General features: G+C 63.6%; 86 protein-coding genes, 1 other RNA gene and 2 pseudogenes (1 of these 89 only partly in view). 47 read left to right on the top strand and 42 right to left on the bottom strand.

Annotated features, from left to right (window positions below; translation table 11 throughout):
* Window positions 1-266 precede the first annotated feature (266 nt).
* Window positions 267-1,940, top strand: coding sequence for a putative bifunctional diguanylate cyclase/phosphodiesterase (locus AC3RCP_RS30980; protein WP_492570579.1), 1,674 nt, complete (start codon window positions 267-269; stop codon window positions 1,938-1,940).
* A 34-nt stretch (window positions 1,941-1,974) separates the two neighbouring features.
* Here the strand turns inward: AC3RCP_RS30980 and AC3RCP_RS30975 are convergent, their stop codons facing one another.
* Window positions 1,975-3,384, bottom strand: coding sequence for a NorM family multidrug efflux MATE transporter (locus AC3RCP_RS30975; protein ID WP_492570580.1), 1,410 nt, complete (start codon window positions 3,382-3,384; stop codon window positions 1,975-1,977).
* 156 nt (window positions 3,385-3,540) lie between these two features.
* On the opposite strand from AC3RCP_RS30975, the gene AC3RCP_RS30970 reads away from it, so the two are divergent.
* The 3 genes from AC3RCP_RS30970 to AC3RCP_RS30960 all read left to right on the top strand — a co-directional run bounded on the left by AC3RCP_RS30970 (window position 3,541) and on the right by AC3RCP_RS30960 (window position 7,712).
* Window positions 3,541-4,461 carry a LysR substrate-binding domain-containing protein gene (locus tag AC3RCP_RS30970; RefSeq protein ID WP_007926627.1) on the top strand — a complete coding sequence of 307 codons (921 nt, stop codon included), beginning with the start codon at window positions 3,541-3,543 and terminating at the stop codon, window positions 4,459-4,461.
* 189 nt (window positions 4,462-4,650) lie between these two features.
* Complete coding sequence (locus tag AC3RCP_RS30965; protein WP_097134657.1) at window positions 4,651-6,627, top strand: methyl-accepting chemotaxis protein; 1,977 nt, start codon at window positions 4,651-4,653, stop codon at window positions 6,625-6,627.
* A gap of 113 nt (window positions 6,628-6,740) precedes the next feature.
* Window positions 6,741-7,712 carry a Ca2+-dependent phosphoinositide-specific phospholipase C gene (locus tag AC3RCP_RS30960; protein ID WP_085532854.1) on the top strand — a complete coding sequence of 324 codons (972 nt, stop codon included), beginning with the start codon at window positions 6,741-6,743 and terminating at the stop codon, window positions 7,710-7,712.
* 4 nt (window positions 7,713-7,716) lie between these two features.
* Here AC3RCP_RS30960 and AC3RCP_RS30955 read toward each other — a convergent pair whose 3' ends face one another.
* Window positions 7,717-8,643 (bottom strand): ABC transporter six-transmembrane domain-containing protein, encoded by a 927-nt coding sequence (locus tag AC3RCP_RS30955; RefSeq protein WP_492570581.1) that lies wholly within the window; start codon window positions 8,641-8,643, stop codon window positions 7,717-7,719.
* Window positions 8,644-8,757: 114 nt separating this feature from the next.
* Between AC3RCP_RS30955 and AC3RCP_RS30950 the strand changes: the two genes are divergently transcribed.
* Window positions 8,758-9,333: a TetR/AcrR family transcriptional regulator gene (locus AC3RCP_RS30950; protein WP_492570582.1), complete on the top strand. Its 576-nt coding sequence runs from the start codon at window positions 8,758-8,760 to the stop codon at window positions 9,331-9,333.
* Window positions 9,334-9,435: 102 nt separating this feature from the next.
* A complete protein-coding gene (locus AC3RCP_RS30945) occupies window positions 9,436-10,650 on the top strand; it encodes an aldose 1-epimerase family protein (protein WP_492570583.1) in 1,215 nt (404 codons plus the stop codon).
* A 6-nt stretch (window positions 10,651-10,656) separates the two neighbouring features.
* Here the strand turns inward: AC3RCP_RS30945 and AC3RCP_RS30940 are convergent, their stop codons facing one another.
* From AC3RCP_RS30940 to AC3RCP_RS30900, 9 genes are all read right to left on the bottom strand, one after another.
* Entirely contained in the window at window positions 10,657-12,150 is a 1,494-nt protein-coding gene (locus tag AC3RCP_RS30940; protein WP_492570584.1) for a YifB family Mg chelatase-like AAA ATPase, read from the bottom strand.
* Window positions 12,151-12,258: 108 nt separating this feature from the next.
* Window positions 12,259-13,008 (bottom strand): phosphocholine cytidylyltransferase family protein, encoded by a 750-nt coding sequence (locus tag AC3RCP_RS30935; RefSeq protein ID WP_492570585.1) that lies wholly within the window; start codon window positions 13,006-13,008, stop codon window positions 12,259-12,261.
* 6 nt (window positions 13,009-13,014) lie between these two features.
* Window positions 13,015-13,647 carry a gamma-glutamyl-gamma-aminobutyrate hydrolase family protein gene (locus AC3RCP_RS30930; protein WP_492570586.1) on the bottom strand — a complete coding sequence of 211 codons (633 nt, stop codon included), beginning with the start codon at window positions 13,645-13,647 and terminating at the stop codon, window positions 13,015-13,017.
* A complete protein-coding gene (locus tag AC3RCP_RS30925; RefSeq protein ID WP_492570587.1) occupies window positions 13,644-16,046 on the bottom strand; it encodes a PEP/pyruvate-binding domain-containing protein in 2,403 nt (800 codons plus the stop codon). The genes AC3RCP_RS30930 and AC3RCP_RS30925 overlap by 4 nt, the downstream gene beginning before the upstream one ends.
* The gene (locus AC3RCP_RS30920) at window positions 16,043-16,771 is read right to left on the bottom strand and encodes a formyltransferase family protein (protein WP_492570588.1); all 729 of its coding nucleotides are present in this window, start codon (window positions 16,769-16,771) and stop codon (window positions 16,043-16,045) included. The genes AC3RCP_RS30925 and AC3RCP_RS30920 overlap by 4 nt, the downstream gene beginning before the upstream one ends.
* The gene (locus AC3RCP_RS30915; protein WP_492570589.1) at window positions 16,768-17,340 is read right to left on the bottom strand and encodes a hypothetical protein; all 573 of its coding nucleotides are present in this window, start codon (window positions 17,338-17,340) and stop codon (window positions 16,768-16,770) included. Before AC3RCP_RS30915 ends, AC3RCP_RS30920 begins: the two co-directional genes overlap by 4 nt.
* On the bottom strand, window positions 17,334-17,861 hold the full coding sequence (locus AC3RCP_RS30910) for an adenylyl-sulfate kinase (protein WP_492570590.1): 528 nt from the start codon (window positions 17,859-17,861) through the stop codon (window positions 17,334-17,336). Before AC3RCP_RS30910 ends, AC3RCP_RS30915 begins: the two co-directional genes overlap by 7 nt.
* 4 nt (window positions 17,862-17,865) lie before the next feature.
* Window positions 17,866-18,927, bottom strand: a complete 1,062-nt coding sequence (locus AC3RCP_RS30905; protein WP_007926647.1) for a CDP-glycerol glycerophosphotransferase family protein — start codon at window positions 18,925-18,927, stop codon at window positions 17,866-17,868.
* Between the two features lie 236 nt (window positions 18,928-19,163).
* Window positions 19,164-19,424 (bottom strand): accessory factor UbiK family protein, encoded by a 261-nt coding sequence (locus tag AC3RCP_RS30900; protein WP_007926648.1) that lies wholly within the window; start codon window positions 19,422-19,424, stop codon window positions 19,164-19,166.
* Window positions 19,425-19,840: 416 nt separating this feature from the next.
* Here AC3RCP_RS30900 and glnK point away from each other — a divergent pair, with 416 nt between their 5' ends.
* The 4 genes from glnK to sutA all read left to right on the top strand — a co-directional run bounded on the left by glnK (window position 19,841) and on the right by sutA (window position 22,614).
* Window positions 19,841-20,179: a P-II family nitrogen regulator gene (glnK, locus tag AC3RCP_RS30895; RefSeq protein WP_002555808.1), complete on the top strand. Its 339-nt coding sequence runs from the start codon at window positions 19,841-19,843 to the stop codon at window positions 20,177-20,179.
* Window positions 20,180-20,214: 35 nt separating this feature from the next.
* Window positions 20,215-21,552 (top strand): ammonium transporter, encoded by a 1,338-nt coding sequence (locus AC3RCP_RS30890; RefSeq protein ID WP_492570591.1) that lies wholly within the window; start codon window positions 20,215-20,217, stop codon window positions 21,550-21,552.
* Between the two features lie 210 nt (window positions 21,553-21,762).
* The gene (locus AC3RCP_RS30885) at window positions 21,763-22,188 is read left to right on the top strand and encodes a secondary thiamine-phosphate synthase enzyme YjbQ (RefSeq protein ID WP_007926650.1); all 426 of its coding nucleotides are present in this window, start codon (window positions 21,763-21,765) and stop codon (window positions 22,186-22,188) included.
* 102 nt (window positions 22,189-22,290) lie between these two features.
* Window positions 22,291-22,614 carry a dormancy-specific transcriptional regulator SutA gene (gene sutA / locus AC3RCP_RS30880; RefSeq protein WP_007926654.1) on the top strand — a complete coding sequence of 108 codons (324 nt, stop codon included), beginning with the start codon at window positions 22,291-22,293 and terminating at the stop codon, window positions 22,612-22,614.
* Window positions 22,615-22,718: 104 nt separating this feature from the next.
* Here the strand turns inward: sutA and AC3RCP_RS30875 are convergent, their stop codons facing one another.
* The 6 genes from AC3RCP_RS30875 to lptM are packed head-to-tail and all read right to left on the bottom strand — an operon-like array spanning window position 22,719 to window position 27,305.
* On the bottom strand, window positions 22,719-23,423 hold the full coding sequence (locus AC3RCP_RS30875) for an HAD family hydrolase (protein ID WP_007926656.1): 705 nt from the start codon (window positions 23,421-23,423) through the stop codon (window positions 22,719-22,721).
* The gene (gene xerC / locus AC3RCP_RS30870; protein WP_007926657.1) at window positions 23,423-24,319 is read right to left on the bottom strand and encodes a tyrosine recombinase XerC; all 897 of its coding nucleotides are present in this window, start codon (window positions 24,317-24,319) and stop codon (window positions 23,423-23,425) included. Before xerC ends, AC3RCP_RS30875 begins: the two co-directional genes overlap by 1 nt.
* Before the next feature lie 2 nt (window positions 24,320-24,321).
* Entirely contained in the window at window positions 24,322-25,047 is a 726-nt protein-coding gene (locus AC3RCP_RS30865; protein ID WP_007926658.1) for a DUF484 family protein, read from the bottom strand.
* A gap of 13 nt (window positions 25,048-25,060) precedes the next feature.
* Complete coding sequence (dapF, locus tag AC3RCP_RS30860; protein WP_007926659.1) at window positions 25,061-25,891, bottom strand: diaminopimelate epimerase; 831 nt, start codon at window positions 25,889-25,891, stop codon at window positions 25,061-25,063.
* A gap of 4 nt (window positions 25,892-25,895) precedes the next feature.
* Window positions 25,896-27,143 (bottom strand): diaminopimelate decarboxylase, encoded by a 1,248-nt coding sequence (gene lysA / locus AC3RCP_RS30855; protein ID WP_007926666.1) that lies wholly within the window; start codon window positions 27,141-27,143, stop codon window positions 25,896-25,898.
* 9 nt (window positions 27,144-27,152) lie between these two features.
* Window positions 27,153-27,305 carry an LPS translocon maturation chaperone LptM gene (lptM, locus tag AC3RCP_RS30850; protein WP_007926668.1) on the bottom strand — a complete coding sequence of 51 codons (153 nt, stop codon included), beginning with the start codon at window positions 27,303-27,305 and terminating at the stop codon, window positions 27,153-27,155.
* A 239-nt stretch (window positions 27,306-27,544) separates the two neighbouring features.
* On the opposite strand from lptM, the gene cyaY reads away from it, so the two are divergent.
* From cyaY to rnk, 3 genes are all read left to right on the top strand, one after another.
* Window positions 27,545-27,877 (top strand): iron donor protein CyaY, encoded by a 333-nt coding sequence (gene cyaY / locus AC3RCP_RS30845; RefSeq protein WP_007926670.1) that lies wholly within the window; start codon window positions 27,545-27,547, stop codon window positions 27,875-27,877.
* Window positions 27,878-27,881: 4 nt separating this feature from the next.
* Complete coding sequence (locus AC3RCP_RS30840) at window positions 27,882-28,115, top strand: DUF1289 domain-containing protein (RefSeq protein ID WP_101336255.1); 234 nt, start codon at window positions 27,882-27,884, stop codon at window positions 28,113-28,115.
* A 147-nt stretch (window positions 28,116-28,262) separates the two neighbouring features.
* Entirely contained in the window at window positions 28,263-28,676 is a 414-nt protein-coding gene (rnk, locus tag AC3RCP_RS30835; protein ID WP_007926672.1) for a nucleoside diphosphate kinase regulator, read from the top strand.
* 17 nt (window positions 28,677-28,693) lie between these two features.
* On the opposite strand, the gene AC3RCP_RS30830 is transcribed toward rnk, so the two are convergent.
* The 3 genes from AC3RCP_RS30830 to AC3RCP_RS30820 all read right to left on the bottom strand — a co-directional run bounded on the left by AC3RCP_RS30830 (window position 28,694) and on the right by AC3RCP_RS30820 (window position 32,449).
* Window positions 28,694-31,543, bottom strand: coding sequence for a class I adenylate cyclase (locus AC3RCP_RS30830; protein ID WP_492570592.1), 2,850 nt, complete (start codon window positions 31,541-31,543; stop codon window positions 28,694-28,696).
* Between the two features lie 177 nt (window positions 31,544-31,720).
* Window positions 31,721-31,966: a TIGR02647 family protein gene (locus AC3RCP_RS30825; protein WP_007926676.1), complete on the bottom strand. Its 246-nt coding sequence runs from the start codon at window positions 31,964-31,966 to the stop codon at window positions 31,721-31,723.
* A gap of 186 nt (window positions 31,967-32,152) precedes the next feature.
* Window positions 32,153-32,449, bottom strand: a complete 297-nt coding sequence (locus AC3RCP_RS30820) for a hypothetical protein (protein WP_007926685.1) — start codon at window positions 32,447-32,449, stop codon at window positions 32,153-32,155.
* 125 nt (window positions 32,450-32,574) lie between these two features.
* Between AC3RCP_RS30820 and AC3RCP_RS30815 the strand changes: the two genes are divergently transcribed.
* The gene (locus AC3RCP_RS30815; RefSeq protein WP_492570593.1) at window positions 32,575-33,231 is read left to right on the top strand and encodes a glutathione S-transferase family protein; all 657 of its coding nucleotides are present in this window, start codon (window positions 32,575-32,577) and stop codon (window positions 33,229-33,231) included.
* 70 nt (window positions 33,232-33,301) lie between these two features.
* On the opposite strand, the gene argH is transcribed toward AC3RCP_RS30815, so the two are convergent.
* On the bottom strand, window positions 33,302-34,696 hold the full coding sequence (gene argH, locus AC3RCP_RS30810; protein WP_009046147.1) for an argininosuccinate lyase: 1,395 nt from the start codon (window positions 34,694-34,696) through the stop codon (window positions 33,302-33,304).
* 191 nt (window positions 34,697-34,887) lie between these two features.
* On the opposite strand from argH, the pseudogene AC3RCP_RS30805 reads away from it, so the two are divergent.
* From AC3RCP_RS30805 to AC3RCP_RS30770, 8 genes and pseudogenes are all read left to right on the top strand, one after another.
* Window positions 34,888-35,292: pseudogene (locus AC3RCP_RS30805) on the top strand (sensor histidine kinase); the annotation flags it as partial.
* Window positions 35,289-36,035, top strand: coding sequence for a LytR/AlgR family response regulator transcription factor (locus AC3RCP_RS30800; RefSeq protein ID WP_101336251.1), 747 nt, complete (start codon window positions 35,289-35,291; stop codon window positions 36,033-36,035). The pseudogene AC3RCP_RS30805 and the gene AC3RCP_RS30800, both read left to right, overlap by 4 nt.
* A 140-nt stretch (window positions 36,036-36,175) precedes the next feature.
* On the top strand, window positions 36,176-37,117 hold the full coding sequence (hemC, locus tag AC3RCP_RS30795) for a hydroxymethylbilane synthase (RefSeq protein ID WP_007926692.1): 942 nt from the start codon (window positions 36,176-36,178) through the stop codon (window positions 37,115-37,117).
* Complete coding sequence (locus tag AC3RCP_RS30790) at window positions 37,114-37,881, top strand: uroporphyrinogen-III synthase (RefSeq protein WP_101336250.1); 768 nt, start codon at window positions 37,114-37,116, stop codon at window positions 37,879-37,881. Before hemC ends, AC3RCP_RS30790 begins: the two co-directional genes overlap by 4 nt.
* Before the next feature lie 17 nt (window positions 37,882-37,898).
* A complete protein-coding gene (locus AC3RCP_RS30785) occupies window positions 37,899-39,038 on the top strand; it encodes a uroporphyrinogen-III C-methyltransferase (RefSeq protein ID WP_007926694.1) in 1,140 nt (379 codons plus the stop codon).
* The gene (locus AC3RCP_RS30780; protein WP_101336248.1) at window positions 39,035-40,273 is read left to right on the top strand and encodes a heme biosynthesis protein HemY; all 1,239 of its coding nucleotides are present in this window, start codon (window positions 39,035-39,037) and stop codon (window positions 40,271-40,273) included. Before AC3RCP_RS30785 ends, AC3RCP_RS30780 begins: the two co-directional genes overlap by 4 nt.
* Window positions 40,274-40,438: 165 nt before the next feature.
* The gene (locus AC3RCP_RS30775; RefSeq protein ID WP_101336247.1) at window positions 40,439-40,960 is read left to right on the top strand and encodes a disulfide bond formation protein B; all 522 of its coding nucleotides are present in this window, start codon (window positions 40,439-40,441) and stop codon (window positions 40,958-40,960) included.
* A 208-nt stretch (window positions 40,961-41,168) separates the two neighbouring features.
* Window positions 41,169-41,627, top strand: coding sequence for an Rsd/AlgQ family anti-sigma factor (locus AC3RCP_RS30770; RefSeq protein WP_007926697.1), 459 nt, complete (start codon window positions 41,169-41,171; stop codon window positions 41,625-41,627).
* A 62-nt stretch (window positions 41,628-41,689) separates the two neighbouring features.
* On the opposite strand, the gene AC3RCP_RS30765 is transcribed toward AC3RCP_RS30770, so the two are convergent.
* On the bottom strand, window positions 41,690-42,355 hold the full coding sequence (locus AC3RCP_RS30765) for an FKBP-type peptidyl-prolyl cis-trans isomerase (protein ID WP_101336245.1): 666 nt from the start codon (window positions 42,353-42,355) through the stop codon (window positions 41,690-41,692).
* Between the two features lie 193 nt (window positions 42,356-42,548).
* On the opposite strand from AC3RCP_RS30765, the gene AC3RCP_RS30760 reads away from it, so the two are divergent.
* The gene (locus AC3RCP_RS30760) at window positions 42,549-43,718 is read left to right on the top strand and encodes an AlgP family protein (RefSeq protein WP_492570594.1); all 1,170 of its coding nucleotides are present in this window, start codon (window positions 42,549-42,551) and stop codon (window positions 43,716-43,718) included.
* Here the strand turns inward: AC3RCP_RS30760 and AC3RCP_RS30755 are convergent.
* Window positions 43,715-44,179, bottom strand: a complete 465-nt coding sequence (locus tag AC3RCP_RS30755; RefSeq protein WP_101336243.1) for a TIGR02444 family protein — start codon at window positions 44,177-44,179, stop codon at window positions 43,715-43,717. The two genes, AC3RCP_RS30760 and AC3RCP_RS30755, sit on opposite strands and share 4 nt — an antisense overlap.
* Window positions 44,180-44,229: 50 nt before the next feature.
* Here AC3RCP_RS30755 and AC3RCP_RS30750 point away from each other — a divergent pair, with 50 nt between their 5' ends.
* From AC3RCP_RS30750 to AC3RCP_RS30730, 5 genes are all read left to right on the top strand, one after another.
* Window positions 44,230-46,140, top strand: coding sequence for an ATP-binding cassette domain-containing protein (locus AC3RCP_RS30750; RefSeq protein WP_007926703.1), 1,911 nt, complete (start codon window positions 44,230-44,232; stop codon window positions 46,138-46,140).
* Window positions 46,140-46,721 (top strand): mechanosensitive ion channel family protein, encoded by a 582-nt coding sequence (locus AC3RCP_RS30745; protein ID WP_007926705.1) that lies wholly within the window; start codon window positions 46,140-46,142, stop codon window positions 46,719-46,721. The genes AC3RCP_RS30750 and AC3RCP_RS30745 overlap by 1 nt, the downstream gene beginning before the upstream one ends.
* A 238-nt stretch (window positions 46,722-46,959) precedes the next feature.
* A complete protein-coding gene (locus tag AC3RCP_RS30740; protein ID WP_007926706.1) occupies window positions 46,960-47,592 on the top strand; it encodes a LysE family transporter in 633 nt (210 codons plus the stop codon).
* Window positions 47,593-47,852: 260 nt separating this feature from the next.
* Complete coding sequence (locus AC3RCP_RS30735) at window positions 47,853-49,751, top strand: FTR1 family protein (RefSeq protein ID WP_007926707.1); 1,899 nt, start codon at window positions 47,853-47,855, stop codon at window positions 49,749-49,751.
* A 102-nt stretch (window positions 49,752-49,853) separates the two neighbouring features.
* On the top strand, window positions 49,854-50,309 hold the full coding sequence (locus AC3RCP_RS30730; RefSeq protein ID WP_007926708.1) for a YaiI/YqxD family protein: 456 nt from the start codon (window positions 49,854-49,856) through the stop codon (window positions 50,307-50,309).
* Between the two features lie 47 nt (window positions 50,310-50,356).
* Here AC3RCP_RS30730 and elbB read toward each other — a convergent pair whose 3' ends face one another.
* Window positions 50,357-51,025 carry an isoprenoid biosynthesis glyoxalase ElbB gene (elbB, locus tag AC3RCP_RS30725; protein ID WP_007926709.1) on the bottom strand — a complete coding sequence of 223 codons (669 nt, stop codon included), beginning with the start codon at window positions 51,023-51,025 and terminating at the stop codon, window positions 50,357-50,359.
* A 198-nt stretch (window positions 51,026-51,223) separates the two neighbouring features.
* Here elbB and AC3RCP_RS30720 point away from each other — a divergent pair.
* Window positions 51,224-51,726: pseudogene (locus tag AC3RCP_RS30720) on the top strand (sterol desaturase family protein); the annotation flags it as partial.
* Here AC3RCP_RS30720 and AC3RCP_RS30715 read toward each other — a convergent pair.
* Window positions 51,707-52,339, bottom strand: a complete 633-nt coding sequence (locus tag AC3RCP_RS30715) for a DedA family protein (RefSeq protein ID WP_007926712.1) — start codon at window positions 52,337-52,339, stop codon at window positions 51,707-51,709. The pseudogene AC3RCP_RS30720 and the gene AC3RCP_RS30715 overlap by 20 nt on opposite strands.
* 207 nt (window positions 52,340-52,546) lie before the next feature.
* Here AC3RCP_RS30715 and hemB point away from each other — a divergent pair, with 207 nt between their 5' ends.
* Both hemB and ppk1 read left to right on the top strand, forming a co-directional pair.
* Window positions 52,547-53,560, top strand: coding sequence for a porphobilinogen synthase (gene hemB, locus AC3RCP_RS30710; protein WP_101336240.1), 1,014 nt, complete (start codon window positions 52,547-52,549; stop codon window positions 53,558-53,560).
* A gap of 18 nt (window positions 53,561-53,578) precedes the next feature.
* Window positions 53,579-55,798, top strand: coding sequence for a polyphosphate kinase 1 (gene ppk1 / locus AC3RCP_RS30705; RefSeq protein ID WP_007926716.1), 2,220 nt, complete (start codon window positions 53,579-53,581; stop codon window positions 55,796-55,798).
* A gap of 101 nt (window positions 55,799-55,899) precedes the next feature.
* Here ppk1 and ppx read toward each other — a convergent pair whose 3' ends face one another.
* From ppx to AC3RCP_RS30680, 5 genes are all read right to left on the bottom strand, one after another.
* Window positions 55,900-57,402: an exopolyphosphatase gene (gene ppx / locus AC3RCP_RS30700; protein WP_007926717.1), complete on the bottom strand. Its 1,503-nt coding sequence runs from the start codon at window positions 57,400-57,402 to the stop codon at window positions 55,900-55,902.
* 234 nt (window positions 57,403-57,636) lie between these two features.
* Complete coding sequence (locus tag AC3RCP_RS30695) at window positions 57,637-58,371, bottom strand: amino acid ABC transporter ATP-binding protein (RefSeq protein WP_007926719.1); 735 nt, start codon at window positions 58,369-58,371, stop codon at window positions 57,637-57,639.
* Window positions 58,358-59,008, bottom strand: coding sequence for an amino acid ABC transporter permease (locus AC3RCP_RS30690; RefSeq protein WP_007926721.1), 651 nt, complete (start codon window positions 59,006-59,008; stop codon window positions 58,358-58,360). Before AC3RCP_RS30690 ends, AC3RCP_RS30695 begins: the two co-directional genes overlap by 14 nt.
* Window positions 59,005-59,673: an amino acid ABC transporter permease gene (locus AC3RCP_RS30685; RefSeq protein ID WP_053263061.1), complete on the bottom strand. Its 669-nt coding sequence runs from the start codon at window positions 59,671-59,673 to the stop codon at window positions 59,005-59,007. Before AC3RCP_RS30685 ends, AC3RCP_RS30690 begins: the two co-directional genes overlap by 4 nt.
* 21 nt (window positions 59,674-59,694) lie before the next feature.
* On the bottom strand, window positions 59,695-60,480 hold the full coding sequence (locus tag AC3RCP_RS30680) for a transporter substrate-binding domain-containing protein (protein WP_101336239.1): 786 nt from the start codon (window positions 60,478-60,480) through the stop codon (window positions 59,695-59,697).
* A gap of 254 nt (window positions 60,481-60,734) precedes the next feature.
* Here AC3RCP_RS30680 and AC3RCP_RS30675 point away from each other — a divergent pair, with 254 nt between their 5' ends.
* The 6 genes from AC3RCP_RS30675 to AC3RCP_RS30650 all read left to right on the top strand — a co-directional run bounded on the left by AC3RCP_RS30675 (window position 60,735) and on the right by AC3RCP_RS30650 (window position 66,832).
* Window positions 60,735-61,433, top strand: coding sequence for a FadR/GntR family transcriptional regulator (locus tag AC3RCP_RS30675; protein WP_101336238.1), 699 nt, complete (start codon window positions 60,735-60,737; stop codon window positions 61,431-61,433).
* Between the two features lie 126 nt (window positions 61,434-61,559).
* Window positions 61,560-61,889 carry a thioredoxin TrxA gene (trxA, locus tag AC3RCP_RS30670; protein WP_003206727.1) on the top strand — a complete coding sequence of 110 codons (330 nt, stop codon included), beginning with the start codon at window positions 61,560-61,562 and terminating at the stop codon, window positions 61,887-61,889.
* Window positions 61,890-62,137: 248 nt separating this feature from the next.
* The gene (rho, locus tag AC3RCP_RS30665; protein ID WP_007926725.1) at window positions 62,138-63,397 is read left to right on the top strand and encodes a transcription termination factor Rho; all 1,260 of its coding nucleotides are present in this window, start codon (window positions 62,138-62,140) and stop codon (window positions 63,395-63,397) included.
* Between the two features lie 140 nt (window positions 63,398-63,537).
* Window positions 63,538-65,004 carry a 4-hydroxy-3-polyprenylbenzoate decarboxylase gene (gene ubiD / locus AC3RCP_RS30660; RefSeq protein ID WP_009046125.1) on the top strand — a complete coding sequence of 489 codons (1,467 nt, stop codon included), beginning with the start codon at window positions 63,538-63,540 and terminating at the stop codon, window positions 65,002-65,004.
* On the top strand, window positions 65,004-65,972 hold the full coding sequence (locus tag AC3RCP_RS30655; RefSeq protein ID WP_007926728.1) for a CDP-6-deoxy-delta-3,4-glucoseen reductase: 969 nt from the start codon (window positions 65,004-65,006) through the stop codon (window positions 65,970-65,972). The genes ubiD and AC3RCP_RS30655 overlap by 1 nt, the downstream gene beginning before the upstream one ends.
* Before the next feature lie 212 nt (window positions 65,973-66,184).
* Window positions 66,185-66,832 (top strand): gamma-glutamylcyclotransferase, encoded by a 648-nt coding sequence (locus AC3RCP_RS30650; RefSeq protein ID WP_007926730.1) that lies wholly within the window; start codon window positions 66,185-66,187, stop codon window positions 66,830-66,832.
* Here AC3RCP_RS30650 and glpT read toward each other — a convergent pair.
* Entirely contained in the window at window positions 66,829-68,178 is a 1,350-nt protein-coding gene (gene glpT / locus AC3RCP_RS30645) for a glycerol-3-phosphate transporter (protein WP_007926732.1), read from the bottom strand. The two genes, AC3RCP_RS30650 and glpT, sit on opposite strands and share 4 nt — an antisense overlap.
* Before the next feature lie 263 nt (window positions 68,179-68,441).
* Window positions 68,442-69,419, bottom strand: a complete 978-nt coding sequence (locus tag AC3RCP_RS30640) for an NADPH:quinone oxidoreductase family protein (RefSeq protein WP_492570595.1) — start codon at window positions 69,417-69,419, stop codon at window positions 68,442-68,444.
* A 158-nt stretch (window positions 69,420-69,577) separates the two neighbouring features.
* On the opposite strand from AC3RCP_RS30640, the gene AC3RCP_RS30635 reads away from it, so the two are divergent.
* On the top strand, window positions 69,578-69,985 hold the full coding sequence (locus AC3RCP_RS30635; protein WP_492570596.1) for a flagellar basal body-associated protein FliL: 408 nt from the start codon (window positions 69,578-69,580) through the stop codon (window positions 69,983-69,985).
* Window positions 69,986-70,104: 119 nt separating this feature from the next.
* Here the strand turns inward: AC3RCP_RS30635 and AC3RCP_RS30630 are convergent, their stop codons facing one another.
* The 4 genes from AC3RCP_RS30630 to AC3RCP_RS30615 form a co-directional block, all read right to left on the bottom strand.
* Entirely contained in the window at window positions 70,105-71,220 is a 1,116-nt protein-coding gene (locus tag AC3RCP_RS30630) for an ABC transporter permease (protein ID WP_492570597.1), read from the bottom strand.
* Window positions 71,220-73,940, bottom strand: coding sequence for a ribosome-associated ATPase/putative transporter RbbA (gene rbbA, locus AC3RCP_RS30625; protein WP_492570598.1), 2,721 nt, complete (start codon window positions 73,938-73,940; stop codon window positions 71,220-71,222). The genes AC3RCP_RS30630 and rbbA overlap by 1 nt, the downstream gene beginning before the upstream one ends.
* Window positions 73,937-74,902, bottom strand: a complete 966-nt coding sequence (locus tag AC3RCP_RS30620) for an HlyD family secretion protein (RefSeq protein WP_007926738.1) — start codon at window positions 74,900-74,902, stop codon at window positions 73,937-73,939. The genes rbbA and AC3RCP_RS30620 overlap by 4 nt, the downstream gene beginning before the upstream one ends.
* Window positions 74,903-75,036: 134 nt before the next feature.
* On the bottom strand, window positions 75,037-75,486 hold the full coding sequence (locus AC3RCP_RS30615; protein WP_492570599.1) for an EVE domain-containing protein: 450 nt from the start codon (window positions 75,484-75,486) through the stop codon (window positions 75,037-75,039).
* Between the two features lie 195 nt (window positions 75,487-75,681).
* On the opposite strand from AC3RCP_RS30615, the gene AC3RCP_RS30610 reads away from it, so the two are divergent.
* A complete protein-coding gene (locus AC3RCP_RS30610) occupies window positions 75,682-75,828 on the top strand; it encodes a hypothetical protein (RefSeq protein WP_007926740.1) in 147 nt (48 codons plus the stop codon).
* Window positions 75,829-75,862: 34 nt separating this feature from the next.
* Here AC3RCP_RS30610 and AC3RCP_RS30605 read toward each other — a convergent pair whose 3' ends face one another.
* From AC3RCP_RS30605 to AC3RCP_RS30590, 4 genes are all read right to left on the bottom strand, one after another.
* Window positions 75,863-76,468: a 5-formyltetrahydrofolate cyclo-ligase gene (locus tag AC3RCP_RS30605; protein WP_087092505.1), complete on the bottom strand. Its 606-nt coding sequence runs from the start codon at window positions 76,466-76,468 to the stop codon at window positions 75,863-75,865.
* Between the two features lie 165 nt (window positions 76,469-76,633).
* A non-coding RNA gene (ssrS, locus tag AC3RCP_RS30600) (6S RNA) lies at window positions 76,634-76,812 on the bottom strand.
* 24 nt (window positions 76,813-76,836) lie between these two features.
* Window positions 76,837-77,160 carry a cell division protein ZapA gene (locus AC3RCP_RS30595; RefSeq protein ID WP_007926742.1) on the bottom strand — a complete coding sequence of 108 codons (324 nt, stop codon included), beginning with the start codon at window positions 77,158-77,160 and terminating at the stop codon, window positions 76,837-76,839.
* Window positions 77,157-77,366 (bottom strand): TIGR02449 family protein, encoded by a 210-nt coding sequence (locus tag AC3RCP_RS30590; protein ID WP_007911197.1) that lies wholly within the window; start codon window positions 77,364-77,366, stop codon window positions 77,157-77,159. Before AC3RCP_RS30590 ends, AC3RCP_RS30595 begins: the two co-directional genes overlap by 4 nt.
* Window positions 77,367-77,506: 140 nt before the next feature.
* Here AC3RCP_RS30590 and AC3RCP_RS30585 point away from each other — a divergent pair, with 140 nt between their 5' ends.
* The 8 genes from AC3RCP_RS30585 (at window position 77,507) to gcvH (ending at window position 86,536) form a co-directional block, all read left to right on the top strand.
* A complete protein-coding gene (locus AC3RCP_RS30585; RefSeq protein ID WP_007926743.1) occupies window positions 77,507-78,064 on the top strand; it encodes a YecA/YgfB family protein in 558 nt (185 codons plus the stop codon).
* A gap of 27 nt (window positions 78,065-78,091) precedes the next feature.
* A complete protein-coding gene (gene pepP, locus AC3RCP_RS30580) occupies window positions 78,092-79,426 on the top strand; it encodes a Xaa-Pro aminopeptidase (RefSeq protein ID WP_007926745.1) in 1,335 nt (444 codons plus the stop codon).
* Window positions 79,423-80,610: a 2-octaprenyl-6-methoxyphenyl hydroxylase gene (gene ubiH, locus AC3RCP_RS30575; protein WP_007926748.1), complete on the top strand. Its 1,188-nt coding sequence runs from the start codon at window positions 79,423-79,425 to the stop codon at window positions 80,608-80,610. Before pepP ends, ubiH begins: the two co-directional genes overlap by 4 nt.
* A gap of 121 nt (window positions 80,611-80,731) precedes the next feature.
* Window positions 80,732-81,949, top strand: coding sequence for a 2-octaprenyl-3-methyl-6-methoxy-1,4-benzoquinol hydroxylase (locus tag AC3RCP_RS30570; protein WP_492570688.1), 1,218 nt, complete (start codon window positions 80,732-80,734; stop codon window positions 81,947-81,949).
* Window positions 81,950-82,149: 200 nt separating this feature from the next.
* Window positions 82,150-83,151 (top strand): extracellular solute-binding protein, encoded by a 1,002-nt coding sequence (locus AC3RCP_RS30565; RefSeq protein ID WP_053263050.1) that lies wholly within the window; start codon window positions 82,150-82,152, stop codon window positions 83,149-83,151.
* Window positions 83,152-83,245: 94 nt separating this feature from the next.
* On the top strand, window positions 83,246-84,862 hold the full coding sequence (locus AC3RCP_RS30560; protein ID WP_007926754.1) for an ABC transporter permease: 1,617 nt from the start codon (window positions 83,246-83,248) through the stop codon (window positions 84,860-84,862).
* A 156-nt stretch (window positions 84,863-85,018) separates the two neighbouring features.
* Window positions 85,019-86,101, top strand: coding sequence for a glycine cleavage system aminomethyltransferase GcvT (gcvT, locus tag AC3RCP_RS30555; protein ID WP_085532918.1), 1,083 nt, complete (start codon window positions 85,019-85,021; stop codon window positions 86,099-86,101).
* 51 nt (window positions 86,102-86,152) lie between these two features.
* Window positions 86,153-86,536, top strand: a complete 384-nt coding sequence (gene gcvH / locus AC3RCP_RS30550) for a glycine cleavage system protein GcvH (protein WP_009046109.1) — start codon at window positions 86,153-86,155, stop codon at window positions 86,534-86,536.
* A gap of 98 nt (window positions 86,537-86,634) precedes the next feature.
* Here the strand turns inward: gcvH and AC3RCP_RS30545 are convergent, their stop codons facing one another.
* A complete protein-coding gene (locus AC3RCP_RS30545; protein ID WP_007928247.1) occupies window positions 86,635-87,342 on the bottom strand; it encodes a hypothetical protein in 708 nt (235 codons plus the stop codon).
* Between the two features lie 209 nt (window positions 87,343-87,551).
* Window positions 87,552-87,833, bottom strand: the end of a protein-coding gene (locus AC3RCP_RS30540; RefSeq protein ID WP_007928255.1) for a hypothetical protein. It continues 402 nt past the right edge of the window; only the last 282 of its 684 coding nucleotides appear in the window; its start codon lies off the right edge, out of view; the stop codon is at window positions 87,552-87,554.

The raw sequence follows: 87,833 nt of genomic DNA, 5'->3' as shown, positions 1-87,833 counted from the left end.
GACGAAAAAAGGGGTCTGTAGCGAAATGGGCGGGCATTTTAACAGGATGGACGGATTCTGCTGCTCTCTCCGACTTGTGACGCAGCACGCTATCTAAATTTGCCGGTTTTGATACTTTCCCTCAGGATGCGCGCTGAATATGCGTCTAATGTTCGAGTTAGAGCGGTACAAGAAATTGCGTTTGATAATCAATATCATTTGTCATTGTTTATCTACGCGTCATAATGCCCGCCGCCAACTTCTATTACAGAGTCTAGGGAGCTAGCTTGTCCAAGCCTGTCGAACCCTTGCGCTTGCTGCTGCTGGCCGAAGAGCCGGCGTGGGCAGCGTTGTTGCGCGAGTGTCTCGCTCCGTTGGGAGACTCGGTGGTGCTGATCAGTGCGCCGACCTGGGAATCTGTCAGCCGTCTGTTCGATGAAGACCGCTCTGCGATTCTGTTAACCGTTCCCCAACTGCAACCGGCTCCCGGTCGTTGCAGCCTGCCCACGGTATTGCTGCTGGAGCAGGAGCCGTTGAACACGCCCGCCGGCGCCAGCGACTGGCTGGTGAATAAAAACCTCACTGCCGATACGGTGCGCCGTTGCCTGCGCCACGTGCGCGAGCGCGGGGTGCTGGAAAACACCCTGTTGCGCCTGGCCGAGCAGGACCCGCTGACCGGCATCGCCAACCGCCAGGGCTTCCAGACCCTGCTGGCGGCGCGCCTGGCGGAAAACGAAGGACGCGGGCTGGCCCTGGGGCACCTGGACCTGGACAACTTCCGCCATGCCAACGATGCGCTGGGCCACCAGGCTGGCGACCGGTTGATCCTGCAAGTGGTCTCGCGGCTCAAGAGCCAGCTTGAGGCCGGCGACCAGCTGGCGCGCCTGGGCAGCGACGAATTCGCCCTGCTGATCGATACCCGCCGGGCGCCGCAACGCGCCGAGTGGATGGCCGAACGCATCGCCGAAGTCATGGCCGAGCCGTACTGGATCGATGGCGAAAGCCTGCTGATCGGCTGCAGCCTGGGCATCGCCCACGCGAGGGCGAATGCCGGCGCCGACCCGCTGATGTGGCACGCGCACATCGCCATGCAACAGGCCAAAAGTACCCAGGGCTGTACCTTTCACATCTTCAACGAACGCATCAATCGCAATGCCCGCAGCCTCGCCGACCTGGAAAGCGAACTGCGCCGGGCCTTGCGCCGCGACGAGCTGGAGTTGCACTACCAGCCGCGCCTGAACCTGCATGACGGGCAGATCGTCGGCCTCGAGGCCCTGGTGCGCTGGCGCCACGGCGAGCGCGGGCTGTTGCCGCCGAGCGAGTTCGTGCCCCTGGCCGAGCAGAGCGGCCTGATCGTACCGCTGGGCTACTGGGTGATTTCCCGGGCGCTGCGCGACATGCAGGCCCTGCGCGAACGCGGCCTGGCGCCGCTGCACATGGCGGTCAACCTGTCGTTCCGCCAGTTCCAGGACAGCCAGCTGCTGTCGACCCTCAGCCGGCTGATTGCCGAGCGGGGTGTTGAGGCGCAATGGCTGGAATTCGAACTGACCGAAACCGCGGTGATGCGCCGCAGCGACCTGGTCAAGCAGACCATGGATGCGCTGGGTCGGCTGGGGGTGCGGTTTTCCCTGGACGATTTCGGCACCGGGTTCTCGTCCTTCGTGCACCTCAACAGCCTGCCGATTGCCTTGTTGAAGATCGACAAAAGCTTCGTCGGCGGCATGGAGCTGCGCGAAGAGAACCGCAAGCTGGTGCACGCCATGATCAACCTGGCCCACAACCTCCATCTCGAGGTGGTGGCCGAAGGCGTGGAGACCCCCGAGCAACTGGCCTTGCTGCGCAGCTTCGGTTGCGACCAGGCGCAAGGCTACCTGATCAGCAAGCCGCTGCCGCTGACGGAACTGGTGGAGTACCTGACGTTCGGCGCAAGCCAGCAGGTCCTGGTCGACGAGGTCATCTGACGGCACCCCGCCGTAGTGGCAGGAGAACCTGCCGCTACAGGGAATCCCGGGCGGTCTGGAAGTTATCCCGCGCGGCAGGCTCCGCGCCTTCCCGGCGAATCATCCGGCGCATCTTCCATTCGAAAGCCAGGGTCAGGCTGATGGCGGCACACGCCAGCCCCGATGCCAGGCCCCACCACACGCCGGTCGCGCCCCAGCCCAGGGTGAATGCCATCAGCCAGGCCGCCGGCGCACCGATCAGCCAATAGCAGCCCAGGCCCACGAGGAAGGTGGTCTTGGCGTCCTTGAGCCCGCGAATCGCGCCCATGGCGATGGTCTGCGTACCATCGAACAGCTCGAACCAGGCCGCGACCGCCAGCAGGCTGACCGCGAGGTTGATCACGTCGCGAAAGGCCGGGTCGTTATGGTCGAGGAACAGTCCGATCAACTGGTTCGGCAACAGCCAGAAGACCATGGCGAAACCCAGCATGGCCGCGCCGCCAAAGGCGATCCCGACCCGGCCGGCCATGCGCGCGTGCAACAGCTGCCCGGCGCCGTAGTGCTGGCCGATGCGCATGGTGATCGCGTAGGAGATCCCGGCCGGCACCATGAAGGCCACGGAAACGATCTGCAGGGCGATCTGGTGCGCCGCCAGTTGGGTGCTGCCCATGGTGCCCATGCACAGCGCGGCGAAGGCGAACAGCCCGACTTCCACCGCGTAGGTGCCGCCGATGGGCAGGCCCAGGCGCCAGAGTTCCCGCAGGTAGTGGCGATTGGGCCGCGCCAGGCCCTGGCGCAGCGGGTAGGCGGCATAGGCCGGGTGGTGCTTGATGTGCCAGGCCAGCGCCAGGGCCATGCAGTTGGCGACGATCGCGGTGACCAGGCCGATCCCCACCAGGCCCAGCTTCGGCAGGCCGAACATGCCGGTGATCAAGGCGTAGTTGAGCAGGAAGTTGGCCACGGTGCCGGCCAGGCTGATGACCATCACCGGCGTGGCGCGGCCGATGGCGCTGGTGAAGCCGCGCAGGGCCATGAAGCTCAGGTAGCCGGGCAGGGCGAACGGCAGGATCAGCAGGAACTGGCCGGCGGACTGCACGTTGGTTTCGGTCTGGCCGAACAGCAGCAACACCGGCTTGAGGTTCCACAGCAGCAGGCCGGCGACCAGCGCCATCAGCCACGCCAGCCAGAGCCCGGCCTGGGTCAGGCGCGCGGCGCCTTCGATGTCGCCGGCGCCCTGGCGAATCGCGACCAGGGTGCCGACCGCTGCGATCACGCCGATGCAGAAGATCGACACGAACGAATAGGTGGCCGCGCCCAGGCCACCGCCGGCCAGGGCTTCCGGGCTGAGGCGGGCCATCATCAGGGTGTCGGTCAGCACCATCAGCATATGCGCCAACTGTGAGGCGATCAGCGGCCCGGCCAGCCGCAGGATGGCCCAGAGTTCGGTGCGTGCTGGATGCTGCATGGTCATCGGTCTCGATAGGGGGGAGGGAGTCAAGAGGGTTGATTCTCGGCGCTCTGGGTGACTTTCACAAAGGGATAAAAACGATTGGTGGCATGATTAAAACTCATGCTTGCGGATTCTGGTAAGTTGGCGCCATTGCGCCTGTGGAGTGCTGCCATGCCCCGTCGTCTTCCGCCCCTGTATGCCTTGCGCGCCTTTGAAGCCGCGGCGCGATACAGCTCGTTCACCCGCGCGGCCGAAGAGCTGTCGATCACCCAGAGTGCGGTCAGCCGGCATATCCGCACCCTGGAAGACCACTTCGCCTGCCGGCTGTTCCAGCGCAGCGGGCGCAACCTGCAACTGACCGAAGCCGCGCGCCTGCTGCTGCCAGGCATCCGCGAAGGCTTCACCGCCCTCGAGCGCGCCTGCGATACCTTGCGCGCCGAAGACGGCATTCTGCGCATGAAGGCGCCCTCGACCCTGACCATGCGCTGGCTGCTGGCGCGCCTGAGCCGGTTCCGCCATCTGCAACCGGGCAACGAAGTGCAACTGACCAGCGCCTGGATGGACGTCGATTCGGTGGACTTCAACCAGGAGCCCTTCGACTGCGCGGTGCTGCTGAGCAACGGCCACTTTCCGCCGGACTGGGAGGCCAGCTACCTGTTTCCGGAACTGCTGATCCCGGTGGGCGCGCCGAACCTGCTCAACGACCAGCCGTGGGATGTAGCGCGGCTGGCGGCCACCGAGCTGCTGCACCCGACCCCGGATCGCCGCGACTGGCGCAACTGGCTGGAGCGCATGGGCCTGTCCGAGCAGGTTTCGCTCAAGGGCGGACAGGTGTTCGACACCCTGGAACTGGGCATGATCGCCGCGGCCCGCGGCTACGGGGTTTCCATGGGCGACCTGCTGATGGTGGCCGAGGATGTGGCCCAGGGACGCCTGAGCCTGCCCTGGCCGACGGCGGTGGCCAGTGGCGAGAATTACTACCTGGTCTGGCCCAAGACCCGGCCTGGAGGTGAACGTTTGCGCCGCCTCAGCGACTTTCTCCAGAACGAGGTCCGCGCCATGCAATTGCCCGACGTAGAGCGTCTCGGCTGAAACGATGAAGGCCCCGTGACAAGGGGCCTGCGCGATACCCGTCCAGCGCGCTCAAGTATTGATCGGCGCCGCCGAATCCTTGGAAGTGGAGCCTTCGCTCTGAAAGGTTCCGACACCTCATTCTTATTAGAACCATTGCCGAGCGTGTGACGCGATCAGGACGATCCGGTCTCTCGGCCAGGAGCTGTCATGCCTCAACCTCGTGCCCGGATCGCCTCGCAGCTTGGTCTCGCACTCGCCGTGGTACTGGCGATCGTGATCAGCGGCAGTACTGTCTTCGCCCTGCGCTCGCTGGACGCCGCCAACCTCGCCACCCGGGAAGAACACCTGGCCAGTGAGGCACGGCTGCTGGCCGACCAGCTCAATACTTTCCACGGCACCCTGCGCGAAAGTACCCAGCGCCTGAGCGGGCTGTTCGAAAAGCGTTTCAGCGGCGGCCTGAGCCTGCACCCGGACCAGCCGGTGACCGTGGCCGGTACCCAGACCCCGGGCCTGCACCTGGGTGATGTTGTGCTGAACAACAATTTCGAGGAGGTCGACGAGTTCAAGCAGATGACCGCCGGCGTGGCGACGGTGTTCGTGCGCAGCGGCGACGACTTCATCCGCGTCAGCACCTCGCTGAGCAAGCAGGACGGCAGCCGCGCCATCGGCACCCTGCTGGACCATGGGCACCCGGCTTACCAGAAACTCATGGCGGGGCAGAGCTATGTCGGCCGTGCGCTGCTCTTCGAGCGCCTGTACATGACCCAATACACGCCGGTGCGGGACAGCGCCGGCCAGGTGATTGCGGTGCTGTTCGTCGGCTTCGACTACACCGACGCGCAGAACGCCCAGTTCGACAACCTCAAGCGCTTCCGCATCGGCCAGACCGGTTCCCTGGCGTTGCTCGACGAACAGCAAAAGTGGCTGGTGCCGCCGGCCGGCGTGCAGGCCCTGGAGCCGGCGGGGGCGACCATCGCTGAACTGGCCAGGCAGCCGGGCAAGGGCCACTTCTGGAGCGACAAGAACGAGGACTTCTACAGTGTCGCCGTGCCCTTCGAAGGCGGGCCCTGGTCGGTGGTGGCGAGCATGCCGAAGGCCGAGATTCGTGCGGTGACCTGGAGCGTCGGTCTGCGGCTGGTCATTGGCAGCCTGTTGGCAATGCTGCTGGCGGTGGGCGCCACGGTCTGGCTGCTGCGCAGCAAGCTTGCGCCCCTGGGCGACCTGGTGCGCCAGGCCGATGCCTTGGGTAAAGGCGACCTGAGTGCGCGCCTGAATGTCTCCAGCCAGGATGAGATCGGCCAGTTGGCAGGCAGCTTCAACCAGATGGGCCAGGCCCTGTCGACCATGGTCGAGCACATCCGCAAGGCCGCCGCGGAGGTCAATGGCCGGGCCCAGGCGTTGTCCGGGTTGTCGGGCGGGGCGTACGAGGGCATGGAACAGCAGTCGGGCGAGATCAGCAGCATGGCCGGGGCAGTGGAGGAGTTCAGCGCCACCTCGCTGAACATCGCCGACAACATGGGCAACACCGAGCGCCTGGCCCAGGAAAATGCCCAGCAGACCCGGATCGGCCGCACCTCGATGGAGGAGGCCTCGGCGTCGCTGGAGCAGATCGCCGGCGCCTTGAACAGCACAGCCAATGTGATCAATACCCTGGGCCAGCGCTCCGAGGAAATCGGCGGCATTGTCGGGGTGATCACCGCGATTGCCGACCAGACCAACCTGCTGGCGCTGAACGCCGCCATCGAGGCCGCGCGCGCCGGCGAGCAAGGCCGCGGCTTTGCCGTGGTCGCCGACGAGGTACGCAACCTGGCCTCGCGCACCCGCGAAGCCACCGATGAAATCTCGGGGATGATCAACAGCATCCAGCAGGAAACCGGCAACGCCATCGCCACCATGGAGCAGGGCAATGTGCTGATGCAGGAAGGCCTGTCGCGCAACGCCAATGTCGCCTCGGCCCTGGCGCGCATCGACGAGCAGAGCCGCTCGGCCGGCCAGCAGTTCGCCGCGATTACCACCGCGACCCAGGAGCAGAGCAGCACGGCGACCCTGCTCAGCAGCAACCTGCAAAGCATTGCCCTGGCCAACAGCGAACAGCGCGAAGTGGTGTCGAACCTGGCGATCACCGCCAAGGAGCTGGAGAAGCTGGCGGCGGACTTGCGCCAGGAGGTCGATCGCTTCCGTTGATAGCGGTTGCGTGGCCGTTGACCGCGACTGGGGAGGCAGATTGCAAATGCACGGGGCTGGGCTAAACCATAGGGGCGATTTCCCTACAGGATGCCTTCCCGGCAGGAGCTGACATGTCCCGTCTCACTCGCTTTGCCCTCCGTACCGCCGTGCTGCCCCTGGTGCTGGCCAGCCAGATGGCGTCCAGCCAGGAGGCTGTGGGATTCATTTCCCCGGCTTCCTGGTACACCGCCTTCAACGCTATCGCCCAGGTGGCGTGCCATAACTGCTACGAAAAACAGTACGCCGGCACCTTCACCAGCGTGCTCGACAGCGTGCGCACCCTGGAGCTGGACTTCTGGGACCAACGCGATGCGGTCACCGGAGGTTCGCCCCGCCACTGGTTCGTGCGGCACAACCCCGGCAGCCTGTTCCAGTCCGGCAATGACAACAATTGCACCGGCGACGGCAACGGCACCAACGATCTTGAGGCTTGCCTCAACGACATCAAGCTCTGGAGCGACAGCCATCCCGGGCACTTCCCGATTACCCTGATCCTCGACAAGAAGCAGGGCTGGTCGAAGGAAAGCTCCGGGCGTACGCCGAAAGACTTCGATGACCTGGTCAGCCGGATTTTCCAGGGCAAGCTCTACACCCCGGGCGACCTGGCCCAGCACCTGGGTGTCAGCAGCAGTGCCTTGCAGGGCTCGCTCAAGGGCAAGTCCTGGCCGACCGCCAGCCAGCTGCAGGGCAAGGTGCTGTTGGTGCTCAACCACTCGGAGAACCAGAAGCTCTCGCAATACGCCGAGGCCCGCACCACCAGCGCCAAGGTGTTCATTTCCCCGGTCACCAACGGCCAGAACGATGTCAGTGGCGAGGTCAGCGGCATGTCGAGGACATCGTCCGGCTACGTGGCCATGAACAACATGGGCAAGGGCGACAAGCAGTGGGCCGCGCAAGCCTTTGCCTACAGCCACATCGGTCGGGTGTGGGGCGATGACGGCGTGTCGTTCACCCAGCACATCGCCGAGAAGGTCAATCTGTCGGCGTATTACAAGTTCGCCGAGGCCAAGGACGGCAACGGCTATCGTATCCGGCCGTTCTGAGGTTTCAGCGGGGCTCGGCCGGTTCGGTGAGCCCTGGGTCCACTCGCTTGCCGATATCCCGCAGGCGTGCCAGTTGATCGACCATGGTCGGCGCTTCATCCAGGCTGCTGACAAAGGTCCACAGGTAGGTCATCACCGCGTACACATGGCCGGCCTTGACCCCCTCGGTCAGCGCTAGCTGGCTGATGGCGATCACGAACAGCAGCGCGGCCGCCGAGCCAAGCAGCAGATAGGCCGCGGCCTCGCGGTCCGACAACCAGATCCGCAGCCGCGACAGTAGCCGGTAGTGCCGTTGCAGGGAGGTGGCGCCGACCTTGGCCACCAGGCCGATTTCCTTTTCCAGCCGGTCGTTGAGGCGCTCATGCAGCTCCTGATTGCGTCGGGCGAAGCGCGGCAGCAGGGTGACGCACAGCAGCAAGGCCACCAGGCAGGCCAGGCCGACCCAGGGTTCGATCACCAGCAGCATCACCGCCGCACCGACAATCGAGACCAGCGCGGTGGCGATGGTCGGTACGTGCTTCTCGAAGAAATCGACGAACTCCCGGGCCAGCACCACCCGCGCCGCGGCGGTGGAGGTGCTCTGGTTCTGCAGGCGCTGGTTGAGGATCACCGGCACCGCGAGGTCGGCGTAGATCCGCGTGAAGGTGCGGGTATCCACCGCCCGCCGCGCGGCCCCGACCACCCAGAACGCCAGCACCACCAGGGCATAGACCAACGCGCTGCCGGCGTCGCCGCGAATGATCGAGTCCACGGCGAACCCGGCAAACAATGGGTAGGCCAGCAGCAACGCGTTCTCCAGCGCCACCAGCGACAAGGTGCAGAACAGCTTGCCGGGGTAGGCGCGGGCGATGGCTTTCAGGGTCTGGCTGGCGGATTGCTGGCCGATTTTCTTGCTTTCATCGATCAGGATTTGTGGGGTAACGGCTGGCATGAGTGCACCGGAGGGAAGATAAGCGCTATTATTGAGCGACTGCTCAATAGTATTTGAGCGATCGCTCAAAACGCAAGCGCCGTCCATCTACCGGCGCCCAGAGGTAATGCCCGCATGTCCCGTACCGACCGCAAAGACCAGATCATCGCCGCTGCCCTGGAGCTGTTCCACAGCAAGGGTTTCGCCGATGTTTCCACCCGCGACCTGGCGGACCACGCCGGCTTGTCCCGCAGCCACATCTATCACTACTTCAGCGACTGGAAGGAGCTGCGCCGCGAAGCCTTCCTGAGCTTTGCCAACGAGCAGCTTGACGAAGTGCGCGGCTCCCTGGGCGATGCGCCGCCGCTACAGGCCCTGCAGGAGTTCCTGCGTTATTGCCTGCCGGACTCTGCCGACGACGGCTGGGCGCTATGGCTGGATGCCTGGGATGAAGCCATGCATGACAGTGCCATGGCCGAGACCTACCTGGCGGTGAACATGCAGTGGCAGGCCTTGCTCGGCGGCATCATCGAGGCCGGGGTGCAGGCGCAGGTGTTCCATTGCGCGTCGTCCGCTCGCGCGGCCCGGCAGATCTTCGCCCAGACCATGGGGTATGGCGACGACCTGCTGCTGCAACCTTCGGCCGAGGCCGCCGCAGTGGCACTGGATGAGGTGCTGGAAGTGGCGGGGCTATTGCTGAAGATTCGCTGAGTCCCTGAGTGGCGTTGTCCCGGCGTTGGTACGGAAATTAAGTTGCTGAAACGATTCATCAGCGCTATAAAAATCCCACAACTCCAATAAAGGCACACGCCCATGACTCCGCTCCGACTGCTGGTCGCTCTTTGCGCGTTCACCGCTGCTTCCCACGCCATGGCCTGGGACTATGTCCTGCTCGATACCGACAAGGCCGCCCAGGATTTCCATATCACCAGCCAACAGCTGGGAGTAAAAACCGCCAAGCCTTTTTCCGTGACCCTGCGCACCCTGCATGGCGGGCGGCAGGAGGGGGTGAGCATCGTCGATATCGACAACGGTGCGATGAAGCTCTCGGTGGTGCCGACCCGTGGCATGAACGTTCTGCAGGCTTCCGTCGGCAAGGTGCGCATGGGCTGGGACTCGCCGGTCAAGGAAGTGGTCAACCCGGCGTTCATCGAGCTTAACGGTCGCGGCGGCCTGGGCTGGCTGGAAGGTTTCAACGAACTGGTGACCCGCTGCGGCTATGAGTGGGTCGGGCATCCGGGGATGGATAACGGCGAGCTGCTGACCCTGCACGGTCGCGCGGCGAACATCCCGGCGAACAAGGTCACCCTGCATATCGACGAGAAGCCGCCGTACGCCATCAGTCTGCGCGGCGAGCTCAAGGAACAGGCGTTCAAGAAGGTCGATTTCTCGGTGGCCACCGAGCTGGTGACCGAGCCGGGCAGCGTCAGTTTCGCCCTCAACGACACCCTGACCAACAACGGCGACTATCCGAAGGAATACCAGGCGCTGTATCACAGCAACTTCAGCACGCCGTTCCTCGAAGAGGGGGCGAAGTTCGCCGCTGCGGTGAAGCAGGTGTCGCCGTTCAATGACAAGGCCAAAGGCGACCTTGCCGATTGGCAGACCTACCGCGGCCCGACCCGGGATTACGACGAGACCGTCTACAACGTGGTGCCGTACGCCGATGCCCAGGGCGACACCCTGACGGTGCTGCACAACAAGGCCGGCAGCCTCGGTGTGGCGGTGGGCTTCAATACCCGGCAGTTGCCGGTGTTCTCCCTGTGGAAAAACACCGATACCCAGGGCCAGGGCTACGTGACCGGCCTGGAGCCGGGCACCAGTTTCTCCTACAACCGTCGCTACCAGCGCCCGCTGGGCCTGGTGCCGACCATCGAGGCCGGGCAGAGCAAGCAATTCCAGATCCGCTACAGCCTGCTGGCCGACAAGGCGGCTGTGGATAAGTCCCTGGCCGAGATCAGCCAGATCCAGAACGGTCGGCAGACCGAAGTACGGCCGACGCCACTGGTGGACCTGAGCAAGGAGTGATTCTTCTCAACTCGCGGCCGGCCGGTATTGCAGCGCTTCGGCCAGGTGCTCGCGGCAGATCTGCTCGGCCTGCTCGAGGTCCGCCAGGGTACGGGCGACCTTGAGCAGGCGGTGGGCGGCGCGCAGGGACAGGGTCAGGCGTTCGCAGGCGGTTTCCAGCCAGCGCTCGTCGGTTGTGGATAACTGGCAATGCCGGCGCAGGCCCGGCAGGTCGAGAAAAGCATTGGCGCAACCCTGGCGCCGTTGTTGCCGCTCCCTGGCGCGGGCCACCAGGGCCGCGGCTTGCGTGGTGTTGTCCCCAGCCTGGGGCTTGGGGTTGAGGGCGGTACTTTCCCGGGCCACGGTCAGGTGCAGGTCGATGCGGTCGAGCAACGGCCCGGAGAGCTTGTTGCGATAACGCTGGATCTGCTCCGGGGTGCAGCGGCAACGGCCACTGGGCTCGCCAAGGTATCCACAGGGGCAGGGATTCATCGCCGCCACCAGCTGGAAACGCGCCGGAAAATGCACCCGGTCGCGAGCCCGGGCGATGACGATCTGCCCGGACTCCAGCGGCTCGCGCAGCACCTCCAATACCTTGCGATCGAATTCCGGCAACTCATCGAGAAACAGCACACCGTGGTGGGCCAGGGTGATTTCCCCGGGTTGTGGTTTTGAGCCTCCGCCCACCAGGGCTGGCCCTGACGCAGAGTGGTGCGGCTGGCGAAACGGTCGCTGTGGCCAATGGCTCAGCGGAGTGTGGCTGGTGACCGACTGGATGGCGGCCACTTCCAGGGCTTCCTGCTCCTCCAGCGGCGGCAACAGGCCGGGCAGGCGGCTGGCCAGCAAGGTCTTGCCGGTGCCCGGCGGACCACTGAACAGCAGGTTGTGCGCACCAGCTGCGGCCACCAGCAGCGCGCGTTTGGCGGCCAGCTGGCCCTGTACTTCATTCAGGTCGGGGTAGGGCCGGTTCTGGTAGAGCAGGCCGTCCGAAACATAGGGTTCGATCGGTGTATGGCCGTTGAAATGCGCAACGGCTTCCAGCAAGTGCTCGACCGCGATCACCTTCAGTCCCGACGCCAGGCAGGCTTCCTCGGCATTCGCGCGCGGCACCATCAGCGTGCGTCCGGCCTGGCGCGCGGCCAGGGCTGCCGGCAGCACGCCGCGCACCGGTCGAACCGCGCCGGAAAGCGCCAGCTCGCCCAGGCACTCGACATTCTCCAGGGCCAGGGTCGGCACCTGCACGCTGGCGGCGAGAATGCCCAGGGCAATGGCCAAATCGAAGCGCCCGCCGTCCTTGGGCAGGTCGGCCGGGGCGAGGTTGAGGGTGATGCGCCGGGCCGGAAAATCGAAGCCGGCATTGAGAATGGCGCTGCGCACCCGGTCCTTGCTTTCCTTGACCGCCGCTTCGGGCAGGCCCACCAGGGTCAGGGCCGGCAGGCCGTTGGCCAGATGGACTTCGACCGACACGGCCGGCGCTTGCACGCCGGTCTGGGCACGGCTGTGGACAATGGCCAGAGACATGGCTCGTTCCTTGAGGCTGGGAAACCGCGTCCTGCGGTTGTGCAAGCCTAGCCCCGGCCGGAGCATCGCCGCGCCGGAAAATCGGCTCAGGATGTTGCGGCGGGCGGCTCAGCTGCGCCAGTCATGGGACCAGCCCGGTTGGGCGATGCGCTGTTCGTACAGGGCGATGTCCGACTGATTGTCGACTTCCACCCAACCGCCGCGAATGGCTACGGTGGCGATGGCGGTGCCGGCCTGGAGCAGGGCGCGCAGCAGGCTGGTCATGTCCAGTTTGTCGATCTGCTGCTCGCTCATGCCGGCCAGCAGTGCCCGGACCTGGCTCCAGCCCGCGGGGGTGAATTTCAGCAGGCCCATGTACTGGCCTTCGATTTCCTCGTGGCTGGCGACCTTTTCACCGATACCCATCAGTTGGCCGGCCTGTTGGCGGAAGCTTTCGGCATCGCTGAGGGGGTCGTCGAAGCGCGTCGACCACAGATCCCACCAGTCGAGGTCGTAGGTAATGCTCAGGGGCGCCTGGGAGGCCATCAGGTCACGGACGATGTCCGGGCGATAGACGATGTCGCCATAGCACACCAGGGTCGGTTCGCTGGACAGCAGGGCGTCGGCGCGTATCAGGCTGCGCACCATGTTGCTGCTGGCCCAATGCGGGTTGTACAGCCGGCTCTGGCCGTAGCCTTCAAGGGCTTCGCTGCAATACCCGCTGACCAGATGCACCTCGTCGATCCCGGCGTTTTCCAGGGCTTGCAGCTGCCATTCGAGCAGCGGCTTGCCAGCCAGGCGGGCCAGGGGCTTGGGTTGCGCGGCGGTCAGGTGTTTCAGGCGGGAGCCGCGGCCGGCGGCGAGAATTACGGCTTTCATGTCAGGTCACTCAAAGAGCCATTGGCACAGTTGTCGATCGGCTTCGTCCAGCGCTGCTTCGCGCTCGGGATGCCACATGATGCCGGCCACCTTGAGGTGGGTATGCACCAGGGCCTCGCAGGTCCCGGCAGCGTCCACGGCCCAGGGGCGCAGGGTGGTGGGCAGCGGGTCGAGCAACTGTTTGCCGTGGAAGGAATTGACCGAGCGCGAAGCGGCCTGGCCCTGTAGCCAGGGCAGCTCGGCGGCGGCCAGCACGGTGATGAGGTGGCGTTGCGCGACGTGCACGTCGCGATCGGCATCGGCCAGCCGGCCGCCGAAAAAGCTGTGGATCAGTTGCAACCCGCGGCAGACCCCCAGCACCGGCAGCCGCTCGGCCACGCAGTGGGCCAGCAGCGCCTGTTCGCTCTGATCGCGTAACGGGTCGCTGCCGAGATCGTCACCGCCGCTGAAGATCACGCCTTGCACGCCCTGGGCCCGGGCATAGGCCACGGTGTCTTCGCCCAGGTTGGGCAGCAGCAGCCATTGGTGGCCGCAGCCGAGCTCGGCGAAAAAGCGGTACCAGTCCCTGGCCAGGCCATCGCGCGGTTCGTGGTAGGCCTGCGGGTTGCAGGTTCTCAGGGTGATGCCGAGACGTTTCATGGCTGCACCGGGTTCAGGGTCTTGTCGCGACAATTGAGGGCGATGCGCGGGCTGCGCAGGATCCGGTTGAACAACTGTTCGCCACAACCGATGGCCGCCGGAATGCCGAACTCGGCGCAGCGGATGGCCATGTGCGAGTTGGCCCCGCCGTACTGGGTGACCAGCCCGGCGATGCCACGGGTGAAGACCCAGTCGTAGCCGGGGTCGGCATTTTCGATGCAGACGATCTTGCCCTTGAGCGGCGCCGAGGCCGGGGTGTCCTGGCGCAGCTCCATGCCGATGGCTTCGACGTTCTGCCGGGTGATGAAGTTGGGCAGGCTGCGATGCAGCGGCGCGACGAACACATCGTCGACCGCGCTGATCAGGTGCCCGAGCTTCAGCGAGATGCCCTGTTCATAGCTGCGCCGCGCCTGGCTGGCCGACTCCAGCAAGACCCGGTCGGTGTCGTCCATCAGTGGCGCGGTGAGGCTGTCGAGCAGCGGGTGGATATCGAGAAAGGACAGGTCTTCCCTGGCCAGGCCGACGTCGGCGCCCCAGCTCACCAGCAATTGCAGGGCATCGGACAGGTCCCGGGTGAACACCAGCTTGGCGTATTCCCGGGCCTGGATGGCCTGGCTGGCGTAGTCCAGCAGGTGTTCGGTCGACAGCGGCCAGCCCTGCTCGTCGATCAGCCGTTGCAGGGCCTGGTGTTCTTCAGGTTGCAGCTGGAATGCCGCTTGCGGGCTCTCGCTGTGACCCAGCTCGACGGTCGCGGCAGCGAACAGGTCGTGGCGCTCGTCGTAGCGCAGTGAGGTGATGTCGTAGGTGCCGGGGCGCAGATGACCGAACTTGGCGACGAACGCCGGCAGGGTACGGGCGTCGGCGCAGACCTGGGCGTATTCGCGCGTCAATTCGGTGGTGACGGTGTGGATCGACTGCTTCCAGGCCAGCAGGCGCTCGTTGCTCAGGGCGCCTCGGCGGCAGGCCGAACGCAGCAGGGCCTCGGCGATGAACGCGTGCCGGGCGAGCATGGCGAATGGCAGCGTGCCTTGCTCGCGACAGTCCAGCAGCAGGCGGTGGATGTTGTCGAGGTCGGCCGGCAGGACGTCGAGGCGCCGGCTTTGCTGCTGGCGCTCGTGGGCGCGTACCCGATCGAGCAAGGGCGGCAGCGCGCCGGCTCCCTCACCGCTCAGTGCCCGCAGCGTCAGTTGGTCGAGGGCCGTGCGATAGGCCCGTTGTTCGACGGCGCTGAGGCTGTCGCCATAACGCTGGGCGAAGTCGGCGTCGAAGGTGAAGTCCAGGCAAGTCTGGACGACTTCGAACTCGACCTTGTCGTGCCATTGCGGGTGGGACTGCAGGCGCTGCAGCCAGGCGTTGACCAGCTTTGTACACAACCCCGGTTCCAGGCCCGCCGGCAGGAATGAGTTGAAGCTGCAGCGCACGTCGATATACGGGTGATGGCCGAGCATCACCATCAGGGCCTGGTGTCGCGGGTGGTGGTAACCCATCAGGGCGCGGGCTTCGCGCCAGGTCGAATCCGTCACCAGGCGCCGATACAGTGAGGCCGCCAGCGGGCGCGGGGTGGTGCCGATGATTTCCGCGGGGTTCCAGTCGGGCATCACCCCCAGCAGGGTGCTGTCGCCATACAGACCGGCCTGGGGCGCCAGGCGTTTGCCCAGGAAGCGCTGGATGTGCTCCAGCTGGCGCGCCACCCGTCGCTCAGTGACCGGGTGCCAAGTGTTACACAGGGTGATGCGCCGCACCTGCAACACATACACCTGCTGGTGGCGGTCGACGGCGAACTCGATGTCCAGCGGCACGTTACCGCAGAGCGTTTCCAGCTCCCGGCAGGCATCGATCACCGCCTGCAGGCGTGGGGAGCGCAGCTGGGCGCTCTCGGTGTCGCGGTAGACCAGCACGGTTTTCTGGATACCCTGGCCGCCGGTGATGGTATCGGTCAGGCCGCTCTCGTCGTCGTAGTTCACCACGTAATAAGGGGCGCCATGCTCCAGGTCGTGGGTCATCACCACGCCGCTCATCTGGATCGAGGTCAGCATCGGCTGGATCAGGATCTGGTTGTCCTCGCAACGGTGTTCGGCAAAGGACGCGATCACCTGTTCGATGGCCGCGTTTAGGGCCCGTGGATCCGTGGCGCTGACGTTCAGGCAACTGGTGAACAGGCCGGCCATGGAACTGTTGACGCTGTCTTCGTTCTGCGCGCTGCTGCGCACGATCACGAAAAAGCCGTCAGGCTCCAGTCGGGCAATGTTCTGCAGCACTTCAGCCGGATCGTCCAGCCACTGCCGGGCGGTGAAAAAGTACAGCGGCAGGATCTGCGAACGGGTGACCCGCGGCTGCAGGCGCTCCAGGGTTTCGGACTTGGTCCCGAAACGAACGATATTTTCGGCGACCGGGTTCATGGCGCGTCCTTGTGCTTGTCCACCGCCAGCAGGGCCAGGTGTTTGAGCAACGGGTGAATGATGAAGTAAGGCGGCTTTTCGGCTTCGGCCGGCAGGGGTCGCAGGGCTCGGGCGCCTTCGCGTCGCCAGTGGCCGAGGACTTCCACCAGCAGGTCGGCGCGGATCGCATTGTCATACAGGTAGTCGACATCCATGCCTGGCGGGGGCAGGGGATAGGCCTTGCGCGCCAGCACCGGGCCGGTGTCGATCTGCTCGTCGAGCAGCAGGGCGCTGGCGGCGCATTCACGCTGCTCGATGATCTGGTAGTACAGGGTGGTACTGCCGCGATAGTCCGGCAGCCAGCCGGAGTGGATATGCAGCACCGGGTAGCGACTCAGCAGGGCCGCCGGCACCAGTTGCCCGCCGTAGCCGGAGTAGACGACCAGGTCCGGCGCCTGGCGGGTGATGAGCGTGAGCAGTTGCGGATCGTCGAGAGCCTGGGCCGGGGACACCTCGTGGGGCCAGTCCAGGGCCGCCAGGCAGGTGTCGAGGTCCTGGCTCAGGTCCGGGCAGAACAGCCCGGCGAGTGGCTGTACCTGCAACTCGCGGGTGGTTTGCAATGTGCCGCCGCCCTGGCCGTAGACAATCACCGCTTCAGGTTCGATACCGGCTGCCGCCAAGCCTTGCAGGTAGGCGACCGAGCGCGCGGTGCGGGCGCAGAGGATCAGCAGGCGAGCGCGGCTCATAGGTCGGCCTCCCGGGCGACTGTGGCCAGCACCTGTTGTTCCTGGGTCAGCAGCCAGGCCAGGTAGGCGCCCTGGTTCGGTTCGAGGCGCCCCTGCTGCGATATCAGGGTATCCGTCAGCTTGAGCAGGCCGCTGAGGTAATAGGCCGCGCCACTCGCCTGCCAGCCGTACAGCATGCACTCGGCCAGCAGCAGGTAAGGCTGTACGGACCCATAGCTGCCATGGGGCAGCGGACGGTGCGGAGCCGCGGCTTCATAGCCGGTATACAGGCGTTTGCTCACTTCGAATTTCTTCAACAGGCGCGGCAGCCAGTAGCTCGCCAGTGGGCCGGAGACGCCAGCGCCCGCGCGCATTTCCAGGCACAGGTGGCTCAGCAGCGCCGTGCTGTCCCCGGCGTGCGCCAGGCCTTGCGGATGCAGCGCAGGCAAGGCCGGTGCCGGCAGGTGGGCGCATGCGCTCAGGCGCGAGGTGCGCCAGGCGTCGACGAAGGCTTCACCCTGGAAGCTGCTGTAGCGGTAGGTCTGCGGGGTTTCCAGCAGGTCCCCGTCGCTGTAGGCGTAGTTCAGCATGATGGTGGATACCCACAAAGCTGGCGAATGCGTTCCACATAGCCCGGGATGTCGTCGGGCTCGTGACGGTTATGCAGCACCAGGTCCGGGCGTTGCGGCGGCGGATACTCGATATCCACGCCCACCACGTTGCTCTGTTCGCCCCTCAGGGCGGACTGGTAAAGCCCCTTGTTGTCACGGCTGATCAGGGTGCTCAGCGGCACATCGACGAACACTTCACGGTAGCTGGAGAAACGCTGGCGGTTGTCGTCGCTGATGTCCTGGAACATCGACAGGATGCAGCAGACCACATCGATGCCCTGGCTATCGAGCCAGCCGCACAGGGCCTGGATCCGCTCGGCGTTGACCCGGCGTCCGGCGATGCTATAGGCGTCTGCCCGCTGGTCATGGCGGAACAGCGCGCGAATCTCGTCGCCGTCGACGAACACGGTCTGTGGCCGTTGCGCTTTCAGGCTGGCATACAGGGCCCGGCCAATCGTGGTTTTGCCCGCGCCCGACATGCCGACCAGCCAGATCACCATGCTTTCACCCCTGCTTGAGTATGTTTTCGATGTTGCGCAGCGCCAGTACCGCCAGCTCCGCCGAGAAACCATAGCTGGGGGCGAAATAATGGCGACGCAGGCGCTGACGGACCGCGGCCTGCCGTTGCCAGAGGTTCTCGTCCCCCAGCAGGTCGGGCAGTTGCCAGCGCGCCTCGGGGTCGAGGTTGACGATGTCGTTGCGCAGCAGCACATCGGGCGATTCCTCGCCGGTCAGTGCGTCCTGCTCGGCGTCCGGGACGTTCAACAGCAGCAGGTTCTTGTCCAGGTACAGGGCGCCGAACGCGGTTCCGCCGTAGTCCGAAACCACATAGTCGGCGCAACGGAACAGGCTGAGGTTGTCGTAGACGCGGGTAATCACCGCGGTGAACGGGTATTGCTCGAGCAGTTTCAGCGCTTCGGGATCGGCCTCGACCGACAGCGGGTGGGTCTTCACGATGACGTTGTAGCGATCGCACAACCCGGCCATGGCGTCGGCGAAGCGGCTGATCGACGACAGCTCCATCCAGGTCGGCAGCCACAGCACGGTCTTTTTCGTCGGGTCCAGGCCCAGGTCCGCCGGATGCTGGCCTTGCAGCGAGGTTTCGCGGAAGTAGGCGTCGTAGCGCGGGTAGCCCATCTGGAAGGTCACGGCGTCGCAGCATTCGCGCAGGCGCTCGGCCTGCCAGGGGCCGAAGCACAGGATCAGGTCGTAATGCCGGTTCCAGCTGGAGAAGTTGTGTTTGTACTTGCCCAGGGCGTACATGAAGCGCACCTGCCGATGGCCCAGCGCCTTGATCATCGGCTGCGAGCCGTGGTCGTACATGCTGTGGTTGGAGACCACCACGTCATAGCGGTGATTGGCTTTGATCACATCCAGGCTGCCGTGACAGCTGTAGCCCAGGCCGCCAATCAGTTCGCGGCTTTGCGCGCGCTCTTCATGGGTGCCGTGCAGGACCACATCGAAAGCATCGGCCCCCAACAGGCTCCAGACCGCCTGATAGTGATTGAGCATCTCGGCGGTATGAACGAAGAAGGCCAAGCGGCTGAAGGGTTTTGGCGCGGTCATAGGGCTACCTGGTGCACAACAAAGAATAAGTCGAGGCAAGCGTTGGCGTTGCTTGGCGGTGTCGTGGGGCATGGCTCGCCCCGAGGGTAGCCAGGATCGCAAACGCTGGACATGTTATCGGCGAAGCAGGCGGGAAATGAACGGGCAGGGCGGAAAATCTTTGCTGGCGGGGTCCGGCTCGACCGGCGGCAGGCACTGCATGGTCGAGCCTATGCGCAGGGGCGCGGTCGAGGTGGTTATTGCTCGCTCGGGTTGAGCTTGGCTTCCAGCTCGGCGACCTTCGCCTCCAGGCTTTCCAGGCGGGCCCGGGTGCGGGCCAGGACGACCATCTGGCTGTCGAATTCTTCCCGGCTGACCAGGTCCAGTTTGCTGAAGCCGCTTTGCAGCAGGGCCTTGAACTGGCTTTCGATTTCGGCGCGGGGCAGTGGGGTATCGCCGCTGAACAGGCGGGCGGCATGGCCGCTCAGGGCATCGAGGAGGTCTTTGGGCGCGAGCATGGGAAGTGTCCTGAAAACAATGGCGGGCAGTGTATCACGCACTGTCTATAGTCAATCGGCAGGTGGGGATGCACGCTTTTCGCGCATCGCGCCGGGCAGTGGCGCACTGTTGTTGTGCGTATCCGTGGCGATGATGGCGAAGTGGTTTCTGTCGTGGCGGCCAAGGGACTGAAATCAGTGGGTTTTCGCGAGATGGCAAGGTTTCTGCTTAGTCCCCGATGACCCATGCACTGATGCAGTCGCTGTGACGAATGCAGTGCGGCAGGCGGAGCGGGGAAGTGTTTCGTCAGGAGCGGTTAGCTGGCGTCGGTCTGGTCGAGGAAGGCCGACGATGCGTTACAAAGCCAGGCACTGCGCTTAGACTTGAGTCGGGTTTGTTTTCCTGGGGCAAGTCCACCAATTCGGGAGAAAGTTTCATGAAGCTAGTCACTGCCATCATCAAGCCGTTCAAGTTGGACGACGTGCGCGAGTCGCTGTCCGAGATCGGCGTGCAGGGCATTACCGTTACTGAGGTCAAAGGCTTCGGCCGGCAGAAGGGGCACACCGAGCTGTATCGCGGCGCGGAGTACGTAGTCGACTTCCTGCCCAAGGTGAAGATCGACGTCGCCATCGATGACAAGGATCTTGATCGGGTCATCGAGGCGATAACCAAGGCCGCCAACACCGGCAAGATCGGTGACGGCAAGATCTTCGTGGTCAATCTGGAACAGGCTATTCGCATCCGTACCGGCGAAACCGATACCGACGCCATCTAAGCCGCCCCAAACCCAACGCCCCAGGAGAAAACAATATGACTCTGCGTAAAATCGCAGGGCTAGGAGCCCTGTTGTCCCTCGTAATGCCTGGCCTGGCCATGGCGGCGGACGAAGTGGCAGCCCCAGTCCTCAACTCCGGCGACACCGCCTGGATGCTGACCTCGACCGCCCTGGTGCTGTTCATGACCATTCCCGGCCTGGCGCTGTTCTACGGCGGCATGGTGCGTTCGAAAAACATTCTTTCCGTGATGATGCAGTGCTTCGCCATTACCGGTCTGATCAGCATCCTGTGGGTCATTTATGGCTACAGCATTGCGTTCGACACCTCCGGCATGGAGCAGGGCGTCGTCAACTTCAACTCCTTCGTCGGCGGCCTGGGCAAGGCCTTCCTGGCCGGCGTCACCCCGGCGAGCCTGACCGGCCCGGCGGCGCTGTTCCCCGAGGCGGTGTTCATCACCTTCCAGATGACCTTCGCCATCATCACCCCGGCGCTGATCGTCGGTGCCTTCGCCGAGCGGATGAAGTTCTCCGCCATGCTGATCTTCATGGCCATCTGGTTCACCCTGGTCTACGCGCCGATCGCGCACATGGTCTGGTCCGGCAACGGCGGCCTGATGTGGGACTGGGGCGTGCTGGACTTCGCCGGCGGCACCGTGGTGCATATCAACGCCGGTATCGCCGGCCTGGTGGCCTGCCTGGTGCTGGGCAAGCGTAAAGGCTTCCCGACCACCCCGATGGCGCCGCACAACCTGGGTTACACCCTGATGGGCGCGGCCATGCTGTGGATCGGCTGGTTCGGCTTCAACGCCGGTTCCGCCGCCGCCGCCAACGGCACCGCCGGCATGGCGATGCTGGTAACCCAGATTGCCACCGCCGCTGCGGCGCTGGGCTGGATGTTCGCCGAATGGCTGACCCACGGTAAGCCAAGCGCTCTGGGCATCGCCTCGGGTGTGGTTGCCGGCCTGGTGGCGATCACGCCTGCCGCTGGCACCGTAGGCCCGATGGGCGCCCTGGTGATTGGCCTGGCAGCGGGCGTGGTGTGCTTCTTCTGCGCCACCACCCTGAAACGCAAGCTGGGCTACGACGACTCCCTGGACGCCTTCGGCGTGCACGGTATCGGCGGTATCCTCGGCGCGATCCTCACCGGCGTGTTCGCCGCGCCATCGCTGGGCGGCTTCGGCACCGTGACCGACATCGCCGCGCAAGTGTGGATCCAGTGCAAAGGCGTGGGCTTCACGGTGATCTACACCGCGATCGTGACCTTCATCATCCTCAAGGTGCTGGATGTGGTCATCGGGCTGCGTGTCACCGAGGAAGAAGAGTCGGTCGGCCTCGACCTGGCGCAACACAACGAGCGCGGTTACAACCTGTAATCCCGCCAGAAAAAATGCCCGGCTTGCCGGGCATTTTTTTGTCTGCGTTTTGTCATTGAGAGACGGCTGAAAGGTTTTTTCCAGAGCTTGTCAGCCAGTTTGATGACTGCTTTTTTTTCGGGTCAATGACTTACAGCATTGGAGGAATATTCGGCACTTTGTTTTTTCCCAGAGCGCGCTAGAATGCGCGCCGAATGTGCGGAGAACTGTATGTGGCAACAGACTCTGATTACCCTGCGGGCAAGGCCCCGGGGCTTTCATCTGGTAACGGACGAGTTGCTCGCCGGCCTGCCTGAACTGAAGGCATGTCGGGTCGGTCTGTTGCATTTGTGGCTGCAGCATACCTCGGCCTCGTTGACCATCAACGAGAATGCCGACCCTGCGGTTCGTCGTGACTTCGAGCGTTTCTTCAACTCCCTGGTGCCTCAAGGCATGGCCGGGTATGAACATGACGACGAAGGGCCCGATGATCTGCCGGCGCACTTCAAGGCCAGTTTGCTAGGCTGTCAATTGAGCTTGCCGGTATCGGCGGGTCGCTTGGCGTTAGGCAGCTGGCAAGGCGTTTATCTGGGCGAGCATCGCGATCATGGCGGTGCCCGCAAAGTCCTTGCCACCTTGCACGGTGATAAGGCATAAGCCGCTGGTTATCAGTGGATGTTGATTTTTTTCCAGCAGCCTTCGACAGTCGGCTCAGCTGGGCTATAACTAATCTGCTTTTCGCAAGTCATGAGGTAGAACATGAGCGACGATGATCTGGAAAACGACGACCTCGAAGTAGGCGACGAAGACGAAACCGAAGAAGGTCTTGAAGCGGCCGCCGACGATGTGGCGGAAGACGATGGCAGTGATGTTCCTGCCCCGACCGCCAAAGGCAAGGCCAAGGCTGCCGTCTCGGTAGACGAGCTGCCGAGTGTCGAAGCCAAGAACAAAGAGCGTGATGCACTGGCGCGCGCCATGGAGGAGTTCCTGGCCCGTGGCGGTAAAGTGCAGGAAGTCGAGGCCAATGTGGTTGCCGATCCGCCCAAGAAGCCTGATAACAAGTACGGTAGCCGGCCTATCTGAGCGCCTGCCACTTGCTTGCTGAAAAAGCCCGCCGTCGCTGCGGGCTTTTTCATGGGCGCTTGTTGGCGAGAGTGCGGTGTTGCAGTGATTGCGACAGCGTCCGATCAGGCACCGTTGTGCCAGCGCGCCAGCAGTTTCGGCAGCTCGGTCAGGCTGCGGATTTCCGCATCCGGCAACCGATCCGCCTCCCAGGCCTTGCCGGCCGGGTTGAACCAGATGGCCCGCAAGCCGGCTTGCTGGGCCCCGGCGATGTCGTCGCCCGGGTGGTCGCCGATGTGCACGGCGGTGTCCGGTGTCGCCTCGCCCCGTTGCAGAGCTTCGTGAAACAACCGTGAATCGGGCTTGGCGATGCCGATGTCTTCGGCGCACAGGGCGAACTTGAAGTAATCCGCCAGCCCCAGGCGGCGCACGTCGGCGTTGCCATTGGTGACCACGCCCAGCGCGAAGTGGTTGGCCAGCGCTTCCAGGGTCGGCTGCACCTCGGGAAAGATATCCAGCTGGTGCCGCGCATGCAGGAACACTTCAAAACTCTGGTCGGCCAGGGCATTGGCCTGGCCCTGGTCGTAGCCGGCTTCCTCCAGTGCATGAAACAGCACCCGTCGGCGCAGCGCGCTGATGCGGTACTTGAGCCCGGGCTCGTGGTTCAGCACCCGCTCACGGATGGTCCAGAGATGCTCCACCGGTACGCCGCCCAGTTGCGGAGCGTGGTCGGTCAGCCACTGGCGCAGCACGGCTTCGGCGCTGACGATCACGGGCGCGGTATCCCACAGCGTGTCGTCGAGGTCGAAGGTGATCAGCTTGATCGTCATTACTCACCGCCTTTGTTGCGTTTGGCCCGTGGGTGGGCGCTGTCGTAGACCGCTGCCAGGTGCTGGAAGTCCAGATGGGTATAGATCTGGGTGGTCTTGATATCCGAGTGCCCCAGCAGTTCCTGTACCGCGCGCAGGTCCTGGGAGGATTCCAGCATGTGGCTGGCGAAGGAGTGTCGCAGCATATGCGGATGCAGGTTCTGTCCCAGCTCGCGCTCGCCGGCGGCCTTGACCCGCAGCTGGATCGCCCGGGGGCCCAGGCGCCGGCCCTGCTGGCTGACGAACACCGCGTCGTCCGGCGGATTGCTCAGCGCCCGCAGCGGTAGCCACAGCTGCAGCGCCTCGCGGGCCTTCTTGCCAATCGGCAGGACCCGGGTCTTGCTGCCTTTGCCGTGCACCTGCACCAGGCCATCGGCCAGGTCCAGTTGTTCGAGGTCGAGGCTGGTCAGCTCCGACAGGCGCAGCCCGGAGGAATAGAACAGCTCGAGAATCGCCTGGTCGCGGTGCGCGAGGAAATCATCCTCCACCGCGCCATCGAGCAATTGCAGCGCGCGATCGGTGTCCAGGGTCTTGGGCAGGCGGCGCTCGCCCTTGGGCGGCGCCAGGCCGTTGGCCGGGTCGTGATTGCACAGGCCTTCGCGGTTCAGGTAGTGATACAGGCCGCGCACGGCGGAGAGCAGGCGCGCCAGGCTGCGAGAGGATTGGCCCTGCTGGTGCAGGCGCGCAATCATGCTGCGCAGGCCCTGGATGTCCAGGTCGGACCAGCTGCAAACCTGCTGCTTGGCGCAGAAGGCCAGCACTTTTTCCAGATCGCGGCGGTAGGCTTGCAGCGTATGGGGCGACACTTGGCGCTCACTGCGCAGGTGCTCGCAGTAGGCGTCCAGTTGTCGTTCCATGGTCAGCGAACCGAGCGTAGCGAGTGAGTGAAGCGCGGCAGCACGCGGCCCATGACTTCGGCGATATAGCTGAGGAACAGCGTCCCCACCGAGCTTTTGTAGTGCTGCGGGTCGCGGCTGGCGATGGCCAGCACGCCGTGAATGCCCTGATGGGCGATGGCGACCACGGCGCTCGAGCCGATCTGCTGGCGCTGTTCTTCGCCGAACAGGAAGTCCAGCTCATGCTCGCGCAGGCTGCCGCTGATGCTCTTGCCTTCGGTCAGCAAGCCACCGATGGCGGTCTGGGCCTCGGCCGCGGTGACCCAGCGGCCCACTGGCATGGCACTGTCGCTGAACAGGATCAAGCCCACGAAAGGCACCTGGAAGTCCTGGCGCAAGCTGTCTTCGACGCTCATCACCACGTCTTCCAGGCTGTTGGCATCCATCAGCGCGAGAATCAGGCGTCGGGTCTTCTCGAAGAGCCGGTCGTTGTCCCGGGCCACGTCCATCAACTGCGAAAGCCGGTGGCGCATCTCGATGTTGCGCTCGCGCAGGATCTTCATCTGCCGCTCCACCAGCGAGATGGTGTCACCGCGCTGATGGGGAATGCGCAACGCCGGGAGCAGTTCTTCATGCTCGACGAAGAAGTCCGGATGCGCCTCCAGGTACGCGGCGATCGCCGCCGCCTCGAGGTTTTCGGCAGGAGATTCGTCGGGCTGTTCGGCTGGAACCTGAGGCTGATCAGTCATGGTTTTCGCTCATTCAAAGACGCACCTGTCCTTCGTATACGCGCACTGCCGGGCCGGTCATCTTCACCGGTTGGCCAGGGCCTGCCCATTCGATGGACAGGCGCCCGCCCGGCAGGTCGATCAATAGCGGCGAATCCATCCACCCCTGGCTGATCGCGGCCACTGCGGCGGCGCAGGCGCCGGTACCGCAGGCCTGGGTTTCCCCGGCGCCACGTTCCCAGACCCGCAGCTGCGCGCGCTGACGGTCGATGACCTGGATGAAGCCGACATTGACCCGGGCCGGGAAGCGCGGGTGATGTTCGATCTTCGGTCCCAGCTCATGCACCGGCGCGCTGTTGATGTCGTTGACCCGCAGCACCGCATGGGGGTTGCCCATGGACACCGCGGCCAATTCGACGGTCTGGCCATCGACTTCGACCTGGTAACTCAGGGCCTGGGCCGGTGCCACGAACGGAATCTGCTCGGGCACCAGGCGCGGCGCGCCCATGTCGACGCTGATCTGACCGTCGTTGCGCACATCCAGTTCGATGATGCCGCTTTTGGTCTCGACACGGATCTGGCGCTTGGTGGTCAGGCGCTTGTCCAGCACGAAACGGGCGAAACAGCGCGCACCGTTGCCGCATTGCTCCACTTCGGAGCCGTCGGAATTGAAGATCCGGTAGCGGAAATCCACATCCGGGTTGCTCGGCGCCTCGACGATCAGCAACTGGTCGAAACCGACTCCGGTGTTGCGATCGCCCCATTGCTTGGCATGTTTGGGCAGGATGTGCGCGTGCTGGCTGACCAGGTCGAGGACCATGAAGTCATTGCCCAGGCCGTGCATCTTGGTAAAACGCAGCAGCATGGTTTTACTCCGGCAGCAGGCTTTCGCCAGCAAACAACTCGGCTACCGTCTCGCGGCGACGCACTTCAACAGCCTGTTCACCATCGACCAGCACTTCAGCAGCGCGACCGCGGGTGTTGTAGTTGGAGCTCATGACGAAACCGTAGGCACCGGCCGAATGCACGGCCAGCAGGTCGCCCTCTTCCAGGGCCAGCTGACGTTCCTTGGCCAGGAAGTCGCCGGTTTCGCAGATCGGGCCGACGATGTCGTAGGTACGTGCCTGGCCATCGCGCGGGCGTACGGCGCTGACGTCCATCCAGGCCTGGTACAGGGCCGGGCGGATCAGGTCGTTCATGGCAGCGTCGACGATGGCGAAGTCCTTGTGTTCGGTGTGCTTGAGGTACTCGACCCGGGTCAGCAGTACCCCGGCGTTGGCGACGATGAAACGGCCGGGTTCGAAGACCAGTTCCAGGTCGCGGCCGTCGAGGCGTTCGCGCACGGCCTTGACGTAGTCGGCGGCCAGCGGTGGCTCTTCATCGCGATAACGCACGCCCAGGCCGCCACCGAGGTCGATGTGGCGCAGGTAGATGCCGCACTCGCCCAGGCGGTCGACCAGGTCCAGCAGGCGGTCGAGGGCATCGATGAAGGGGGCCAGGGTGGTCAGTTGCGAGCCGATATGGCAATCGACGCCGACCACTTCCAGGTTCGGCAGCTGTGCCGCGCGGATGTACACGTCTTCGGCATCGGCGATGGCGATACCGAACTTGTTTTCCTTCAGGCCGGTGGAAATGTACGGGTGGGTGCCAGCATCGACATCCGGGTTGACCCGCAGCGAAACCGGCGCGCGAACCTTGAGTTCGGCGGCGACCTGTTGCAGGCGTTCCAGCTCGTCGCTGGACTCGACGTTGAAGCAGTGCACACCGACTTCCAGGGCGCGACGCATGTCGTCACGGGTCTTGCCGACACCGGAGAAGACAATCTTGTCGGCCGCGCCGCCAGCGGCCAGGACGCGTTCCAGCTCGCCCCGGGAGACGATGTCGAAACCGGCGCCCAGACGCGCCAGGACATTCAGTACACCCAGGTTGGAGTTGGCCTTTACCGCGAAGCAGACCAGGTGCGGCATGCCGGCGAGGGCATCGGCGTACGCGCGGTACTGCGCTTCGATATGCGCTCGGGAATAGACGTAGGTCGGCGTGCCAAAGCGCTCGGCAATGGCGGACAACGCTACACCTTCCGCGAACAGCTGCCCGTCGCGGTAGTTAAAAGCGTCCATGGGGTTCCCTTAGTTGGTGTCGTGCTTGTGCGACTGCGAGTGACCTTGGTCTTCAGGGGATTTGCTGTCATCGGGAAGATACAGCGGGCCTTTTTGACCGCAGGCAGTGACAAGGCAGGCAACCGCGACGAGCGCAGCAAGGGAAGAGATCAGGCGCTTCATGGCGAAATCCTTGAGAATGCGTTAATTGCGCCCGAGTATACCGGCCACCCGACGGCTTGCCTATGCGCTGGAACACCCGTCCGGCGGGCCTTTGCCCCGGGCCCGGGCGCTGGGCGCGGCGGTTGCGGGGATATTTTCTCTGCCGCCCGCGCCCTTGATCGGTATCCTTTGCATTCGCCCGGATGCGCCCGTATCTTGCGGCGCTTGAGCGTGAGTAGACACTTTTCGAGGTTCCCGCAATGAGTTTGACTGAAGCCCGTTTCCACGACCTGGTCGATGCCACCCAGCAGACGCTGGAGGACATTTTCGAGGAGAGTGACCTGGATATCGATCTGGAGAGCTCCGCCGGTGTGCTCACCGTCAAGTTCGAAAACGGCAGCCAGGTGATCTTCAGCCGCCAGGAGCCGCTGCGTCAGCTGTGGCTGGCCGCGCGCTCCGGTGGTTTCCACTTCGACTACGACGAAGAAAGCGAGCGCTGGATGTGCGACAAGAGCGAAGAGCAGCTGGGCGAAATGCTCGAGCGCATCGTCCTCGAGCAGGCCGATATCAAGCTTGAGTTCGAAGGGCTCTGAGACCGTGACGCCAGCCGCCCCGGCGCGCCCGTCCAAGCCGCTGTACAGCAATGTCAGCCCGGCCGTGGCCTCGCCCTGCATCAGCCTGTGCCGGCTGGATGAGGAAAAAGTCTGCAAGGGCTGTTTCCGGCATGTGGAAGACATTCGCGAATGGCGCTCGGCGGACGATGAGCGACGGCGAGTCATCTGTCGCCAGGCGCTGGAGCGCAAGCGGGCTGCGGCGCCTGGTATGGGCTAGCCCGGGCACAAAAGCCCGGCGGCTTGTTTATTTGTGCTGCTGTGGTAGTGTCCGGTTACGCCTCGCCACATCGAGGCCAGTGAAAACCCCGTCTTATCTGGACGGGGTTTTGCTTTTTTGTGCCGAAAAAAGGAGTCTGCCTGGATCATGAGCACCGCACCTTCCATCATTCTCACCCGCCTCGACGTGCAGCGTCTGGAGCGCCTGATCGACAGCCTGGACGACACGCTGCCTGGCGTCATTGCGTTGCAGACCGAGCTGGATCGCGCCGAAACCCTGGTGGGCCACGATGAAGTCCCGCCTGGTGTCGTGACCATGAATTCGCGTGTGCATTGTCGCGAAGAGGGCAGCGGCAAGGACTATCACCTGACCCTGGTGTATCCGCAGGACGCCAACGCCGACGAGGGCCGGATCTCTATCCTGGCGCCGGTGGGCAGCGCCTTGCTCGGTTTGCAGGTCGGGCAGTACATCGACTGGCCGGCGCCCGGCGGCAAGACCCTGAAGCTGACCCTGCTGGAAGTGGAATACCAACCCGAAGCGGCTGGCGACTTTCACCTCTGAAGGGCGCCGCTGACCGGCTAGACCTGCTCGAGCGCGTCGTTCAAGGCGCGCTCCAGGTCGGCCTTGTAGCGTAGGTAGAGATTGCTTGAGCCGTGGTGGTCACCGAGCAGGCCGGACAGGTCCAGGTCGGTGATATAGCAGCGATAGCGCTCGGTTTCGCGACGCTGGCCGACAATCTCCTGGGCGACCGCGGCGAACAACTGGTCGCCATGCTCCAGCTCGGAAAACTCCCGTTGATTGCAATACAGAGTGACCTGCACCTGCCCCGGTGCGGCTTTGCCGATGATGCCCTGCACGTCATAAAAGGCTTTGTTCGCTGGTGTCTGGGGGGCCGGGCGTGGCTCGATTCGACGGGCTCTTGTGCTGCCTGAGGGCAATATCTGGTAATACAAAATATCCAGTGGCACCAGAGCCTGGGAGGCCTCCATCGGCAGTTGGGCATCGCGCCGGTAGAGGATCGACTGCAGGAAGCGTTGCAGGGGGACCAACAGGCTCTGTTCGTCGTGGTAGGGCAGGCGTTGCTGCCAGAGCGCATTGAATTCATCCAGCACATACAGCTCGGCCTGAGCCTCGACGACACGGTAGAACACCTGGATGCAGTCGGGCTGGCCCATCGGCAGGATCAGCGCCAGGTCGTGTTCTTCCAGGGCCATCGGGTCCAGGTGCAGCGGGCTGTAGCTCGACTGTTCTTCGCCGAGGTAGTCGATCAGCGCCGGCAGGCTTGCCAGCGCCACATGATTGACCTGGCCCGGCACCAACTCCAGCACGTGGTAATGCTGCTGGACCTGGATCAGGTAGCGGTGGTTGAGCTGGCTGAGCAACAGGTTCTGCGCCGTGTCGAACAGCTCTTCGACCCGTTGGGCGATGAACTGCGCACGGTTGTGGCAGAAGCAGCGCACTCGCAGCTTCGGTTGCTCAGGGCCGCGCGGCAGGTTGTTGAGGTAGTCGCGCAGGCAGTCGAGCAGGGCATGGGCGCCGTCGTAACGGCCGACTAATACCTCGTTCCAGCTGTTGAGCGTCACCTGATCGAGGGTCAGCACCAGGTTCTCCCGCACCCCGGCGTAGCTCAAAGAGTCGGTGCGCTCGGTGGTCATCAGGATGTTCAGGTCGCGGTGATGCTTGAGCGGGTCGCGGCCGACATTCACCAGGATCAGCACTTCGCTGGGCACGCTGCTGTGCAGCAGGCGTTCTTCGCTGACGGTGCCCAGGGGCAGGGCGATGGTCTGTTGCAGGCTGCCCAGCAGATTGAACAGCTCGAACTCGCTCAAGTCGCTGCTGCCCGGGTGCAGCGCCAGGCGCGTGCTGCTGTCGATCACGCCGTTGCGATGGCACCAGGTCAGTAGCTCCAGCAGTTCGCGGCTGCGCTTGATCGGCGCGAAGTGTTCCCACTCCAGGGCATTCAGGCTGCCGTTGTACAGGCCCCAGTGGGTTTGCCCCGGTTCTTTCTTGTTGGGCGACTGCACCAGGGTCAGGGTGTCTTCGGCCAGGTCCGGGGCGATGCCGGGGTTGATGAATTCGATCTTGCCGGCCTTGCGTTCAAAGGCCGCGTACAGGCGGCGGCCGAGGATATTCAGGTCGCGCTTGTTGACCAGGCCGAGGGTCTGCTCGGTACGGGCGAACTGGGTCAGGAAGCGGTAGCTGTAGTTCAGCTCATTGACCAGGGCCCGGCGTTCGGCGCTGACCTGGCGGACTTTCCACTGGCTGCGGCTGTCGAGCATTGCCAGCTGGCGTTGATCCCAGCCCCATTCGTGGGCCAGCCGTTCGAGCAGCGAGCGCTGCCAGCTCGGGTTGCGCGCGCCGTTGTTGCCGGTGAGCTTGCGGTTGACCTTCAGGTACAGGCTGCGCCGTACCAGCTCCAGGCGCTCCGGTTCGCCACGGGCCTTGAGGTATTCCTCGATGCGCCGGTAGACCACGATGTACGGATCCAGCTCGTCGAGGTCCAGGCGATTGGCGAACACCGCCTGCTTGAAGCGCAGGCTCAGGCATTCCACCCGCGGGTGTTCGCTGGCGTAGACCTCGGTCAGCAGCAGCTTGAGCACCGACTTGTACGGCGACTCGATGCCCTTGAACAACTGCCAGAGCCCGGCGCCGATGAATTCGCCCGGCGGAATATGAGCCAGATGGCCAAGGTCGAGGTTTTCGTCGGCAGGGATGAAGCGCTTGGACAGCAGCGTATGGGTGTACTGCTGGTAGCGGGCTTCTTCGTACACCGGCACCAGCCACCACAGTGGCGTACGCCCGGCCAGCCAGATGGCCGTGCGATAGAACTCGTCCAGCAGCAGATAGTGCTGAGTGGTGCCGCAATCGTCCGAGCTCAGTTGGGTGTCGCGATCGCCACGGACAAAGCGGCTCGGGTCGATCAGGAAGAAGTGCGCCTCGGCGCCCTGGCCGGCGGCCCAGGCTTCCAGCTGCAGGCATTTCTTGCGCAGTTCGGCGAGTTCGTTTTCGCCGAGATCGGGCGCATGGCAGACCCACACATCCATATCGCTCTGGTCAGCCTGGGCCAGGGTGCCCAGGCTGCCCATCAGGAACAGGCCATGGATAGGTCGCGGTGCATTGCCGGGCCGGACCTTGTAGGAAAACGAGCGGGTCAGGCGCTGGGCTTCGTTGAGCGTTGAGGTGTCGGGTTCGTAGTTCGACAGCCCGGCGGGTGTGCTGCCCGACACATAACCCGGCAATAACGGGTGGTTGACGTGAAAGAACAGCGGCAACAGGTTGAGCACCAGTTGCTGGCGCGGCGATAACCCCTCCATGGCCCGATCCAGACGCCCTTCGTTGAGCTTCAGAAAGCGCGCACGCAGCTGGCTGAGAACCTTGCGATCGATTCCCTCGTCCAGATCTGGGCGGATTTCATGGGTGCGGGTCATTCAAACAGGCTCGCGAAGCTTGAACGTGGGAGGTCTTATAGGTGGAGGAGTTTACAGCCAGTCGAGGGCGAGCTTTAAGCTGAATTTTATTTTTGACGTCAGATTTCCAGCGGACAACTGGAGCTTGCCCGCGGAATCCGACAGGCGGGGATTCCGAGGGCCGTAGGGGGGGAGCGTTCAGGCGGCTTCTTTGACCGTCAGAATGGTCAGCAGGCCTTGGGCATGCTCGGCGGCATCGCGGCCCAGGCTGGTCAGGTAACCACCATCGGGCTGGGTAATGAGCTCTTTTTCGAACAGGCGTCGTGCGGCGGCGATAGCTTGGGGGGCAGCGGTCTGATGGATTTTCAGGCCTTCCTGGGAACTGTCCAGGTTGAAGAGTGCAAGGATTTCCAGTTCGGCAACCAACTCAGGGGTATACGACATAAGGACTCCAGACTTTCTAGGAATTAGACGACAGCGTCCTTAAGGTGACCGCAGTTGGGCAGCCTGTCCAGTGTCCGCTGCGGACTTTTACGCCCCTGGGCGGCGGTATTTGGCCGCAGGGCGCGTACCAGTGTAGTCAAGGCTCGCCATCGCGCCGGCCAGGGGCGGACGCGAGGCGTGGCGGGCTTATTTCTTCTCGGGCGGCAGCTCGGGCAGGGCGCGCAGCGCGGCTTCATACCATTGGGTGTCGAACGCGCGGTCTTCTTCGAGGATCGCGTCGATTTCCACTGCCAGGACGTGAGCCATGAGGTTGAGGATTTCGTCACGCTCATAGCCGACCAGGGTCAGCTTGTTGAAGGTGGCCTTGGCCGCGGGCGGGTTGTCGCTTTCGATCTGGTTTTCGATCGCTTCGATCAGGGTGTTTTCGGCGAACGCTTCTTCGTCGCTGTCGTCGTTGCTGGTACCGGGGGTTGGCTCGCTCATGGCAGGCTCCTCAAGGAAAGGTCGCCAGTTTACCCGTATTCAGGAGCCTGATGCTGCTGGCCAGTCGGCTGTCGAGGATCTATAAGAGTGGCTGCCAACCCCGCACCCGGCCTGGAGGCTATGTGATGCTCAAGCTTTATGGATTCGCCGTCAGCAATTACTACAACATGGTGAAACTGGCATTGCTGGAAAAAGATCTGCCTTTCGAAGAAGTGCCGTTCTACGCCGGGCAAAGCCCTGAGGCGTTGGCCATCAGCCCGCGCGGCAAGGTGCCGGTGCTGGGGGTGGAGCAGGGTTTTATCAATGAAACCAGCGTGATCCTCGAATACCTTGAAAGCCAGCCTGGGCCGGCGCTGCTGCCCAGTGACCCGTTCGCGCGTGCCCAGGTGTTGGCGCTGGCCAAGGAGATCGAGCTTTACATCGAGTTGCCGGCGCGGGCCTGTTATGGCGAGGCGTTCTTCGGGATGACGGTCCCCGAGGCTATCAAGGAGAAGTCCCGCAACGAGCTGGTGCAGGGGTTCGCCTCGCTGGCCAGGCACGGCAAATTCGCCCCTTATGTGGCGGGCAGCAGCCCGAGCGTGGCGGACCTGTATTTCCTGTACAGCGTGAGCCTGGCCTGCGCGGTAGGGCAGAAGCTGTTCGGTGTGGATTATCTGGCCGAGATACCGGCAGCCAAGGCCTTGATGGCACGCCTGGAGCAGATGCCCAATGTGCAGCGGGTCGCGGCGGACAAGGACGCGGCGATGCCGCAGTTCCTGGCGATGATCGCCAGCAAGAAGTAGGAAGGTTTCAGGTCGCTGACTGCGGGCAAGCCACGCTCTTAGCAGGAGCGTGGCTTGCCCGCGCTAGCTTTTAGCGGCTGCTCAGCAACGCCTGGCCGCGAACCACCGCCGCCTTGACTTGAGCCGGGGCCGTGCCGCCGATGTGGTCACGGGCGTTGACCGAGCCTTCCAGGGTCAGCACGGCAAACACGTCCTGGTCGATCTGGTCGCTGAACTTGCGCAGTTCCTCCAGGCTCATTTCCGCCAGGTCCTTGCCGGTCTCCACGCCATACTTCACGGCGTGGCCGACGATCTCGTGGCAATCGCGGAATGGCAGGCCACGGCGCACCAGGTAGTCCGCCAGGTCGGTGGCGGTGGAGAAACCGCGCAGCGCCGCTTCGCGCATCATCGCGTGCTTGGGCTTGATTGCCGGGATCATGTCGGCGAAGGCCCGCAGCGAGTCGCGCAGGGTGTCGGCGGCGTCGAACAGCGGTTCCTTGTCTTCCTGGTTGTCCTTGTTGTAGGCCAGGGGCTGGCCCTTCATCAGGGTCAGCAGGCCCATCAGGGCGCCGAACACGCGGCCGCTCTTGCCACGAACCAGCTCCGGAACGTCCGGGTTTTTCTTTTGCGGCATGATCGAGCTGCCGGTGCAGAAACGGTCGGGCAGATCGATGAACTGGAACTGCGCGCTGGTCCACAGCACCAGCTCTTCGGAGAAGCGCGACAGGTGCATCATGGCCACGCTGGCGGCGGCGCAGAACTCAATGGCGAAATCGCGATCAGACACATTGTCCAGCGAGTTGCCGCCGACGGCGTCGAATCCCAGCAGCTGGCAGGTCAGCTCGCGGTCGATCGGGTAGGTGGTGCCGGCCAGCGCGGCGCTGCCCAGCGGCATGCGGTTGGTGCGCTTGCGGCAATCGACCAGGCGCTCGTAGTCGCGGCTGAGCATCTCGAACCAGGCCAGCATGTGATGACCGAAGGTCACAGGCTGCGCGGTTTGCAGGTGAGTGAAGCCCGGCATGATGGTGCCGGCTTCGCGCTCGGCCTGTTCCAGCAGGCCTTTTTGCAAGCGGGTGATTTCCGCCAGGATCAGATCGATTTCGTCGCGCAGCCACAGACGGATATCGGTGGCCACCTGGTCGTTGCGGCTGCGGCCGGTGTGCAGCTTCTTGCCGGTGACGCCGATGCGGTCGGTCAGGCGTGCTTCGATGTTCATGTGCACGTCTTCCAGATCGACGCGCCAGTCGAAGGTGCCGGCCTCGATTTCGCCCTGGATGGTTTTCAGGCCGTCGATGATGCTGTCGCGTTCGGCATCGGTCAGTACGCCGACCTTGGCCAGCATGGTGGCGTGGGCGATCGAGCCCATGATGTCGTGACGATAGAGGCGCTGGTCGAAAGTGACGGAGGCGGTGAAGCGGGCGACGAAGGCGTCGACGGGCTCACTGAAGCGGCCGCCCCAGGACTGATTGGTCTTGTCAGTGCTCATGAATTCGCTCGTGATCGGCTGGAAGGGAAATGAGGTGAAAAGTTGCCGCGGATAATAACAGGGTTGCCAATCCTGTAGCTGGCACCGGTCGGCAGGTTTTTATTTCTGCCATGGGGGCCGCGGGCGCTTGTCGCCGACCTCGGGCGCGCAGAGACTAGGCGAGCGACGGCGGGGTGCGAGGAGTGATGTAACGATATTTATCGATAGAGCAATATCGTCTTGGCAACCGTCTACAGTTGGACTGAAGGAACAGCGCAATCCCGGATGTTTCATCGAGTCTGGTCGCTGATCACGCAACCGTTGTCGCATGCGCTCCGGTCCCGCCGCCACCTCGCGATTCGCGAGGGAGGCGGTCGGGGTGGAAGCCGACTATAAGAGAGGGGGTGTTTGTGTCCTGTATCAGCAGTCCCCATGACCATGTCGTGCAGTGGCGGGCCTTGAACGGTATCGAGCAGGCCCGGGTAAATAATGGTGCCCGTCGTGGGGCACTTTTTGGCCCTCGCACTAGTCTTAGCGTGGATCGCCGTGACGGACGTCACTTCACCTGTCTACGCTATCCTTGTGCGAGACTCACGCAGGAATCCAGCGCAATATGAATGTCCTGATCGTTGATGACGAACCCCTAGCCCGCGAGCGACTGAGCCGCATGGTCAGTGAGCTTGAGGGATACAGTGTCCTGGAGCCCAGCGCCACCAATGGCGAAGAGGCATTGGCCCTGATCGACAGCCTGAAGCCGGATATCGTGCTTCTCGACATCCGCATGCCGGGTCTCGATGGCCTGCAGGTTGCCGCCCGTTTGTGCGAGCGCGAAGCGCCGCCAGCCGTGGTGTTTTGTGCCGCCCCTGATGAATTCGCCCTCGAGGCTTTTGATGTCAGCGAGGTAGGTCACCTGCTCAAACCGGTGCGTTCCGAGCATCTGCTCGAGGCGCTGAAAAAGGCCGACCGCCCCAACCGGATCCAGCTGGCGGCCCTGACCCGGCCCGCCGCGGAAAGCGGCAGCGGCCCTCGCAGCCATATCAGTGCGCGGACCCGCAAAGGCATCGAGCTGATCCCGCTGGATCAGGTCGTCTATTTCATTGCCGACCACAAATACGTGACCTTGCGCCATGAAAGCGGCGAAGTCCTGCTGGACGAACCCCTGAAGGCGCTGGAGGACGAGTTTGGCGAGCGCTTCGTGCGCATCCATCGCAACGCCTTGGTGGCCCGTGAACGCATCGAACGTCTGCAGCGTACGCCGCTGGGGCATTTCCAGCTGTTCCTCAAGGGTCTCAATGGTGATGCGTTGATCGTCAGCCGACGGCATGTGGCCGGTGTGCGCAAGATGATGCAGCAGCTCTAGATCCGGGCGGCCGGGCGGGTCATGCGCCCCGCCCGCAATGTTCCTGCAGCCAGGGAGGGGCTGTAGTTCCTGATACAAGTCAAAGCTGATTTGGCTGAGCTGTTATCATCTGCCGTATTTTCATCAGTACGGATTGATCCATGTCCTCTCGCGAAATCCGCATCGCTACCCGCAAAAGTGCCTTGGCCTTGTGGCAAGCCGAATACGTCAAAGCTCGTCTGGAAGCCGCTCACCCAGGGTTGATCGTGACGCTGGTGCCCATGGTCAGTCGCGGCGACAAGCTGCTCGACTCGCCGTTGTCGAAAATCGGCGGCAAGGGACTGTTCGTCAAGGAGCTGGAAACCGCGCTGCTGGAAAACGAAGCGGATATCGCTGTGCATTCGATGAAAGACGTGCCCATGGACTTCCCTGAAGGCCTGGGCCTGTTCTGCATCTGCGAGCGTGAAGACCCGCGCGATGCCTTTGTCTCCAATACCTATTCCAGTCTCGACGACCTGCCCGTGGGCAGCGTGGTGGGCACCTCCAGCCTGCGTCGCCAGGCGCAGTTGCTGGCTCGTCGTCCGGACCTGCAGATCCGCTTCCTGCGCGGCAACGTCAATACTCGCCTGGCCAAGCTCGACGCCGGCGAGTACGACGCCATCATCCTGGCCGCTGCGGGCTTGATCCGTCTTGGCTTCGAAGATCGCATCAGCTCTTCGATCAGCGTCGACGACAGCCTTCCGGCTGGCGGCCAGGGCGCGGTGGGCATCGAATGCCGCACGGCCGACAGCGAGATCCATAAGCTGCTGGCGCCTCTGCATCATGTCGATACCGCGGATCGAGTCACCGCCGAGCGGGCCCTCAACAAGCATCTGAATGGCGGCTGCCAGGTACCGATCGCCTGCTATGCGGTACTCGAAGGCGATCAGCTGTGGCTGCGTGGCCTGGTCGGCGAACCGAGCGGCGGTGTGCTGCTCAGCGCCGAGGCCCGTGCTCCACGTAGCGCGGCGGCGGCGCTCGGTGTGCAGGTCGCGGAGGATCTGCTGGCCCAGGGCGCCGACGATATTCTGCGCGCGGTCTATGGCGAGGCTGGCGAAGAGTGAGCGACTGGCGTGTGCTGCTGACCCGGCCCACGGACGAGTCGGCGCTGCTGGCTGAGGTTCTGGGCGAAGCGGGGGTGTTCAGCAGCAGCCTGCCATTGCTGGAAATCCAAGCCCTGCCTGTTGGCGATACCCAGCGCGCCAAAGTGCTTGATCTGCACTTGTACTGTGCGGTGATCGTGGTCAGCAAGCCGGCCGCGCGCATAGCCGTGCAACTGCTCGAGCAGTTCTGGCCGCAGCCGCCGAGCCAGCGTTGGTTCAGTGTGGGCGCCGGCACGGCGCAGGTTCTGGCCGATCACGGCCTGGATGTTTTTTTCCCCGAGCAAGGCGATGACAGCGAAGCCTTGCTTGAACTTCCCCAGTTGCGCGAGGCTATTGCCCGGCCCGGCCCGCGGGTGCTGATCGTGCGCGGGGAGGGTGGCCGCGAGCTGCTGGCTGAGCGTTTGCGCGGCCAAGGTGCTAGTGTCGATTATCTAGAGTTGTACCGCCGCGACCTGCCGCGCTATGCCGACGGGGTCCTGATGCAACGCATCCGAGCTGAACGCTTGAATGGGCTGGTGGTCAGCAGTGGGCAGGGTTTCGAGCACTTGCAGCAGTTGGCCGGCGAGGCCTGGCCACAGGTGGCGCGGCTGCCGTTGTTTGTACCGAGCCCCCGGGTCGCCGAGATGGCGCGTGCCGCCGGGGCCGAGAAAGTTGTGGATTGTCGTGGCGCCAGCGCCGCGGCCTTGCTAACGGCGTTACGGGAGCAACCCGTGCCCGTTCTCTAAACGCAAAGGATGGATACGTGAGCGAAACAGCCTTGCCTAAAGATGATGTCCAGCCGGTAATCGATGCACCGGCTGAACCCGCAACCCCTGCTCCGCAGCGCCGTGGCAACGGGTTGGCGATCCTCGCCCTGCTGCTGGGGGCGGCCGGCGTCGCTGCCGGCGGCTGGGGTGTCTGGCAGGTGCGCAGCCTGCAGGCCAACAATCAACAGCAGTTGGGGCAGTTGCAGGCCCTGGGTGATGAGGCGCAGAGCCTGAAGCTCAACGAGCAGCGCCTGACGGCGCGTCTGGAGCAGTTGCCGGCGGCCGATGAGCTGGAAGAGCGCCGCCGTCTGGTCGCGCAGTTGCAGGGTGACCAGCAGCGACTCAATCAGAAGCTCGAGAGCGTGCTGGGAGCCAGCCGCAAGGACTGGCGTCTGGCCGAGGCGGAACATCTGTTGCGTCTGGCCAGCCTGCGTCTTTCGGCCTTGCAGGACATCAGCAGCGCCCAGGCCCTGGTGCAGGGGGCCGACGAGATCCTGCGCGAGCAGAACGATCCCGGTTCTTTCGCCGCGCGTGAACAGCTGGCCAAGAGCCTCGCGGCCCTGCGCAGTACCGAACAACCGGATCGCACCGGGCTGTTCCTGCAACTGGGCGCACTGCGCGACCAGGTGACCGAGCTCACCGAGCTGGCCCCCGAGTACCGCGACCGTGGCGATTCGTTGCTGGGCCTGACCGCCGACGGTGACGGCGCCAGCCGCTGGGCGCAATGGTGGGACCAGATCTCGCGTTACATTCGTATCGACTTCAACGCGGACAAGAATGTGCGGCCGCTGCTCGCCGGGCAAAGCCTGACGCAGGTGCGCCTGGCCTTGAGCCTGGCCCTGGAGCAGGCGCAATGGGCGGCCCTGAACGGCCAGGCTCCGGTGTACACCCAGGCCCTGGCGGAAGCTCGCGACGTGTTGAAGGGCAACTTCAATCAGGACAATCCGCAGAGCAAACTCATGCTCGAGCGCGTGTCCGAACTGAGCAAACAGCCGGTCACCGTGCAGACGCCGGACCTGGCCAAGACCCTGAGCGCCGTTCAGGCCTACCTGGAGCGACGCAACCTGAGCGCTGAAGAGTCGGTGAAACCACTGGCCAAACCTGCTGCGAATGCCCCGCAGGAGACCAGCCCATGAAGCGCCTGTACGTGATTCTGTTCCTGGTGATCGCCGCCTCGGGATTGCTGGGGTTGGCGATCGCCGAGCATTCCGGGTACATCCTGATTGCCTACGACAGCTTCCGTTATGAGTCGAGCCTGTGGGCGACCCTGGCGCTGGTCGCGGTGATCTGGCTGGTGATCTGGGGTATCAAGGCACTGATCGAACTGGTGATGACCTCCAGCGGCGTGGTCAATCCCTGGTCGCGGCGCAACCGCAGCCGTCGCGTGCAGATTGCCATCGAACAAGGCCAGATGGATCTTGCCGAGGGCCGCTGGGCCAGCGCCCAGAAGCACTTGCATCGTGCCGCGGAAGCCGAGCGCCAGCCTCTTTTGTACTACCTCGGCGCGGCGCGGGCGGCGAACGAGCAGGGAAACTACGAGCAGTGCGACAGCCTGCTGGAGCGTGCCCTCGAGCGCCAGCCCCAGGCTGAGTTGGCGGTGGCCTTGAGTCATGCCCAACTGCAGACCGATCGCGGTGATACCGAAGGCGCTCTGAGTACCCTGCAAGCCATGCACGAGCGTCATCCGCACAGTGTCCAGGTGCTGCGGCAGTTGCAGCGTCTGCACCAGCAGCGGGGCGATTGGTCGGCGGTGATCCGCCTGCTGCCCGAGCTGCGCAAGGACAAGGTCCTGCCCGCCAACGAACTGGCCGAGCTGGAACGTCGGGCCTGGGGCGAGAACCTGACCCTCGCGGCACATCGCGAAGAGGACGGTACGGTCGGTCTGCAATCGCTCAACCGCGCTTGGCAGCAACTGACCGCGGCTCAGCGTCAGGAACCGCAACTGGTGCTGGCCTACGCCGAGCAACTGCGGCAATTGGGCGCCGGGGCCGAGGCCGAAGAAGTGCTGCGCGTCGCTCTCAAACGCAAGTACGACAGCCATCTGGCGCGGCTTTACGGCTTGCTGCGGGGCAGTGATCCGGCGCGGCAACTGCAGTTCGCCGAGCAGTGCCTCAAAGACCACCCGAACGACCCGAGCCTGCTGCTGACCCTGGGCCGCCTGTGCCTGCAAACCAGTCTCTGGGGCAAGGCGCGGGACTACCTGGAAAGCAGCCTGCGCCTGCAGCGCAACCCTGAAGCCTGTGCCGAGCTGGCCCGGTTGCTGGCGCAGCTGGGCGATACCGAGCGCAGCAACCAGCTGTTCCAGGAAGGTCTGGGGTTGTTGGACGAGCGCCTCCTGGCATCGCCGCTGCCGGTGCCCGCCAGGGTATAAAACCGCAAGGCTGGGCCGTCCCCGGAGGGGCGGCCCGTCCTGCGACTCCCCCCCCGATCTGGCCTTTGTGCCGGTTTGCCGCGCTCGATCTTGTCATGGCGCGCCTTGAAAGGGCCGAGCGCTTTCTCTACCGTGGCAGCCTGTTTCTTCCGTTGTGGATACACCATGTCGCTGGCCGGCTCACGCTTGCTGTTCTCCCTTGTGTTTTTTACCGGTGCCTTGGCCCTGTGGGCTTCGTTTCACCTGGAGTTCGGGGTTGGGCTCGAGCCTTGCCTGTTGTGGGTGGCGCAACGTTTCTTTGCGTTGCTGTTGACCTCGATCAGCCTGGTCGCGGCCCTGCAGGGGCCACAATACCCGGCGAGTGCCCTGTATTGGCTGCTGGAACTGTTCTGCAGCCTGGCGGGTGTCGTTACGGCAGGGCGCCATGTGTTATTGCAGAACATTCCTTCGGATCAGTTGCTGGCGTGCTTGCCGGACATGCCGTTCATGCTCGGCAACCTGTCCTGGGGGCGTGCCTTGCAGCTGGTTTTCACCGGGACCGCGCAGTGCGCGGAGGTCACCTGGACGTTGCTGGACATGAGTGCCGCGGAGTGGAGCCTGCTGTTTTTCATCGCTGTGATGATTTTGAGCGCCTATCGTCTGGCGCGGCTTCTACCATGGGGCCGGCGCAGGGCGGCCGCGACCTGAGTCGTCGATTGGCGATGGGGCGCAAGATTAAACACTTGTATGAACTTTATCTCCTGCGTACCTTGAAGCGGCTGTCGAGCGGGCATAATCTGGCCCGCACGTGTCACCGCAATTACGTTGCTCGATGCTGTTCTGCCTGGCCGGATGCTGATGTTCAGTCCAGTGGCGGATTCAGAGCGGCATGACCCATAAGGGAAGAGAGATCGCCATGCTCGAAAGTTGTCAGAATGCTCAGGAACGCTGGGGTGGAGTGCATCTGCTGATCGATCGCTGGTTGCAGGAGCGTCACGAACTGGTTCGGGCCTATGATGCTCTCGGCGCGGAGCCTGAGACGCTGGCTGAAAATCGACAACCGCTGCAGGAGTTCTGCGCAATCCTGGTGGACTACGTCTCCGCCGGCCACTTTGAAATCTACGAGCAGTTGACTGGCGAGGCCAAGGCCTTCAATGATCAGCGCGGGCTCGAACTGGCCGAAACCATTTATCCACGGATCGATGTCATCACTGAAAAGCTGCTGGCGTTCAACGATCTGTGCGACGAAGGAAAATGCGTGGCGGAGAAGTTCAAGGAGCTGGGTGGTCTGCTGCATGAACGCTTCGAGCTGGAAGATTGCCTGATCGAAGTGCTGCACAACGCTCACAAGGAAGAGGCCGCCGTTCAGGCCTGACTTGCCGCGAAAGCTTTACCGAAACGGTGCGCATTGCGCACCGTTTTTCGTTTCTGCGCCCCCTAACCGGTGGCCCCCAGCAGCTCGATTTCAAACACCAGTGGCGTGTAAGGCGCGATCAGGTCGCCCGCGCCATCGGCGCCGTAAGCCTGGGCCGAAGGAATCACCAGGCGCCACTTCGCCCCCGTCGGCATCTGCTGTAAGGCGCTGCGCCATCCGGCAATCACACTGTCCAGGCGAAACCACTGTGGCTGCTGATTCTGATCGAACACCGTGCCATCAGGCAGGCGTCCGGTGTAGCGAACCTGTACCGAACCATTGGCTCCCGGCCGTACTCCGTCGCCGGGTGCCAGCTCGGTCAGCAGGATGCCGTTCTCCAGTTCGCGTACGCCCGGCTTGGCCTTTTCGGCCGAGAGAAAACGCTGTTCGTTTTCCAGCGCCACTTCGATTCGCGGCTTGTCCGCTTGCTCGCCGACCTGTGCTTCATGCTGGGCGAGGATCTGTTCGATACGCTCGTCCTTGAGTGCCAGGGGCTTGCCTTGGTAGGCCTGTTTCAAGCCCTCCACCAATGCCTGGATCTGCAGGTCCGGCACCTCCTGGCGCAGGCGTTCACCGAGGCTGGCGCCCAGGCTGTAGGCGAGATCGTGAGCATCGTTTTTCTGCGAATCTTCGGCGGCCTGAGCCAGTGGCAACAACACACACAAGGATAAAAAAAGGTAACGCGACATGGGCGTTCTCCGGCCTGAGACGAGGGGGATTATGCCAGCGTGGATGTGGCGGCTGGTGAGTAACTTTCTTGTGCGCGAAGAACATTTTCGATCCTCTGCAACGCATGGCATTCGATACTGTCAACATGCCCTAGCGGCGGTAGCAGCAGAGGTCTAGTATGAGCCGCAACTCACGTCAGCCAGGAGGTAAACCATGTCGGCCAATAAGAAGCCTGTAAATACTCCGTTGCATTTGCTCCAACAGCTTTCGAGCAGCCTGCTCGAACATTTGGAAAACGCTTGTTCCCAAGCCTTGGCTGATGCTGAAAAACTGCTCGCCAAACTGGAAAAGCAACGCGGTAAGGCACAGGAAAAACTGCACAAATCGCGCACCAAATTGCAGGACGCCGCGGCGGCCGGCAAGGCCAAGGCACAAGCCAAAGCCAAGGACGCAGTGAAAGAACTTGAAGACCTGCTCGATGCACTCAAAGCACGCCAATCCGAAACCCGCGCCTACATTCTGCAACTCAAGCGCGACGCTCAGGAAAGCCTGAAACTGGCCCAGGGCGTCGGTCGTGTGAAAGAAGCCGCAGCCAAGGTGCTGAGCACTCGCTCCGCCAAACCGGCCGCCGCTCCAGCACAGAAAGCCGCAGCCAAGCCGGCGGCAAAAGCCCCAGCCAAACCTGCCGCTAAAGCACCGGCAAAAGCTGCCAGCAAACCGGCTGCCAAACCTGCCGCCAAGCCAGTGGCAAAAACCGCCGCAGCCAAACCTGCAGCTGCCAAGCCAGCGGCTAAACCGGCTGCTGCAAAAGCACCTGCAAAACCTGCTGCCAAACCCGTTGCGAAAACGGCGGCTGCCAAACCGGCTGCAGCAAAACCAGCGGCCAAACCAGCGGCCAAACCCGCCGCCAAGCCAGCGGCTAAAACCGCAGCGGCCAAGCCTGCTGCTGCCAAGCCAGCGGCTAAACCGGTAGCGGCAAAAACGGCTGCGAAGCCGGCCGCCAAACCGGCTGCGGCCAAAGCTCCGGTGAAGGCAGCAGCGAAACCCGCGGCCAAACCGGCAGCTAAACCTGCAGCAGCCAAGCCAGCGGCTTCCACTGCCGCCAAGCCAGCAGCCGCTAAACCGGCTGCAGCAAAACCAGCCGCCAAGCCTGCGGTGAAACCTGCTGCCAAGCCGGCTGCAAAACCAGCCGCGAAGAAGCCAGTCGCCGCCAAGCCTGCTGCTGCCAAACCGGCCACCGCTCCAGCGGCCGCCAAACCAGCCACCCCGGCAACTCCGGCAACCAAGCCGGCGGCACCGGTCTCTTCGCCAGCTCCAGCGGCGACTGCTGCGCCAGCTCCGACTGCCGCTCCCGCCAGCACCACGCCAACCAGCGCTTCCTAAGCGCCGGTCACCGCGACGCGCAGCACCTGCAGCGCGTCGCGGTTGAGGTTGGCGGCTTCGGCCGCCAGTCCTTCCAGCCAGTCCGTCAGATCCTGCGTTTCACCCTTCGACCATTCTCCCGCCAGCGCCTCCAGGCGCAGCAGCAGTTGCCGCTCGGCCTCCAGTTCCAATGCCTTGACCTGTTCGCGCAAGACCGTCAGTTCCGGATCCGCGCTCGCGGCCGGGCGCCATTGCGTGCGCAGTTGGCGTAGCGGCCTGACGACTTCGTCGTGCCAGGGCTGGCCCAGGGTTCGCAGCTGTTGCAGGCGCTGCGAAGTGCAGGTCACTCCGCGCGCGCCGAGCCAGGCCGCGCAGAGTAGAAGGCAGACATTGGCCCCGGCCGCCTGAAGGTTCAGGCAGGCTTCTTCGACGCCCGGGCGGGCGTAGGTCTTGAGGGTGAAGCTCCACAGGTCAGAGGACATAGTGCTACTCGCGCCAGTTGCGAACGAAGCTGGTAGACTCCGCCGCCATTATGATTCGACTTCAGAACCTGACTTTACAGCGTGGTCCGCAACGTCTGCTAGAAGACGCCGAGCTGACCCTGCACGCCGGCCAGAAAGCCGGCCTGATCGGTGCCAACGGCGCCGGCAAATCCAGCCTGTTCGCCTTGCTGCGTGGCGAGTTGCACCCGGATTCGGGCGACTGCTTCCTGCCCGCCGACTGGCGCATCGCCCATATGCGCCAGGAGGTCGATACCCTCGAGCGGCTGGCGGTCGACTACGTGCTCGATGGCGACCTGCGCCTGCGCCAGGTGCAGCGTGAGCTGGCCGCCGCCGAAGCGGCCCATGACGGTGCGGCCCTGGCGCGCCTGCATGCCGAGCTGGACAGCGCCGACGGTTATACCGCCGACGCGCGGGCGCGCAAGCTGCTGGCCGGCCTGGGTTTCAGCAACGAGCAGATGGACCGCCAGGTCGGCGACTTCTCCGGTGGCTGGCGGATGCGCCTGAACCTGGCGCAGGCGCTGATGTGCCCGTCGGATCTGCTGTTGCTCGACGAACCGACCAACCACTTGGACCTCGATGCGATCCTCTGGCTGGAGGACTGGCTCAAGGGCTACCCCGGCACTTTGCTGCTGATTTCCCACGACCGCGATTTCCTCGATGCCGTGGTCGACCATGTGGCTCATGTCGATCAGCGCAAGATCACCCTTTATCGCGGTGGCTACAGCGCCTTCGAGCGCGCCCGTGCCGAACGCCTGGCGCAACAGCAGCAAGCCTACGAGAAGCAGCAGGCGCAGCGTGCGCATATGGAAAAGTACATTGCGCGCTTCAAGGCTCAGGCCACCAAGGCCCGCCAGGCCCAGAGCCGGATCAAGGCCCTGGAGCGAATGGAAGAGCTGTCCGCCGCCCACGTCGACTCGCCGTTCGACTTCGTTTTCCGCGAGTCGGAAAAGATCTCCAGCCCTCTGCTCGACCTGTCCGATGCCCGTCTGGGTTACGGCGAGAAGACCGTGCTGGAGAAGGTCAAGCTGCAACTGACCCCGGGTGCGCGCATCGGTCTGCTCGGCCCCAACGGTGCGGGCAAGTCGACCCTGATCAAGAACCTCTCCGGCGAGCTGTCGCCGCTGGGCGGTCGCCTGACCCGCGGCGAGAACACCGTGGTCGGTTATTTCGCCCAGCACCAGCTGGACTCGCTCGATGCCAAGGCCAGCCCGTTGCTGCATTTGCAGCGCCTGGCGCCGACCGAGCGCGAGCAGACCCTGCGCGACTTCCTCGGTGGTTTCGACTTTCGCGGCGCGCGTATCGACGAGCCGGTGCTGAATTTCTCCGGTGGCGAAAAGGCGCGCCTGGCCCTGGCTCTGATTGCCTGGGACCGCCCGAACCTGCTGCTGCTCGACGAACCGACCAACCACCTGGACCTGGAGATGCGCCTGGCCCTGACCATGGCCCTGCAAGAGTTCAGCGGCGCGGTGCTGGTGGTCTCCCACGACCGTCACCTGCTGAAAAGCACCACCGACAACTTCTACCTGGTGGCCGACGGCAAGGTCGAAGAGTTCGACGGCGACCTGGACGACTACGCGCGCTGGCTGGTGGACTACCGCCAGCGCAACGCGCCGGTCAGCACGACCACGGTCAACCCGGACAAGACCGACAAGAAGGCCCAGCGCCAGGCTGCCGCGGCCCTGCGCCAGCAGTTGGCCCCGCACAAGCGCGAAGCCGACAAGCTGGAAACCGAGCTGGGCAAGGTCCACGAGCGGCTGGCGAAAATCGAAGCCAGCCTCGGCGACAGTGGTATCTACGAAGCCGCGCGCAAGGACGAGTTGCGTGATCTGCTGGCCGAGCAGGCCAAGCTGAAGGTGCGCGAAGGCGAACTGGAAGAGGCCTGGATGGAAGCCCTGGAACTGCTGGAAAGCATGCAGGCGGAACTGGAAGCCTTGTCCTGATGGAAGCGTTCAAGCTGCCTGTGCCTATCACGTGGGTCGAGCCGCTGTGGGTCACCGTGCAAATCCTGCTGATCCTGCTGGCTGGCTACGTCACCCAGCGGTTTGTCGCGCGCTGCCTGACCCGCCTGGGTGAACGTTACCCGTTCCCGCCGCAGTTGCTGATGCCGCTGCGCGGCGGCTTGCGCTGGCTGATCATGGGCAGCGCGCTGATCTTCGTCCTGGAGCGGCTCGGGGTGTCGGCGACGGTGCTCTGGACTGCCCTGTCCGGTTTTGTCGCCGTGGCTGCGGTGGCCTTCTTCGCCATGTGGAGCGTGCTGTCCAACCTGCTCTGCGCCATCCTGATCTTCACCGTGGGCCCGTTCCGCATCGGCGATGTGGTCGAACTGGTGGATACCCTCGACAAACCGGGCATCAAGGGCCGGGTGGTGGCAATCAACCTGCTGTACACCTCGTTGATCGAGGCCGAGGAAGCCGGCACCGGCGGCGTCATGGTGCAAGTGCCCAACAGTCTGTTCTTCCAGCGTTCGGTGCGCCGCTGGCGCGGTAGCGATGCGCTGTCGATAGGCTCCGGCGAGAAATAGTCCTCCTGCGCCGTCTCTGTAGCCGCTGCCGAGCATCGCAAGGCTGCGATCGGCTGCGATGCAGACGTGCTCTTGAGATCGCAGGAAGCTCCTGCATGTCGAGCGCGACCCCGGCCTATCGCAGCCTTCGGCAGTGGCTACAGTTGACCGGCGATGCCTGTCCGACAAAAATCTATGGTCATCCGCCCGCCGGCGCATTAGCTTAGGCGTCTACGACGAATTCGAGCCGAGGTGTGCGATGGTTCTTGAGACATGGCTGGCGTTTTTTGCCGCCTGCTGGGTGATCAGCCTTTCCCCGGGGGCCGGCGCGATTGCGTCGATGTCCTGCGGTCTGCAATACGGTTTCTGGCGCGGTTACTGGAACGCCCTGGGCCTGCAACTGGGCCTGGCCATGCAGATTGCGATTGTCGCCGCCGGCGTGGGGGCGATTCTCGCGGCATCCTCGACCGCCTTTTACGCGATCAAATGGTTCGGCGTGGCTTACCTGGTCTACCTCGCGGTCAAACAGTGGCGCGCGCTGCCCAGCGACCTGAGCGACGACGCCGCGATCCGGCCGATCGGCAAACCCCTGGCGCTGGTGTTCCGCGGGTTCCTGGTCAACATCAGCAACCCCAAGGCTCTGGTGTTCATGCTGGCGGTCCTGCCGCAGTTCATCGATCCCCACGCACCGCTGGTGAAGCAGTACCTGATCCTCGGCGCGACCATGATTGCCGTCGACCTGATCGTCATGGCCGGCTACACCGGCCTGGCCTCCAAGGTCCTGCGCCTGCTGCGCACGCCGACCCAGCAACGGCGCATGAACCGCACCTTCGCCGGCCTATTCCTCGGCGCCGCCGGGTTGCTGGCGACCATTCGCAAAGCGCCGGTCTAAGAGGCTGGTCACATAAAAAAGGCGCCCATCGAGGGCGCCTTTTTTGTGCGTGCGCCTCAGGGAAACCGCGAGCATGAACCCGTCCCGGCCGCGCCCGGATTTATTTCATCTTTGTTCAGGAAGCCCCGGACCCCAGGTGATTCAAGGCTTTGGCCCGGCATCAGGAACCACGACGCCTGGGTGTCTGTATGACAGAGCTTGAGTGAAACTCATTGGAAGTGAACAATGTGTTACTTCGTATTTCCATTTGAGATTCGTTCATGACTGCCCCCTCCCGTTTCCTGGCGTGGCTCGTGCTGCCGGTATTGGCCCTGTGCAGCGCCAACCTGCTGGCGGACACCGTAGAAGGCGCGCCCAAGGCGCTGCACCTGCTCGACTACATTGGCGCGGACTACCCTCCGACGGTCGAGGCGGGCAAGGTCATTGACGACTCCGAGTACCGTGAACAGGTCGAGTTTCTCGGCGTGTTGCAGGGGCTGGTCGCCGATTTGCCGGCCAAGCCGGAGAAGGCCGAGCTGGAGCAGGGCATCGCCAGCCTGAACGATGCAGTCAAGGCCAAGGCGGACGGCGCCCTCGTCGCCCGTCAGGCGCGGCAGCTGGGCGCCAAGCTGGCGGTGGCCTATGAGGTCAGCCAGGCCCCGATCATCACTCCGGACCCGAGCCGTGGCGCGCCTTTGTATGCCCAGCATTGCTCGGTGTGTCACGGCGACACCGGTGCCGGCGATGGCCCGGCTGGGGTCGGCCTGACGCCGCCACCGGCCAACCTGCGGGATGCGGCGCGCACGGATCACCTGAGCCTCTACGCGATCTACAACACCCTCGGCCTGGGCGTCGAAGGCACCGACATGCCGTCTTTCGCCGATCAGCTGGATGACCGCCAGCGCTGGGACTTGGCGACCTATATCGCCGGCTTCACTGCCGACCCGGCCGCGGCGAAGGGTGACAAGAGCTACAACCTCGCCGACCTGGCCCGCCAGACCCCAAGCGAAGTGCAGGCCGCCGAAGGGCCGCAGGCCGCGGCCACCTTCCGTGCCCAGCGCGCCCAGCCGCCACAGGTCAAGCGCGGCCCGGCGCAACTGCTCGACTACACCGCCTCGACCCTGGACAAGAGCCTGGCCGCCTACCGCGCCGGTGACCGCGAACAGGCCTACGACCTGTCGGTGGCGGCGTATCTGGAAGGCTTCGAGCTGGTGGAAAGCTCCCTAGACAACGTCGATGCCAATGTGCGCAAGGACACCGAGAAAGCCCTGATGGCCTACCGTCAGGCGCTGCAGGACGGCTTGCCGGCAGAGCAGGCCGGGCAGCGCCTGGATGCCGCCAAGGCCAAGCTGAAAGAGTCGGCGGGCCTGCTGGGCAGCGATGGCCTGAGCTGGTCCCTGAGCTACATTTCCGGCCTGCTGATCTTGCTGCGCGAAGGCCTGGAAGCGATCCTGGTGCTGGCGGCGATCCTGGCCTTCCTGCGCAATACCGGCCAGCAATCGGCGGTGCGCAGCGTCAACGTCGGTTGGGGGCTGGCGTTGCTGGCCGGCCTGGCGACCTGGGCGCTGGCGGCGTATGTGATCGATGTCAGCGGCTCCCAGCGCGAGTTGCTGGAAGGCGCCACGGCCTTGTTCGCCAGTGTCATGGTGCTGTGGCTCGGCGTGTGGATGCACGACCGCCGGCACGCAGCGGCCTGGCAGGACTACATCAAGAGCAGCCTGGTGGGCGGTGGCGGCCGTTTTGGTTTTGCGGTGCTGGCGTTCTTCTCGGTCTATCGCGAGCTGTTCGAAGTGATCCTGTTCTACGAAACCCTGTGGCTGCAGGCCGGCCCGGCGGGCCATAACGCAGTGCTGGCCGGCGGCGCCACGGCGCTGGTGCTGCTGGTCGGCCTGGCCTGGGTGATCCTGCGCGGTTCGGCCAAGCTGCCGCTGGCGCTGTTCTTCGGCATCAACGCGGCGTTGCTGTGCGCCTTGTCGGTGGTGTTTGCCGGGCATGGCGTCAAGGCGCTGCAGGAGGCTGGAATCTTCGGTACGCGGCCGGTGGCGTTCTTCGACTTCGACTGGCTGGGCATTCACGCCGATGCCTACTCGCTGACGGCGCAGGCGGTGGCGATCGTGGCGATCATCGTGCTCTACAGTCGCAGCCGCATCGCCGAGAAACGGCGGACCCAGGTTTCCTGAGGCATCCGTTTCGCTCATTATCGCGGGCAAACCGCGCGCCCACAGTTCATCGAGATCTGTAGGCGCGCGGCTTGCCCGCGATGCTTTCAGAGGAATAACCCAATGCGTGTCTGGATCGATGCCGACGCCTGCCCCAAGGCGGCGAAGGATCAGGTGGTGAGGTTTGCCCTCAAGCGCCAGTTCGAGCTGGTGCTGGTGGCAGGGCAGCCGCAGATCAAGCCGGCCTTTGCCTGCGTCAAGCTGATCGTGGTGCCCAGCGGCCCGGATGCGGCTGACGATTATCTGGTGGAACACGCAGTGCCGGGCGAACTGGTGATCTGCAGCGATGTGCCCCTGGCCGACCGGCTGGTGAAGAAGGGCGTCGCCGCCCTCGACCCGCGGGGCAAGGAGTTCGATGCGCAGAACATGGGCGAACGGCTGGCGGTGCGTAACCTGTTTACCGATCTGCGCGAGCAGGGGCAGGTCGGTGGCGGGCAAGGCCCTTATGGGGATCGCGAGAAGCAGGCCTTCGCCAATGGCCTGGACCGGATTCTGACGCGGCTGGCGCGTCAGGCCTGACAATTGCCGCGAGGCGAGGGCGCTTGCCGCTCGCCACGGCTTTTGGGTTATTCGTCGTTTTCGTGGGTCAGTTCCAGCACCCGATCCACCAGCTTATTGATGCCGGCCGCGGCTTCGCTGATGGACTGCGCGAGCATGTAGGCCGGGGTGCTGACCAGCTTGCGCGCCTTGTCCTCGATGATATCGCCAACGGTGCACTCGGCATGGGTCGCGCCCATCTTGCTGACGGCGGCCGCGGTGTCGGCGTCGTTGCCGATGGTGCAGGTGACGCCCGGGCCGTAGATCTTCGCCGCCAATGCCGGCGAGATGCAGATCAGGCCCACCGGCTTGCCGGCTTCGGCGAAGGCTTCGGTCAGTGCCAGGACATCCGGCTGGACCGTGCAGCCGGCCCCTTCCACGGCGAAGTTGGAAAGGTTTTTCGCCGCGCCAAAGCCGCCAGGCACGATCAGCGCGTCGAAGTCTTCGGCGTTGGCCTCGCGGATGTCTTTGACCTGGCCGCGGGCGATGCGCGCCGATTCCACCAGAACATTGCGCGATTCGGGCATCTCTTCGCCGGTCAGGTGGTTGATCACATGCAGCTGGGCGATGTTCGGGGCGAAGCACTGCACCTGGGCGCCACGCTGGTCCAGGCGCAGCAGGGTGATGACGCTTTCATGGATCTCGGCACCGTCATAGACGCCACAGCCGGAAAGGATCACTGCAACTTTTTTGCTCATGGTTTTTTCTCCAGATTCATGGCGTTAAATGTCCACTAATTTGTTGCCCGTTGCCATAGGGTTATCCCGCCGCCCGACCTAATCTTCGATCAGGATTGCGATCAGGCCGTGTCATGAATTTCATTCTGTATGCGGTGCCGTTCTTCTTCGTGCTGATAGTCCTCGAGCTGCTGGCCGACCGCTGGCGGGGGGAACAACTATCGGGTCGCGGACGCTCTCTACATGGATCGCAACTACGGCGGCGTGTTCATTATTTGGGACCGGCTGTTCGGCACCTTTCAGGAGGAGGACGACAACGAGCCGGTGGTCTTCGGCGTCACCACGCCCCCTGGCCAGCTGGGACCCGGTGTGGGCCAATCTGCAGTTCTATGCCCGGTTGCTGATGATGCGCGGTGTATGCGGCTCTTGGCAGCTACCTGATGAACCTGGGCGACAGCCTGCCGGTCGCGGCCCCGATGCTGGGCTGGAGCGCCATGGCCTTTGGTCTGTTCGTATTGGGGGTGGCGCTGGAGAATCGCCCGTGGGCGCTGAAGATGGAGCTGCTGCGGCTGGCGTCGGACCTGCCGCTGGTGTGGCTGGCGCCTCTGGTCGGGCTGTGGCCGGCCAGTGCCTTGGGTTGGGCCGGCCTGATCAGTTACAGCCTGCTCAGTGGCATTGCGCTTTACTGCTGCCGGGGTCGTCTTACTCGACTGGCGTCTTAGACTTGCAGCAATCGCTCTGCTCGTTCTGCTTGACCTGTTCGGCTTCGTAGATCGCCTTGGCCAGTCGCGCATTCTTGAAGCGGCGGCGCAGCCACAGGGCAAAACCCAGGACCAGCAAGGCGCCGAGCACCCACAGTTCGTACTTCTTGATGCTGCCCAGCATGCCTTCGAGCACAGCGCCGAAGTGATAGGCCGCGGCGGCCAGGGCGGCGGCCCAGATCGCCGCGCCAATGCCGTTGAGCAACAGATAACGTCCCGGCGGATATCCCGACAGGCCGATGGCCACCGGCATCACGGTGCGCAGGCCGTAGACGAAGCGGAAACTCAGCACCCAGATGTCCGGATGCTTGCGGATATGCTCCAGCGCCCGATCGCCCATCAATTGCCAGCGCGGTTTGCGCGCCAGCAGCTTACGCCCGTGCTTGCGTCCCAGGAAGTACCACAGCTGGTCGCCGGCATAGCTGCCGAAGAACGCCACGACCACCACCAGGTTGATGTCCATGTATCCGCGAAACGCGAGGAAGCCGGCCAGGACCAGGATGGTCTCGCCTTCGAAGAATGTGCCGAGAAAGAGGGCGAAGTAGCCGAATTCCTGAAGAAATTGTTGGAGCATTGTCTGGATGCTGGCGAAATGAACGCGCAGCCTAACCCTTCGGGCCCATGGAGGAAAGTATCCAAATGTGTCTCGACGTGAACAAATGCTGGCTGGACAATAGCTGCGACTACCGGTCACAGGGTTAAGCACAACTGTCATCCGTTCGTCATAATGGGCGCTTATAACTGTCACGCTCGCCCGCCTGTGCGGGCTCAGGAGTCTGTCGTGAGCTTTACCCCAGCCAACCGTTTGTTTCCCGCCACTCGCCTGCGTCGCAATCGCCGTGATGATTTTTCTCGTCGCCTGGTGCGTGAAAACGTCCTGACCACCGATGACCTGATCCTGCCGGTATTCGTGCTCGACGGTGAGAATCGTCGGGAAGCGGTGGCCTCGATGCCGGGCGTCGAACGCCTGACCATCGACCTGCTGCTGGAGGAAGCGGCGCAGTGGGTCGAGCTGGGGATTCCCGCGCTGGCTTTGTTCCCGGTGACCCCGGCGGATCTCAAGTCGCTGGACGCCGCCGAAGCCTGGAACCCGGAAGGCATTGCCCAGCGCGCCACCCGCGCGCTGCGTGAGCGTTTCCCTGAACTGGGCGTGATCACCGACGTGGCGCTCGACCCGTTCACCACCCACGGTCAGGACGGCATCCTCGACGAAGAAGGCTATGTGCAGAACGACATCACCGTCGATGCACTGGTCAAGCAAGCCCTGTCCCATGCCGAAGCCGGCGCCCAGGTGGTCGCGCCTTCGGACATGATGGACGGCCGCATCCAGGCGATCCGCGAAGCCCTGGAGCTGGCCGGGCACGTCAACGTGCGGATCATGGCCTATTCGGCCAAGTACGCCAGCGCCTATTACGGTCCGTTCCGCGATGCGGTCGGCTCGGCGCTGAACCTGGGCAAGGCCAACAAGGCCTCCTACCAGATGGACCCGGCCAACAGCCACGAAGCCCTGCATGAAGTGGCCGCCGACCTCGCCGAAGGCGCGGACATGGTCATGGTCAAGCCGGGCATGCCGTACCTGGACATCCTTTTGCGGGTCAAGGATGAATTCAAGGTGCCGACCTTTGTCTATCAGGTCAGCGGCGAATACGCCATGCACATGGCGGCGATCCAGAATGGCTGGTTGAGCGAAGGGGTTATTCTCGAATCCTTGACCGCCTTTAAACGCGCGGGTGCCGATGGCATCCTGACTTACTTTGCCGTTCGTGCTGCTCAATTGTTACGAGAGCAAAAATAGCCCTCCCAGGAACACGCGATGAATACCGAAGGACTCACTGAAGTTGCCGTAAAAGAAGCTCAACCCGTGGTCGAGCAGGTCGTTGAAACACCACCGGAGCTGGAAGCCCCGCCGGTGCAAGCGGACGCACCGCATGTGGCGATGCCGACCCTGGTCATCCCGAGCCTGGATGACAGCAGCCTGTATATCCATCGCGAGCTGTCGCAACTGCAGTTCAACATCCGCGTGCTGGAGCAGGCGCTGGATGAGTCCTATCCGCTGCTGGAGCGCCTGAAGTTCCTGCTGATCTTCTCCAGTAACCTGGACGAGTTCTTCGAGATCCGCGTCGCCGGCCTGAAGAAGCAGATCACCTTCGCCCGTGAACAGGCCGGTGCCGATGGCCTGCAGCCGCACCAGGCCCTGGCGCGCATCAGCGACCTGGTGCACGGTCACGTCGACCGCCAGTACGCGATCCTCAACGACATTCTGTTGCCGGAGCTGGAGAAACATCAGGTCCGCTTCATCCGTCGCCGTTACTGGACCACCAAGCTCAAGACCTGGGTCCGTCGCTATTTCCGCGACGAGATCGCGCCGATCATCACTCCGATCGGTCTCGACCCGACCCACCCGTTCCCGCTGCTGGTGAACAAGAGTCTGAACTTCATCGTCGAACTCGAAGGGGTCGACGCCTTCGGTCGCGATTCCGGCCTGGCGATCATCCCGGCGCCGCGCCTGCTGCCGCGGATCATCAAGGTGCCGGAAGAAGTCGGCGGCCCTGGCGACAACTATGTGTTCCTCTCGTCGATGATCCACGCCCACGCCGATGACCTGTTCCAGGGCATGAAGGTAAAGGGCTGCTATCAGTTCCGCCTGACCCGCAACGCCGACCTGGCGGTGGACACCGAGGACGTCGAAGACCTGGCCCGCGCCCTGCGCGGCGAGCTGTTCTCCCGTCGTTACGGCGATGCGGTGCGTCTGGAAGTGGCCGACACCTGCCCGAAACACCTGTCCGACTACCTGCTCAAGCAGTTCAACCTGAGCGAGACCGAGCTGTACCAGGTCAACGGTCCGGTGAACCTGACGCGCCTGTTCAGCATCACCGGCCTGGACAGCCACCCGGAGCTGCAATACACGCCGTTCACCCCGCAGATTCCCAAGCTGTTGCAGAACAGCGAGAACATCTTCAGCGTGATCAGCAAGCAGGACATCCTGCTGCTGCACCCGTTCGAGTCCTTCACCCCGGTGGTCGACCTGCTGCGTCAGGCGGCCAAGGATCCGCACGTGCTGGCGGTGCGCCAGACCCTGTACCGCTCCGGCGCCAACTCGGAAATCGTCGATGCGCTGGTGGATGCGGCGCGTAACGGCAAGGAAGTCACCGCGGTGATCGAGCTGCGCGCGCGCTTCGACGAAGAGTCCAACCTGCAACTGGCCAGCCGCCTGCAAGCGGCCGGCGCGGTGGTGATCTACGGCGTGGTCGGCTTCAAGACCCACGCCAAGATGATGTTGATCCTGCGGCGCGAAGCCGGCGAGATCGTGCGCTACGCCCACCTGGGCACCGGCAACTACCACGCTGGCAACGCCCGCCTGTACACCGACTACAGCCTGCTGACCTCCGACGACGCTTTGTGCGAAGACGTCGGTAAGCTCTTCAGCCAGTTGATCGGCATGGGCAAGACCCTGCGCATGAAGAAGCTGCTGCACGCGCCCTTCACCCTGAAGAAGGGCATGCTCGACATGATTGCCCGGGAGACCCAGTTCGCCCTGGACGGCAAGCCGGCGCACATCATCGCCAAGTTCAACTCGCTGACCGATCCGAAGATCATCCGCGCGCTGTACAAGGCCAGCCAGTCGGGTGTGCGCATCGACCTGGTGGTGCGGGGCATGTGCTGCCTGCGTCCGGGGATCGCCGGTGTGTCGCACAACATCCATGTGCGCTCGATCATCGGCCGCTTCCTGGAGCACACCCGGGTGTTCTACTTCCTCAATGGCGGCGAGGAGCAGATGTTCCTGTCCAGCGCCGACTGGATGGAGCGCAACCTCGACAAGCGCGTCGAGACTTGCTTCCCGGTCGAGGGCAAGAAGCTGATCCTGCGGGTCAAGAAGGAGCTGGAAAGTTATCTCACCGATAACACCCACAGCTGGAGCCTGCAGTCGGACGGTCGCTACATCCGCAACACCCCGACCGGCAACCAGAACCCGCGCAGCGCCCAGGCCACCCTGCTGGAGCGCCTGAGCAACCCGGTGCTGGCGGTGCGCTGAGCCCGGGGCCTATTCAGCCCATGAAAAAGCCGGCTTGCCGGCGATGGTGCCCTTTGGAAGGAGCCCATCGCCGGCAAGCCGGCTTTTTTGTGCGGGGCGTTTCAGTGCACGTTGAGGGTGATCCCGACCCGGGTCAGCCATTCCGCTTCCAGGGCGAAGTCGGCCTGGGTCAGCTGGTTCTCGTCGAGCCAGTTTGCCGGGAACATCACCTCCAGGCTGTCGCCGGCGGCGTGCAGCTTCACCTGGGGCATTTCCTGGGTGCCGCGGATGTGGTGGAACAGGATGGCGAAACGCAGCAGCACGCACAGGCGGATCAGCTTGCTGCCTTCCTCGCCGAATTCGGCGAACTTGTCCTTGGGAATGTTGCGGCGGTGACCGCGTACCAGTAGCGCGAGCATTTGCTGGTCTTCGCGGGAGAAGCCGGCGAGGTCGGAGTGCTCGATCAGGTAGGCGCCGTGCTTGTGGTAATGGTAGTGGGCGATATCCAGGCCCACTTCATGGACCTTGGCGGCCCAGCCCAGCAGTTCGCGCCAGACGCCGTCCTCCAGGTCCCAGTCCTCGGCCACCTGGTCGAAGGCGTGGAGCGCCTTGCGCTCGACCCGGGCGGCCTGTTCCAGGTCGACGTGATAACGCTCCATCAACGAACCCAGGGTGCGCTCGCGCACGTCTTCGTGGTGATGACGGCCCAGCAGGTCGTAGAGCACGCCTTCACGCAGGGCGCCTTCGCAATGGTCCATGCGCTGCAGTTCGAGGGCGTCGAAGATGGCTTCGAGAATCGCCAGGCCGGCGGGGAAGATCGCCCGGCGATCCGGCTTGATGCCTTCGAAGTCGATTTTCTCGGCATCGCCCAGCTTGAACAGCCGACGCTTGAGCCAGGCCAGGCCTTCGGCGTTGACTTCGCCACTGCCGTGGCCGCCGGCCTTGAGCGCCAGGCCAATGGCGCGGATGGTGCCCGAGGAGCCGATGGCTTCATCCCAGGTCAAGCGATGCAGGGCGTGTTCGATGCTCATGATTTCCAGGCGCGCCGCGGTGTAGGCCTGGGCGTAGCGCGCCGGGGTGATCTTGCCGTCGCGGAAATAGCGCTGGGTGAAGCTGACGCAGCCCATCTGCAGGCTTTCGCGCAGCAGCGGCTCGAAGCGCTGGCCGATGATGAATTCGGTACTGCCGCCGCCGATGTCGGCGACCAGGCGCTTGCCCGGGGTATCGGCGAGGGTATGGGACACGCCCAGGTAGATGAGGCGGGCCTCTTCACGACCGGAGATGACTTCCACCGGGTGGCCGAGGATTTCCTCGGCGCGGCGGATGAATTCGCCGCGGTTGCGGGCTTCGCGCAGGGCGTTGGTGCCGACGATGCGCACCGCGCCTAGGGGCATGCCGTTGATCAGTTGGGCGAAGCGCTTCAGGCAATCGAGCCCGCGTTGCATGGATTCTTCGTTGAGCTGACGGTCTTCGTCGATCCCGGCGGCCAGCTGAACCTTTTCACCGAGCCGCTCGAGAATGCGGATTTCATTATGGTGAGCCTTGGCCACGACCATGTGAAAGCTGTTGGAGCCCAGGTCGATGGCGGCGATCAGGGACAGATTCTTGGCTTGGGATTGCGGCATGGTTTGGGGGTCTCGGTCGATAACCTTGCCATCCTGCCACGATCAATCGCTCGCGCCAACGCGCAGTGTCCAATGCGTTGATTCAACGCATGAATCCTTGCGCCACAGCTCCTGTAGCCGCTGCCGCAGGCTGCGACCGACTGCGCAGCAGGCGCTGTTCTTGAGGGCCCGGGAAGGCCCTGCGACCAGCGTGGCCCGGACCATCGCAGCCTGCGGCAGCGGCTACGGGTAGCATCAAGCGCTTTCATTGGTCCCGATGAAATTCGCCAGTTCCGGCGTCTGCGGGTTGGCGAACAGCACTTTCGGGTCGCCCACTTCATGCACCTTGCCCTGATGCATGAACACCAGCTTGTCGCCCACTTCCCGGGCGAAACGCATCTCGTGGGTCACCATGATCAGGGTCATGCCGTCCTTGGCCAGCTGGCGCACCACGCTCAGGACTTCGTTGACCAGCTCCGGGTCCAGGGCCGAGGTGATCTCGTCGCACAGCAGCACCTTGGGCGACATGGCCAGCGCCCGGGCGATCGCCACTCGCTGTTGCTGGCCGCCGGACAGGCGGTCGGGGAAGGCGTCGAACTTCTCCTCCAGGCCGACCCGCTTCAGCATCTCCCGCGCCAGCTCGGCGGCCCTGGCCTTGGGCACCTTCTGCACCACCTGCGGGGCGAGCATGACGTTCTCGCCGACAGTCAGGTGCGGGAACAGGTTGAACTGCTGGAACACCATGCCGACCTTCTGCCGCAGGCTGCGCAGGTCGGCGCGGGCGGCGTCGAGGTATTCGCCGTCGACTTCGATGACCCCGTCGTTGATCGACTCCAGGCCGTTGAGGGTGCGCAGCAAGGTGCTCTTGCCCGAGCCGCTGCGGCCGATGATCGCCACCACCTGGCCTTCCTCGATACTGAGGTCGATGCCCTTGAGCACATGATGGTCGCCGTAATATTTATGCAGGGCGGAAATTCTAAGCAGAGGCATGCAGTCTCCTTTCCAGGTAGCGCGCACTGAGGGACAGGGGGTAGCACAGCAGGAAGTAACCGAGCGCCACCAGGCCGTAGACCATGAAGGGCTCGAAGGTGGCATTGGCGAGCATGCCGCCGGTCTTGGTCAGCTCGGTGAAGCCGATGATCGAGGTCACCGCGGTGCCTTTGACCACCTGCACCGAGAAGCCCACGGTAGGCGCCACGGCAATCCGCAGCGCCTGCGGCAGGATCACATGGCGCAGCTGTTCATAAGGGTTGAGCGCCAGGCTGGAGGAGGCTTCCCACTGGCCGTTGGGGATCGAGTCGACGCAGCCGCGCCAGATCTCCGCCAGGTAGGCGCTGGTGAACAGCGTCAGGGCGATGGCCGCTGCCAGCCAGGGCGAGATATCCACCCCCAGCAGGGCGATGCCGAAGAACACCAGGAACAGCTGCATCAACAGCGGCGTGCCCTGGAACAGCTCGATGTACAGGCGGGCGAAACCGCTGGGGAAAGCCTTCTTGGAAATGCGCAGGGTCATGATCAGCAAACCGATCAGCCCGCCGCCGACAAAGGCCACCAGCGACAGCAGCAGGGTCCATTGCAGGCCGGTCAGCAGGTTGCGCACGATGTCCCAGAAGCTGAAATCACTCATTGGCTGCTCCTCGCGATATAGCGGCGCCCGACCCAGTTCAGCAGCTGCCGGATCAGCAGGGCCATGCACAGGTAGATCAGCGTGGTCAGGGCGTAGGTTTCAAAGGCGCGGAAGTTGCGCGACTGAATGAAGTTGGCGGCGAAGCTCAGCTCCTCGGTGGCGATCTGCGAACACACCGCCGAACCGAGCATGACGATGATGATCTGGCTGCTCAGGGCCGGCCACACCTTGCCCAGCGCCGGCAGCAACACCACATGGCGGAAGGCCTCCAGGCGCGTCATGGCCAGGGCCGCCGCGGCCTCCAGCTGGCCGCGGGGGATGGCCTGGATGCCGGCGCGGATGATTTCCGTGGAGTAGGCCCCCAGGTTGATCACCATCGCCAGCACCGCCGCCTGCCACTCGGAGATCTGCAGCCCCAGGGACGGCAGGCCGAAGAAGATGAAGAACAGCTGCACCAGGAACGGGGTGTTGCGGATCAGCTCGACGTAGACGCCGAAGAGGGCCGAGAAGGGCTGGATCTTCCAGGCCCGCACCACCGCGCCGACTATGCCCAGGCCGACCCCGAGCAATGCGCCGATGGCGGTCAGCTCAAGGGTGAACAGGGCGCCGCGCAGCAGCAGGCTGGTGTTTTCCAGCACCGGTAGAAAGTCGAACTGATAAGCCATGGATAACCTCCGCGACCGCGATCAGAGGCCAGCCGGCAATGGCTGCTTGAGCCACAGCTGGGCGTTCTTTTCCAGGCTGCCGTCGGCCTTGGCGGTGGTGAGGATCTGGTTGACCTTGTCCAGCAGCTCCGGCTGGTTCTTGTTCACGCCGACATAGACCGGGGAATCCTTGAGCTTGACCTTCATCGCCGGGATGCGTTTCGGGTTGCGCTCGCTGATGGCGACCATCACTACGTTGCCGCTGGCGATCAGGTCGACCTGGCCGGCCAGGTAGGCGGCGATGGTCGAGTTGTTGTCCTCGAAGCGCTTGATGGTCACGCCTTGCGGGGCCACGGCGGTCAGTTCGATGTCTTCGATGGCGCCACGGGTGACGCTGATGGTCTTGCCCTTGAGGTCGTCGAGGCTGGCGACTGGCGCTTCGGGTGGGCCGAATACCGCCAGGTAGAAGGGCGCGTAGGCCTGGGAGAAGTCGATGACCTTCTCGCGCTCCGGGTTCTTGCCGAGGCTGGAGATCACCAGGTCGACCTTGCCGGTGGTCAGGAACGGAATGCGGTTGGTGCTGTTGACCGGGGTCAGTTCGAGCTTGACCTTGAGCTGGTCGGCCAGCAGTTTCGCGGTGTCGATATCCAGGCCGCGGGGTTTCATGTCCGGACCGACCGAGCCAAAGGGTGGGAAGTCCTGGGGCACGGCCACCTTGAGGGTGCCGCGGGCGACGACATCGTCCAGGCCGCTGGCGTGGGCGGGCGTCTGACTCAGCAGCAGGCTGGCAAACAGGGCAGAGAGCAGGGCGCTGAAACGCTTGGTCATGGCAAATCTCCGGATTCACGGGAAGTGATTTCTGCGCAGCGACACAGCACAGCCCGTGCCAAACGCCGGAAAAAGCCCTGGAGCGCCGGGTTTTGCTGGCGTCCTTCGGTCTTACTGGTCTGAACAGTTGATGGCGTTTCTGCCCCCTTATCGAGCGTCCGGAGATACGCCCGAACCCCCTTGGGGCACGACTTGCCGGGCTCGGCGAATAGCTTTACAACTAGCCTTTTCCTGGACCGGCCAGCCTGCATTCTATGAACTCGATCTCCCGCGCCGTACCCGAGGTGGCGCTGCAAGCCATCCGCCAATTGATCAACGAGCGCGGCTTCGGCCCGGGCGATGCGCTGCCGTCGCAGCGCGATCTGGCCGTGCAACTGGGGGTCAGCCGGGCTTCATTGCGCGAGGCGCTGTCGTCCTTGAGCGCCTTGGGCGTGATCAGCGTGCAGCCTGGCAAAGGCGTGTTCGTGCAGGCCGCGCAATCGCCGGTCAATGGCGCGGGGCTGAGCTGGCCGTTCGCGGCCCAGGCGTCGCCGACGGATATCTTCCAATTGCGCTACGCCCTGGAAGGCTTCGCCGCGGGGCTGGCGGCCGTGACGCTGACCGCCGATGAGCTGGATGCGTTGCAGGATAATGTCGAGGCCATGCGCAACGAGCTGCGGGCGGCGGATTTCGAGGCGGCGGCGCGGCTGGATTTCGAGTTTCACCAGAAGATCCTGCAAGCCAGCGGTAATCAGGCAATGGTGAGCATTCTCAGTACCAGCGCCGAGATCTTCCTGGAGAGCCAGAAACTACCGTTCATCCGGCCCGAGCGGGCCATGGAAACCTGGCAGGAGCATCGCAAGATCCTCCGCGGGCTGGCCCGGCATGCCTCTGGGGCGGCGCAGAAGGCCATGCAGGAGCATGTGCGCGGCGCGGCCCTGCGCACCGGAATCGCCTTCGTCACCCCCGCATAGTTTCCAGTTGAGCTATACCCAAATTCATCGGGCACCATAGCGAGAGTCAATCAACTCCGGCTTCCTGAACGCGGGAAGGGCGGCTATGATGGGCCACGTTTTTTTGCTTACAACCTGGAGACTTCCATGAGCAGCGATCTTATCAAACACGTTAGCGACGCTAGCTTCGAGGCTGACGTACTCAAGGCCGAAGGCGCTGTACTGGTCGACTACTGGGCTGAGTGGTGCGGCCCATGCAAAATGATCGCTCCGGTCCTGGACGAAATCGCTGAAACCTACAAAGGCAAGCTGACCGTTGCCAAGCTGAACATCGACGAAAACCAGGAAACCCCGGCCAAGCATGGCGTGCGTGGTATCCCGACGCTGATGCTGTTCAAGAACGGCAACGTCGAAGCCACCAAGGTCGGCGCACTGTCCAAGTCGCAACTGGCTGCTTTCCTCGACGCCAACATCTAAGCATCGTTGTAAATCGCATCAAAAAAGCCCCGTAAATAGCGGGGCTTTTTCATTATTCAGGGCTAGACGCTCAGAAACTCAGGTGTTACATTCGGCCCCGCACTGGTTTCTCCTCTGCCCCCTGCAAGCCGTCGCCGACGCTCTCCTTTTCGAATAAGTACGCGATCCTGTCGCCTTCTCCGCGGCGCGGCATCATTAAGCCAAAAGCTTAATTTCCCCCCCTCCATAAATGATTACGTCATTCCTATATGAATCTGACTGAACTCAAGCAAAAGCCGATTACCGAACTGCTCGAATTGGCCGAACAGATGGGCATAGAAAATATGGCCCGTTCGCGCAAGCAGGACGTGATTTTCTCCCTGCTGAAAAAGCACGCTAAAAGCGGCGAGGAAATCTCCGGTGATGGCGTGCTGGAGATCCTCCAGGACGGCTTCGGCTTTCTTCGCTCCTCCGACGCCTCCTATCTGGCCGGCCCAGACGATATCTACGTCTCCCCGAGCCAGATCCGTCGTTTCAACTTGCGCACCGGTGACACCATCGTTGGCAAGATCCGCCCTCCAAAGGAAGGCGAGCGTTACTTCGCACTGCTGAAGGTCGACACGATCAACTACGATCGTCCCGAGAACGCGAAGAACAAGATCCTGTTCGAAAACCTGACGCCGCTGTTCCCGACCGTGCGCATGAAGATGGAAGCCGGCAACGGTTCCACCGAAGACCTGACCGGTCGTGTCATCGACCTGTGCGCCCCGATCGGTAAAGGCCAGCGCGGTCTGATCGTTGCTCCGCCGAAAGCGGGCAAGACCATCATGCTGCAGAACATCGCGTCGAACATCACCCGTAACAACCCTGAAGTTCATCTGATCGTGCTGCTGATCGACGAACGTCCGGAAGAAGTGACCGAGATGCAGCGCACCGTGCGCGGCGAAGTGGTCGCCTCCACCTTCGACGAACCGCCAACCCGCCACGTGCAGGTTGCCGAGATGGTGATCGAGAAGGCCAAGCGCCTGGTCGAACACAAGAAGGACGTGGTGATCCTGCTCGACTCCATCACCCGTCTGGCCCGTGCCTACAACACCGTGATCCCGAGCTCCGGCAAGGTGCTGACCGGTGGTGTCGATGCCCACGCCCTGGAAAAACCGAAGCGTTTCTTCGGTGCCGCGCGGAACATCGAAGAAGGCGGCTCGCTGACCATCATCGCCACCGCGCTGGTCGAGACTGGCTCGAAGATGGACGAAGTGATCTACGAAGAGTTCAAGGGTACCGGCAACATGGAGCTGCCCCTGGACCGCAAGATCGCCGAGAAGCGCGTATTCCCGGCCATCAACATCAACCGTTCCGGCACCCGCCGCGAAGAGTTGCTGACCGCCGACGACGAGCTGCAGCGCATGTGGATCCTGCGCAAGCTGCTGCATCCGATGGATGAAGTCGCCGCCATCGAGTTCCTGGTCGACAAGCTGAAACAGACCAAGACCAACGATGAGTTCTTCCTGTCGATGAAACGCAAGTAAGTCGAGCGGGACCGCAAAAGCCGGGGAAACCCGGCTTTTTGCTATCTGATTATTGATGAACGGCAGTTCACTGTTCTGAACAGTCGGGTTCGGCGCTAAACTGCCAGCCCCGAACGCCACGGCCAAAACGAGGCTCACGCATGCAGTATCGCGACTTGCGCGACTTTATCAGCGGTCTGGAACAGCGCGGCGAACTCAAGCGCATCCAGGTTCCGGTGTCCCCAGTGCTGGAAATGACCGAGGTCTGCGATCGCACCTTGCGTGCCAAAGGCCCGGCCCTGCTGTTTGAAAAGCCCACCGGCTACGACATTCCGGTGCTGGGCAACCTGTTCGGCACCCCGGAGCGCGTGGCGCTGGGCATGGGCGCCGAGGCGGTCAGCGAACTGCGGGAAATCGGCAAGCTGCTGGCGTTCCTCAAGGAGCCCGAGCCGCCCAAGGGGCTCAAGGATGCCTGGTCCAAGCTGCCGATCTTTCGCAAGATCATTTCCATGGCGCCAAAAGTCGTCAAGGATGCCATCTGCCAGGAAGTGGTCATCGAAGGCGATGACGTCGACCTGGCGATGCTGCCGGTGCAGACCTGCTGGCCGGGCGATGTCGGCCCGCTGATCACCTGGGGCCTGACCGTCACCAAGGGGCCGAACAAGGACCGGCAGAACCTCGGTATCTATCGCCAGCAGGTGATCGGCCGCAACAAGGTGATCATGCGCTGGTTGAGCCACCGTGGCGGCGCGCTGGATTACCGCGAATGGTGCGAGAAGCACCCGGGCCAGCCGTTCCCGGTGTCCGTGGCCCTGGGCGCCGATCCGGCGACCATCCTCGGCGCCGTGACGCCGGTGCCGGACAGCCTCTCCGAATACGCCTTCGCCGGCCTGCTACGGGGCAACCGCACCGAGCTGGTGAAATGCCGCGGCAACGACCTGCAAGTGCCAGCCACCGCGGAAATCATCCTGGAAGGGGTGATCCATCCGGGCGAGATGGCCGACGAAGGCCCGTATGGCGATCACACTGGCTACTACAACGAAGTCGACAGCTTCCCGGTGTTCACCGTCGAGCGCATCACCCACCGGATCAAGCCGATCTACCACAGCACCTACACCGGTCGTCCGCCGGATGAGCCGGCGATTCTCGGCGTGGCGCTGAACGAAGTGTTCGTGCCTATCCTGCAGAAACAGTTCCCGGAAATCACCGACTTCTACCTGCCGCCCGAAGGCTGCTCGTACCGCATGGCGGTGGTGACCATGAAGAAGCAGTACCCCGGCCACGCCAAGCGGGTAATGCTCGGTGTCTGGTCGTTTTTGCGACAGTTCATGTACACCAAGTTCGTTATCGTCACTGACGACGATATCAACGCGCGCGACTGGAACGACGTGATCTGGGCCATTACCACGCGCATGGACCCCAAGCGCGATACGGTGATGATCGATAACACGCCGATCGACTACCTCGACTTCGCCTCGCCGGTCTCCGGCCTGGGCTCGAAGATGGGGCTCGATGCCACGCATAAATGGCCCGGTGAAACCACCCGCGAGTGGGGCCGGGTGATCGTCAAGGATGAGGCAGTGACCCGCCGGATCGATGCCATCTGGAATCAGTTAGGAATAGATTGATGCGTGTAACCTTGCAGCCCTCCGGAGCGGTGCTTGAGACGCTGCCCGGCGAGCGGATTCTCGATGCAGCGCGGCGCCTGGGCTATGAATGCCCGCAAAGCTGCCGCAATGGCAACTGTCATGTGTGCTGCGCCCTGCTGGTGGAGGGCCGTGTCCTGCAGGCCGGCGATGTGCGCGATCATGGCGAGTTCTACACTTGCATTGCAGAGCCGCTGGAAGACTGCATCGTGCTGTGGGATGGCGTCCTTGCGCTGGGAGAACTGCCGGTGCGCAGTCTGTCGTGTCAGGTCACCGAGTGTCTGGAAGTCGGCGGCGATGTCTGGCGGGTCCGCCTGCGGGCGCCCGCCGGCAAGCCACCGCGTTATCACGCTGGCCAGTACCTGATGCTCGAGCGGGAGAATGGCGAGAAGTCGGCATTCTCCCTGGCCTCGGCGCCGCACGCCGGGCGCGAGCTGGAGCTGCACGTACTGGTGCGCGAAAGCAGTGCACAAAGCCTGATCGAACAGTTGCAGCGCAACGGTAACGTGCGCGTCGAGCTGCCGTTTGGCGATACCCACCTGGCCGAGCTGCCGGACGGGCCGCTGGTGCTGATCGCCGCCGGTACCGGCATGGCGCAAATGCACAGCCTGATCGAGCATTGCCGGGCCAAGGGCTTCAAATACCCGGTGCACCTGTACTGGGGCGTGCGCCGGCCGGACGACTTCTATCAGATCGAACACTGGGACGAATGGAAGAAGCTGCCCAACCTGTTCCTGCACAAGGTGGTCAGCGACCTCTGTGGCTGGGAAGGGCGCTGCGGCATGCTGCACGAGGCGGTGAGCGAGGACATTGCCGACCTGTCGGCGGTGCATGTCTACGCCAGCGGCTCGCCAGCGATGATCTACGCGACCCTCGACGCGCTGGTCGAAGCGGGCATGGATGCGCACCAGATGCGCGCCGATGTATTTGCCTACGCTCCTCGGTCCTGAGTTCTCGGGGCTGTCCCTCGTTATAACTTCCTATATAGCCCATCGGTATTTATTTAATTAGATAAATACCGGTAGGTTATATGTCACGCATTATTGAAAGTTAAAACTCTTCGATGGCACTTAACTTGCCTTGAAACATATGTGTCTTGGAGTTACAGCCGTGCGTTCTATTAAGTAATTCTTTATACGCGGGGAGCCGAACGCTATTCGCCATGACAGCCATAGAATCCAGTTTTTTGAATCTGGCTTACCCTCCGCGGCTCGACCTGGGGCCGCAGCTCACCCACGAACAGCTTCTCAGCTCGATGCAGTCCACCATGGCGCGCCACAAGGGCGGACCGGTCTGGCTGTTTGCCTACGGTTCGCTGATCTGGCGCCCTGAATGTTCGGCGGTCGAGCGCATGCGCGGGCGGGTGCATGGCTACCATCGCGGTCTGTACCTGTGGTCCCATGAACACCGTGGCACGCCGGAGAAGCCGGGGCTGGTCTTTGGCCTGGATCGTGGCGGTTCCTGCAGCGGCTTCGCCTACCGCTTGCCGCAAGAGCAGCTGGAAACCTCGCTGTATGCGCTGTGGCAGCGCGAGATGCCATACCCGTCCTATCGCCCGCACTGGCTCAACTGCCGCCTCGAAGACGGTAGCCGGGTTCAGGCCCTGGGGTTCGTTCTGGAGCGACACCTGCCCAGCTATGCCGGCAACCTGCCGGACCATGTGCTGAGCCAGGTATTTGAAAACGCCTGCGGGCGCTACGGCACCACTCGCGATTATGTCGAGCAGACCGTGCACGCCCTGCGTAGCCACGCCATGCCAGACCGTAATCTGGAGGCGCGGCTCAAGCGCTGTAAGTCAGCCACCCATTAGGCAATGGCTTCGCGACTCTGGCTGGCGACCTGTTTGTGCCACAGGGTTGGGGCCAGGAAGGCCATCGACAGCAGGCAGGCGCCTACCAGCAAGACAAAACCGCCGTCCCAGCCGAAGTGGTCCACGGTGTAGCCCATCGCCGCGCTGGCCGCGACCGAACCACCCAAATAACCGAACAGACCGGTGAAGCCCGCGGCGGTGCCAGCGGCTTTCTTCGGCGCCAGTTCCAGGGCCTGCAGGCCGATCAGCATTACCGGGCCATAGATCAGGAAGCCGATGGAGAACAGCGCGATCATGTCGATAGTCGGGTTGCCGGCCGGGTTCAGCCAGTACACCAGGGTCGCCACGGTCACCAGGGCCATGAACACCATGCCGGTCAGGCCACGGTTGCCACGGAAGATCTTGTCCGACATCCAGCCGCACAGCAGCGTGCCCGGGATCCCCGCCCACTCGTAGAAGAAGTACGCCCACGAGGTTTTATCCACGGTGAAGTGCTTGGCTTCCTTGAGGTAGGTCGGCGCCCAGTCCAGTACGCCGTAGCGCAGCAGGTAGACGAAGACGTTGGCCATGGCGATGTACCAGAGCATTTTGTTGCGCAGCACGTATTTGACGAAGATTTCCTTGGCGCTGAATTCTTCTTCGTGGCTGGCGTCGTAGCCTTCCGGGTAGTCGTTCTTGTACTTCTCGATCGGCGGCAGGCCGACCGATTGCGGGGTGTCGCGCATGGTGACGAAGGCGAACAGCGCCACCATCAGGGCCACGGCGGCCGGGACGTAGAACGCCGCGTGCCAGTCGTTGAACCAGCCCATGCCGAGCAGGAACAGCGGGCCGATCAGGCCGCCGCCAACGTTGTGCGCCACGTTCCATACCGAAACCACGCCGCCGCGTTCCTTCTGCGACCACCAGTGCACCATGGTCCGTCCGCTTGGCGGCCAGCCCATGCCCTGGGCCCAGCCGTTGATGAACAGCAGGATGAACATCATGGTCACGCTGGACGTGGCCCAGGGTGCGAAACCGAAAATGAACATCACCCCGGCCGACACCAGCAGGCCGAAGGGCAGGAAGTAGCGCGGGTTGGAGCGGTCGGACACCAGGCCCATGAGGAACTTGGACAGGCCGTAGGCGATGGCGATCGCCGACATGGCCAGGCCCAGCTGACCGCGGGTGTAACCCTCTTCGATCAGGTACGGCATGGCCAGGGAGAAGTTCTTGCGCAGCAGGTAGTAGCCGGCGTAGCCGATGAAGATCCCGGCGAAGATCTGCCAGCGCAGGCGGCGGTAAGTACTGTCTATTTTTTCGTCAGGCAGGGGCGCCTGATGTGCGGCAGGTCGAAAGAAAGCAAACATTCAAGAGCTCCAAATTTCTTGTTTTGACTGCGGATGCGAATGTTACAGTTTCGTTACCGAAAATAGCACTGCATCTTATCTGGGAGCACGCAACGCAGGAGCATTTGCATGTTCTTTTACGAACATGTCGCTTAAAGACAAGTAGGGGGCGTTTCTGGTGCCGGCGGCTGCGGCTGGGGGAGAAGAGCGCTTGCTCGCGAGTCGCCGTTGCGGCTGACGGTCAGCCCGTTATCGCGAGCAAGCTTCTATAAAACGAAAGGGATTCAGCGAACCTGGACCACCACCTTGCCCACCGCCTTGCGCTGGCCAAGATCGTTGATGGCGCTGGCGGCGTTGCTCAGCGGGTAGACCTGCGAGACCAGCGGTTTCAACTGGCCTTCGGCGAACCAGCCGAACAGCTGCCGGAAGTTCGCCGCGTTGTCCTGGGGCTGGCGCTGGGCGAACGAACCCCAGAACACGCCGATCACCGCGGCGCCCTTGAGCAGCGCCAGGTTGACCGGCAGCTCGGGAATGCGTCCGCTGGCGAAACCCACCACCAGCAGCCGGCCGTTCCAGGCGATGGCGCGGATGGCCTGGTCGAACAGGTCGCCGCCGACCGGGTCGTAGATCACATCGGCGCCCTGGCCGTCGGTCAGGCGCTTGATCTCGTCCTTCAGGCTGGTTTCGCTGTAGTTGATCAAATCGTCGGCGCCGGCGGCCTTGGCCACCGCGAGTTTCTCGGCGCTGCTGGCGGCGGCGATGACCCGGGCGCCCATGGCTTTGCCGATTTCCACCGCCGCCAGGCCGACACCGCCGGAAGCGCCGAGCACCAGCAGGGTTTCACCCGGCTGCAGGTTGCCGCGTTGCTTGAGGGCATGCATCGAGGTGCCGTAGGTCATGCTGAAGGCGGCGGCGGTGTTGAAGTCCATCGACGCTGGAATCGGCAGCACGTTGTAGCCTGGTACCGCCACTTCCTCGGCGAAGCTGCCCCAGCCGGTCAGCGCCATGACCCGGTCGCCGACCTTGAGGTGGCCGACCTTCTCACCGACAGCGCCGACCACCCCCGCGGCCTCGCCACCGGGCGAGAACGGGAAGGGCGGCTTGAACTGGTATTTGCCCTCGATGATCAGCGTGTCCGGGAAGTTCACCCCGGCCGCGTGCACCTGCAGCAGAATTTCGTTCTTCTTCGGCACAGGACTCGCGACGTCTTCCAGCACCAGCGTTTCGGCGGGGCCGAAGGCTTTGCACAGCACGGCTTTCATCAGGGCTATTCCTTTGGGAGTGATGGCCGATAAGTGTAGGTGGGTGAATAACGCGGTCAACGAGCATGCCCCGGCCTGATAGCCAGCCATAAGCTTTGTGCTTGGGCACGGGCGCAGGGGCCTTTATGCTAGACCGCCTACCGGATAAGGAGCGAATTGTGAAAGCGTGGATCATGTTGATGCTGGCCCTGTCTCTGCCGATGGCAGTCATGGCCGAGGAAGCCAAAGAGGGCGAAGCACCGAAAGTCAGTTACATCAGCCTGAACCCGCCGTTCGTGGGCAACTACGGTCTGGATGGTGGCCCGAAGCTCAAGGTGTACAAGGCCGACGTCGCCCTGCGGGTGACCGGCGATGCCGCCGCTCAGGCGGTGAAGGCCAACGAGCCGTTGATCCGCAACCAACTGGTGGCGCTGTTCGCCCAGCAGACCACGGAAACCATGAACAACGTCGAAGCCAAGGAAAAACTGCGTCAGGAAGCCCTGAAGCAGACCCAGCAGGTGATGAACGACGAAACCGGCAAGCCGGTGGTGGAAGACCTGCTGTTCAACAACCTGATCATCCAGTAATGCTGGATCTGTAGGAGCGAGGTTTGCCCGCGATAGCAATAGGGCGAGCCCCGCCCAGTTCCAGCCTGGCGGCTGATCGCGAGCAAGCTTCGCTCCTACAAGAAGTCATCGAGATCACCTCAGGACGCCAGGCTCTTGCGGAATCGCGCCAAGGCGATGCCGAAGAACAGCAGGCCGATCACCGCCAGGGCTAGCAGGTCTGGCCAGACCACTTCAATGCCGGCGTCGCGAAACAGAATCGCGGCGCTGAGGCTGACGAAGTGGGTCGACGGCGAGCCCTGCATCACCCATTGCAGCCACTGGGGCATGCTGTCCAGCGGGGTACTGCCGCCCGATAGCAGCAACATCGGGATGATCACCGGAATCGCCAGCAAGCCGAATTGCGGGGTCGAGCGCGCCAGCGTGGCGAGAAAGATCCCCAGCGCGGTGCTGGCGAACAGGTAAAGCCCGGTCACCGCGAGGAACAGCGCCAGCGAGCCGGCCAGCGGCACGCCCAGCACACCCTTGACGATCACCTCCAGCGACACCCAGGTGCAGAGCACCACCACCAGCATGTTGCTCCAGATCTTCGCCAGCATGATTTCCAGGGCGGTCAGCGGCAACACCAGCAGATGGTCGAGGGTGCCGTGCTCGCGCTCGCGCAGCAGCGCCGTGCCGGTCAGGACAATGGCCAGGATGGTGATGTTGTTGACGATCTGAATCACCGCGAGAAACCAGCCGCCCTGCAGATTGGTGTTGAACAGCGCGCGACTGGTCAACAGTGCGGGCATCCGGCTCTCCGGGTCGGCCTGGCTGTAGTTGAGCAGTTCGCGCTGGAAAATCCGCCCGATATAACCGGCGCCCATGAAGGCCTGGCTCATGGCCGTGGCGTCGACATTCACTTGCACGCTGGGTTGGCGCCCGGCCAGCAGATCGCTCTGGAAGTTGGCCGGCACATTGATGACGAAGGTGAACTGGCCGCTGTCCAGGACCTGGTCCAACTGGTCGTAGGGCAACTGCACCGGGCTCTGGAATTCCGGTGGTTGCAGGGCCTCGGCCAGCTGGCGCGAGAGCTGGCTGTGGTCTTCGTCCACCAGCGCCACGCTGGCGTTGTGCACGCCGATCACCGAGCCGGCCGCCGGCATGTAGATGGCCACGGTGAAGGCGTACAGCAGAAACAGCAGCAACACGCTGTCGTGTCGCAGGCTGGTGAGCTCCTTGAGGCCCAGGCGCAGGATGTGGCTGAACCGGTGCATCAGGCCTCCTGTTTTTTCAGCATCGCCAGGCTCAGCCCGGTGAACCCGAGGAAGAACCCGAACAGCGCCAGGCACTGCGGCCACAGCTGGCGCAGGTCCAGGGCCTTGGTGAAGGTGCCGACGGCAATGTCGAGGAAGTAACCGGCGGGGAACAGCTGCCCCATCAGCGCCGCAGCGCCGTCCAGCGACGAGCGCGGCACGATCAGCCCGGAGAACTGGATGGTCGGCAGGCTGGTGATGATCATGGTGCCGAGGATCGCCGCGATCTGGGTACGGGTGAACGCGGAAATCAGCAGGCCCAGGCTGGTAGTGGCCAGCACATACAGCAGGCCGCCGAAGGCCAGGGTCAGGCTGCTGCCCTTGAAGGGCACGCCGAACAGCCAACGGTTCATGGCCACCAGCAGCGCCAGGTTGATCAGGCTCAGGCCCAGGTAAGGCGCCTGTTTGCCCAGGAGAAACTCCAGGCGCTTGAGTGGCGTGGCGTAGAAGTTGGTGATTGAGCCCAGCTCCTTCTCGCGCACGATGCCCAGCGCCGTGAGCATCGCCGGGATGAACGCCAGGATCAGCGCCATCACGCCAGGGCCGATGGCATTCACGCTGACCACGTCCTGGTTGTAGCGAAAGCGGGTTTCCAGGCGGGCCGCGGGTGCTCGCCCCAGGGCCGGGCTGCTGTGTTCGGCGAGCAATTCGATATTGGCCTGATGCACCGCCTCGACATAGTTGCGGCTGGTCTCGGCGCGAAACGGCATGCCGCCGTCGAGCCAGGCGGCCACCGCGGGCTGGCGCCCGGCGTACAGGTCGCGACCGAAACCGGGGGGGATCTCCAGGGCCAGCTTGATCTCCGAGCGTTGCAGGCGCCGGTGCAGTTCGGCGGCATCGCGGATCGGCTGCTGCTCCTTGAAGTAGCGGGAGCTGCGGAAGGCTTCCAGGTAAGCGCGGCTTTGCGGGGTCTGGTCCTGGTCGTAGACGGCGAAGGCGAGGTTTTCCACGTCCAGGGAAATGCCGTAGCCAAAGATCACCATCATGAACAGCGCCCCGAGCAAGGCGAACCCCAGGCGCACCCGGTCGCGCAGCAGCTCCTTGCCTTCGCGGGTGGCCACGGCGACCAGGCGCGCCAGGCTGAAACGCCGACTGTCGCTGTGAATGGCGCTGCTGACTTCGGGCTGGGCGGTCGCCGGGGGAGCAGGTTCCGGCGCGCCCTGGGCGTCTTCCAGGCAGCGGACAAAAGCGGCCTCCAGGGTTTCGCCGGCGAACTGTTGCTGCAGGGCGGCCGGTGTATCGCAGGCCAGTACCTTGCCAGCGTGCATCAGCGAGATGCGGTCGCAGCGCTGGGCTTCGTTCATGAAGTGGGTGGACAGGAAGATCGTCACCCCCTGTTCCCGCGACAGCTCGATCAACAGCCGCCAGAAGTCGTCGCGGGCCGCCGGGTCCACACCCGAGGTCGGCTCGTCGAGGATCAGCACTTCCGGGCGGTGCAGCACCGCCACTGCCAGGGACAGGCGTTGACGCAAGCCCAGGGGCAGGGCGCCGGAGGGTTGGTCGGCGATCTCCTGGAGAGCGAAGCGGTGGATCAGCTCTTCGATCCGCGGGCCGCTCTCGGCCTTGGGCAGGTCGAACAGCCGGGCGTGCAGCACCAGGTTCTGGCGCACGCTGAGTTCGCCGTACAGCGAAAAACTCTGGGACATGAAACCCACGCGCTTGCGGGTGGCCAGGTCCCTGGCGTCCACCGGGTTGCCCAGCAGTTTGGCGCTGCCCTCGGTGGCCGGCATCAACCCGGTCAGGACCTTCATGGTGGTGGTCTTGCCGCAGCCGTTGGAGCCGAGAAAGCCGAAAATCTCACCCCGGCCAATGGCGAAGCTGACCTTGTTCACGGCCGTGAAATCGCCGAAACGCAGGGTCAGCTCATGGGCTTCGATAGCAATTTGCTGGTTGTCCGTGGTTCTTGGCGGGATCACCAGCGGCTGGTTGCCGTGCCCGCTGTCGCCTTGAAAGTGGGTGAAGGCATCGTCGAGCTTGCCGCTGGGCGTGGCGATGGCCAGTTCCCGGCTCAAGCCCTGGGCAATCAGCCGGCCGCGGTCGAGCATCAGGCAGTGCTCGAACTGCTCGGCTTCCTCCATATAGGCGGTGGCCACCAGCAGCGTCAGTTGCGGGCGCTGGCGGCGAACCTCGTCCACCAGTTCCCAGAAGCGCCGGCGGGATAGCGGATCGACGCCCGTGGTGGGTTCGTCGAGGATCAGCAGGTCCGGCTCATGGATCAATGCGCAGCACAGCCCGAGTTTCTGCTTCATCCCGCCGGACAGCTTGCCCGCGGGCCGTTCGGCGAAACGCAGCAGGTCGGTGGCCAGCAACAGGTTATGCATGCGCTGTTCGCATTCGGTTTTCGACAGGCCGAACAGGGTGGCGAAGAAGCGAATGTTTTCCTCGATCGACAGTTCGGGATACAGGTTGCCGCCCAGGCCCTGGGGCATGAAGGCGATCCGCGCGTACAGGCTGTTGCGATGGCGGCGTTGTTCAATGGAGCCGCCGAGCACCTGCAGTTGGCCCTGCTGCAGCTTCTTCACCCCGGCGATCAAGCCCAGCAGGCTCGACTTGCCGGCGCCATCCGGGCCGATCAATCCGCAGCGGGTGCCGCCGGGCAGGCTGAAGGCAAGGTCGACCAGGGCCTGTTGCGAGCCATAACGGTGGTTGATGCCCGTGGCCTGCAGCGCCAGTTCGTTCATTGCAGGTTGGCCGGCCAGTCCACGGTCGCGGTGCGCACGTAACCGGCGCCGGGCATGCCCGGCTTGGCCTGCGGTACGGCGCTGGGTTGGGTCAGCCGCAGCTTGACGCGGAACACCAGTTTTTGGCGTTCATCGCGGGTTTCCACTTCCTTGGGGGTGAACTGGGACTTGGCCGCGACGAAGCTGATCTTCGCCGGCAGTGGCTGATCGGGCAGGGCGTCGAGCAGGATCCGCGCCTCGCTGCCGACAGCCAGGCGCCCGGTCACCGAGGCGGACAGGTAGAGGTTCATGTACTGGTCGCTCGGGTCGATCAGCAGCAACACCCGGCCGCCGGCGCCCAGCACCTCACCCGGTTCGGCCAGGCGCAACTGGATGATGCCGTCGATGGGCGCGCGCAGGCTGCTGTCGTCGATCTCGCTGGTCAGCTGGGCGACCATGGCCTTGGCCGAGCCAATGGCGGCGCGCACTGCGGCGACCTGGGCCTGGGCTGCCTGGACGGCGGCGTTGCCGGTGTTCAGGCGCGCCTGCTGCTGGTCGATGATCTGCTGGCTGGCGTAACCACGGTTGAACAGTTCCCGGGAACGCTTGAGTTCCTGGTTGGCCAGCAGCAGTTCGCTCTGGCGCAGCTGCACATTGGCTTCGGCTGCCGCGAGGTTTTCCCGGGTGCGCACCACGTCGGCCTCGGCCTGGGCGCGCTGGGCCTCCAAGGTGCGGGTGTCCATGCGGGCCAGCAGCTGGTCCTTGGACACTCTGTCGCCTTCGTCGACGAGCACTTCGGCCAGGCGTCCGGGCGTCTTGCTGGCGATCTGCACTTCGGTGGCTTCAAGCCGGCCGTTGCCCATGCTCAGGCCTTCGGGCAGGCGGTCCAGGGTGGACTTCCAGTAACCAAAGCCGCCCGCGATCAGCAGCAATGCCAGCAAGGCGAAGGCAAAAAGGCGGGAGGAACGGTGATTCGTCGGCATTGGGGACATCCCTGCGGCAGTAGCGTCCTAGTCTGGCGGTTCAAGCCGTTGGGCGACTTGATGTCCGTCAAATGAACGGGCAAGCCTAGTACGTTGTGCGCGGGATGCCTGCTTGAGTATCGCTGGCGGCCTGTTCAGCGCAGCGCGAGCACCGTCGCCCACTGTTCGGCGGTCACTGGCATCACGGACAGCCGGCTGCCTTTCTGCACCAGGGGCAGTTCGGCGAGGGCGGTTTGCTGCTTCAGATAATCCAGGCGCAGCACCTTGGGGAAGGTTTCGACATGGGCGACGTCGACGGCGCTCCAGGCATTTTTCTCGGCGCTGGCCTTGGGATCGAAATGCGGGTTTTCCGGTTCCAGGGCGGTCGGGTCGGGGTAGGCGGCCTCGATGATTTGGCCGATCCCGGCAATGCCCGGTTCGGGACAGCTGGAGTGATAAAAGAAGAATTGGTCACCCACCGCCATGCTGCGCAGGAAGTTTCGCGCCTGGTAGTTGCGTACGCCGTCCCAGCGCGCCTGTTTCTTGAGCGCCAGGCCCTCGATCGAGAGTTCTTCCGGTTCGGATTTCATCAGCCAATAGGCCATTTTCTGTGCTCTCCAGAGGGACGTGGGCAAGTTGTCGGGCAATTTTATGACAAACCGACAGTCGGTTGACGCCAGCATTTGCGTGTCGGTTCACGTTATCGCAGAATGCCGGGATTTTAAGCTTGACGCTGCTGCACGGCCTGTTATGGAAACCGTCGCTGTCATCGTGTGGGATTTGCCTGAGGGGGGCAATCGATGCAACGCAAACCGGATTTACTATGGATTTTGGTTATTTTGTTCGGTTTGGGCGTAGTGACAACCGGTTATGCGCAGAGCCTGTGGGCCAACAAGACCGACGCACCGGTCGAGCTCGCGCAACAGCAGCAGCCTTACAAGCGTTGATTCCTTCCAAGGCGCCGCTCTCTCCTGGTGGCGCCTATTTCGCGAAATACCATTTCTTGTCAGTCACCGTTCCTTGCAGCGGTACATCCCAGCTCGCCTGATCCAGTTTCGCGACTTTCTGACATTCGTGGGCCAGCCCCAGTAGCGTCGGCTTGCGCCAGCTTTTGCGCCGCGCCAGATAGGCCAGGCTGCGATCATAGAAACCACCGCCCATTCCCAGGCGTCCGCCCGCCTCATCGAAGCCGACCAGCGGCAACAGCACCAGATCCAGGGCCCAGACCTTGCGTTGCCGGGCCAGACTCACCTGTGGCTCGGGAATGCGGAAGCGGTTGGGGCGCAGCTTTTCGCCGGGGCGAACGCGCTGAAACACCATCTTGGTCCGTGGCCAGGCGCTGAGCACCGGCAGATAAGTCGCCTTGCCCCGGCGTTGCGCGGCCAGCAGCAGCGGGCGCGGGTCGATTTCACCGTCCATGGGCAGGTAAAGGGAGATGTGTTTGGCTCGGCGGAACAACGGATGCTGCGCCAGTTGCCGATACAGCCCACGAGAGGCCTGGCGTTGTTCGCTGGCGGTGAGGGCGCGGCGGGCTTTGCGCAGTATGCGTCGAAGTTGCGGGCGGGAAAGCGGCGCCGGTTCGGTCATGGTCGCTCGGGTCCGGGAGGAGTACGGCAGGACAGCGTACCAAATAACCCCTGATCGAAAAAAACGGAGCCGAAAAAAACGGAACTGAAAAAAACGGAACTGAAAAAACGGAGCCCCAAAAAAACAATGCCAGCTATTTGCATAGCTGGCATTGGCATGGAATTCAGGCTCCCCGGATGAACCGCTGTCGACTTAGCCCTTGAACCCGAAAGTTCAAGGCGGAAGATGCAGTAGGCGTTAAGGCTTTCCGTCTAGCGGACATGCACACCGGCCCAACGTGCAACTTCCAGGGTAGTGCGAATCGGCTCAGGGACATCGCCAACTGGCAAGCACCCCAGGGAGTGGTGGGGATTATACCGCAACCACCCTCAGGAATCAGCCTTGGTTGTATCGGTGTCGGTGGCGAGCACCAGATCCACGCGCTCGAGCAGGTCGCGCACCTGTTCGCGGGTCGAACCGCTGGCTTGCACGTCAGGGCGGTCCTGCTTGTGCAGCAGATCGTGGGTGATATTGAGGGCGGCCATCACCGCGATACGATCGGCGCCAATGACTTTGCCGCTGCTGCGGATCTCGCGCATCTTGCCATCCAGGTACCGGGCGGCGCTCACCAGATTGCTACGCTCTTCCTGGGGGCAGATGATCGAATACTCTTTGTCGAGGATCTGCACGGTAACGCTATTGCTTGAACTCATGAGTCTTGCTCCAGGGCCTTGAGGCGCGAAATCATCGATTCGACCTTACGCCGGGCGATTTCGTTTTTTTCAATGAGGTGCGCGCGTTCCTCGCGCCAAGTCTTTTCCTGAGCTAATAAGAGTGCGTTTTGACTCTTTAGTTGCTCGACCCGGCCAATTAGCAGTTCGAGTCTAGCCATCAGCGCTTGCAGATCGGTGTCTTCCATTGGATCCCACTGGATTTGTCTGATGAGTGGCAACTGCCTGGGCAAACGAGTTGACGGCCTCGATGGTCTTGGCGCGTCTGCCGATGCTAGGATACAAGGCCTCCATTCTAGACATTGCGCCGCTTGGCGCCTAGCTACCCATGCCCATTCAGAATTCCCCGTACAACGCCTTCGCCACCCTGCTCAGCAGCAGCGGTCACCCTGTCTCGCCCGCCGAATTGCATGGCCTGTTGCTGGGTCGCAGCTGTGCCGGCGCCGGCTTCGAAGTCGACGGCTGGCTGATCGACGCCGCCGAACTGCTCGAAGGCGAGCCGCAGGACAATGTTCGCAACGCCTTGATCGGCCTGCAGGAAATGGTCAAGGGCGAGCTGACCAGCGACGACATGACCGTCGTCCTGCTGCTGCCCACCGACGACGCCCCGCTGGCCGAGCGCGCCGCGGCCCTGGGGCAGTGGTGCCAGGGTTTCCTCACCGGCTTTGGCCTGAACTCCCGCGACAGCAGTGCCCTGAGCACCGAGGCCACGGAAGTGCTGCAGGACCTGGCGGCGATCGCCCAGGTACAGGACGCGCTGGAAGAGTCCGACGACGGCGAAAGCGACTACATGGAAGTGATGGAATACCTGCGGGTCGCCCCGCTGCTGCTGTTCACCGAGACCAACAAGACGGTTGAACCGGCCGCCAAGCCTTCTCTGCACTGATCGCTCGATAGGGAAATCCGTCTGCCCATGATCCATATCCCGAAATCGGAATACACCCGCCGCCGCAAGGCGCTCATGGCGCAGATGGAACCCAACAGCATCGCGATCCTGCCGGCTGCCGCGGTGGCGATCCGCAACCGCGACGTCGAGCATGTCTACCGCCAGGACAGCGATTTCCAGTACCTAAGCGGTTTCCCAGAACCCCAGGCGGTGATCGTGCTGATGCCCGGTCGCGAGCATGGCGAGTACATCCTGTTCTGCCGTGAGCGTAATGCCGAGCGCGAACTCTGGGACGGCCTGCGGGCTGGCCAGGAGGGCGCGATCCGCGATTACGGCGCTGACGATGCCTTCCCCATTACCGACATCGACGACATCCTGCCGGGCCTTATCGAAGGCCGCGACCGGGTGTATTCGGCCATGGGCAGCAATCCAGAGTTCGATCGCCACCTGATGGAATGGATCAACGTGATCCGCTCCAAGGCGCACCTGGGCGCTCAGCCGCCGAACGAATTCGTTGCCCTGGATCATCTGCTGCACGACATGCGTCTGTATAAATCGGCGGCGGAAGTGAAGGTGATGCGCGAGGCCGCGCGGATTTCCGCCCAGGCCCATATCCGGGCCATGCAGGCCAGCCGTGCCGGCCTGTACGAGTTCAGCCTGGAAGCCGAGCTGGACTACGAGTTCCGCCGGGGCGGGGCGAAGATGCCGGCCTACGGTTCGATCGTCGCCGCCGGGCGCAACAGCTGCATCCTGCATTACCAGCAGAACGACGCGTTGCTCAAGGACGGCGACCTGGTGCTGATCGACGCCGGTTGCGAGATCGATTGTTATGCCAGCGATATCACTCGCACCTGGCCGGTGAACGGCAAGTTTTCCGCCGAGCAGAAGGCGATCTACGAGCTGGTGCTGGCCTCCCAGGAAGCCGCTTTTGCCGAGATCGCGCCGAACAAGCACTGGAACCAGGCCCATGAAGCGACCGTCAGGGTGATCACCTCCGGGCTGGTCAAGCTGGGTCTGCTCGAAGGCGAGGTGGACGAGTTGATCGCCAGCGAAGCCTACAAGGCGTTTTACATGCACCGCGCCGGCCACTGGCTGGGCATGGATGTGCATGACGTCGGCGAGTACAAGGTCGGCGGCGAATGGCGGGTGCTGGAAGTCGGCATGGCCCTGACGGTCGAGCCGGGCATCTACATTGCGCCGGACAATCAGAACGTGGCGAAGAAATGGCGCGGCATTGGCGTGCGCATCGAGGATGACGTGGTGGTAACCAAGCAAGGCTGTGAAATTCTCACCGGTGGCGTGCCCAAGACCGTGGCCGAGATCGAGGCCCTGATGGCCGCCGCCCGGAGCTGCGCAGCATGAACCGGGTCAATCTGGCGATCATCGGCGGTGGTCTGGTCGGTGCCAGCCTGGCCCTGGCCTTGCAGGCCGGCGCCAAGGAGCGCGGCTGGAAGATCGTGCTGATCGAGCCGTTCGCTCCGGGCGATACCTATCAGCCCAGCTACGATGCGCGCTCTTCGGCGCTGTCGTTCGGCGCGCGGCAGATCTATCAACGGCTGGGTGTGTGGCAGGAAATCTCCCGCCGCGCCGAGCCGATCAAACAGATCCATGTCTCCGACCGTGGGCGGTTTTCCACCGCGCGGCTGTCGGCCATGGAGGAGGGTGTTCCCGCCCTGGGTTATGTGGTGGAAAACGCCTGGCTCGGCCAATGCCTGTGGCAGGGGCTGGACAAGGACGTGGTGAGCTGGCGCTGCCCGGCCGAAGTCACGCGCATGGAGCCGCTGGAAGATGGCTACCGCCTGACTCTCAACGATGAAACCAGCCTGGATTGCGAACTGGCGGTGCTGGCCGACGGCGGTCGCTCGGGGCTGCGCGAGCAACTGGGGATCGGGGTGAAAAAGCGCCCCTACAACCAGAGCGCACTGATCGCCAATATCACCCCGAGCGAAGCCCATAACGGCATGGCCTTCGAGCGCTTCACCGACGACGGCCCGATGGCCCTGCTGCCGCTGCCGGATAACCGCTGCGCACTGGTCTGGACCCGCCTGGGCATGGACGCGCAGCGCCTGGCCGCGCTGGACGAGCGCAGCTTCCTCAGCGAACTGCAGGGGGTATTCGGTTATCGCCTGGGAACCCTGAAACAGGTCGGCGCGCGGCATCTTTACCCGCTGGCGCTGGTGGAGGCCGAGGAGCAGGTGCGTCCTCACCTGGTGGTGCTGGGCAACGCTGCCCATAGCCTGCACCCGATTGCCGGGCAGGGTTTCAACCTGTCGTTGCGCGACGCCCAGGCGCTGGCCGATGCCTTGCTGGTCAGCCCGACGCCGCCGGGCGATTTCAGTATCTTGCAGGCCTACCGTGAGCGGCAGCGTCTGGACCAGGACCTGACCGTGGGCTTCTCCGACCAGGTCACCCGGCTGTTCGGCAGCAAGCTGCCGCTGGTGTCCCTGGGGCGCAATATCGGGCTGCTGGGCCTGGACCTGCTGCCACCGGCCAAACGCTGGTTCGCGCGGCAAGCCATGGGCCTGGGTACCCGTCCCGATGCGTGAGTGGTTGAGCCCGCGACCGGGCATGGAAATCCAGCACAGTGTCGGCAGCCAGGTAGCGCGGTTCGACAAAACCCTTTACGTGCGGCTCAAGCCGCAAGCGAGACAGGCTTAAAGCATGGAAATGCGTGCAGATCTGCTGATTGTCGGGGCCGGAATGGTCGGGAGCGCCCTGGCGCTGGCGTTGCAGGACAGTGGCCTGGAAGTGCTGCTGCTCGATGGCAGCCCGCTGAAGGTCAAGCCCTTCGACGACGAAGCACCGTTCGAGCCGCGGGTAAGCGCATTGTCGGCGGCCAGCCAGCGGATTCTCGAGCGCCTGGGTGTCTGGGAAGGGGTGACCCGGCGGCGCAGCAGCCCGTATGCCGAGATGCAGGTCTGGGATGGCAGCGGCACCGGGCAGATTCACTTCTCGGCCGCCAGCGTGTATGCCGAGGCGCTGGGCCACATCGTGGAAAACCGCGTGGTCCAGGACGCGCTGCTGGAGCGCCTGCACAACTGCGACATCGGCCTGCTGGCCAACGCCCGCCTGGAGCAGATGCGCCGTTCCGGCGACGACTGGCTGCTGACCCTGGCCGATGGCCGCAGCCTGCGCGCCCCGCTGGTAATCGCCGCCGACGGCGCCAATTCGGCGGTGCGGCGCCTGACCGGCTGCGCTACCCGCGAATGGGATTACCTGCATCACGCCATCGTCACCAGCGTGCGTTGCGCCGAGCCGCACCAGAGGACCGCCTGGCAGCGTTTCACCGACAACGGCCCGCTGGCGTTCCTGCCGCTGGAGCGCGACGGGCTGCACGATTGGTGTTCGATCGTCTGGTCGACCACGCCCAGCGAGGCCGAACGCCTGATGGCGCTGGACGACAGCGACTTCTGCCGTGAGCTGGAACGCGCCTTCGAAGGCCGTCTGGGCGCGGTGTTGAGCGCCGATCCGCGACTCTGCGTGCCTTTGCGTCAGCGTCATGCCAAGCGTTACGTGGCGCAAGGCCTGGCCCTGATCGGCGACGCGGCCCATACCATCCATCCACTGGCCGGGCAGGGGGTCAACCTGGGTTTCCTCGATGCCGCGGTGCTGGCCGAGGTGCTGCTGCAGGCGGCCAGCCGCGGCGAGCGCCTGGCCGACACCAAGGTGCTCAGCCGTTACGAGCGGCGGCGCATGCCGCACAACCTGGCGTTGATGGCGGCGATGGAAGGCTTCGAACGGCTGTTCCAGGCCGATCCGCTGCCGCTGCGCTGGTTGCGTAATACCGGGTTGAAAATGGTCGACCAGATGCCCGAGGCCAAGGCGCTGTTCGTGCGCCAGGCGTTGGGCCTCAGCGGGGATCTGCCGGAACTGGCCAAGGCCTGACCGTTATCGCGAGTGGTCGAACCGCTCAACCGGCGGCTCCCGCAGGGGCCGCGCGGACATGTGTGGGCGCGCGTCTGCTCTGAACCCACGCTGGCGATGCATCAGCAACATCTCGTAACGCCTCGCCCTCCGGTTCAGTTTGAGAAGCTAAATAGTAGTCCTTATCATTTACTCCCCTTTGATTTCGAGAGACCGCTCCCATGTTGGCACCGAAGCGTCTACTGACCGCCCTGGCCCTCACCCTCATTGGCGGCACTGTCCAGGCAGCCGACGAAGTGGTGGTCTACTCCTCGCGTATCGACGAACTGATCAAGCCGGTCTTCGATCTCTACACCCAGAAAACCGGGGTCCAGGTGAAGTTCATCACCGACAAGGAAGCGCCGCTGATGCAGCGGATCAAGGCCGAGGGCGAGAACGCCACCGCCGACCTGCTGCTCACCGTCGATGCCGGCAACCTGTGGCAAGCCGAGCAGATGGGCATCCTGCAGCCGTTCACCTCCAAGGTGATCGACACCAACATCCCCCTGCAATACCGCGCCGCCTCGCACGCCTGGACCGGCCTGAGCCTGCGGGCGCGGACCATCGCCTACTCCACCGCGCGGGTGAAACCGTCCGAACTGACCACCTACGAAGCCCTGGCTGACAAGCAGTGGGAAGGCCGCCTGTGCCTGCGTACGGCGAAGAAGGTCTACAACCAGTCGCTGACCGCGACCCTGATCGAAACCCACGGCGCGGCGAAAACCGAAGAAATCGTCAAGGGCTGGGTCAACAACCTGTCCACCGACGTGTTCTCCGACGACGTCGCGGTGCTCGAGGCGATCAGCGCCGGCCAGTGCGACGTGGGCATCGTCAACACCTACTACTACGGCCGCCTGCACAAGCAGAAGCCGGATCTGCCGGTCAAACTGTTCTGGCCGAACCAGGGTGACCGTGGTGTGCACGTCAACCTGTCGGGCATTGGCCTGACCAAGCACGCACCGCACCCGGAAGCCGCCAAGGCCCTGGTGGAGTGGATGACCACCGAGGAAGCGCAGAAAATCTTCGCCGACGTGAACCAGGAATTCCCGGCCAACCCGAGCGTGCCGCCGTCCGCCGAAGTGGCCGCCTGGGGCAAGTTCGTGGCCGACACCCTACCGGTGGAAGTCGCCGGCAAGCGCCAGGCCGAGGCCATTCGCCTGATGGACCGTGCTGGCTGGAACTGATCCGCTGGTTATACTGCGCCCCGCCTTTGCGGGGCGTTTTGTTTAACCGGTTCGAAATTGCCTTTTATTGATCCATCTCGTTCGAGAGTCTTTCGTGGCCCATCCCGCCCAACGTCGCTGGTACCCGCTGGTTTTTGCCGTCGCCGCCCTGGTGCTGCTGCCGCTGAGCGTGCTGCTGCTGTCGTGGCAGGTGATCGACCAGCAGATCTGGTCGCACCTGTGGGAGACCCAGATGCCGCGCCTGCTGGGCAACACCCTGACCCTGGTGCTGGGCGTCGGTGTCGGCGTGACGCTGCTGGGGGTGAGCCTGGCTTGGCTGACCAGCCTCTGCGAGTTTCCCGGAAGGCGCTGGCTGGACTGGGCGCTGATGCTGCCCTTTGCGATTCCGGCCTACGTGCTGGCCTTTGTCTTCGTCGGTCTGCTGGACTTTTCCGGCCCGGTGCAGACCCTGCTGCGCGAATGGTTCGGCACGGGCCTGCGCCTGCCGCGGGTGCGCTCCACCGGCGGGGTGATCCTGGTCCTGGTGCTGGTGTTCTATCCCTATGTGTACCTGCTGGCGCGCACCGCGTTCCTGGCCCAGGGCAAAGGCCTGATGGAAGCCGCGCGGGTGCTTGGGCAGACGCCCTGGCAGGCGTTCTGGCGCGTGGCCCTGCCCATGGCGCGGCCGGCCATCGGTGCCGGCGTGGCCCTGGCGCTGATGGAAACCCTGGCCGATTTCGGCGCGGTGGCGGTGTTCAACTTCGACACCTTCACCACCGCCATCTACAAGACCTGGTATGGCTTCTTCAGCCTGTCCAGCGCCGCGCAACTGGCCAGCCTGTTGCTGCTGGCGGTGATGCTGGTGCTGTACGGCGAGCGTCGCGCCCGTGGCGCCAGTCGCTCCGGCAACGAGCGGCCGCGGGGCAAGGCGCTGTACCACCTGCATGGCATCAAGGCCCTGGCGGCCACCAGCTGGTGCGCGCTGGTGTTTGCCTGCGCCTTTGTCATCCCAGTGCTGCAGCTGGTGGTGTGGTTCTGGCAGCGTGGCCGTTTCGACCTCGACGAGCGTTATGCCGGATTGATCCTGCACACCCTGTACTTGGGCGCCATGGCGGCCCTGATCACGGTCAGCGTGGCCCTGCTGCTGGCGTTCGCCCGACGGCTGGCGCCGACCCGGGCGATCCGCTCCGGCGTCAGCCTGGCCAACCTGGGGTATGCCTTGCCGGGCTCGGTGCTGGCCGTGTCGATCATGCTGGCCTTCAGTTATCTGGACCGCGAGCTGGTGATCCCGCTGTCGGGCTGGTTGGGTGGGGCGGGCAAGCCGCTGCTGCTGGGCAGCCTGGCGGCGTTGCTGCTGGCCTATCTGGTGCGGTTTATCGCGGTGGCCTACGGGCCGCTGGAAAGCAGCCTGGCGCGGATCCGCCCTTCGTTGCCGGAGGCGGCGCGCAGCCTGGGGGTCAGCGGGCCACGACTGTTTTTCAAAGTGTATCTGCCGCTGTTGCTGCCCGGCACCCTGAGCGCGGCGTTGCTGGTGTTCGTCGATGTGCTCAAGGAAATGCCTGCCACCCTGCTGATGCGCCCGTTCGGCTGGGACACGCTGGCGGTGCGGATCTTCGAGATGACCAGCGAGGGCGAGTGGGCGCGTGCCGCGTTGCCGGCCCTGACCCTGGTCCTGGTGGGATTGCTGCCGGTGATCGGACTGATCCGACGCTCCGCTCATCGAATCGGTTAGGTGCCAGTGTCACACCTTGCGGCTACAATGCGCGGCATTCGGTGCGGTCGATCTTTCTGATCGGGTCTTTTGAATTATCTGAGAGCCTTCTATTTCACGGCTTCCAGCTCATACAGCGACCGCCCGCACCTTCGCCACGCCCGGAAGGAGAAACCCATGGGACAGCGCACGCCTCTGTATGACCTTCATCTCGCCCTGGGCGCGAAGATGGTCGATTTTGGCGGTTGGGATATGCCTCTGCATTACGGCTCGCAGGTCGAGGAGCACCATCAGGTGCGACGCGATTGCGGGGTTTTCGATGTATCCCACATGACCGTGATCGATGTCGACGGCCCCCAGGCCAAGGCCTGGCTCCAGCACCTGCTGGCCAACGATGTCGAACGCCTGCAAAGCCCCGGCAGGGCCTTGTACAGCGCCATGCTCAACGAGCACGGCGGTATCGTCGACGACATGATCGTCTACCGCACCGAAGCCGGTTACCGGCTGGTGGTCAACGCCGCCACCCGTGACCAGGACATGGCCTGGATGCAGGCGCAGCTGGGGGCTTTCCAGGTGCAACTGCACGAACGCTCCGAGCTGGCGATGCTGGCGATCCAGGGGCCTCACGCCCGCCACAAGATCGCCGAGCTGGTGACCCAGTCGCGCGGCACGCTGATCCAGCAACTCAAGCCCTTCGAAGGCCAGGCCGATGGCGACTGGTTCATCGCGCGCACCGGTTACACCGGCGAGGATGGCCTGGAAATCGTCCTGCCGGCTGACCAGGCCCCGGCGTTCTTCAACGATCTGGTGGGCGCGGGTATCTCGCCGATCGGCCTCGGCGCCCGGGACACTCTGCGCCTGGAGGCCGGCATGAACCTGTACGGCCAGGACATTCACCAGGAGGTTTCACCGCTGGTGGCCAACATGGCCTGGAGCATTGCCTGGGAGCCGGCGTCGCGTAAGTTCATCGGGCGCACCGCGCTGGAGGCCGAGCGCGCGGGTGGAGTGAAGCACAAATTGGTCGGCCTGGTGCTGGAAGAACGCGGCGTGCTGCGTGCCCATCAGGTGGTTCGCATCGCCGATGTTGGCGAAGGAGAGATCACCAGTGGTAGTTTCTCTCCTACGCTTAGCAAATCGATCGCCCTGGCGCGGGTGCCCATGGCTACCGCCGACCGCGCAGAAGTGGAAATCCGTGGCAAGTGGTACCCGGTCCGGGTGGTAAAACCGACCTTCGTGCGTCATGGCAAAACCTTGATCTAACTTATTTCCGGCGGGATCTACCGCTGACATTTCTTCTTGAGGACACAGAACATGAGCGATATCCCTGCTGACCTGCGTTTTGCCGAAAGTCACGAATGGGCCCGTCTGGAAGCCGATGGCACCGTGACCGTGGGCATCAGCGACCACGCTCAGGAAGCCCTGGGCGACGTGGTGTTCGTCGAGCTGACCGAAGTCGGCAACGTCTTCGGCGCTGGCGACCAGGCCGGTGTGGTGGAATCGGTGAAGGCCGCTTCCGACATCTACGCGCCAGTGGCCGGCGAAGTGATTGCGGTCAACGAAGACCTGAGCGGCAGCCCGGAACTGCTCAACAGCGACCCGTACGGCGCCTGGATCTTCAAGCTCAAGCCGGCCAACGCTGCTGATCTTGAGAAGCTGCTCGACGCAGCCGGTTATAAGGCCGCTATCGGCGAATAACCGCTGCCGCAAGCCAAGCTGTTACAAGAGCGCCGTGTTCCCTTATCGGATATGCGGCGTTTTTCGTTTAAGACAATGCGACAACTCAAGTCACTGGCCTAGCGACGGAGCGATCTGGCCAGCAGCACGGCTTTGCTTACCCTGACATGAAGTTCGGCTATTTCTTCTGTTGTCAGGCTCCGTGCCGGTTCGCCGCTGACCCAGGCGCCCTGGTTGTTGTAGGTGACGGTTTTGGTTTCTCCGTCGTTCACGCTGATGGTGTAAGGATTGGACAGAGTACTGGGGATTAACGAGCCCGCTGTCTGGCCTGGGCCGAACCATAATTGAAACTCGTTCTTGGGTGTCATGGTAGCGACACCTATATTCATGCCGCCTGAACAGTTCACCCAGAGATTGAGTCCGGTAGAGTCCAATAATATTTCGCTGGGGTTGGCCGAAAGTTCGTTATTTATTGAAACATCTCCTGGCGTGCCACCGTTCTTTGCAGGGCTGAATACACCGTACTTAGTCAGGGTGGTTATCTGGCCGGTGTTGATGGGCAGGTTCTTTCCGCCTGAAGTAAAGTTGACATCTCCCTCTTGCACGGGCGTGTTTGTAAAGTTGACCATGTAAGAGTCATTGGTGATATTGAAGACGTTCTTATATTGATAGGACGGCTGGTTGGGTGCGGCGAAGGGGGGCTTTGCAAACCAGATGACGGTGAAAGTACTGTTTACTTTCTTCGCCAGATAGAGGCTGTAGTTGTTTACCTTTTGGGCAACAAGTTGATCTTCTTCGATATAGACGATGATGGTCTGTTTGCTCATGGCTAATCTCACGTTCATCCCGTGGATGATTTCGGTGCAGAGTCTCGAGTCCTGCTGGCCGGGTTCGACGCCATCAACAAAAAACCCTGTAGATCGGCGATATACAGGGTTTTCTTGTTTGAGCGGCGTTTGCGAGCGAAAGACTGCCAAGGGTATCGCGTGGTGCTCTGCGTCCTTCGCGCAACCGATGCTCGAGCCCGTCCCGCGGACTATGCCGCGATCCCGGCCCTGGCGTGAAGTGCCTTGATTTCAGCAGCGCTCAGGCGTTTGGCCGGTTCGCCGGTCACCCAGGTTCCACTGTCGGTGTAGGTAATGGTGATGCTGCCGCCATCCTGCAGGGTCACCACATAGGGGTTGGACAGGTTGGTGGCGATCAACGAACCGGTTTCCTGAATGTTGCCGAACCAGACTTGGTATTGGCTTTTTGGTGTCAGCGTCGCAGTACCGATGTTCATGCCGCTCTGGCGATTCACCCAGATGTTATTGCCGTT

The organism is Pseudomonas sp. GW822-FHT05A08 (assembly GCF_058800485.1).
Note: the sequence above shows the minus strand (reverse complement) of the source record. Positions and strands in the feature narration are given on the sequence as shown.

Excerpts from the sequence above, each read along its gene's own strand:
- AC3RCP_RS30975 (WP_492570580.1), bottom strand. The coding sequence starts at position 3,384 with ATGCAGCATCCAGCACGCACCGAACTCTGGGCCATCCTGCGGCTGGCC.
- AC3RCP_RS30970 (WP_007926627.1), top strand. The coding sequence starts at position 3,541 with ATGCCCCGTCGTCTTCCGCCCCTGTATGCCTTGCGCGCCTTTGAAGCC.
- AC3RCP_RS30965 (WP_097134657.1), top strand. The coding sequence starts at position 4,651 with ATGCCTCAACCTCGTGCCCGGATCGCCTCGCAGCTTGGTCTCGCACTC.
- AC3RCP_RS30960 (WP_085532854.1), top strand. The coding sequence starts at position 6,741 with ATGTCCCGTCTCACTCGCTTTGCCCTCCGTACCGCCGTGCTGCCCCTG.
- AC3RCP_RS30955 (WP_492570581.1), bottom strand. The coding sequence starts at position 8,643 with ATGCCAGCCGTTACCCCACAAATCCTGATCGATGAAAGCAAGAAAATC.
- AC3RCP_RS30950 (WP_492570582.1), top strand. The coding sequence starts at position 8,758 with ATGTCCCGTACCGACCGCAAAGACCAGATCATCGCCGCTGCCCTGGAG.
- AC3RCP_RS30945 (WP_492570583.1), top strand. The coding sequence starts at position 9,436 with ATGACTCCGCTCCGACTGCTGGTCGCTCTTTGCGCGTTCACCGCTGCT.
- AC3RCP_RS30940 (WP_492570584.1), bottom strand. The coding sequence starts at position 12,150 with ATGTCTCTGGCCATTGTCCACAGCCGTGCCCAGACCGGCGTGCAAGCG.
- AC3RCP_RS30935 (WP_492570585.1), bottom strand. The coding sequence starts at position 13,008 with ATGAAAGCCGTAATTCTCGCCGCCGGCCGCGGCTCCCGCCTGAAACAC.
- AC3RCP_RS30930 (WP_492570586.1), bottom strand. The coding sequence starts at position 13,647 with ATGAAACGTCTCGGCATCACCCTGAGAACCTGCAACCCGCAGGCCTAC.
- AC3RCP_RS30925 (WP_492570587.1), bottom strand. The coding sequence starts at position 16,046 with ATGAACCCGGTCGCCGAAAATATCGTTCGTTTCGGGACCAAGTCCGAA.
- AC3RCP_RS30920 (WP_492570588.1), bottom strand. The coding sequence starts at position 16,771 with ATGAGCCGCGCTCGCCTGCTGATCCTCTGCGCCCGCACCGCGCGCTCG.
- AC3RCP_RS30915 (WP_492570589.1), bottom strand. The coding sequence starts at position 17,340 with ATGCTGAACTACGCCTACAGCGACGGGGACCTGCTGGAAACCCCGCAG.
- AC3RCP_RS30910 (WP_492570590.1), bottom strand. The coding sequence starts at position 17,861 with ATGGTGATCTGGCTGGTCGGCATGTCGGGCGCGGGCAAAACCACGATT.
- AC3RCP_RS30905 (WP_007926647.1), bottom strand. The coding sequence starts at position 18,927 with ATGACCGCGCCAAAACCCTTCAGCCGCTTGGCCTTCTTCGTTCATACC.
- AC3RCP_RS30900 (WP_007926648.1), bottom strand. The coding sequence starts at position 19,424 with ATGCTCGCGCCCAAAGACCTCCTCGATGCCCTGAGCGGCCATGCCGCC.
- glnK (WP_002555808.1), top strand. The coding sequence starts at position 19,841 with ATGAAGCTAGTCACTGCCATCATCAAGCCGTTCAAGTTGGACGACGTG.
- AC3RCP_RS30890 (WP_492570591.1), top strand. The coding sequence starts at position 20,215 with ATGACTCTGCGTAAAATCGCAGGGCTAGGAGCCCTGTTGTCCCTCGTA.
- AC3RCP_RS30885 (WP_007926650.1), top strand. The coding sequence starts at position 21,763 with ATGTGGCAACAGACTCTGATTACCCTGCGGGCAAGGCCCCGGGGCTTT.
- sutA (WP_007926654.1), top strand. The coding sequence starts at position 22,291 with ATGAGCGACGATGATCTGGAAAACGACGACCTCGAAGTAGGCGACGAA.
- AC3RCP_RS30875 (WP_007926656.1), bottom strand. The coding sequence starts at position 23,423 with ATGACGATCAAGCTGATCACCTTCGACCTCGACGACACGCTGTGGGAT.
- xerC (WP_007926657.1), bottom strand. The coding sequence starts at position 24,319 with ATGGAACGACAACTGGACGCCTACTGCGAGCACCTGCGCAGTGAGCGC.
- AC3RCP_RS30865 (WP_007926658.1), bottom strand. The coding sequence starts at position 25,047 with ATGACTGATCAGCCTCAGGTTCCAGCCGAACAGCCCGACGAATCTCCT.
- dapF (WP_007926659.1), bottom strand. The coding sequence starts at position 25,891 with ATGCTGCTGCGTTTTACCAAGATGCACGGCCTGGGCAATGACTTCATG.
- lysA (WP_007926666.1), bottom strand. The coding sequence starts at position 27,143 with ATGGACGCTTTTAACTACCGCGACGGGCAGCTGTTCGCGGAAGGTGTA.
- lptM (WP_007926668.1), bottom strand. The coding sequence starts at position 27,305 with ATGAAGCGCCTGATCTCTTCCCTTGCTGCGCTCGTCGCGGTTGCCTGC.
- cyaY (WP_007926670.1), top strand. The coding sequence starts at position 27,545 with ATGAGTTTGACTGAAGCCCGTTTCCACGACCTGGTCGATGCCACCCAG.
- rnk (WP_007926672.1), top strand. The coding sequence starts at position 28,263 with ATGAGCACCGCACCTTCCATCATTCTCACCCGCCTCGACGTGCAGCGT.
- AC3RCP_RS30830 (WP_492570592.1), bottom strand. The coding sequence starts at position 31,543 with ATGACCCGCACCCATGAAATCCGCCCAGATCTGGACGAGGGAATCGAT.
- AC3RCP_RS30825 (WP_007926676.1), bottom strand. The coding sequence starts at position 31,966 with ATGTCGTATACCCCTGAGTTGGTTGCCGAACTGGAAATCCTTGCACTC.
- AC3RCP_RS30820 (WP_007926685.1), bottom strand. The coding sequence starts at position 32,449 with ATGAGCGAGCCAACCCCCGGTACCAGCAACGACGACAGCGACGAAGAA.
- AC3RCP_RS30815 (WP_492570593.1), top strand. The coding sequence starts at position 32,575 with ATGCTCAAGCTTTATGGATTCGCCGTCAGCAATTACTACAACATGGTG.
- argH (WP_009046147.1), bottom strand. The coding sequence starts at position 34,696 with ATGAGCACTGACAAGACCAATCAGTCCTGGGGCGGCCGCTTCAGTGAG.
- AC3RCP_RS30800 (WP_101336251.1), top strand. The coding sequence starts at position 35,289 with ATGAATGTCCTGATCGTTGATGACGAACCCCTAGCCCGCGAGCGACTG.
- hemC (WP_007926692.1), top strand. The coding sequence starts at position 36,176 with ATGTCCTCTCGCGAAATCCGCATCGCTACCCGCAAAAGTGCCTTGGCC.
- AC3RCP_RS30780 (WP_101336248.1), top strand. The coding sequence starts at position 39,035 with ATGAAGCGCCTGTACGTGATTCTGTTCCTGGTGATCGCCGCCTCGGGA.
- AC3RCP_RS30775 (WP_101336247.1), top strand. The coding sequence starts at position 40,439 with ATGTCGCTGGCCGGCTCACGCTTGCTGTTCTCCCTTGTGTTTTTTACC.
- AC3RCP_RS30770 (WP_007926697.1), top strand. The coding sequence starts at position 41,169 with ATGCTCGAAAGTTGTCAGAATGCTCAGGAACGCTGGGGTGGAGTGCAT.
- AC3RCP_RS30765 (WP_101336245.1), bottom strand. The coding sequence starts at position 42,355 with ATGTCGCGTTACCTTTTTTTATCCTTGTGTGTGTTGTTGCCACTGGCT.
- AC3RCP_RS30760 (WP_492570594.1), top strand. The coding sequence starts at position 42,549 with ATGTCGGCCAATAAGAAGCCTGTAAATACTCCGTTGCATTTGCTCCAA.
- AC3RCP_RS30755 (WP_101336243.1), bottom strand. The coding sequence starts at position 44,179 with ATGTCCTCTGACCTGTGGAGCTTCACCCTCAAGACCTACGCCCGCCCG.
- AC3RCP_RS30750 (WP_007926703.1), top strand. The coding sequence starts at position 44,230 with ATGATTCGACTTCAGAACCTGACTTTACAGCGTGGTCCGCAACGTCTG.
- AC3RCP_RS30745 (WP_007926705.1), top strand. The coding sequence starts at position 46,140 with ATGGAAGCGTTCAAGCTGCCTGTGCCTATCACGTGGGTCGAGCCGCTG.
- AC3RCP_RS30740 (WP_007926706.1), top strand. The coding sequence starts at position 46,960 with ATGGTTCTTGAGACATGGCTGGCGTTTTTTGCCGCCTGCTGGGTGATC.
- AC3RCP_RS30735 (WP_007926707.1), top strand. The coding sequence starts at position 47,853 with ATGACTGCCCCCTCCCGTTTCCTGGCGTGGCTCGTGCTGCCGGTATTG.
- AC3RCP_RS30730 (WP_007926708.1), top strand. The coding sequence starts at position 49,854 with ATGCGTGTCTGGATCGATGCCGACGCCTGCCCCAAGGCGGCGAAGGAT.
- elbB (WP_007926709.1), bottom strand. The coding sequence starts at position 51,025 with ATGAGCAAAAAAGTTGCAGTGATCCTTTCCGGCTGTGGCGTCTATGAC.
- AC3RCP_RS30715 (WP_007926712.1), bottom strand. The coding sequence starts at position 52,339 with ATGCTCCAACAATTTCTTCAGGAATTCGGCTACTTCGCCCTCTTTCTC.
- ppk1 (WP_007926716.1), top strand. The coding sequence starts at position 53,579 with ATGAATACCGAAGGACTCACTGAAGTTGCCGTAAAAGAAGCTCAACCC.
- ppx (WP_007926717.1), bottom strand. The coding sequence starts at position 57,402 with ATGCCGCAATCCCAAGCCAAGAATCTGTCCCTGATCGCCGCCATCGAC.
- AC3RCP_RS30695 (WP_007926719.1), bottom strand. The coding sequence starts at position 58,371 with ATGCCTCTGCTTAGAATTTCCGCCCTGCATAAATATTACGGCGACCAT.
- AC3RCP_RS30690 (WP_007926721.1), bottom strand. The coding sequence starts at position 59,008 with ATGAGTGATTTCAGCTTCTGGGACATCGTGCGCAACCTGCTGACCGGC.
- AC3RCP_RS30685 (WP_053263061.1), bottom strand. The coding sequence starts at position 59,673 with ATGGCTTATCAGTTCGACTTTCTACCGGTGCTGGAAAACACCAGCCTG.
- AC3RCP_RS30680 (WP_101336239.1), bottom strand. The coding sequence starts at position 60,480 with ATGACCAAGCGTTTCAGCGCCCTGCTCTCTGCCCTGTTTGCCAGCCTG.
- AC3RCP_RS30675 (WP_101336238.1), top strand. The coding sequence starts at position 60,735 with ATGAACTCGATCTCCCGCGCCGTACCCGAGGTGGCGCTGCAAGCCATC.
- trxA (WP_003206727.1), top strand. The coding sequence starts at position 61,560 with ATGAGCAGCGATCTTATCAAACACGTTAGCGACGCTAGCTTCGAGGCT.
- rho (WP_007926725.1), top strand. The coding sequence starts at position 62,138 with ATGAATCTGACTGAACTCAAGCAAAAGCCGATTACCGAACTGCTCGAA.
- ubiD (WP_009046125.1), top strand. The coding sequence starts at position 63,538 with ATGCAGTATCGCGACTTGCGCGACTTTATCAGCGGTCTGGAACAGCGC.
- AC3RCP_RS30655 (WP_007926728.1), top strand. The coding sequence starts at position 65,004 with ATGCGTGTAACCTTGCAGCCCTCCGGAGCGGTGCTTGAGACGCTGCCC.
- AC3RCP_RS30650 (WP_007926730.1), top strand. The coding sequence starts at position 66,185 with ATGACAGCCATAGAATCCAGTTTTTTGAATCTGGCTTACCCTCCGCGG.
- glpT (WP_007926732.1), bottom strand. The coding sequence starts at position 68,178 with ATGTTTGCTTTCTTTCGACCTGCCGCACATCAGGCGCCCCTGCCTGAC.
- AC3RCP_RS30640 (WP_492570595.1), bottom strand. The coding sequence starts at position 69,419 with ATGAAAGCCGTGCTGTGCAAAGCCTTCGGCCCCGCCGAAACGCTGGTG.
- AC3RCP_RS30630 (WP_492570597.1), bottom strand. The coding sequence starts at position 71,220 with ATGCACCGGTTCAGCCACATCCTGCGCCTGGGCCTCAAGGAGCTCACC.
- rbbA (WP_492570598.1), bottom strand. The coding sequence starts at position 73,940 with ATGAACGAACTGGCGCTGCAGGCCACGGGCATCAACCACCGTTATGGC.
- AC3RCP_RS30620 (WP_007926738.1), bottom strand. The coding sequence starts at position 74,902 with ATGCCGACGAATCACCGTTCCTCCCGCCTTTTTGCCTTCGCCTTGCTG.
- AC3RCP_RS30615 (WP_492570599.1), bottom strand. The coding sequence starts at position 75,486 with ATGGCCTATTGGCTGATGAAATCCGAACCGGAAGAACTCTCGATCGAG.
- AC3RCP_RS30610 (WP_007926740.1), top strand. The coding sequence starts at position 75,682 with ATGCAACGCAAACCGGATTTACTATGGATTTTGGTTATTTTGTTCGGT.
- AC3RCP_RS30605 (WP_087092505.1), bottom strand. The coding sequence starts at position 76,468 with ATGACCGAACCGGCGCCGCTTTCCCGCCCGCAACTTCGACGCATACTG.
- AC3RCP_RS30595 (WP_007926742.1), bottom strand. The coding sequence starts at position 77,160 with ATGAGTTCAAGCAATAGCGTTACCGTGCAGATCCTCGACAAAGAGTAT.
- AC3RCP_RS30590 (WP_007911197.1), bottom strand. The coding sequence starts at position 77,366 with ATGGAAGACACCGATCTGCAAGCGCTGATGGCTAGACTCGAACTGCTA.
- AC3RCP_RS30585 (WP_007926743.1), top strand. The coding sequence starts at position 77,507 with ATGCCCATTCAGAATTCCCCGTACAACGCCTTCGCCACCCTGCTCAGC.
- pepP (WP_007926745.1), top strand. The coding sequence starts at position 78,092 with ATGATCCATATCCCGAAATCGGAATACACCCGCCGCCGCAAGGCGCTC.
- ubiH (WP_007926748.1), top strand. The coding sequence starts at position 79,423 with ATGAACCGGGTCAATCTGGCGATCATCGGCGGTGGTCTGGTCGGTGCC.
- AC3RCP_RS30570 (WP_492570688.1), top strand. The coding sequence starts at position 80,732 with ATGCGTGCAGATCTGCTGATTGTCGGGGCCGGAATGGTCGGGAGCGCC.
- AC3RCP_RS30565 (WP_053263050.1), top strand. The coding sequence starts at position 82,150 with ATGTTGGCACCGAAGCGTCTACTGACCGCCCTGGCCCTCACCCTCATT.
- gcvT (WP_085532918.1), top strand. The coding sequence starts at position 85,019 with ATGGGACAGCGCACGCCTCTGTATGACCTTCATCTCGCCCTGGGCGCG.
- gcvH (WP_009046109.1), top strand. The coding sequence starts at position 86,153 with ATGAGCGATATCCCTGCTGACCTGCGTTTTGCCGAAAGTCACGAATGG.
- AC3RCP_RS30545 (WP_007928247.1), bottom strand. The coding sequence starts at position 87,342 with ATGAGCAAACAGACCATCATCGTCTATATCGAAGAAGATCAACTTGTT.